This window comes from Roseovarius arcticus (assembly GCF_006125015.1).
GTDB lineage: Bacteria > Pseudomonadota > Alphaproteobacteria > Rhodobacterales > Rhodobacteraceae > Roseovarius > Roseovarius arcticus.
Window position 1 is genome coordinate 2394019 of the sequence record NZ_SZZN01000001.1, and the last position, 113390, is coordinate 2507408.

The window sequence follows — 113390 nt, forward strand, 5'->3', positions numbered from 1 at the left end:
GCTCTGAGCGTAACACCTTTGGCGCCCGCGACATCGAGGACCGTAAGGACCGCGCAACTGTTTAAGCTATAGCAATGCCGTCTCGGTCGGCACTGGAACGACTAAAGGCGCCGGATTATCTCCGGCGCCTTTCCTACGTCCGCGCGCGCAGATCAGGCGCTGCGCGAGTATTTGTCTTCGAGATCTTTTGCGTAGGACGCCACCCGCATTTCGAACCGTTTTGCGACGTTGCCGCGCGCCAACTTCAAGGATTGCACCATCAAGCGTGCAGTCAGGTTCTGCGGTTTCAACTCCCCTATCATCCCAAGGCGGGTACGGCCGCGCGATAGTGCGACCAACTCGACCGACAGATCGGCGTTGAGCGATTTCGACACCGCCTCAAATCGCATTGCGGCGGGCGCTTCAAATCGAACCAGCGTCACCTCTAGCTGCCGACGTTTGCCGCGCATGTCAAAAGCGGCGTCCCAGATCATTCCAGCGGCGTGCGGAGTGCGGTCAACGCGGCGCTGCACCTCGCCGCCGCGGCGCAGGATCATTCGTTCCAGCGAGGCAAAGTCCGAGATTTGCGCAAACACGAAATCAATCGGTGCCTCTATGTCCTCGCGGGTAGTGAATATCATGGTGCCGTCTGCCTGTCCGTTACTGCCCCGGTTCCGTGCCGTGGTCTTGGTCGTCATTGTCGCTTCAATCCAGTGTATCTGCAAGCCAGTTGCGCAGTAGGAATTGCGCTATGGCCCCCTCGCGCGCTGGGGACAAAAACGGATGGCGCCCAGCAAACGCCTCCATCACATCCTCGCGCGTGACCCAGACTGCATCCTCGATCTCAATCGGATCGACGGTAATCTCTTGGCTCAGCGCCTCGCCCCGGCAGCCGATCATCAGGGAGGCGGGAAAGGGCCATGGCTGGCTGGCCAGATACGAAACCGCGCCGACGCACACGCGCGTCTCCTCATATACCTCACGGCGCACGGCCGCCTCTAGCGTCTCGCCAGGTTCAACAAAGCCGGCCAGCAGCGAATACATCCCCTCCGGCCAGCTTGGCGAGCGCCCTAACAGCGTGGAATTACCATGCGTAATCAGCATAATAACGACCGGATCGGTGCGCGGAAAATGGTGCGCCTCGCAGACCGGACAACTCCGCTGCCAACCCGATTGCACCATGTCGCTGGCCGCACCGCAGCGCGAGCAGAATCCGTGTGTATCGTGCCAAGCGAATAGCCCGCGCGCAGTCGCGGCCAGCGCCGCGTCTTGGGCGTCCAACTGCACCATGATGCGGCGCAGTTCAGCAAAAAGTTGGGTATCTGGCAGCCCCGGATGCCGCTGCTCTGAGGCATCCAGAAATGTGTTCAGCTCGTCCAGATCGCCGCTGGGCGTCCAGTGCGAAATGTCATGCGCAAAGATCAGGCGCCCCTCCCCGTCCGGCCCCTCGCGGCCCAGCAGCAGGCGGCGTGCGCCCTCCAGCACCGGGTGATCGAGGCCTAGGCGCACGAGCGGGGCCAGGCCGTCCCCCTGCACCAGCGGCTTGCCGCGCCACATCAGGATCGTCTCCGCGCCGGACCCGGCAATGATCGGGGCCAGATCGCCGCCACGCAGCTCGGCCGCGCGTTCCAGCGTTCCGCCTGCGAATGTCACTGTTTCTGCCAGCTTCACGGCTGCCCCTCCAGAATGTGCGCCCCGCATGCGGGGCTGCGGACAGGTGCCACGGAACGCAGTCCGCGCGCAAGCGTTCGCAAAGAGGCACTATGACGCGACGGCAACACTTAACTAGAAATACCCCGGCTCTGCCATGGGTTGAATAATTATCATTTCGCAAAATCCAAAGTTGCGTTACGCCTGATATTCCGCAGGTGCGTCACGGTCCTGAGCAGCAGCCAACCCAACACGCGCCGTCGGCGCAGAAAGCGCATGATCCTAGAGCCTCCCCCACAGCCCGACGACCACGAGGTCGCCCTGCCAGAGGGTGTTACCGCGCAACTGCGCTTACTAGAGACGACGGATCTGCACGCGCATCTGCTGCCCTACGATTATCACTCGGATAACGGCGATCAGCCATGGGGGTTGGCCCGCGTTGCAACGCTGATCCGCGCGGCCCGGGCGCAGGTTCGCAACGTGATGCTTTTCGACAATGGTGATGCGCTTCAGGGCACGCCGATGGGCGATCTGACAACCGGGCCTGCCCCAGAATGGCGTGGGCCGAACCCGGTGATCGCAGCTATGAACCGGCTTAATTATGACGCAGCAACGCTGGGCAATCACGAGTTCAACTTTGGTCTCAATTGGCTGGGCAGGGCCTTGGGCGATGCGACTTTTCCGGTAACATGTGCCAACATCATGACGCCAGAGGGTGCCACCCCCGCGCGCAGCTACCTGCCGCAATACCTTCTGCTGCGCCGTACCCTCGCGTGTGATGATGGCGCTGAATACCCTTTGACACTCGGCGTGATTGGACTGGTCCCGCCGCAGATCACCACATGGGATCACGCGCATTTGGCAGGCCAACTGCACGTGCAGGATATGATCCAGACCGCCCGCCGCATCGTGCCGCAGGTGCGCGCGGCCGGCGCCGATATTGTGCTACTCTTGGCACATAGCGGCATTGACGGTGCGCACGCCATTCCCATGATGGAAAACGCTGCGGTTCCGCTGGCCGCAATTGAGGGCGTGGATGCCATCATGGCAGGCCATAGTCACGATATCTTCCCCCAACCCGAGGCCACCGGAAATACGCACTCGCAGGATACGATGGAGGCCGCCGCCGTCGATCACGCGCGCGGCGTGCTGTCAGGTAAGCCTGCTGTCATGGCGGGCGCATGGGGCTCGCATTTGGGCGTACTGGACCTTTCGCTTGAGGCGCGCGGTGGCCGCTGGCGGATCTCTGGCCACACCGCCGAGGCGCGGCCCGTCGCCAGCGTGCCCGGTCCGCCAGCCACCCGCGCGCCGGTCTTGTCCATCTCTTGCGATGCAGACCTGTCGCGCGCTCTGGGACCGGCGCATCGCCTGACGCTGCGCCATATGCACCGGCCGATCGGTCAAGCGCGCGCCCGGCTGCACAGCTACCTTGCCATGGCGCGCGCGGACGCGTCTGTTGCCGCCGTCAACGCAGTTCAAACCCGCCTGCTGGCCCGCGCATTGCAGGGCACCGCACATGAGGGTCTGCCGATCCTGTCAGCTACTGCCGCGTTCAAAACCGGTGGGCGCGGCGGGCCAAACAACTTTACCGATCTGCCAGAGGGCCCCCTGTCGCTGCGCCATGCAGCGGATCTCTATCCCTTTCCCAATCATCTGTGCGGAATGATTCTGACCGGCGCCGACCTGCGCGACTGGCTTGAGCGGGCTGCGATCTGCTTTGCCACCGTGCGGCCCGGCGCACCCGAAGCGATGCTGCGCGACTATAGCGTGCCGGGACACGACTTTGATGTGATCTCGGGCCTGACCTACCGGATCGATCTGTCGGCCGCGCCGCGCTATGACCGTCACGGCGCGGCACTGGACGCGGCGCCCGGCGTGGGGGCGGGCCGAATTCAGGACCTGTGCTACAACGGGCTCCCGCTGGCCGCTGACGCCCGCTTCGCCCTTGCCACCAACAGCTATCGCGCTTTTGGTGCCGGCGCATTTACCCGGCCGGATGATGCGCGCATCGTCCACGTCTCGGACACTGCGTTGCGCGATGATTTGGTGGCCGAGATTGCACATACGCCGCTGGCGGCACCCGCCGAGCACACAGCAAACTGGCGCTTTGTCCCCTTGCCGGGGTCTAGCGTGCTGCTGGATACCGGGAAGGGCCTGAGAACTGATCCTTCGGCGTTGGACGACATGACTGCCGACGACCTCGGCCTGACGCCCGCGGGATTTCAGCGCCTGCGCATCTGGCTGTAGCAGGCGGCATCACGTGATCGTGAGCATAACAGCCCGCGTGCCGCGCTACCTTTGCCGCAGAAACATCAGGAGACACAGTATGACACATCCCCATCTGACACGCCGCCGCCTGCTGGGCGCTGTTGCTGCATTGCCGCTGGCCCATGTCGCCTACGCCGCCGCCCCCATGATGGGCGCCTCTGCCGCTGTTCATCGGCGCATCACCCTTGGCGGGTTTGAGGTGACGACGTTACTGGCCGGTACGATGCCGCGCGAGGACCCGCACAGCATCTTTGGCCTCAATGTCGACCAAGCCGCATTTGAGCAAGTCGCGCAGGATGCAATGCTGCCGGTGGACATGGCTCAGTTTTTCTTTACCCCGACGCTGGTGAATACAGGCGAGGCATTAGTGCTATTTGACACCGGCCTGAATCCGGCTGGGATCACCGAGGCCCTGACTGCAGCAGGCTACACCCCCGACCAAGTCGACATCGTGGTGCTGACACACATGCACGGCGATCATATCGGGGGCCTCAGCGGCGACGGCGGCGTGACATTTCCGAACGCACGTTATGTGACGGGCACCACCGAATATGACCACTGGGCCGCAGCCGGAGACGACAATTTCGACGCTCGCATGCGCCCCCTAGCCGAGCAGACGACGATGATCACCCCCGGCGACACAGCCGCCCCCGGTATCACAGCGGTTGAGGCGTTCGGCCACACCCCTGGCCACATGGCCTACATGCTGGAATCGGACGGCAAATCGCTGCTGATCGCCGCAGATTTCGCCAATCACCCGGTCTTTTCGCTGGAGCAGCCAGATTGGGAGGTTAAGTTCGATATGGACAAGCCCGCCGCCGCCGCGACCCGGCACAAGCTGCTGGATATGCTCGCCGCGGACGGAACGCCCTTTATCGGCTACCACATGCCATTCCCGGCCATGGGTTACGTTGAAAAGCGCGGGGATGGTTATGGCTACATCCCAGAGAGCTATCAACTCCGCCTCTGAAGACGCTTCTTCTTTTCTCATCCGCCCCGCCCCATATTGGGCGGATGAGTGATGCCTCCCCCACCCTCGCCCAGATCGAACAGATCGCGCGCAGCACGGTCGCGGATTTGCCCGCCCCCTTTGCCACCGCCGCGCGGGAGGTCGTGCTAAGGGTCGAGGATTTGCCGGATGCCCAAATGCTGGCCGATCTGGAAATGGACAACCCCCTCGAGCTTACCGGGCTATACGAGGGTGTGCCGATGACCCACAAATCGGTTAGCTACCCCGAGCCATGGCCCGATACAGTCTGGCTATTCCGCAAGCCGATTCTGGCTGAACTGGCCACGCGTGACGGCGTCACGTTGGAGCAGTTGGTCGCGCATGTCACGATCCACGAATTCGCGCATCATTTCGGTTGGTCCGACGACGATATCGCCACCATAGACCGCTGGTGGGAATAGCGGCGCTAAGGCGCGTTATCCCGCACTCTCGTCACGCCAGCTATTGGCGATGGGATAGCGGCGATCTAGCCAGAACGCGTGCTTGCTCAGCCGTGTGCCCGGCGCGGATTGAAAGCGTTTGTATTCGCTGATGTAAATCAGATGCTCGACCTTCTTGGCATCCGCCCGGTCAAATCCGGCTTTGACGCAATCTTCGATACTGCCGTCGCCATCCACCAGTATTTGCAGGATCGCGTCCAGCACCGGATAATCAGGCAGTGAGTCGCTGTCCTTTTGGTCGTCGCGCAGTTCCGCACTTGGCGGCTTGTCGATAATGCGCGGCGCGATCATCTCACCCTCCGGGCCCATCATCCACGGGCGGTGGTTGACGTTGCGCCAGCGGCAGATGTCGAAAACGCGCGTTTTATACATATCTTTGATCGGATTATAGCCGCCCGCCATGTCGCCATAGATTGTGGCATAGCCGACAGCCACTTCGGACTTGTTCCCGGTAGTCAGCAGCATCTCGCCAAACTTGTTAGACATCGCCATGAGAAGCAGGCCGCGCAGGCGCGACTGAATATTCTCTTCAGTCACGTCCGGCTCGGTCCCGTCAAACAGCGGCGCGAGTGTCGCGGTAATCGCTGCGCGTCCTTCGGCAATCGGGACGAAATCATACTGGCAGCCCAGCGCCCCTGCCACCGCCAACGCATCGTCCAGCGACGCCTGCGACGTATATTCGGACGGCAGCATCACGCAGCGCACATTTTGAGGCCCCAGCGCATCGGCGGCGATCGTCGCCACGATGGCCGAATCGATACCGCCAGACAGGCCCAGCAGCACCTTTTTGAACCCCGTTTTGCGCATGTAGTCGCGCAAGGACAGCACCATCGCATTGTAATCCTGCTCCAGCGCGTCCGGCAAATGGGCCAGATCACCTTTCTGCGCCACCCAGCCGTCCGGCCCGCGCAGAAAATCCACATGCGCTAGCCCAGCCTCGAACACCGGCATCTGCACCGCCAGTGCGCCGCCCGGATTTAACACAAAACTACCGCCGTCGAACACCTGATCGTCCTGCCCGCCGACAAGGTTCAGATAGACCAGCGGCAGGCCCGTCTCGACCACGCGGCTAACCATGATCGTCTGTCGGGTATCCATCTTGCCCCGGTAATAGGGCGATCCATTTGGCACCAGCAGCAACTCGGCTCCTGTCTCGGCCAGTGTCTCGGTGACGTCCTCGTGCCATGCATCCTCGCAAATAGGGCTGCCGATGCGGATGCCGCCAACGGTATAGGGTCCTGCCACGGGGGCCGCGCCGTATAGGCGGACCTCATCAAATACTGTCTCGTTCGGGAGGTGATGCTTTAGCACGCAGGCTGTCACAGCGCCGCCTTGCAGCACGTAATAGGCGTTGAACAGCTCTGCCCCTTCCAGCGCGGGGCCGCCGATGGCGATGGCCGGGCCTTCCGCGCAATCGGCTGCTATCTGGTGGATCGCGGCGATGGCGGCCTGATGGAACACGGGCTTCATCACCAAATCCTGAGTGTTATAGCCGGTGATAAACATTTCAGGCAGCGCCAGCATATCGGCGCCTGCCGCCTTGGCCTGGTCCCACGCATCCCGCACCTGCGCGGCGTTACCGTCCAGATCGCCCACCGTGGCATTCAGCTGGGCGAGGGTCAGGCGAAACTTGTCGGACATGGGCGGTTCCTTTCCGTTTATGCCCGGACATCTAGCAGATGAGCGCGCGGAGGAAAGCCGATTTGACCGAATCGCGTTGCCCCGATGGGGCCTGTCCATTAACTTCGGCCAAAGCCGCGCGATGTCGCGGCCAAGGGTATTCGAGGCAGAGCATGGCATCCACTAAGGCAAGACAGATCGTTTTCGCGGTTTCCATGGCGCTGGCCGCGGGCGGCGCGGCGGCACAGGACGGCACCGTCCAGACCAAGCAATACGACGATGGCGGCGTTTACGAGGGCACGTTCAAGGACGGACTGCAGCATGGCACCGGCACCTACACCCTGCCCAATGGCTACGAATACTCCGGCGATTGGCAAGAGGGCGAAATCAAAGGCACTGGCACCGCCCGTTTTCCGAACGGATCTGTCTACGAGGGCGAATTCGCACTGGGCAAGCCCAACGGCGTGGGCAAGATCGTGTTCACCGACGGCGGCACGTTTGAGGGCGGCTGGGTCAACGGCAAGATCACCGGGCGCGGCACGGCCGTCTATGCCAATGGCGTGCGTTACGAGGGCGAGTTTCTGAACGCCATGCACCACGGGCGCGGCGCAATGACGTCGCCCAACGGCTATATCTATGACGGCGACTGGATTGAGGGCGTCAAAGATGGCAACGCGTCCATAACCTATCCCGATGGCGCGACCTATGAGGGCGAAGTCAGGCGCGGCGCGCGCGACGGCACCGGCACGCTGACGATGCCCGATGGCCTGATCTATGCGGGCCTGTGGAAGGACGGCCAGATCGACGGCAAAGGCACGCTGACCCAACCGGGCGGCGACGTCTATGAGGGCGATTTGGTAGCTGGCCGCCGCGAAGGTCAGGGCCGCGTCGCATACTCGGGCGGCGACGTCTATGAGGGCTCGTTCGCGGGCGACAAGCGTGACGGCCAAGGCACGTTTACCGGAACGGACGGATATATCTACACCGGCTCTTGGGTGGCGGGCAAAATCTCGGGCACCGGACGGGTGACCTATCCTGACGGATCAGTCTACGAGGGCGAATTCCGCGACGATCTGGCAAATGGCGAGGGCAAGATCACCTATCCCGACGGCGCCACCTACGAGGGCGCGTGGCTGAACGGCGTGATCGAGGGGCGCGGGCGCGCCACCTATCCCAGTGGTCTGATCTATGAGGGCATGTTCCAAAACGCGCGCAACCACGGCCAGGGTGTGATGACCTATGCCGACGGCTACCGCTATGAGGGCGACTGGATTGAGGGCGAGCGCGAGGGCAACGGCACCGCCACCTATCCCGATGGCACAGTCTATACGGGCGGCTTCAAAGGCGGCCAACGCGACGGTATGGGCAAGATCGAGATGCAAGACGGTTTCGTCTACGAAGGCGAATGGAAAGACGGCGAGATTAACGGAGCCGGCATCGCGACCTACGCCAACGGCGACGTTTATGAAGGCCTGTTTCAGGACGGCAAGCGGCAGGGAGCTGGCACGATGCGTTATGCCACCGGGCAGGAGGACAGCGGCGATTGGCGAAATGGCGCGCTGGCCACCGAAAATAGCGCCCCGCCTGTTGCCGATACCGCAGAGCCTGCGGCCAGCGATGCATCGCAGCCAGAGGCGGAAGGCGAGCCCGCCGCTGCCACCCCTGATGAGAGCGAACCCGCTGCCGAATAAGCGCGGCGCGCCCGCGATTGCAAGCGCGCCGCCAACCTGCCAGACTTGGGAATAGGATATCACTTGTGGGCGGCCGCGCCGCCCCCTGCCCAAGGAGTGACCAATGCCCCATACCGGATCTTGCATGTGCGGCGCTGCCAAGTTCAGCTTTGACGCGCCCGTGACCGAAGCTGCCGCGTGCCATTGTTCCACCTGCCGCAAGTGGTCGGGCGGTATTTTGATGGCTGTTGAGGTGCCAGCGGAGGACCTAAAAATCCAAGCAGGCGACACAGTCAAGGTCTATCCGTCCTCCGAATGGGGCGAGCGCTCCTTTTGCTCTGATTGCGGAAGTAGCCTGTGGTTTCGCCTCATAGCGCCAGGCCCGAAACATGGTACATATTATCTCAGCATGGGCACGCTGGACGACACCAGCGGCATTACCATGACCCACGAGATATTCTCGGATCAACGGCCCGAGGGCTACGCGATGGCGGGCGATCACACCCGCATGACAAGCGACGAATTCTTCGCCATGATGCAAGAAGAAATGTCGTAGGATCGCTAACGCGCCGCCAGCATCGCCAGCCGGATTAACGCCCGCTCAACCAGTGCCATCTGCGGCGCGGTCTGGGCGGCCGATCGTAGCGCAAGATCCGTTTCGGTCAGCACGCCCAGCGCCACCTCCAGATTTGCCGCGCCCCATGCCTGCGCCTGGCGCTGCATTCTGTCGCGGCGCGGGCCAAAGACGGGCGGTCGCATTCGCGAGATCCCTTGGCTGACGCCGCCGGGATCGGACGCCGCCGTATAAAGCGTGCGGAAATGTCGCGAGGCCGCGATCACAAGGCCCACAGGCTGCACCCCCTGCGCCCTCAGCCGCTTCATCATCGGGCCAATCTCGCCCGAGCGAGCCTCGGCCACGATGTGCAGGACGTCATCCAGATCCGCCTCGACTGACGCGGGCGCGCAGGCGGCGATATCATCGGGCGTGACGGGCGTGTCGTCGTTCAGCTTGTACAGTGACAGCTTGTCCATCGTCTGGCGAAAATCGCCGGGGTCCAGCGCGCGGCCCAGATCATTGAGGTCGCGCATCGCCTCCGGTCCGATGTTTTTCAGCCCTGAGGACGCCAGCATCGCCTCAATCTCGGCCCGGCTGGGCGGGTCATCATATATGGCCACCGCATACGCATTCTTATGCGCCTCGAAGGCCTTACGCAGCTTTGACGTCGGCTTTAGCTGGCCTGCCGTCACGATGATCTGCGCATCGTTCTCGCGCCAGTCAGCCAGAGCGGCGAGGATGGGCGCGGCGAGTGCCTCGGTCGCGTCCTCGACAAAGGCGACGCGCGGGCCGGGAAAAAAACTGGCGGCTTTGACTGCATCATTCAGGCGCGCGGGGTCCTTACGCAATTCGCCCGCAGGCATCCGGGTGATGCGCATCTCCTCCTCGCCGGTGGGGCCGGCGAGGGCCGCGATCACCTCGGCGCGGCGCAGCGCGATGCGCATCGCGTCGGCGCCATAGATCAGCAGTCCAGTGCGGGCCGCCTCAGGCCGCGCGAAATAGCCGGGCGCGTCGCGGGCCGGCAGCTTCATGGCGCTGGCGCCCTGTGGGTCGTATCAAACCACGACATTGACGATGCGCCCCGGCACGACGATGACCTTTTTCGGCTGCCCGCCATCCAGCGCTCGCTGGACGGCCTCGGTCGCCAGCGCAATCGCCTCAACCTCATCTTTGGGCATATCCTGCGGCACCTGAATTTCGGTGCGCCGCTTGCCGTTGATCTGGACGGGCAGCGTGACGGTGTCGTCCTTCATCATCGAAGGGTCCGCCACAGGCCACGGCGCCGTGGCGATCAGGCCCTCGCCGCCCAGCATCTGCCACAGCTCCTCTGCCAGATGGGGCGTCATGGGTGACATCAGCTGCGCCAGAGTGCGCGCCGCTTCGCGCTTGGCCTGCGTCCCTGCCTCACTTTTGGCCAGAACGCCGGTAAAGGCATAGAGCCTTGCAATAGCCGCGTTAAAGCCAAACGATTCGACCCCGGTGCTGACATCATGGATCGCCTTATGCATCTCGCGCAAAAGGGCATCATCGGCATCCGGTGCTGCATCCACGGCGCCTTCCGCGATCTCAGATGCGATGCGCCAGACCCTTGCGAGGTGTTTATGCGCGGCTTCAGCACCTGCTGCGGTCCACTCCACATCCCGCTCGGGCGGGCTATCAGACAGGACAAACCAGCGCGCGGTATCTGCGCCGTAGGCGTCGATGATGCCGATGGGGTCGACCACGTTCTTCTTGGATTTCGACATCTTGGCCGAGGGGACGATTTCAACCTCCGTGCCGTCCGCCAGCCTGCCGTCTGTCACATCCTCGGGCAGGTGATAAACTGGCCGGCCCGCCGTGTCTTTGGTCTGGTAAATTTCGTGCGTGACCATCCCTTGGGTGAACAGCGCGTTGAACGGCTCCACCGCTGAGGCGGGCAGATGGCCCGTCAGCTTCATCGCGCGTGCGAAAAAGCGACTGTAGAGCAGATGCAAAATCGCGTGTTCGACGCCGCCGATATACTGGTCGACGTTCATCCAATAGTCCGCAGCCGCCAGATCGGTAGGCGTGTCCGCGCGCGGCGCGGTAAAGCGTACGTAATACCAGGAGCTATCGACAAACGTGTCCATCGTGTCCGTCTCGCGCCGGGCATCGGCGCCGCAGGCGGGGCAGGACGTGTGCCGCCACGTCGGGTGGCGGTCCAGCGGGTTGCCGGGAATATCGAATGTCACGTCATCCGGCAGGCAGATAGGCAGGTTTTCCTTCTTTTCCGGCACCACACCGCAAGCGTCGCAATGCACAACCGGAATCGGGCAACCCCAATAGCGCTGGCGGCTTAGCCCCCAGTCGCGCAAGCGAAACTTGGTCACGCCTTGGCCTACGCCATTCGCCTCGCAAAAATCGATGGTCGCATCAATGGCCTCTGCGCCTGTCTGCCATGTATCGCCGACAAAGCTGCTGACGTAATGCACCGGTTCGGTCTTGGGCGGGACGAAGGCCTCGGTCAGCGCTGGGTCCGCATCCTCGGCGGGCAAAAACGCCGGGATAATCGGCAGGCCGTATTTGGTGGCAAAGTCAAAGTCGCGCTGGTCATGCGCCGGGCAGCCAAAGATCGCGCCGGTGCCGTATTCCATCAGTACGAAATTGGCGACATAGACCGGCAATTCCCACGAAGTGTCGAACGGGTGGCGCACGGTCAGCCCAGTGTCGTAGCCGCGTTTTTCGGCCTTCTCCATCGCCTCCTCGGTGGTGCCGCCCTTGCGGCATTCGGCCGAGAACGCAGCCAGATCTGCGTTATCTTTCTCTAGGTGTTTCGCCAGAGGGTGATCGGGCGAAACCGCGACAAAACTGGCGCCAAGCAGCGTATCAGGGCGGGTGGTGTACACCTCGATCCGGTCGAAATTCTCGGGGCCGTCATTCAGGCCAAACGCAAACTGAAGCCCGCGCGACTTGCCGATCCAGTTTTCCTGCATCAGGCGCACCTTGGCGGGCCAGTTGTCCAGCGTATCCAGCGCCTCTAGCAGCTCTTCGGCCATGTCCGAGATCGCAAAGAACCACTGCGTCAGTTCGCGCCGCTCGACCTCCGCGCCCGAGCGCCAGCCCTTACCATTTTCAACCTGCTCATTGGCGAGCACCGTCATGTCGACGGGGTCCCAGTTTACCACCGCGTTTTTGCGGTAGACCAACCCGGCCTCCAGCATATCGAGGAACAGCGCCTGCTGCTGGCCGTAATATTCTGGATCGCAGGTGGCGAACTCCCGGCTCCAGTCGATGCTCAGGCCCAGCGGCTTCATCTGGGCGCGCATGTCGGCGATGTTCTGGTACGTCCAATCCTTGGGGTGGCCGCCCGACGCCATTGCGGCATTCTCGGCGGGCATCCCGAACGCATCCCAGCCCATGGGATGCAGCACGTTGTGCCCTGTCGCCAGCTTGTGCCGCGCGATTACATCGCCCATCGTGTAGTTGCGCACATGGCCCATGTGGATGCGCCCCGACGGATAGGGGAACATCTCTAGCACGTAATATTTTGGCCGCGAGGGATCGGGTTCGGCGCGGAAGATTCCGGCCTCGTCCCAGGCCTTTTGCCAGTTGGCTTCAATCTCGGCGGCAGAATAACGGGACATGTGCGGCATCTTTCCAGCGGGTGGCGTTGGGTGCCTGTGATAGGGCGCGCGGCGCGCATCGTCCAGTGGCGCAGAGCCAAAAATGCAAGGGTTTGCAGGCATGCAGGCGCTGCCTATAAGCGGTGACAGCAGGCGCAACGCAAGCAGGGCCCATGAAAATCCTATTTATCCATCAGAATTTCCCCGGCCAGTACAAGCATCTGGCCCCGGCGCTGGCCGCGATGGGCCACGACTGCACTGCCCTGACGCTCAAGGTCGACGCGCCCACCACGTGGAAGGGCGTGCGCGTGCTGCCCTATACGCTGCCGAAACGCAGCGCGCAGGTGGTGCATCCTTGGCTGGTGGATCTGGACACGAAGGTCACGCGCGGCGAGGCGTGCTGGCGTGCGGCCAAGCAGATGGCCGATCAAGGCTATGCACCCGATCTGATCCTGGCCCATCCCGGATGGGGCGAATCGATGTTCCTGCGCGATTTATGGCCTAAGGCGCGCATGGCGATCTATTGCGAGCTTTATCACGAGGCGGGCTATCCGCACCTTAACTTTGACCCAGAATTCATGGCACGCGAGCCCGAGATTCAGCCGCTGCGCATCCGGATGAAGAACCTCAGCAACCATCTGCACTTCCCGCATGCAGAGGCCGGCATCAGCCCGACCGCATTTCAGGCCGATACCTTTCCGCCCGAGTTTCGGGATCGCATCACGGTGTGCCACGACGGAATAGATACCGCATGGTCCGTGCCTGACCCTGATGTCACGCTGCACCTAAAGGGGCATCCAAAATTCACCCGCGAGATGGAGATAATTACATTCATCAATCGCAATCTTGAGCCTTATCGCGGCTATCACGTATTCATGCGGGCGCTGCCCGATTTGCTACGCGCCCGTCCAAATGCGCGCGTGCTGATCATCGGCGGGGACGAGGTCAGCTATGGTGCCGCGCCGCCCAAGGGCCAAACGTGGAAACAGATATTCCGCGACGAGGTAGCGGACCAAATCACCCCCGAGGAGTGGCAGCGCGTGCATTTCATCGACCGCATTCCGCATGATCAGCTTACCCGCGTCCTGCAAATCAGCCGGGTGCATGTGTACCTGACCTACCCCTTCGTCCTTAGCTGGTCGCTGATGGAGGCGATGTCATGCGGCGCGGCCATCGTCGCCAGCGATACGGCCCCCGTTCGCGAAGTGATCACGGATGGACAGACAGGGCGACTGATCGACTTTTTCGACCGCGACGCGCTGGTGCGCGAGGTGTCAGATTTGCTTGATGACGCGGATGCGCGCGCGCGTCTGGGTGCAGCGGCACGGCAGCTGATGATCGACAAGTATGATCTGCAGACGATCTGCCTGCCAAAGCAAATTGCGTGGGTGGAAGATGTGGCAAAGCTGCCGCTGGCCTTATGACCGCTCGGACCACCTCAGCCGGGCGATGACGCCGCGCAAATCTAATCGCTTTGGCTTAGTATTTTCCGGCTTGAATCCGCAACTGCCGCGCACGCGACAGGATCGCATCCTCAACTGCGCGGCGTGTGCCTGCATCGACCGGGCCGCGCTGCGTGGACAGCGACACATTCAGCGAGCGAGCGTCAAGCGCCGGGTCGCTGATCAAGATCGTTGCGCGATACGCGCGCCCACCGCCCGGCGGTGTGCCGTAGCCGGTAGAAATCACGCCGGTAAAAGGGTCGGCCGATTGGATGGGCAGAAAATCGAGCACCTGCAGCGAAGCGGTCCAAAGGAACCGGTTCACCTTGACGCCCGCATCCTTGCTCTTGAATATATCAAGAATGCTGGTGCCTGAAGTCACTCGCGCGGGGCCTTTAGCTTCCTTGCCGCCCTCAACCACGACCGCGTTGGGGTCGAATTTGGCAGGCTCGTCACCACAAGCCCCAAGAAACACCAGCGCCGCAAGGGCGCAGCCAGCGCGTTTTACCGAAAGAAGCATCATTTTACCGTCCGACGTTACCTGACCCTCTAGTAACCAACGTGCGCCGGCGGGGCAAGGTGTTTGCATAGCCACTAGCTGCGCCGCGTGAATGGCGGGCCGGATGGCGCTTGGCCTCACCTCGCGAGGGTGCTTAACTGCGCCGGACCTATCCCAGCGCAAGAGCTAAAAATGCCCCTGTCCGATATTATTGCCCGTATTGACGCCGCCACCTCTGCCGCCGGGCGCAGCCCAGGCAGTGTACAGCTGATCGCAGTGTCCAAGATGCAACCCAATGCGCGGGTGGACGCTGTCCTGCAAGAGGGTCACCGTGCCTTTGGCGAGAATCGCGTACAGGAGGCGGCAGGGAAATGGCCCGACTTTCGCAAGACGTTTGAGGGCATTGAGTTGCACCTGATCGGGCCGCTGCAATCGAATAAGGTGCGCCAGGCGTTTGAGCTGTTTCAGACCATCCATTCGGTCGACAGGCCTAAGCTGGCAAAGGCAATCGCGCGTATCGCGGACGAGGTTGGGCACTGCCCGGATCTATTCCTACAGGTCAATACTGGCGAAGAGGATCAAAAGGCCGGCGTGGCCCCAAAGGAGGCGGATGCGTTTATCGCAGAGTGCCGCGCGCTGGAATTGCCGGTCCAAGGATTGATGTGCATTCCCCCGGCAGATGAGGAGCCGAGTTTACACTTCGCCCTGCTTGCCAAAATTGCCAAGCGAAACGAATTGGGCGGATTATCAATGGGTATGAGCGGTGATTTCGAAAGCGCAATTGCCCAAGGCGCTACGCACATCCGCGTCGGCAGCGCCATTTTTGGCGATCGCAATGACAGCTAGATTTTCAGCTAGAACCTGCTCGCCAAAAAGGCGCGTCATTTGCATGGCGCGCCCTTTTTCTTAATCACTTATCGGCACCTTGCCAAATATCAATTCAATTCTTGATCCGCATCGTTTCAATGTCGACGCCGTTATTCTGAGCATCCTTGATCCAGCTTGGCGGGCGGCCTCGGCCACTCCACGTCTGCGATGGATCTTGGTTGTTGCGGTACTTAGGCGCTGCAGGTGCACGCGTTTTGGTCTTGGCCTTTGGCTTTGCCTTGGAGGTGGTGCTAGCCGATGTCGACGCACCTTTTTTTGTGCCGACCAGATCATCCAGCGAGTATCCCAGCTGTTTGGCCTTATCCTTCACCGCACTGAGAGCGTCCTTGCGCAGTCGCTTGTCACGCCCCGCCATTTCGCGCTCGACTTTATTCTGCAGGGATTTGAGTTCCTGCACACTAAGAGACTTCAGATCAAATTTTGCCATTTTTTTCCCATTGATGCTTTACGTCCGATATCCAGCATTTTAACTGTACGCAAAAAGAAATGTTACATATTTCGACTAAATCAATCGAAATTTTATGCCTTTCGCACAATTAGTCGCGTTTCCGGCATAATCTTGCCTGCTAAATGGTGCAAATGATTTCGTTTCAAGGCCACGCAACCTTCGGTCGGGTAACCAGGTCGGCGCCATTGATGAATAAAGATACATGATCCGGCGCCCGGCGTCGCATCAAGCCAATTCCAATCCGTGACCAAAATTAGATCATAAAGTGGATCTGACCGGCGTAGCGCCTCGTGACTGGGCGCATAGGGCGCGCGTACCCATTGGTTATATTCCGGTGCGTTTGAGGCATCTGACCAAAGATCACCCGGAAGGATCGGCCGCGCCCACGGCGCGGGCGCAGCGATACGGTCAGGGCGATAGAGGGTCATGACGACCCGGTGGCTGCCGGCGGGTGTGGCGCCATCGCCCTCACGCTTGGCCGCAGTAATGCCGCCGCGCCCGATGCTGCAAGGATAGAGGCGCCCGCCATAGCGCAGGCCGGTGGGGGTCAGGACCAGATCATGCACGCTCATTCGGGTCTCCTTACATTGACACTTCGGGGCGGAAACCATCGGGAATGGAATCCTCTCCCTCAAGCAACAGGCGCGCCATGACATCGCCCACCTTGGGCGCCATGCCAAAGCCGATCTTGAACCCACCATTAGCGATGAACTGGCACGGATGCAGCGGATGCACGCCCAGCATCGGCGCGCGGCTGCGGACACGAGGGCGCAGTCCGGCCCAGCGCCGGATCACCTGCGCATCCTTCAGGGCTGGTAGTGCAGCGCGGGCGGCTGCGATCACATCGTCCAACTGTGCATCTGTGCCAAGGTCGCCGAACTCCCGCTCCGTCGTTGATCCGACGGCGGTGGTGCCATCCTCATGCGGCACGACATGCACACCGCCTGCGAAAATCTGCGGCTGGTCCGGCATGGCAAAATCTAAGAGGGCTGCCTGCCCCTTGATTGCCGTACCTACCTGCCGGTGATGCGCAGCGTTCAGCGCGGCAAGGTCTGCAGCCCCCGTGGCCCAGAGGACACGGCCCACGTCCCCGCCTGTCGCCGTGATCGTGCCGCCGCGGGCAGTGATCGCAGCCGCCAGTGCCGCGCAGGCCTGCGCCGGGTGCACGCGCGCAGTCAGCGTATCGTGGACCATTTGGCCGTTCGCGGTCACCGGTGGATGCGCAAAATCGCCTGCGGATGCAACGCGCCACGCCGCGCGCCCTTGCCACAATGTATCCGCGCCCTGCCCGCGCGCAACAGCAAGCTCAGCGCCGCCTTCTGGCAGGGGCTGCAAGCGTCCGGTACGCGCATAGCCCGGCGATTGCCCAGATGCCTCTGCCACGCCGCGCCAAAAATCCTCGGCCATCAGCAGGCTATCTAGCTGAAACGCTTTCTTGTCGTTCCAGTTTTCGGGAACATGCGGCGCCAGAGCGCCGACTATGCCACCCGAGGCGCCCGCGCCCGGCCCGGCCGGGTCGATGACCTGCACGGATGCCCCGCGCAGCAGGCACGCCCAAGCTATAGCCAAACCGAATACCCCCGCCCCGCGCACCGTTACATCGGCCATTGCCATCGCCCAGCTCCCGCTTCATGGTCGCGCCATTCTTGGGCCCCGATCAGCGCCGTATCATAGAGGACCGCGCCATGCAGGACCAGCGCGCAGAGCTGGATTGGCACGCGGGCGATGTGCCCGTCTCGCGCCGCTTCATTGACCCTTACTTTAGCCTGCATGATGGCCTTGCCGAGACGCGTCACGTCTTTCTGGATGGCAACAACCTGCCCGCACGGTTCGTGGACGGATTTGCCGTGTCCGAGCTAGGATTTGGTACTGGCCTGAACATGCTGGCAACAGCCGAGGCGTGGGCAGCGTACGGCGCCGCTGGCACGCTGCAGCTGACCTCGTTCGAGGCGTATCCAATGGGCGCCGATGATATGGCGCGCGCGCTAGCGGTATTCCCGCAGCTAGGCCCCCGCGCCGCGCGCCTGATTGACGGCTGGCGCGCCGGGCAAACGCAAATTGATTTGGGCGACGGCGCGCGGCTGGAGGTGATCCTCGGCGACGCGCGCTGCACGTTGCCAGCATGGACAGGCCGGGCGGATGCATGGTTCCTCGACGGATTCTCGCCCGCTCGCAATCCCGAACTGTGGGGGCCGGATCTGATCGCCGCCGTTGCCGTGCATACCGCGCCGGGCGGGACCGCCGCGACCTACAGCGCAGCGGGCCACGTGCGCAGGGCGCTGGCAGATGCAGGCTTTGACGTCACACGTGCCCCCGGCCACGCCCGCAAGAGACACATGACACGCGCAAGGATGCCGAAATGATCGAACAAAACACCAAACTCGGCATCTGGCTGATGTTGGCAACCACGCTGGTCTTTGCTGTGCAGGATGGTCTGTCGCGCTATCTGGCGGGCGAGTACAACGTCTATATGGTCATCATGATCCGGTTCTGGTTCTTCGGGCTGTTCGTGGTGGTCATATCAGCGCGCAAAGCGGGCGGGTTGCGGGCTGCCGCGCGCACCTCTCAGCCCCTGCTGCAAGGGTTTCGCGCGCTGCTTCTGGTTGCAGAAATATGCGTTCTGGTCGCGGCCTACATTGTACTGGGCTTGATCGAGTCGCACGCGATTTTTGCCTGTTATCCCCTGCTGATCGCTGCGCTTTCCGGCCCCGTTCTGGGCGAGCATGTCGGCTGGCGTCGCTGGACGGCAATTGGCATCGGCTTCATCGGTGTCCTTATCATCCTCCAACCCGGAATCGCCGTGTTCGAGCCTGCGGCGATCATACCGCTGATCGGTGCATTTATGTTCGCCCTATATGGCCTGTTGACGCGCTATGCCGCGCGGCGCGACACAGCGGCGACCAGTTTTTTCTGGACGGGTATCGTGGGTGCGCTGGGAATGACATTGGTCGGTGTTTGGTTCTGGCAACCGATGACGGGCAGTGACTGGACGTTGATGTCTGTTCTGTGCCTGACTGGCGTTTTGGGGCATTTCACGCTGATCAAATGCTATGAGGTCGCCGAGGCCAGTGCGGTGCAGCCCTTTGCCTATCTGCAGCTTGTGTTCATTTCGATCATCGGCGTCACGGTCTTTGGCGAGACGATCCGTACCAATGTCGCCATTGGCGTGGTTATCGTGGTCGGGGCGGGTCTGTTTACCCTCTGGAGGCAGCGCAAGACGGCGTGATGCGCCGCTTCGCGACGCGCAGATCAGTCTGTGGGGTAGGTAACTGTGGCATTTCCGGCCTGCATAGCCCCTTCGGCGCGGTCAAGACGCAAGTAAGCAATGCCGCGATTGCCGGACTGAGTGTAGAGCGTGCCAGCAGGTTTGCCATCCGCCGTGATTGGCGTTCCGACCGGCGCGGCGCCGTCTATGGCGACGGTGGCAAGGCCTTTGCGCAGTTCCGTCTTGTGTTTCATCCGGGCGGCGACCTCCTGCCCGACATAGCAGCCCTTTCGGAAATCGACGCCGTTCAAACGCTCAAACCCCGCCTCTAAGATGAAGGTGTCGGGCGTCAGTTCAATTCCCGTCTCAGGTATGCAATGCGCGACGCGGATCGCGTCCCAGTCGGTGCCGTCATCGCCTTGCAGCGCGCCATAGAGGCGCCAGCCCAGCGCCGGGTGGCGCGGGTCGCTCAGCGCGCCTTCGGGCGCGCGGCCAGTACCCTGCTGAACGTGCAGGCCCGTTTCGGTGATCTGCACATCGGCGCGCAGGCGGTACATGTTCAACCGCTGGACCAGCGACGCGGCAATGTCTGATGCGACATCCAAGTGGAGGATGCCGTCCCGCTCAAACAGGAAAAAATCAGCCAGATATTTGCCCTGAGGCGTCAACATTGCCGCATAAACGAGGCCTTCGGACGTCTTGTTCACGTCATTGGTGACCAGGCCCTGCAGAAAATCGCGGGCGGCTGTTCCGGTGATCTGGTGAATGGATCTCATCGCTGCTACCCCTTTGGTCTTTGGCCGCCGTTCTACAGGATGGTTTGGCCGGACAACAGGGGGCTGGTGGGATGCGTGCAAGGCTGTCTGTAATCGTGCCGACATACAATTCCGCCGCCGAACTGCCGACATTGCTGAGCGGCCTCATGGAGGGGATTGAGGCCGGGCTGATCCGAGAGCTAATCGTGTCAGACGGGGGATCAACTGACGCCACCTGGCAGATTGCCGATGAGGTCGGCGCGCTTTGGTGCAATGGGGCTGCGTCACGCGGCGGGCAGATGCGGCGCGGCGCCGGGATGGCACACGGGGACTGGCTGCTGTTTTTACACGCCGATACCGGATTGCCTGCGGGCTGGACAGGGGCCGTTCTGGCACAAATGGCGGATGGCAGGCCTGGTTATTTTCGCCTCGTCTTCGACGTGCGCGGCGCCGCGCCGCGCATCGTAGCTGGCTGGGCGAATCTGCGCTCGCGGCTGTTTGGCCTACCATACGGCGATCAGGGCCTGCTGATCAGCCGGGCTGACTATGACGCAGCGGGCGGCTTTGACAACATTCCGCTGATGGAGGATGTGGCGATGGCACGCCGCCTGGGCCCGCGATTGTGCATGATGCCATTGGCTGTGCAGACAGGCGCGGCGCGGTATCTGCGCGATGGCTGGGCGCGGCGCGGCGCGCGCAACCTGTGGCTGCTGACGCGCTATTTGACCGGGGCCGATCCTGAGGTTCTGCGCAGCCGATACTAAAGCAAAGAGGTTTCTGGCGAATTTTTGCATATTCAGCCTTGCCCGCTTGCCTCGGCGCGCGGGCCGCGTTAATCAGGCATGGCCTGAGCGGGCGTTGTGTAATGGTAAGACCTCAGCCTTCCAAGCTGATGACGCGGGTTCGATTCCCGCCGCCCGCTCCAAGATTTCCCGATTTAGATGCGAAGCGTTATAGAGGAAAGTTCAGCTTTCTCCGACATTCGCCTCGCGAATACCTCAAGTCGCGTTCTGCGCCGACACTTCTACCGCGTGAAGGAACGACTTCGCGGACGAGCTTGCCGATAGCAGCAGATACGTATCCTCGCCTGTGCGCGCGACGATGGCGCCCATATGTTCCATCACGGTACGCGCAATCGCATTAACCGCAAACGCAGCCGGATGCAGGTCTACCGGGCAAATCCGCTCTAGCGCGCGGAGCGCGCCGGGGCCGGATATTTGCAGGGCACACCAGCCGTCTGTCTGATCCGTGGTGTAGGCCGCGCCCTTCAGCTTTGCCGCAATCTGCCGCTCCGCATCCGGTGTTGCGCTGGGGAACAGAACAAACGCCTGATCGACGCCAAGGCGCATAATCACAGACGTCTTATACTTGGCCACGGCTGACATGCCCATCTCGGGCAGCGCTATGCCAAAGGCGGTTTTGATCGCCTTTTTGGCGGCATCTTCGGCCCCTAGCGGCAGGGCGATGGACACGATAGCGAGATCGGTAGGCGCAATCAGATGGATATCGCCAAATCTGCGGTCGTAGCCTGCCAGTGGCGGCGCGGCAGTGAGGGTGAAATCAGGCACGCAGGCGCTCTCCTTCGGGGTCGATAAAGTGGGCCGAGACGATCTCGACCTCCATCTCGATGTTGTGGACCGGGCTGACGGCGCGGACAATTTCGCCCATGCGCCTATCGCCGGACTTGATAAACCCTAGGCCGATCGAATGCTCAAGGCTGGGCGAATAGGCCACCGACGTCATCCAGCCCTGATCGTTGGCCATGGTCGCATCATCGCCCTTGTTGATGAAATGCGAACCGGAGATCAGTTTCTGGCTGCGATCCACCGGGCGGAAGCCAACCATTTTCTCTGCATCCTCGCGATTCAACTCGGGACGCTGTGACAGTGTGTTGCCAATGCAGTCCTTTTTGTCGCTGACCATGCGGCCCATGCCAAGGTTATGCGCAGTAGTCCGCCCATCCAATTCATTGCCGGCTGCGTGACCCTTTTCGATGCGCATGACACCCAGCGCCTCCAGCCCATAGGGGCTCGCGCCGAACTCTTCGCCTGCTTTGACCAACGCGGCTATCATAGAATTGCCGTAGCGCGCGGGCACGGCGATTTCATAGGCCAATTCGCCCGAGAATGAGATGCGGAAGAGGCGCGCAGGCGTGCCGCCGCAAACGGTAATCTCTCCGCAGGCCATAAAGGGAAATCCCTCGTTCGACATGTCCTGCGTGGCATCAACGATTTTGCTCAGCAGCTTGCGCGCGTTGGGACCAGCGACGGCGAACTGTGCCCACGCGTCCGTGGTTGAGATCAGATGCACGTCCAGATCGGGCCAGAGGCACTGGCGCGCGAACTCCATCCGCCGGAATACCAGAACCGCGTTGGCAGTGGTGGTCGTCATAACGAAGTGGTTTTCGCCCATGCGCGCGGTGGTGCCGTCTTCGTAGCAGATGCCATCCTCGCGCAGCATGATGCCATACCGCACGCGCCCGACTGCGAGCTTGGCAAAGCCGTTGGCGTAGACCTTGTTCAGGAATTCGGCGGCGTCCTTGCCCTGCACGTCGATCTTGCCCAGCGTGGTCACATCGCAAATGCCGACAGAATTACGGGTGTTCAGCACCTCGCGGTCAACCGAATCGCGCCAGCCCGCCTCATTGCCTTTGACGAACCATTGCGCGCGCAGCCAGTTGCCGACCTCGATAAAGGTCGCGCCGTTCGCCTTGGCCCATTCGTGGCTGGGCGTCAGGCGGTAGGGGCGGAAATCGGTGCCGCGCGCGCGGCCAGCCAACGCGCCAATGGGGATCGGTGTGTAGGGCGGGCGAAAGATGGTCGTGCCCGTCTCGGGGATCGTTTTGCCGCTGCATTCGGCCATGATCGCCAGCGCGGGGATATTCGACGTCTTGCCCTGATCGGTGGCCATGCCAGTGGTCGTATAGCGCTTGAGATGCTCGACCGAGCGGAAGCCCTCTTGGTGCGATTGCTTGATGTCCTTGACGGTCACATCGTTTTGCAGATCCACCCAGGCGCGCGTCTTGCCGGAGGGAATATGCCACTTCGGCGCGCCGTCATGCGCCTCATCCTCGGCCTTGGGCGCCGCCTTGCGTGAGGGGGTAAAGCCAAGATCCTTGACTTGCGCATTGGCGGCCTTGCGCCCCTCTGCCAGCGCGGCAGCTAGCGTCAGTTGGCCATTCGCGGCCCCGGCAACGACCATACCCTGCGGCAGGTCGCGCCCAGGTACAAAGGCCGAGATGTCATCGCGCCAGACAGGACGGCCCCGCTGATGACAGGTCAGGTGCACCGACGGGTTCCAGCCGCCCGAAACGGCAAGGCAATCGACGTCGATCATCTGGCCATCGGTCAGCGTAATCCGCTTGAGCGCGCGGCGACCCGATGTATCGACCACCCCCGCGCCGCGCACATGGCGCGCGCCCGGCACGTCGCACACAGCAGGGGCGTCGCGGGTGTCGATGATCGCGCGTACCTCGACGCCTTTGGCAGCTAGGTCCGACGCCGTGCGCCAGCCATCATCGTTGTTTGTCAGGACGGCAACGCGCTGGCCCGGCGTGACGCCGTAGCGGTTGACATAGGTGCGCACGGCGCCAGCCAGCATTATCCCGGGGCGGTCGTTGTTGCCGAATGCAATGGGGCGCTCGATCGCGCCGGCGGCCAGAACTGCGCGCTTGGAATAAATACGCCAGAGGATCTGGCGCGGCTTGCCGCCTGCGCCGGGCAGGTGATCGGTGCGCCGTTCCAACGCGCCATAGATACCGTGATCGTAGGCACCATAAATTGTAGTGCGCGTCATGAGGCGGACATTGTCCATCGACGCCAATTCGGCCGCGGTCTGCGCCGCCCAGCCCGCGCCTGTCATACCGTCGACCTCAAGCGTTTCGGCATTCAGCCGCCCGCCGGGTGCGAAATCCTCATCGGCAAGGATCACGCGCGCGCCGGAACGCGCAGCAGCCAGCGCAGCAGACAGGCCAGACGGGCCAGCCCCGATGACCAGCAGATCGCAATGCAGAAAGCCCTTGTCGTAGGTATCGGGATCCTCTTGCATCGACAGGCGGCCAAGGCCGGCAGAGTTGCGGATGGCAGGCTCATACAGCTTTTCCCAGAACGCTTTGGGCCACATGAATGTCTTGTAGTAGAACCCGGCGCTAAGGAATGGCGACAACAGGTCGGTGACAGCCATCATGTCAAATTCAAGCGGGCCACGGTGGTTCTGGCTGGTGGCGGTCAGCCCGTCGAACAACTCGGCCACGGTAGCGCGGGTATTCGGCTCTTGGGCCGCACCAGTGCGCAGCTGAACCAGTGCGTTCGGCTCCTCGCTGCCTGCTGTGAAAATGCCGCGCGGGCGGTGGTATTTGAACGAGCGCCCGACCAGGATCTGGCCATTGGCAAGAAGGGCCGAGGCAAGCGTATCGCCCGCATGGCCTTGCATGGTTTTACCGTTGAAAGTGAAATCCAGCGATTGCGAACGGTCGATAAGGCCGCCCTTGATACGGTTGATCTGGCTCATTTGCTGCGCCCTCTCGCGCGGGCCACGTCACGGGCCATTTCAACGTCGGTAATCTCGTGGGTAAGGGTGTCGCGGGTAACGACCAGCCAACTGCGATCCCCCTGCTCGTGATACCACAGCTCCTGCATCTTCCCGGCGATGTTGTCGCGCAGGTAGCCATATTCATAGAATTTATCGGCGGCATCCTCTGCCTGCCAATCGGGACGGTCGATCAGGGCGGCGTCGCCCAGATAGATGAATTCGGCGGCGTCGCGCGGACCCAGAAGGGGGTGGTCGATGATCATGTGTTCACCTCGAAATGTCCCGCAGCAGAGGCGGATTGAAAGCGGCACTGGGCCTCTGGCAGGGGCGGGATGTGATTGTTTTCAGCAGGAAAAAACATGGAGTCCCTTAATGCAGGTTAGGCTGATTGCCCTGACCTTTTTCGTCGATCATATGGCCGCGCCGGAACCGGTCGAGGCGCATTTCGGTGGCTACGGGGTGTGGCGTATCCTTGGCCAGCAGGTGGGCGTAGCACCAGCCAGAGGCTGGCGTGGCCTTGAAACCGCCATAGCACCAGCCGCCGTTAAAATAGAGACCGCCGATATCGGTCTTGTCGATAAAGGGCGAGCCGTCCATCGACATATCCATGATGCCGCCCCAACTGCGCAGAAGACGCGCGCGCCCGATCATCGGCATGATCGCCATGCCGCCTTCGGCCACGTCCTCGACCACGGGCAGGTTGCCGCGCTGGGCGTAGGAATTGTAGCCGTCGATATCGCCGCCAAATACCAGCCCGCCCTTGTCAGACTGACTGACATAGAAATGGCCCGCGCCGAAAGTGATGACGCCGGGAATGACCGGCTTTAGCCCTTCGGTGACGAAGGCTTGTAGGACATGGGATTCGATAGGCAGGCGCATTCCGGCCTGTGCAGCAACCCGGCCAGAGGAGCCGGCAACGCACATCGCGACCTTCTTGGCACGAATTGGACCGCGGGATGTCTCGACACCTCTGCAAACGCCGTTTTCTATCTGAAAACCGGTGACCTCGCAGTTCTGGATGATGTCGACGCCGCGACTGTCGGCCCCGCGCGCATAGCCCCATGCAACCGCGTCATGGCGCACAGTGCCGCCGCGGCGCTGGTAAAGGCCGCCTTTGATCGGGAAGCGCGCGTTGTCGTAGTCGAGAAACGGCAACTCTTCGCGCAACTGCTCGGCTGTGGCATATTCGGCGTCGGCTCCCGCGAGGAACATCGCATTCCCGCGCCGGATAAACGCGTCGCGCTGCGCATCCGAATGGAGCAAGTTCAGGATTGAGCGCTGCGACACCATTGCGTTGTAATTGAAGTCCTGCTCCAGATTTTCCCACAGCTTCAGCGATAGCTCATAGAAAGGCTCGTTGCCCGGCAGGAGATAGTTGGAGCGGATAATCGTGGTATTGCGCCCGACATTGCCACTGCCCAGCAAGCCCTTTTCGACGACCGCCACATTGGTGATGCCATGCTCTTTGGCCAAATAATATGCGGTGGCAAGGCCGTGACCACCGCCGCCGATGATGATGACGTCATACTCGGCCTTTGGCTCAGGCTCGCGCCAGACGGGCTTCCAACCCTTGTTGCCGGTCAGGCCTTCCTTGAGGATGCGGAGAGCGGAATAGCGCATGTAGATCGTCCGATATGTCAGGTTGCCTGCAGCATGGTCTGTTTACGGCATTTGCACTTTCCTAAAAAAGTCGGATAGATGCCTAAAATGGACATACCGCACGATCATCCCATAGCGCCCATGCGAATCGGTATCCTGCCGATCACTGACTTTGCCGTCATGTCCTACGCCGCCACGGTAGAGCCGCTGCGCGCGGCCAATCTGCTGGCAGGGCGCACTTTGTATGACGTGGTTCACATCGGCATGGGCAGTGGCCCGGTGCACAGCTCGGGCGCAGTCGTTGTTCCGCCGGATGTGCAGGTTGGCGATGCACTGCGACTGGACATGCTGTTCGTAATCGCCGGCGGCGACGTGGGCGGATATGCTGATCCCGCGCTCTTTCGCTGGCTCGCGAGGCTGGCGCGCGAGGGGACGGCCCTAGCGGGTGTATCGGGCGGGCCGGTTATTCTGGCACGCGCCGGACTGATGGCGGGGCACCGCATGACGCTGCATTGGGAATACGCCGAGGCGCTGGCCGAGGTATCGCCGGATCTGGCGCTGGAACGCACATTATATGTGATCGACCGCGACCGGATGACATGTGCTGGCGGCACTGCGCCGCTGGACATGCTGCACGCCCTGATCGCCCGGCAGCACGGCGCAGGCTTTGCGCGTCAGGTCAGCGACTGGTTCATGCACACAGAAATCCGCCCGCCTGTCGGCCCGCAGCGGGGCGGGCTGGCCGAACGCGTGGGCACCCACACCCCCGCCATTCTGGACGCCGTCGAAGTGATGGAGACCCATATCGCCGATCCGCTGGATCTGGGCCAGTTGGCGCAGGTGGCAGGCGTATCGCCAAGGCAGCTCAACAGGCTGTTTGCGGATCAGCTGGGCCAGCCTGCAATGCGGTACTACCGCGCGTTACGGCTGGCACGGGCGCAGAGCCTGCTGCGCAATTCAGCCCTGCCCCTGACGCAAATCGCGCTGGCAACCGGCTTTGCCAATTCGTCGCATTTCTCGCGCAGCTATGCGGCGCAGTTCGGACACGCGCCGTCCACGTATCGCTAGACGCTCAGTTCAGCAGGCCAGCGTGGCGCATTCCGTCTTCAACCAGCTTTTTGGTGCCATCTGTCAGCGTCACAAGCGGTGAGCGGACCTCTTCACTGCATTGGCCGATCAACGACATGGCATATTTCACACCGACCAGTCCCGGCTCGGTGAATATAGCGTGGTGCAGCGGCATCAGGCGATCCTGAAGCTTTAGCGCCTCCGCATAATCGCCCGCCAGACAAGCGGCCTGTAGCTGCGCGCAGAGCTTGGGCGCGGCGTTGGCGGTGACGGAAATGCAGCCAATGCCGCCTTGGGCGTTAAAGCCGTGGGCAGTCGCGTCCTCGCCAGACACCTGAATAAAGTCCGGGCCGCAGGTAATTCGCTGCGCGCAGACGCGGGCCAGATCGCCGGTGGCGTCCTTGACGCCGATGATACGGGGCAGTTTTGCCAATTCGCCCATCGTGGCGGGCAACATATCGACGACCGACCGGCCGGGGATGTTGTAGATGATGATCGGCAGGTCGCAGCAATCATGGGCGGCGGTAAAATGCGCGATCAGGCCGCGCTGCGTAGGCTTGTTATAATAGGGCGTGACGACCAGTGCGGCATCGGCGCCAACCTTGTGCGCGTGCTGCATCAGCCGCATCGTCTCGGCGGTGTTGTTGCTGCCAGCGCCGGCGACGATAGGAATGCGGCGGGCAGCGACGCGCACGACTTCCTCAACAACGGCCATATGCTCGTCGTGGCTGAGGGTCGGGCTCTCGCCTGTCGTGCCGACGGGGACTAGTCCATTGCTACCCTCAGCAATATGCCACTCCACCAGTTTGCCCAGCGTATCGAAATCCACCGCGCCGTTTTTCAGGGGCGTGACCAGGGCTGGAAGCGATCCTTTGATCATGGCGGCGTCCTTTGCTAATGCCGGGCATATCGGCCCGAAACGTTGGGCGCGGCTGTGGCAGGCTGCCCACCGCATCCCTATATGGGATGGTGGACGGCGCCCCGGCGCACGCGTAGGCTGGGCTGTCTATCCTTCGCCAAGACGGGAAATGCAAGACATGACGCGCTCTCTTTTAGCTGCCCTGCTGATGATGTGCAGCGCATTGCCCTCCTTTGGCGAGCCATCCCGCATCACGCCGCCCCGCGCACTGTCCAGCGCGCTGGACGCAGGCGCAGCCGGGCGCTGGGACCGCGCCGCACAGTTGGCCGCGCGCGATGGGCCCGTCGCCAAGGAGCTCGTCGAGTGGGCGCGCCTGCGGTCGGGACGCGGCACCCTGCCCGAGGTGCTGGCATTTCTGAACGCACATCCCGGCTGGCCGGGGCTGGACAAAATCCGCGAGGAATCCAAGGAAGTGCTGAAGAATGCCAATGATGCGCAGATCATCGCGTTCTATGAGGGCGCGCCGCCCGAAACCGGCGAGGGTGTTTTGCGCCTTGCCGCAGCGCAGGCAGCAAAGGGACGCCAGCGCGATGCCGAAAAGGGCGTGATCGCCGCATGGCGCACCTTCGATCTAAGCTCCGAAGAGCATACCAACTTTTTGAACGCTTACGGCACCATTCTAGTGCCGCACCACGCCGCCCGGATGGACATGACCTTGTGGCGCGGCCTGCGCGATTCGGCGTTGATGCTGCCGCTGGTTGACGACGAGACCCGCGCGCGCGCCGATATCCGCCTGATGGCCCGCGACGGGAGACGCGGTATCGAGGCAAAAGTTGCCAGCCTGCCCCAAGAGATGCAGCGCGATCCCGGCATCGCCTACATGCTGTTCGAGCAATACATCAAGGCCGACAAGGCCGAGGCAGCTATGACCCTGATGCAAGGCCAGAGCCAGATTGAGAACGGTCTGGGCGAGGCATGGCGCTGGGCCGGGTGGCGCCGCAGCTTTGCCCGCCGAATGATGCGCAATGGCGAATATGCCCGCGCCTACGATCTGGCTGCCAACCACCAGTTGCAGGATGGTGGTGCCTATGCCGATCTGGAATGGCTGTCGGGCTATCTGGCGTTACGTTTCATGGACGATCCGGCCTTGGCGCTGGATCACTTCCAACGGCTGCGCGCCGCCGTGGAGACGCCTATATCACTGGGCCGCGCGCATTACTGGATCGGACGCGCGCAAGAGGCGCTGGGCGACCCCGAAGGCGCGCAATTGACCTATGCCCAAGGCGCGGGAGAGCAAACCAGCTTTTACGGACTGCTGGCCGCCGAAAAGGCCGGGTTGCCATTCGATCCAGCACTGATAGGCGGCGAGGTGTTTCCGCCGTGGCAGGAGGCTGCGTTCACGCATGGCGATCTCTTTCAGGCGATCACGCTATTGGCCGCGTCCGACCAGCTAACTCTGGCCGAATGGTTCATCAATGCGCTCGCAGGTACGCTCAATCGCGGCGAAATGGGCAGCCTCGGCGCGGCTCTGGGCGATATGGGCCAGCCCCACTTGCAGATCATGCTGGGCAAGGCAGCGGCAGGGCGCGGAATTGTACTACCCGCCGACTACTATGCGCTGCATCCAATGCAGGAGATGGATCTGCCCGTCCCGATGGAAATGGCCCTTGCCATTGCCCGCCGCGAAAGCGAGTTCGACCACCGCGTCGCCAGTGGCGCGGGCGCGCTGGGGCTGATGCAGGTGCTGCCCGGCACCGCCAGCGACGTGGCGCGCGATCTGGGCATTGAATATGACCGGGGCCGCGTCCTTAGCGATTGGCCTTATAACGCGCGGCTCGGCTCCACCTATCTGGCGCAGATGTCGCAGCGGTTTGGCGCGAATGTGGTGATGATGTCGGCAGGATACAACGCCGGGCCAGCCCGCCCGCCGCGCTGGATGTCCGAGCGCGGCGATCCAAGGGATGGCACCGGAATGGGCGATTTGGACGTGATCGACTGGATCGAGTTCATACCCTTCGACGAGACGCGCAATTACGTCCAGCGCGTCGCCGAAAGTCTGCCGATCTACCGTGCAAGACTGGGCAAGGCACCGCATCCGGTGCCATTCAGTCAGGAATTAGTTGGCGCGACGGTGCCGTCATCGCTGAAGTAGACATCGCAGCGCGCGCCCCTCTTGCATCGGCCGATTATCCGCATTATCTGGTTGGTCGAGAGGTTGGCGCGGGCAGGCACCTCGCCAACCCGGTCAGATCCGGAAGGAAGCAGCCGTAACGAGCCTCGCTTGGGTCGTTGTCCAGCCTCTCACCTTACTCCCCCCTATTCGGCGCCGCCCTGCAGTGCCCAGCGCATCTGGGCTTTGGTCTCGACCGCGCAGGGGCGGACTGCGCGCAGGCGGGCAAGCGCTGCATCAGGTGCCTCGCCTGCCGCGATCATCAGCCGCAGCGCGGCCATGCCAGCACGCCCGCATCCGCCCTTGCAATGAATCAAAACGCGCCCGCCCCCGCGCAGCGCAGGAAGCGCGTCGGCCACGGCCCGGCGCCATTTCGCGTTGTCAGCTGCATCAGGCACACCGTAGTCCGCCACTGGCAAATGAACCCACCGCGTGCCGATATGCATTATGTCGGGCCCCAAATCGCCGGCGTCTGCTGCCACCATTTCGGACATCGTCGTCAGTGTCAGAACCAGCGCCGGGCGCCAATCGTGTAGATGCGCCAGATCAGCGTCATAATCGCCCCCCGCCCCCGGCAGCGCCGAAATGGCGAGGATACCCCGCAGCACTGGCAGTGCATGGATGACGAGGGCTGTCATCCGACCGCCCTACAATCGCTCGGCGCCGAACGTGTCGCACGCGCCCATCTGACCAGACTCAAAGCCAGTCGCGAACCAGCGCGAGCGCTGTTCAGACGTGCCGTGCGTGAACGTATGCGGCTGCGGCACACGGCCTGCCTGACGTTGCAAATGGTCGTCACCGATCCGGCGCGCGGCATTCAACGCCTCCTCAATATCGCCCGGCTCTAGCAGGTTGCCCACCGCCTGCGCCCAGACGCCGCTAAGGCAATCGGCCTGCAATTCCAGCCGCACGGTCAGCGCGTTGGCCTGCCGCTCGCTGCTGGATTGGCGCGCATCATTCACCTGCCCCAAAATGCCCAGCTCGTTCTGGACGTGATGCGCAACCTCATGGGCGATGACGTAGGCCGCAGCAAAATCGCCCCGCGCGCCCAATTGCTGCGACAGTGTCGCAAAAAATTCGGTATCTAGGTACGCCTTGCGGTCCGCCGGGCAATAGAAAGGCCCGGTCGCGCCGGATGCACCACCGCACGGGCTGCGCGTGATGCCGGAATAGAGCACCATCACCGGCGGGCGGTAGTCCTGTCCAACTTGGCTGGGCATCAGGTCGGTCCACACCTCTTCTGTGCTCGCCAACACGCGCGAGCTGAAGTCTGCGGCGTGCTCTTCTTCAGCGCTTAGCTGGCGAGGAGCCGCATTCTGAACTGCCCCGCCGCCCTGCATTTCGTTCAGGATCGGCGTCACGTCAATCCCGGCAAAATACCCGATGGCGAGCACCACGATCAACCCGACACCGCCGATACCCGCGCCCCGCGCGCCACCGCCGCCGCCAGACCTGCGGCGGTCCTCGATATTGCGGCTGCGGCGCAATCCTTTCAGTCTCATGATGTCTGCTCCTGCCCGGTTACAGTCCCTACAGGTATAGCGTCCTGCGCCCGGCGCACCAGAAAAACCCATATCGCCAAACGCGCGTACATCGCTTAGCGTTCCCCCATGACGGACAAGACCGAAAAAGCAGAGCAGCGCACCGATTGGGCCGAGGATCGCACGATCATGGCCAATGAACGCACGTTTAATTCGTGGATGGGCCTCGGGCTGGGCGCTGTCGGCGTGGCCATCGCGCTAAAGGCGGTCTTCGGCGATTTTGAGCCAACATGGGCCGCCAAGGCTGTGGCAAGCCTCTTTCTGTTAACCGCAACGATCATTTATTGGATCGCTGCCAGGCAAGCCCACAAGACCCATCAGCACCTCACTGCCCGCGATGCCAACGTCACCGGGTCCAAGAACTTTCAAAGACTCGCGGCGCTGCTGACGCTCGCTACAATCGGTACGGGCGCGGTTTTGTGGATGCTGTAGGCGGCAGGCTGGGTGGACGCGGGCGCGCCCTGCGCATACGTTGCAGACCAGAGTTTCCCGATTCCAGCAGGCACGCCCCACATGACCGACACCGCCCCTTCCGGCTACCGCGTTCTGGCCCGCAAATACCGGCCCGAAACCTTTGCCGATCTGGTCGGACAGGACGCCATGGTGCGCACATTGAAAAATGCGTTCGAGGCCGACCGTATCGCCCAGGCGTTTATTATGACGGGCATCCGCGGCACTGGCAAAACGACGACCGCCCGCATCATCGCGAAGGGCATGAATTGCATCGGTCCCGATGGCGAGGGTCGCCCCACCACCGACCCGTGCGGCGTGTGCGAGCATTGCACATCCATCATGGAGGGCCGCCATGTCGATGTGCTGGAAATGGACGCTGCCAGCCGTACGGGTGTCGGTGACATCCGCGAGATTATCGACTCGGTTGCATATCGCGCCGCCAGTGCGCGCTACAAGATCTACATCATCGACGAGGTGCACATGCTTAGCACTTCGGCGTTCAACGCGCTGCTAAAAACGCTGGAGGAGCCGCCCGCCCACGTCAAATTCATCTTTGCCACAACGGAAATCCGCAAGGTGCCAGTGACGGTCCTGAGCCGCTGCCAGCGCTTTGATCTGCGGCGGATTGAGCCTGAGGTTATGCTGAAACTCATGCGCAAAATTGCGGATGCCGAGGGCGCAGGCATCACCGATGACGCGCTGGCGCTCATCACTCGCGCCGCCGAGGGATCGGCGCGCGACGCGACCTCGCTACTGGATCAGGCCATCAGCCACGGCGCGGGCGAGACGGGCGCAGATCAGGTTCGCGCCATGCTGGGGCTGGCCGACCGGGGCCGCGTGCTGGACCTGTTCGATCTAATCCTCAAGGGCGACGCGGCAGGCGCGCTGACCGAATTTGGCGCACAATATTCCGACGGCGCCGATCCACTGGCCGTCCTGCGCGATCTGGCCGAAATTACGCACTGGACCTCGGTCGTAAAAATCACCCCCGAGGCTGCGGACGATCCCACTATTGGCCCGGATGAGCGCGCGCGCGGGCTGCAAATGGCCGAGGCGCTGCCGATGCGCGTGCTGACGCGCATGTGGCAGATGCTGCTAAAGGCGCTGGAAGAGGTCGCAAGCGCACCGAACGCCATGATGGCCGCCGAAATGGCTGTAATCCGCCTGACGCATGTTGCCGATCTGCCCAGCCCCGAAGAACTGCTGCGCAAGCTGAAGGACACGCCCGTTCCTGCCAGCGCGCCCTCCGGCGCGGCGCCCTTGGGCGGTAGCGACGGGCAAACGCCGACATCGCAGACATCGCATGCATCGCAGGGCGCATATTCGGCGCCAGTGCCGCAGCCGCAACAGCCGCGCGCATCCTCTGGCAATGGTGCAGGCCAGACGCTGGCCATCGCAGCGGACGCGGCGCTGGCGCACTATCCGACATTCCACCACGTGGTCGAGTTGATCCGCAGCAATCGCGATGTCAAACTGTTGGTCGAGGTTGAAACCTGCGTGCAACTGGCGGCCTACCAGCCCGGCCGGATCGAGTTTGTTCCGACCGAAAATTCCCCCCGCGATCTGGCCCAGCGCCTCGGCGCTGCGCTTCAGCGCTGGACCGGCAATCGCTGGGCCGTCACGCTGGTCAATGAGGGCGGCGCCACGACCATCGCGGGCGAGCGTGACGCCGAGGAAATGTCGCTGCGCGCCGAGGCCGAGGGGCATCCACTGGTGCAGGCCGTCAAGGACGCCTTTCCGGGCGCTCAGATCATCGAAATTCGAACGGCGCGCCAGATGGCAGTCGAGGCGCAGGCCGAGGCGCTGCCAGAAGTCGAGGACGAATGGGACCCCTTTGAGGAGGACTAAAATACCCCTCCCCTTGTTCCAGATGCCGCGCGCGCGTATCTAGACGCAAAGCGTTTTGACCAAATTGGAGACGGATATGTTCAAGGGACTGGGCCAGATGGGCGACATGGCCAAGATGATGAAGGCCGCGCAGGAAATGCAAGGCAAGATGGCTGAGATGCAAGAAGAGATGCACACGCTTACCGTTACCGGCGAAAGCGGCGCTGGCCTGGTTAAGGCCGTCGCCACTTGCAAGGGCGAGCTAAAGAGCCTCGACATCGACCCCAGCATATTCTCGGGCGACGACAAGGAAGTTGTTGAGGACCTTATCCTCGCCGCGATCAAGGACGCCCAAGGCAAAGCCAGCGACCGCGCCCAAGAAGAGATGAGCAAGCTAACCGAAGCGATGGGCCTGCCCAAGGATATGAAACTGCCGTTCTAACTGCAGCCCGCCAGCAGTGCGCCTTGCGCCCCCCCTTTAACAAAGGCGTTTGCGCCGCCCGCCGTCAGGACACACCTTTTGAGTTCAACCCGCGATATCGACAGCCTGATCGAGATGATGGCGCGGCTGCCGGGCCTTGGCCCTCGCTCAGCGCGGCGTGCGGTCCTGCATCTGATCGCCAAGCGAGAGATCAAGCTGCTGCCGCTAGCCGGGATGATGCAGAAGGTTGCTGAGACCGCACGCGAATGTGCCGTCTGCGGCAATATCGGCACGGCTGAGGTTTGCGATATCTGCCTCGCGCCCAAACGCGCGAACGGCATCCTTTGCGTGGTCGAAAGCGTCTCCGACCTCTGGGCGATGGAGCGTGGCGGCGCCTTCGAGGGGCGCTATCACGTCCTCGGCGGTACCCTTAGCGCGCTGGATCAGGTTGGCCCTGAACAGTTGCGCATCCCCGCAATGATCGGCCGGATCGAGCAGGAGAAGATCACTGAAGTCATCCTCGCCCTCGCCGCTACGATCGACGGGCAGACCACCGCCCACTACATCGCTGACCAGATCGAGGGGCGCGTGCGCCTGACCTCACTGGCCCAAGGCGTGCCTATCGGCGGAGAGCTAGACTATCTGGACGACGGCACGATCAGCGCGGCCTTGAGCGCGCGCAAGGATATCCAGACCTGAAAATTGCTTGAGCAGGTGGCGTCAGCGTAGCACCTGATCCTCGGGCCATTGCATGTCGTACTCCAGCGTCAGGGTGCGCTCTTCGCCCGGGGCCATATCGAACTTCCACGCCAGAACGCCGGTCTGACCGTCCACGTCCACTTCGCTGGGGCGGGGGTCGGACTGCCAGTCGATTTGCAGATCCTCTTGCTCGGAATATGGCACGCGGTCCAGCACGCGCAGGGGCCACGCCTCGCCGGTCAGGTTCTCAATCTCGATGCGCGCTGTTTCGGTCAGGTCGCTGGACTTTCGAATCAGGCCGCTGCCGCCCTCTTCGCGGTCCAGCGTGGTGCGGGTCAGGCGCAGCCCATCGATGGGACCAAAGGACGCCTCGGCCTCCGCACCTGCCGCGATCAGCTGACCTTGGGTTTGTCCGACATAAGTGGCGCCCAAGTAGTAATGTGTCTCGCCGGGCAGGATCAGCTCGCCCATATCATTGGTGAACTCGGCCACCAGAAATGCGCTTTCGTCAAAGAGCGGCACGGCGCGGGCCTGCGTTTCTGCCTGCGTTGACAGAGTGCCCAGCGCGATACGCAGCGCATCAGCGCCCGAAGCAACCGAGACGGTCGGCTCGTAGTCGTAGGTGACAGCCAGACCGTCAAACGTGGCAGATGCCGCGATCACCGCGGGGGCCGGTGCAGACTCGGACATCGCCATATCATTCATCTCGGCGCCCAGCGCCTCTTTGCGCATCAGTTGAAGCGGCGGGCCGATGCGGCGCAAAAGGGGGCCGATTTCGCTGGGACGGGTCTGGCCGCTAGGCCGCACCGTGGACAAGGTCAGCGCCACGTCCTGCCAATTCTCGCCGGTATTTTGCTGCAGGTAAGCGCCGCGCGTGATATCCAGCGCGCCGGTCGCGCGCGTCAGCGTCATGTCATAGACTGGTGCCCATCCGGCGTTCCATGTCTGGTAGGTTACGTCCAGCGTTCCTGAAGTCTGGTCCTCTGCCGTGACAGATACGGCCAACATCGCGCGGTCCTCGTCCTCGGGTACCAGTGCGGCCAACGCTTGGCGGGCCTCTTCCAATGCCTTGATCTGGTCCTTCAGGCCCTTCTCGGCCTCCTCCGCCTTGCGAGCGGCGTCATGGGCGGCCTCGCGCGCGGCCAGCGTCTGCGCGCCGATCATCTGCGCCAGATCGCGTAAGGTGCTGACGTCCTGCGCGGCGATCCCATCGCCCTGCCCCAACTGCGACAGGAACTGCACCTGCGCGTCTGCTGCATCAACAACAAGGCGCAGCCGCGCGATATCTGAACGGGCCATCGCAAGAGCCTCTTCGCGCCGCTCCACCTCGGCCTCGGCGGCCTTGATCGCGGCGCTTTGTCGTTCGCCGCGCGGTGGCTGGGCATTGCGGCGGGTCGTCACGCTACCCATCTGGGCGCCTGTGACAGTCACGCGCACCGTTTGCAGGTCCGTATCCTGAGGCAAATCCAGCAGGATCAATTCATGCTGTCCGGCGGGCGCAGTGAACGGCACCTCGCGGTGGATCGTCGCGCCCTGCGGATAGAGGGTAACGTCGCTGACGCGGCTGGTCAGCGCGATATCCTCGGCCATCAGGGCCGTCGGCCCGGCAAGGGTGAGCGTCAGGATGAATGTGGTGGTACGCATGATCAGCTTCTCCGGCAGGGTCGGCGAGATTGGACGATGCGGCGTGCCGGATTGCAAGCATTCCCGCGAGGTTATGCGCGGAAAAATGCTATCTCGGACTGCGCCGGATCAGGTGTTGTTTCGTGCAATTTTGGATTTGAATTCGCCGCGATCTGCGGGGATCGGTCGGCGCAATATGATGCGCCAACCGCCAAGATGTAGCCCACAGGCGGGATCAGCCCTTTTTCAGCACGCGCTGGCCCAGCGTCTCGGCAATCTGGACCGCGTTGAGGGCGGCGCCCTTGCGTAGGTTATCGGACACGCACCACAGGTTCAGACCATTGTCGATGGTGCTGTCCTGCCGGATACGGCTGACAAAGGTGGCGAAATCACCAACGCATTCGATGGGCGTGACGTAGCCGCCGTCTTGGCGTTTGTCGATGACCATGATGCCGGGCGCCTCACGCAGGATATCGCGCGCCTCATCCTCGTCGAGGAATTCCTCGAACTCGATGTTGATCGCCTCGGAATGCCCGACAAAGACCGGAACGCGAACGCAAGTGGCTGTGACCTTGATCTTGGTGTCCAAGATTTTCTTGGTCTCGGCGACCATCTTCCACTCTTCTTTGGTGTCGCCGCTATCCATAAAGACGTCGATATGCGGGATCACGTTAAAGGCGATCTGCTTGGTAAACTTGCGCGCAGGCTTGTCGTCTGTGGGGTTGTAGATGCTCTTGGTCTGGTCCCACAGCTCGTCGATGCCTTCCTTACCGGCGCCGCTGACGGACTGGTAAGTGCTGACGACGACGCGCTTGATACGGGCGCGGTCGTGCAGCGGCTTGAGCGCGACGACCATCTGCGCGGTCGAGCAGTTGGGGTTTGCGATGATGTTTTTCTTGTGCACCAACTCGACGGCCTCGGGATTAACCTCGGGCACGACCAGCGGCACGTCCGGATCATAGCGATAGAGCGAGCTGTTATCGATCACGATGCAGCCCGCCTTGGCGGCCTTGGGCGCATAGATTTTGGTCGCGTCGGACCCGATGGCAAACAGAGCGATATCCCAGCCAGTGAAATCGAACGCATCCAGATCCTTGGTTTTCAGCGTCTTGTCACCATAGCTGACCTCGCTGCCTATCGATTTCCGGCTGGCCAGTGCGACCACCTCATCGGCGGGGAACTGGCGCTCGGCCAGAATGTTCAGCATTTCGCGGCCCACGTTGCCCGTGGCACCAACAACGGCGACCCTATAGCCCATCTGTAATAACTCCTGATGTAAATCCGGTTCGGCTTGCTGCGCGTCTTAAACCGCATGGCCGCTGTAGGAAAGGGGTGGCGTCATGCAGGCGCGTCTCGGCTGAACAGATAGATCAGCGATCCGGTCAGCGCGGCCAGACCGAAAAACGCAAAGAGCGTCCCGTAAGCGGCAAGATCTCCAGAGCTGGCCGCCACGCGCCCATGCAGCACACCCGAGCCGAGCTGCAATAAACCCACGCCGCTCATCCCGAAAAGGTTCATCAACGTAACGCCGCGGCCCGCCAGATGCGCCGGGAAAAATCCGCGCGCATGCGCAATCATAATTGGAAACGTCGACCCGAACATCCCGATCACCGCACAGAGCGCTATGCCAAGTCCGACGCTCTGCCCGACCAGAACTGCCAGCAAAAGGCAGGTGACCGCGCAGCCCATGTTGCCGATAAAGATCACCCACTTATGTGTTCCAAAAACCCTGTCGAGCGGCCCGTAGATCAGCGTGCCACCGATCATCGCGATCCCCATCACCAGCGACGCTTGCCCCAGTTGCGCTGTGGCGAGGCCAAAAATATCGCTGAGATATGGACCGATCCAAAGGCCCCGGATCGCGGCGACAGGTACATAACAAACGAACATCAGCGGCATTATCGGCCAAAGTGCACGCATTTTCAGAAGGTCCAGCAATGATCCGCGCCGCCCGCCCGGCGCTGTCTCCGGGTCGCGCAATAGCACGAAAAGAACCAGTGACGCTGCGGCCGTAATCGCCGCAAGGAACATCATCGCCGCGCGCCAGCCAAACGCATCGACGGCCCAAGCCATCGGCCAGGACGCGCCCAGATTACCGAGCGAGCCGATAGCCATCAGAAGCGACGCAATGGTGGCAAACTGCGCCGGGCTGCCCTGCCGGGCGAGGATATAATAGGCCGATACCAGAACCGGCGCGCAGCCTGCGCCGATTAGCATCATCGCGATGTTGATATGAGCCGGACTGGTGGCCGCAGCAAACATCAGCGCCCCCCCGGCGCCGCCAATCAACAGGACGGCTGACACGGTACGACGCGGCCCAATCCGGTCCAGCGCCCATCCAATCGGCAGCTGCAAGCCCGCAAAGGCGAGGAACCAAAGGCCCGAAGCCGTCGCCAGATCCTCGGGGCCCGCGCCGATATCACTTTCCAGCACGCTGCCCAGAACGGCAAGGAATGCGCGATAGAACTGGCTGAGAACGTAGGTGAGGCACAGCAATGACAAACCGGCGCGCATAAATCCCTCCGCGGCGTGTGGTCGCTTGATTTGGCACGATGGCGCAGTACTGGCAAGGGACCGAACCCGTATCGCGCAGTGGCAGAATTCGAGTATTTTCAGCAAGGTGGCAGCCCGGCGCCTCGCGCAGGCTCAGCCGCCGCGCGCGATCAGCACGTCCACATGCGCCGCCGCGCTGGCGGCCAACGCGGCGAGGTCGTATCCACCTTCCAGACACGACACCAGCCTGCCACCGCAATGTGTATCCGCCAGATCGCAAAGCGCATCTGTGATCCATTCGAAATCCGCCTCGGTTAGCATGAGGCCAGCCAGCGGATCATCGCAGTGCGCGTCAAAACCGGCCGACACCAGCACCAATTCAGGCGCGAAGGCGTGCGCGGCAGGCAGCAGATGATCCGTCATGGCGGCCCTGAACTCTGCGCTGCCCGCGCCGCTGCGCAGGGGTACGTTATGCACATTTCCCGCGATGCCCGCCTCGGACGGATCGCCAGTGCCGGGGAATAGCGGCATCTGGTGCGACGACAGATACGCAATGCGCGCATCATCCTGCACCAGATCCTGCGTGCCGTTCCCATGATGCACGTCGAAGTCAAAAATCAGGACGCGCGTTAGCCCGTGATGATCCACCGCATGTTTGGCCGCAGCCGCAATGCTGCCCAGCAGGCAAAACCCCATGGCCTGCGCCCGCTCGGCATGGTGGCCCGGCGGGCGCGTTGCGACAAAAGCGTTCTGCGCGGCGCCGCCCATCACCATGTCCACGCCATGTATCGCACCGCCCGCGGAGCGCCGGGCGGCAACCATCGAGCCGGGCGAGACCCATGTGTCACCATCGACAGGTAAACAGCCAGCCGTTGGCATCATCGCGTCCAGCGCATCAATATGAGATTGTGGATGCACGCGCCGCAACTGCGCGTTTGTGGCCAGCGGCGCGTCCTCGTGCAGCAGGGCCTTGCCCTCCAGTGCGCGCAGCACGGCCTCTAGCCGGGCGGACCGTTCGGGGTAGCCGTCCGGCACGATATGCGCAAGGCAGTCAGGATGGCTGATCAAGGCTGTGGTCATGGCAACGTCTTTCGCGAATGGGAGCGGCAATCCAAGCGTGAAAAGGGCGCGGCTGTCCAGTCCTGCCTTGCCGGAAGGCACGCCGCATGCAAATCTGTACGCCATGGCAACAGATCCCCCCCTTCCCCCAGTCGAACAGGCACAGGAAATCGCGTTAAGCCTCTGGTCGCAGGGGCACGCATTTTCAGTCGCGCTGCTGCGCCCTTGGAACGCTTATCAGATCGGCATCATTCTGGCGCTAATGCTGGCTGCGCACATCTTGCGCATGATCTTTGGGCCGCGCCTTCACGCCTGGATGCGCACGCGCGAGGGCTGGCCAAAGTGGCGGATGCGCCTTTTGGTGATGGTGCACCGGCGCATTCGGTTGATTTTCTTTGTCGTGCTGGCATGGATCACCGTTGGGATCATGCAGCAGCTGACATGGCCTAGCCGATCCTATCTAGTTGGCAGCGCCGCAAGTCTGGCGGTGGCGTGGCTGGTTATCGCCTTTGTCACGAGGTTGATCGTCAACGGGTTCGTGCGCGGCGTCGTGCGTTATGCCGGCTGGACTTGGGCAACGCTTATTATACTAGGTCTAACCGACGAAACGCAGCGTCTGCTTGACAGTATCGCCGTGCATCTGGGCGAGACGCGGATATCTCTGTGGCTGGTTGTGCAGGCGATCGCGATCCTAGGCGCGCTTTTCTTTGCCGCGCGGCTTCTGTCCACCAGCACCTCTAGCAGGATCAAACGTAACGAGGAAATCTCGCCCTCCATGCAGGTGCTGGCGGTCAAGTTCCTGCAGGTTGCACTCTATGGCGCGGCGTTCTTTATCGGGTTGCGCACGGTTGGCGTCGACTTGACGGGCCTTGCATTTCTATCAGGCGCTATCGGCCTCGGCATCGGCTTTGGCCTGCAAAAAGTGGTGTCAAACCTGGTCTCTGGCGTCATCATTCTATTGGATAAATCGATCAAGCCCGGCGACGTCATTAGCCTGGGCGAAACGTTTGGATGGATAAACGCGCTGGGTGCACGTTATGTCAGCGTTGTCACGCGCGACGGCAAGGAATACCTGATACCGAACGAGGATCTGATCACCAGCCAAGTGGTCAACTGGTCCCATTCGAACGAGTTTGTCCGCCTGGATATCTATTTTGGCACCGCCTACGGCGACGATCCGCACAAGGTACGGGAAATCGCAATCGAGGCAGCGGCAAGCGTGGCGCGCGTCCTTAGCATGAAGGCGCCAGTGTGCCATATCGTCGGTTTTGGCGACAGCAGCGTGGATTATATCCTGCGCTTTTGGATTCGTGACCCCACCCAAGGGCTGACCAATATTCGCGGCAACGTCTATCTGGCGCTATGGGATGCGTTCCGCGAAAACGGTATCTCTATCCCATTCCCACAGCGCGAAGTGAGGATGCTGCCAGACAGCGAACATGCCGCTGGAGAAAAATTCTGACCCTTGTGGCGGAATTCGCCTGCCGCTGCGGCGCCCAAATCATTATGCCACATTGAAACTTGCCCGCAGGATCGCTATTTCCAACGCAGACCCGGCACCGGGACAGGATCAGGTGCGCAGCCAGGAGGACGAAGTTCTGTCCATTTCCACTGACGCGGCAAACACCGCCGATACCGCCGTATCCCCGAAAGGGGCGCGTGCGGCGACCACCGATACAGCAAGCAGCGAGCAACAGTTGGACCATATCCTGACGTCTCTGGACGCCGACAAGGCCGAGGATATCGTTCAGATTGATCTGCGCGGCAAATCTGCAATTGGGGATTACATGGTCATATGCTCGGGCCGATCGTCCCGGCAAGTCGCCTCCATCGCCGAAAAGCTGGTCGATAAGCTAAAGCACGACCTTGGCCGCGCCAGCCGCGTCGAAGGCAAAGAGACAGGCGATTGGGTGCTGATCGACACCGGCGACGTGATCGTCCACGTGTTCCGCCCCGAAGTGCGCGATTTCTACCAGCTTGAAAAAATGTGGGTGCCCGCAGGCGGCCCCGGCGCTGAGGCGCCGCACACACCGCCCACCAGCCCCGGCTGATGCGCCTGCACATTTGCGCCGTGGGCCGGATGCGCGCCGGCCCCGAGCGTGCGCTTTATGACGACTATATCCTGCGTGCCGATCGCACAGGCCGCGCACTCGGCCTCGGCCCAACCACCCTGCACGAGGTTGAGGACAAGAAAGGCGGCGGCCCTGCCGCAGAGGCGATGCTGCTGGAGCGCGCTCTGCCAGACGGCGCCGTCCGCGTGGCACTGGACGAGCGGGGCCGCACACTGACCTCGCCGAAATTTGCAAGTCGCATCGCCGAATGGCGCGACGCCGGACGCGGCGATCTGGCCTTTGTTATCGGCGGCGCTGACGGGATCGACGCTACGCTACGGGGTACGGTGGACTTCAGCGTGTCCTTCGGCACGATGGTCTGGCCTCACATGCTGGCCCGGGTCATGCTTGCCGAGCAGATATACCGCGCGGCGACTATCCTCGCTGGCGGGCCGTATCACCGCTCATAGGCGGTACGGTCATCCACCAACCCGGGCCTTTCACTCGGCAAAAGGCGCAGAATTCGCCCTCCGCCGCGCACGCGTCGGCATAAATCGCTGTACCGTTACCGTTAACGTAGTTTTACCCCGGCGCCATCTTGGCTAAAAGCCGGATGAAACGGCCCTTTTCGAGGCCGGGAGCGAGACATGAGCACCCCCAAACCTGTTGTCCTGTGCATTCTAGACGGCTGGGGCCTGTCCGAGAGCGAGATAGGCAATGCGCCGCTTCTGGCGCGCACGCCTAATTTCGACCGGGCCATGGCCACCTGCCCCAACACCACCCTGATCACTCACGGGCTAGACGTGGGCCTGCCGCAGGGCCAGATGGGCAACTCCGAGGTGGGTCACCTCAACATCGGTGCCGGCCGCATCGTCGAGATGGACCTGCGCCGCATCGACCGCGCGGTAGAAACCGGCACGTTTGACACTCTGCCCGGCGTGCGCCGCTTTGTGGATGCAATGCAGACGTCGGGCGGCACGGCGCATCTGCTGGGTGTGCTATCGGACGGGGGCGTCCATTCGCATATCGGCCACATGATTGCGGCCGCGCGCGCACTGACGGATGCCGGGATCTCAGTGGCTATCCACGCGTTTACCGATGGTCGCGACGTCGCTCAAATCTCGGCAAAGTCCTATTTGGAAGACCTAGAGGACGCGTTGCCAGAGGGCGCCTACATCGCCACCGTGTCAGGGCGCTACTACGCTATGGACCGCGATAATCGGTGGGAGCGGGTCGCACTTGCCTATCGCGCCATCGCGCAAGGCGAGGGCTACGTCGCACAGACCGCAGCCGAGGCTATCGACAATGCCTATGGCAAGGGCCGCACAGACGAGTTTATCAAACCGCGCGTTCTAGGCGATTACGCAGGGATGCAGGACGGCGACGGCCTGTTGTGCCTCAATTTTCGCGCCGACCGCGCGCGCGAAATCCTTGCGTCGTTTGCCGACCCCGCGTTTGACGATTTCGAAACAGGGCCGCGGCCCAGCTTTGCCATCGTTTCAGGCTTTACCGAATATTCGGCGGCACACAGAAGGTACATGGACTGCATTTTCCCCGATGAGGTGCCGGAAAACACGCTCAGCATTTGGGTCGCGCAGCAGGGCCGCACGCAGTTCCACATCGCCGAGACTGAGAAATATCCGCATGTAACATTCTTTCTCAATGGTGGCCGAGAGGCGCCCGAGGTAGGCGAGGATCGCTATATGGCCCAGTCGCCTCGCGTCGCTACGTATGATCTTCAGCCTGAAATGTCAGCGCCCGAGGTCACTGATCATCTGATCGGCGCGATCGAGGCGCGCTATGACCTGATCATCGTCAACTACGCCAACCCCGACATGGTCGGCCACAGCGGCGATCTGGACGCGGCGATAGCGGCCTGCGAGGCGGTGGATACCGCGCTGGGCCGAGTGATAGCTGCGCTCGAAAAGGTGGGCGGCGCGATGATTGTTACGGCCGATCACGGCAATTGCGAGGTGATGATAGACCCGGTCACAGGCGCGCCGCATACCGCGCACACGACCAATCCCGTGCCAGCCATTCTAATCGGCGGGCCGGACGGCGCTGCATTGGCGCCCGGACGGCTTAGTGATCTGGCGCCTACGCTGCTGTCGCTTATGGATTTAGAGCCGCCCGTCCAAATGACAGGCCGCTCTCTGATTCGCCTTGCAGCGATAGAGCGCACCGCGTGAGACGTGCTGCCGCGATCTGCGCCGCTGCGCTGATTGCAGCATTCTGCACGCCAGCGCTTGCCGAGGGTGATCCCGCCGCCGAAGCGCGCGCCGCATCCGAAATGCTGGCGAAAGCGACCCGCGCGCTGGACGAGGCGGATGGCGCGTCCAGCCGTGTCAAAGCGCTAAGCCAAACCGTCCGCGCGTTCGAGGCCGGCCTGCGCGCGATGCGCGCCGGGCTGCGGCAGGCGGCAATCCGCTCGCAAACGCTGGAGCGTGATCTGGCATCGCGTGACGCCGAAATTGCGCAACTTTTGGGCGTTCTCAGCGCCATCGACGCGACGCCCGCCCCGGTGACGCTGCTGCATCCGGCGGGGCCGGTCGGCACTGCGCGCTCTGGCATGCTGCTGGCCGATGTGACGCCAGCGCTGAATGCACGCGCCGCCGCCCTGCGCTCCGACCTAGAGGATCTGACCGCCCTGCGCACCTTGCAGCAAAGTGCTGCGCAAAAGCTGACCGATGGCCTCGCAACGGCGCAGGAGGCCCGGACGCGGCTGAGCCAAGCCATTGCGGATCGCACCGACCTGCCCCGCCGCTTTACCGAAGATCCGGTTAAAACGGCGCTGCTGATCGCGTCCACCGAATCGCTGTCGGGCTTTGCCAGCGGCCTAAGCCAGATCGCGCTGGATGAGGCGCCCGGCAGCCTGCCCGGCATCGAGGATCGCAAGGGACAGTTGCCCCTTCCGGTCGAGGGCCGCATCCTGCGCCGCGCAGGCGAGGCTGACGCGGCAGGCATCACCCGCCCCGGCATCGTGATGGCCGCGCCGCCCCGCGCGCTGGTCACCACACCTGCGGCGGCGACACTGCGCTATCATGGCCCATTGCTGGACTACGGAAATGTTGCCATTCTGGAGCCGCAGTCAGGAATTCTGCTAGTATTTGCCGGGATGGACGTGGTCTATGGTGAAATAGGACAGGTCCTGCCAGGTGGCAGCCCGGTTGGCCTGATGGGCGGCCTTGGCGCTGCCGGCGGGCAGACAGATGACGAAATTGTGCCCGCCGAACTGCTTGAAGCGGCTACCGAGTGGACGCAAACTCTTTATATCGAGGTAAGACAAGGTGACACCGCCGTGGATCCCGCGCTGTGGTTCAAGACAGACAAGGATGACTGAGCAATGAAGAAATTTCTGATGGCGGCCGGTGCTGGCACCCTTGCCGGCGTGATCGTGACCACACAGATCGCCGCGCCCCTCATGGCGCAAGAGACCAAGCGCAATACTAATGTCTATGAGCAGTTGGACCTTTTCGGCGACATATTCGAGCGGATTCGCGCCCAGTATGTCGAAGAAGTCGATGAGGGCGATCTGATTGAGGCCGCGATCAACGGGATGCTGACCTCGCTGGATCCGCACTCCAGCTATCTGCCGCCGGAGGACGCCGAGGACATGCAGGTGCAGACGCGCGGCGAATTTGGCGGCCTTGGCATTGAGGTCACCCAAGAGGAGGGCTTCGTCAAGGTTGTATCGCCGATCGACGGTACGCCGGCCTTTAACGCAGGCGTCGAATCTGGCGACTATATCACCCATGTCGATGGCGAAAGCGTGCTGGGCCTGAACCTGGACGAAGCGGTTGATATGATGCGCGGCCCGGTTGGCAGCGAGATCGTCATCACTCTGGTGCGCGAAGGCGAGGCCGAGCCGTTCGATTTGTCGATCATTCGCGACACGATCAAGGTAACCGCCGTGCGCGCCCGGACCGAACAGAAATCTGTGGTCTTGCGCGTCTCCAGCTTTAGCGATCAGACCTACGCCAACCTTGAGGAAGGGTTGGCGGAGGAAATCGAAAAAGCCGGTGGCATCGACAAGGTCAACGGCATTGTCATAGACCTGCGCAACAATCCCGGCGGTCTGCTTAATCAGGCGATCAAGGTATCCGATGCGTTCCTGGAAAAGGGCGAGATTGTCAGCACCCGTGGCCGCGATCCACAAGACGGCGAGCGTTTTAACGCGACCCCCGGCGATCTGGCGCAGGGCAAGCCCATCGTGGTCCTGATCAACGGCGGCTCTGCCTCTGCCTCGGAGATCGTCGCAGGCGCGCTGCAGGATCATCACCGCGCGGTCGTCGTGGGCACCAGAAGTTTTGGCAAAGGGTCCGTTCAGACGGTCATGCCCCTGCGCGGCGACGGCGCGATGCGCCTGACCACATCGCGCTACTACACGCCGTCTGGTCGATCCATTCAGGCGCTTGGCGTGTCGCCCGACATCCTGGTCGCCCAGCCCCGGCGCCAGCCCGAGACCGAAGAAGAAGAGAAGAGCACGCCGCCCCTGCTGCGCTCAGAGGCCGATCTGCGTGGCAGTCTGGACAATGACAGCCTGACCGAGGACGAGATCCAGCACATCAAGGACACCCGCGAGCGCGCCGAAGAAAGCGCAAAACTGCGCGAGGAGGATTACCAGTTGGCCTACGCCATCGACATCCTCAAGGGGCTCACCACGCTGAACGGCACCGAGTGAGCGCATCCGCCGGGCGGCCCATTACAACGGGCCCGCCCGGCGCTGACATTGCTCAACGCGGCCAGCAGCCCGCCATCACCGCCGGAGACACGAACTTATGACCCCGGACCAGATCGCCTCACTTCCCTACCGCCCCTGCGTTGGCGTCATGCTGGTAAACCGCACCGGGCACGTATTCACCGGCCAACGCATCGAAACGTCTCAGCCTGCTTGGCAAATGCCCCAAGGCGGGATTGATGCGGGCGAGGACGCGCGCACTGCCGCCCTGCGAGAGCTGCTGGAAGAGACGGGCGTGACGGCAGATCTGGTGCGCATTGAGGCCGAAACCACCGACTGGGTGCGCTACGATCTGCCCCATGATCTGGCGGCGCGCATTTGGAAGGGCCGCTATCGCGGGCAGGAGCAGAAATGGTTTCTGGCCCGCTTTCAGGGCGAGGATGCACAAATCGACATCGCAACTGCCCATCCTGAATTCTCTGACTGGCGCTGGTTGCCGCCCTCGGATTTGGTGGAAAACATCGTCCCGTTCAAACGCGAGGTCTATGCCGCCGTGCTGGCCGAATTTGAGGGTTTTTTATGATACCGCGCACAGTCTACGCCGCCATCGCCAGCGTTGCACTTGCTGGTCCCGCTGCCGCGCTGTCGTGCTTGCCACATGATCTGGCCACGACGTTTAAGCGGATCGATGCCGCCCCCGAGACATATGTCGCGATACATGGCACGCTCGATTTCGACGAGGCTAAATTGCCCAAGGTCGATATCGACAATCAGCAGGCCACCCCGCCCGAGACGAAGATCCCGGCGCGGTTGCGCGGCGAGGCGCTGGGGCGGATCGGCTTTAACAGGCCGTTCGATGGACCTGTGATGCTCAATGTCCAGTGTGTTGGCCCATGGTGCGCGAACCCGGCCGCCGGGGGCACCGTATTGGCCTTTGTTCAGCAGGACGCAGAAGGGTTTTCCCTGACGCTGAACCCTTGCGGAGGCGACGCCTTTTTCGCGCCTGCGCCGGAATTGCTGGACACCGCGCATCGCTGCTTTACCGGTAGCGCCTGCGCAGCGGAGCAGCCCCAGACCGAGTAGCAATATGTGTGAAAGCGTCAGCATCGGGGACGGCATAGGGGCAAAAGATAAATTTTTGATGATGCGCTACAATCGACCGTTGCAAATTTAGGCTAACGTCCAAGAAACACTGCCCCGCTGGCCTTGGCGTGATAGGGACGATTTCATGATACTCAGGTTTCCCGAATTTAGCCGCGATATGCACCGCGGCGAAGAAGACGCGGTGGACGCATTGCTCGCGCGCGCCTTTGGCAGCCCCGACAAGGCCAAGATGGTCGCATCCCTGCGCCAGAGCGGTGACATCGCAGGCGAGGTGGTGTTGCCGTTTCAAGGCGGCATTGTCGGTTATTATGCATTGGCACGGATGAAAGCTCCCGCCGACTGGCTATGCCTCGCCGCAGTGGCGATTGACCCAGACTGGCAAGGCGCAGGCCATGGACGCCGTCTGATTGGCATGCTGTCCGAATGGGCGCGCCTCAGCCAGCAATCTGTGATCGCGTCTGGGCCAGCGGCCTTTTTTACGCGCGCAGGGTTCGCCCCATCACCCATCAAAGGCGCGCTGCTGGCAGGACCAAGCGCCGATCTGCCCCCGACCACCCCGCTATACCCCCCGGCGTTTAAGGCGCATTTGTGCGGCTGATCCTGCTAACGGCACTGGCGATGGCGGCGTTCGCGGCCAATTCGGTGCTGAACCGCGCGGCGCTGACTGGTGGCGGCATCGATCCGGTCAGCTTTGGCACTGTGCGCCTGATATCCGGCGCGGCGATGCTGGTGATCCTATCAACGGCGCGACGGCGCAACGTTACCCTGCGCGGCATGACCCGCTGGATTGGTGTCGCTGCGCTGCTGATCTATGTCTTTGCCTTCTCGTTGGCCTACCAACGCCTTGATGCAGGCCTCGGCGCGCTAATTTTGTTCGGCTGCGTGCAGATTACTATGTTCGCCGGGGCGCTGGTCGCCCGCGAGAGCGTGCCCCCGCTACGCTGGCTAGGTGCGGGCATTGCATTTTCGGGACTTATTTGGCTGCTATGGCCGGACGGAGGCGCAGAGGTGCCGCCCCTTTATGGCATGGCAATGGCCGCAGCGGGCGCTGCCTGGGGCGTCTATTCGCTGGCCGGGCGCGGGGGCGGTGATCCGCTGGCCGGAACGGCGGCAAATTTCGTGCTGGCCGCGATTATTGCGGTCCCACTGACCGTCGCTATTGCCGTCTGGCCGGGCGCCGCAGCGCTGCATATTCACTGGGGCGGCGCAGCGATGGCCAGCCTTTCGGGCGCAGTCACGTCGGGGCTGGGCTATGCGCTGTGGTATGCCGTGCTGCCCCGGTTAGCTGCGACAACAGCGGCGACAGCGCAGTTGAGTGTGCCCATTATCGCCATGGCAGGCGGAGTGGTAATGCTCAGCGAGCCGCTAACCGGCACATTCGCGCTTGCCGCAGCTTTGGTGTTGGGCGGTGTCGCGCTGTCGATACTGCGCCGCTAGGGCGCCTTGGTGATGGAGACTACCTCTAGCTCGACCATGCCGCTGGGGCGCTGCCATTCGACGACGTCGCCCACCTGCGCCTCTAACAGCGCGCGCGCCAGCGGGGATGGTGCGCCGATCAGGCCGGCGTCTGGGTCGGCCTCATCCTCACCCACGATGGTATAGCTCGCGGCATGGCCGTCCTCATCCAGCACGCCGACAACTGCGCCAAACTGGACGCGCGGATAATCGCCCTCGGGCGGGGTCACTAGCATCGCGGACGCAATCCGCGCCTCGGCATAGCGCAAATCCCGCTCGGCCACGGCAAGGGGATAGAGCGCGCTCGCATCGTCCTTGGCCGCGCGCAGCCGCACGATGTCAGCCTCCAGCGCCTCGGCACGCGCATGAAGCTGCGCCAGCCCGGCGGGCGTGACATGGTTTGGATGCTGCGAGATTGGCAGATCGTCCAGCCGCTGTGGTGCGGTGCTGCCGTCGTCTTCCTTGGTGAATGCCTTGTTCATGGCGCTACCTCGTGATGGTTTCCAGCGGATCATAAGCGATGCCGTTGCCGAATGCGATATCTGGCAGGCTGTCCGGCTTTAGCCGGATGCCCAGCAGGTCGTCCGGTGAAAACCAGCGGCGCTGCGACACCACGCCGTCTGGATCATGCCAATCATCGCGGAGCGATCCGCCAACCAAAGTGCAGCGAAAGAACACTTCGACCTGGTGAAAGCCGCGCTCCGCGCTATGAAACTCGTTAACGAGACAGGGCGCGCCCACGGCGATCCGCAGGCCGGTTTCCTCATGCACCTCGCGCGCCAGATTTTCGGGCAGGCCAAAATGCATGTCGGCGCCGCCGCCGGGTGCGCACCACAGATCGCTTATCCCGGCTGGATATGCATTGACCAGCAGCAGACGGGCATCATGGATCAGGACCGCGCGGGCGGCTACACGGATGGGCATGGGCGGACTTCCCCCTCTATCGCGGCAGCTGGGCCTTTTCGCCGCGTTAGTTTGCGCCTATCTGAGCGGGTATGAAAGCCCTGCCCCTCATCGCCGCGCTCGCGCTGTCCGTTTTTGCGCCGTTCGGCGCAGCGATGGCCGATTGCGCCGTGCTGATCCACGGACTTGCGCGCAGCGACGCGTCGTTTCTGGTGATGGAGGAGGCATTGGAGCTGAAGGGCATGCAGGTCGTGCGCCCCTCCTACCCGTCAACCGAGGCGCGCATCTCGGTGCTGGCCAATGAGGCGCTGCCTGCGGCGGTGGCCGCCTGCGGCGATCAGAAAGTGCACTTTGTCACACATTCAATGGGCGGTATCCTGCTGCGTGCGTGGCTGCCGGGCCACCGGCCTGAAAATATGGGCCGGGTAGTGATGATGGCCCCGCCGAACCATGGCAGCCAGGTGGTCGACGAACTCGCGGGCCTTGAGCTGTTCGAGTGGTTTAACGGCCCCGCCGGGATGCAACTGGAAACCGGGCCGGGCACATATACCGAAACGCTGCCCGACGTCGATTTCGAATTGGGAATTATCGCCGGCACACGCTCGCTCAACCCATACTTCTCGCTCCTGCTTGAGGGGGCGGACGATGGCAAGGTATCGGTCGCGTCCACCCGCGTGGACGGCATGACCGACCACATCGAATTACCGGTCACGCATACATTTATGATGAATAATCCCATGGTCATCGCGCAGGTCGAGACGTTTCTGACCACCGGCGCCTTCGATCACGATATGGACTTGACCGATTTATTCTGGTGGGGCGATCCGTGACGCTGGAGCTATGTTTTGAGGGCGCCCGCGTGCTGCGCCCCGGTGGGTTGGATGATGCCCCGCTCAGCATAAAGGGCGGGCGCATTGCGAGCGGCGGCGGGCGCGTGGTGGATCTAACAGGATTTACCATTCTGCCTGGCATCGTCGACGCTCATGGTGACGGGTTTGAGAGGCATCTGGCCCCCCGGCGCGGCGCGATGAAGGACATCAGCGAGGGCCTGATCGCGGCCGAGGCCGAGCTGGCGGCGAATGGTATCACGACAGCTATTCTCGCTCAGTTCTATAGCTGGGAGGGGGGGATGCGCGGCCCTGAGTTTGCGCAGCGCGTGATGGAGGGGCTGGGCCGCATCCGCACGGACGTGATGACTGATCTGCGCGCGCAGCTACGGTTTGAGACGCCAATGGTCGACGATTATGGCACCATCGCCGCGTTCATTGCGGCGCATGACATCGGATATGTCGTCTTTAACGATCACCTACCGCACGACGCGCTGGCGGCGGGCAAGCGGCCACCGCGCCTGACAGGCCAGGCCCTGCGCATAGGGCGCAATCCGGAAAAACACCTCGCGGCGATGCAGGCCTTGCATAACGGGATGCACAGGGTGCCGGGCGCGCTAGCAGTGCTGACCGCTGATCTGGCGGCTGCAGGCGTCCTGATGGGCAGCCATGATGATCGCAGCGCCGAGGGGCGTGCAGGCTGGAGGGCGCTCGGCGTGGCTATTACCGAGTTTCCGGAAACGATAGACGCCGCCGAGGCCGCACGCACGTCCGGTGATGCGATCATCATGGGCGCGCCCAACGTGGTGCGAGGCGGCTCGCATAACGGCAACGCCAGCGCGCCCGACATGGTGGCAATGGACCTCGTCGATGCGCTCGCGTCAGACTACCATTACCCCTCGCTCAGACGCGCGGCGTTTTTGTTGGCCGATGCGGGCGTACGCGATCTGGCCGGGGCGTGGCACCTTGTTTCAAAGGGGCCGGCGCAGTTGCTGGGCCTATCCGACCGGGGCGATCTGAACGTGGGCCAACGCGCCGATCTGGTGATAATCGACAGCAAGACGCGCCGCGTTGCGGCCACCCTCGCAGGCGGTAGAATAAGCCATCTAACCGGGATCGCAGCCCAACGGATGATTGGCTAACACAGCCTTTGCAGCAGTCGGCGAAACCTTGCAGGCGCGGCGCAGCAATGGCTTTCGCAATTTGCGACTGTTGCGTAGTGTGAAACAAACGCAGGCAGGGGAGAGGCGCATATGACCCATTGGATCAAAGGCTGGCTCGCAGTCATCGCGATCGCGACGCCTGTTGCTGCGGCTGCCGATGCAGGCCCTACCTTGCGATCCGACAGCACATCGGAGGTCATAGTGGCGGCGGCGAATGTTGTGCGTCCCGTCCTGCGGCCCGAGGGCGTCCAGCGCGCAAGCGAGCGGCTTGCGGCATCAGATGCAGGCTTTCGCACTTGGATCGCCGGATTTCGCAGCCGCGCCATTGTGGCAGGTATCCGCAAACCCACGCTCGACGCCGCGTTCGCCGGGGTGCGCTATGATGCGGGCGTGATCCGCCGGGATCGCAATCAGTCCGAATTTTCCAAACAGATCTGGGATTATCTGGATACTGCCGTGTCGCCCGCCCGTGTCGCTAATGGCCGCAAGGCGCTGGACCACAACAGCGCAGCCTTGGACCAGATCGAGGCGCGATTCGGCGTCGATAAGGAGGTAGTCGCCGCCATCTGGGGCCTCGAGAGCGCATTTGGCGCCGTGCGGGGAGGCGAGCCGCTGATCGGATCGCTGGCCACGCTTGCCTATGACGGACGGCGCGGCGAGTTTTTCGAAGAGCAGTTGGTAGCGGCGTTGAAAATCGTACAGGCTGGCGACGTAGCCCCCCGCGCAATGACCGGCAGCTGGGCTGGAGCAATGGGGCACACGCAGTTCATGCCGACATCCTACCTGTCCCATGCGGTCGATTTCACCGGCGATGGGCGGCGCGATATATGGTCGGAGGACCCCACCGACGCATTGGCCTCGACCGCCGCATATCTAAAGCATTTTGGCTGGACCAAGGGACAGCCTTGGGGTGTCGAAGTGCGACTGCCAGCATCCTTTGACCCCTCCCTCGCGCGGCGCGCGCTGACGCGTAATCCCGCCGAATGGGCGAATGAAGGGGTCCGCGACACGGCAGGTCGCAAGGTGCCTAACTATGGACGGGCGTCCATCCTGCTGCCCGGTGGATCAGATGGCCCAGCCTTCATGATCTTTGATAACTTTGCGGTAATTGAACGCTACAACAAGGCCGACGCATATGTCATCGGCGTCGGCCATTTGTCAGATAGGCTCAAAGGCGGCCCGGCGATCCAGGCTGAATGGCCACGCCAGCACCGCGCGATCAGCGCCTCGCAGCGCAAGGAGATCCAGCGCCGCCTTCAGCGCCGCGGCTTTGGCGTCGAAAAAATAGACGGCATCATCGGGCCGAACACCATTGATGCGATCCGCGCGTTTCAGAAATCCGCAGGGCTGGGGGCAGACGGCTTTCCAACACAGGATCTACTGACGGCTCTGGGGCGCTAGGGCTGCTATTTGGATATTTAAGGCAAGAAGAAAGAAGCGGGGACGTGAGGCTTTTTGCATCTTCTGGCCTGACGTTTCTTGGCCGGAGCATCTAAACTTTTGCTGCGGGCGTGCTGCAATAGCAAAGGGGCCGCCCGGTGAGGCGACCCCTTCTTTGTCTGGCGTCTGGTTTGGTGCGGTCGAGGCTCTTTGCAGTTGGCTGGGCCAAACGCCTGCCGCCTCGACCATATCGGATTTCGCTGGGCGAAAACCTTACATCATTCCGCCCATGCCACCCATGTCGGGCATGCCGCCACCGCCGCCGCCGTCCTTGGACGGTCTGTCGGCAACCATGGCTTCGGTCGTGATCAAGAGGCCAGCAATCGAGCCTGCGTCCTGAAGTGCGTGACGCACGACTTTGGCGGGGTCGATGACGCCGAACTTGAACATGTCGCCATATTCTTCGGTCTGCGCGTTAAAGCCGAACTTGGGATCATTGCTCTCGCGGATTTTGCCCGCGACGACGGAGCCGTCGACGCCTGCGTTCTCAGCGATCTGGCGAAGCGGTGCTTCGAGTGCCTTGCGAACGATAGAAATACCGACCGTCTGGTCGTTATTCTCGCCCTCAAGACCATCCAGAACTTTGCCAGCCTGGATCAGGGCAACACCGCCGCCTACGACGATACCTTCCTGCACTGCTGCGCGGGTGGCGTTCAGCGCATCATCGACGCGGTCTTTACGCTCTTTGACTTCGGTTTCGGTCATGCCACCGACGCGGATCACAGCAACACCGCCGGCCAGTTTGGCCACGCGCTCTTGCAGCTTCTCTTTGTCGTAGTCGCTGGTTGTCTCTTCGATCTGGTTGCGGATCTGAGCGACGCGCGCCTCAATCTCGGCCTTTTCGCCAGCGCCATCAACGATGGTGGTGGTGTCTTTGGTGATCGAGATCTTCTTGGCGGAACCAAGCATGTCCATCGTGACGGACTCAAGCTTCATGCCCAGATCTTCGGAGATGACCTGACCGCCGGTGAGGATCGCGATGTCCTGCAGCATTGCCTTGCGGCGATCGCCAAAACCGGGTGCCTTAACTGCTGCGATCTTCAGACCGCCGCGCAGCTTATTCACGACCAGAGTTGCCAAGGCTTCGCCTTCGACGTCCTCAGCAATGATCAGCAGCGGCTTTTGCGACTGGATGACCTGCTCAAGCAGTGGAACCATTGGCTGAAGCGACGACAGCTTCTTTTCGTGCAGCAGGATGATGCAGTCCTCAAGGTCGGCAATCATCTTGTCGCTGTTGGTCACGAAATAGGGGCTGAGGTAGCCGCGGTCGAACTGCATACCCTCGACAACATCGGTCTCGGTCTCGAGGCCTTTGTTCTCTTCGACGGTGATGACACCCTCGTTGCCGACTTTTTGCATCGCGTCTGCGATCTGCTGGCCGATTTCTTTTTCGCCGTTGGCGGAAATGGTGCCGACCTGCGCGACTTCGGCGCTATCGGACACATCACGAGCAGCCTTGCGGATCTCTTCGACGACTTTGGCGGTCGCGAGGTCGATGCCGCGCTTGAGGTCCATCGGGTTCATGCCCGCTGCAACTGATTTCATACCTTCGCGAACGATGGCCTGAGCCAGAACCGTCGCTGTGGTCGTGCCGTCACCGGCTTCGTCATTGGTACGCTGGGCAACTTCCTTGACCATCTGCGCGCCCATGTTCTCGAACTTGTCTTCCAGTTCGATCTCTTTGGCGACAGAAACACCGTCTTTGGTGATGCGCGGTGCGCCGAACGACTTGTCCAACACCACGTTGCGGCCTTTGGGGCCCAGTGTGACTTTGACAGCGTCGGCCAGAATATTAACGCCCTTGAGCATCTTATTGCGGGCGTCGGTACTGAATTTGACGTCTTTAGCAGCCATTTCTCAATTTCCTTCGAATTAGTGGAAAGGGGTCAATGCGCGCCCTGCCCGGACTTTGCGTCTGGGGGCCGGCGCTGCATCGTGCGATATCAGGCCAATTTGCCCAGAATATCGCTCTCCTTCATGATCAGCAGCTCTTCGCCGTCGATCGTGATTTCGGTGCCGGACCATTTGCCGAACAGAATGCGATCGCCGGCCTTCACAGCCATTTCGATCAGCTCGCCGCTATCCTTGCGTGCGCCTTCGCCAACCGAGACGATTTCGCCTTCGCTGGGCTTCTCTTTGGCGCTATCGGGGATGATCAAGCCACCCTTAGTTTTTTCTTCGCCTTCGACGCGGCGCACAAGTACGCGGTCATGCAACGGTTTAAATGCCATCTCTGAGGCTCCCTTAGCTCAAAGTTACGTTTCGTTGGCCCACTTTTCGGGGCCGTTAGCACTCGCCTTGAGTGAGTGCTAACGACGGGTAGGTAAGCAAGGAGGGGGCCCGTGTCAACTAGGCTGAAGTGCAATTCGGCGGCCATTAGCTCAAGTTTGGTTTAAGCCGGGCACGCGCTGGCACGGCGGGATCTGCAGCTGATGCCAGTCGAGGTTGATCGGGGCCGAAGCAGTCGGCGCCGAACACCGCAAGCTAAGCGCAAATTTCCCTATCCGCTGGCAGATGACGAACTACCTGCGCAATCAGCCAGCGGTTGGCGCATCCGGAATGTAGTTGCTTGCCAGTGCTGTGACGCCTTGATCGCTCAGCGCATAGACCCCGCGCGCGACCCTGCAGAACCAGCCGTGATGGTTGTCAGCCATGATGCGCGTTGCCCGGCCGACGCTCGCGCCTCGCGCGACGTCTGCGCCTTTTGCGGTGCCTGCCCCGGCCAGGTAGGCAGCACAGGCTAGCGCGTCCTGCCGATACGATGTCATAACCTGCCCGTTCGTGCCGCCATGAGTAGGATCGCCCACACGCGCCTCAAATTCGCGCATCAGTCGCCCGCGCCGCGCCGGCGATTTGCGCGGCTGAAACGGGCCGGGCACCGCGTGTTCCTGCACCTCGCCGCCCGCCATCCGCACCGACAATACGCCCAGCCCCAGACGGCGGCAAAGGCCAAGGTTACCCTTGAAACTACGCCAGCCCGCCTTGCCACTCCAGCGGGGGACGGCCACATAAACCGCGTCGCATACTGCCTGCCGCGCCACGGCCTGTTGCAGAAGGACGAGGGAAAAACCCAGCTTTAACTCTACGATTAACATCTGCGTTTCGGCCTGCGCCACAACGTCGGCGGCGCCCACCTCACCCTTGACGGTGTATCCCTGCTCCTCCAGCCACGCTTTCACGGGTGGATACAGATCGGTTTCGGCAATTTTATCCATATGCGCCAGATTGGCCGCGCCCCGCCCCCGTGACAAGCCCGAATGCTGCGCCTATAAGCTGCGCAAAACCGCAATTCTCAAGACAAGGACCGCGCCTCATGACAACCCTCGTATTCGGCCACACCTCCCCCGACACCGACAGCACCGGATCGCCCATCATCTGGGCGTGGTACCTCAATGAGATCAAGGGCGAGGATGCCAAGCCTGTCCTTCTGGGCAAGCCGAACACCGAGGCTGCGTTCATGCTAAAGCATTGGAAGCTGGACACGCCCGATATCATTGAGGACGTCGAGGCGGATCAGCCTGTGGTCATCGTCGACACGAACAACCCGTCCGAACTACCCCCCAGCATTAACAGCGCCGATATCCGCAGCATCATCGACCATCACCGCCTCGTTGGCGGACTTGAGACCCGCGGTCCGCTGGAAATCCGGATTGAGCCGTTGGCCTGCACCGCTACCCTCATGTGGAAGATGATCGGCAAGGACATGGCCCAGATGCCTGAGAGCATCAAAGGCGCAATGCTATCGTGCATCCTCAGCGATACGCTGGAATTCCGCAGCCCAACCACGACGCAAGAAGACGAGGCGATCGCCCATGATCTGGCCGAGCAACTGAACGTCGATATTGGCGATTATTCGGCCCAAATGTTCGCGGCGAAATCTGACGTCTCGGAATTTTCCGATGCGGAACTTCTGCGCATGGACAGCAAGGAATTTGAACTGCCCGGCGCCAAATTTCGTGTCTCAGTGCTAGAGACGACAGCGCCCAAGGTCGTGCTGGATCGCAAGGACAGCCTCATGAAGTCGATGGAGACTGTCGCTGCCGAAGACGGCGTCGATCAGGTGCTGCTATTCGTTGTGGATATCCTCAATGAGGAGGCAACACTGCTGATACCAAACGATATGGTTAAAACGCTGGCCGAGAAATCTTTTGGCGTTGCGCCCACTGGCGATACCGTAGTTCTGCCCGGCGTGATGAGCCGCAAAAAGCAGATCATTCCCAATCTCAAGCTGTAATCCATGATCGGCCTATCCCACCCGGCGGCGCTGGGTGGCTATCTACTGGTCGTGAACGCGGTGACGTATCTGGCCTTTCTGCGCGACAAACGGCGGTCTGTCGCGCGGGAATGGCGCACGCCCGAAAAGCGCCTGCTAACGCTAGCAATCATCGGCGGTTGGCCCGCGGCCAAATTGGCGCAGCGCAGATTGCGGCACAAGACACGCAAGCAGCCGTTTGCTTTTAGGCTGAACATGATCGGTGTCGCATGGGCATGGGTGTTGTTTCTGCTGCTCGCCGCACCCTATTTGCTCTTTCTATTGTCGATCTCGCCGGGTCCGTAGAAGCCGCGCTACATGTCTAGCTCTATCGTTACATGGCCAATTCCATGCCCCTTCTCCAGCCGCTCGCGAATCGCAGCCTTGACTGTTGCTGGGTCGCTGCCCTCCTCAAGCGTGACGGTCATCGTGACCATGGGCCTTTCTTGGGTGACGGACCACGCATGGACATGACTGATATCGCGTAGCCCTGGAATGTCGTCGCACAGCGCCTTGACCACGGCACGACGGTCGAAACCTTCTGGCGCGCCCTCCAGTAGGATATGCCCACTTTGCGCCACCACCGACCAAGCAGAGCGCAGGATGATGAACGCAACAAGCACCGAAAGGATCGGGTCAATCGGCGTCCAGCCTGTCCAGATGATGACAATTGCGGCCGCCAACGCCGCAACCGATCCCAGCAGGTCGCCCATCACATGAAGCGCGGCGGCGCGCACGTTCAGATTCTCGCCCTCTCCGCCGCGGGTAAGGACCAAGATGGCCACAATGTTCACCGCCAAACCGGCCAGCGCGACCCATAGCATGACACCGCCCATCACGTCCTGAGGGTGACCTAGCCGCTGAACGGCCTCCCACAGGATCCATGCGGCAATGACAAACAGCGACATTCCGTTGACGAAGGCGGCCAGCACCGAAAAACGGTCAAAGCCGTAGGTCCGCTTCGAATCTGCCGGACGGCGGGCCAGCCGAAAGCCGAGCCACGCCAGTATCAGCGACGCGAAATCAGTCAGCATATGCCCCGCATCCGCGATCAGCGCGAGCGAGCCTGAGATGACCCCGCCGGCCACCTCGGCCAGCATGAACGTGCCCGTCAGCGCGGCGGCGATGGCGATCTTAGTCTCATTCTTGGGGATGTGCGAATGATCGTGGCCGGCGTGGCCGTGGTCTGAATGATCTTGCATGATGTCCTGCCTTTTGCAGGCCAATCTGCTGGATGTGGCGCTGCGCTGCAACCACACTCCGCTCTGGCGTTGCTGCCCTGTGCCTGCCATATCTGCCCCAAACACCGCGCAGGAGACAGCCATGACCCAGATCATCCAATCACTCGACGAAATTTCCAGCCGCTATGACGCAGCGTTCGTCGATCTGTGGGGTTGCCTGCACAATGGCGAGACGGCGTATCCAGAAGCGGTAGAAGCGATGCGCCGCTACCGCGCAGGCGGCGGAACCGTGGTGCTGGTCACAAACTCGCCAAAATCACGCACGGGTGTCGAGGGGCAATTGGCCGAGTTTGGCGTGCCCAAGGACGCCTATGACGCCATTGCCACATCAGGCGATTCGGCCCGCGCCGCGATGTTTCGCGGTGTCGTCGGAGAGAAGGTCTATGTCATGGGCGCATGGGACAGCGACAAAGGCTTTTTTGAGCCGCTGGATGTCATCGAGAATCCGGTGACTATCACGTCTGTTCCGTTGGAAGACGCGACAGGCATCGTCTGCGTCGGTCCGTTCGATCCGATGGCCGATCCATCAGTCAACCGCCCCGATTTCCTCTATGCCAAGCAAAAGGGGCTAAAGCTGCTCTGCGCCAATCCCGATATCGTCGTGGACCGCGGCAGCAAGCGCGAATGGTGCGCGGGCGCTTTGGCGCGGCTCTATACGGAAATGGGGGGGACGAGCCTCTATTTTGGCAAGCCGCATCCACCGATATACGACTTGGCACGTCGGCGACTGGCCGCCCTTGGCAAGGACGTCGGCGAGAACAGTATACTGGCTATCGGCGATGGCATCGGTACCGATGTTGCGGGCGCCATGGGCGAAAACCTTGATTCTCTGTTCATCACAGGCGGCCTTGCAGCAGGTGAGACGCACGACGGCGATCAGCCCGATCCGGCGCGGCTAGAGGCATACTTGCAGCGCGAACAGACCAGCCCGACATACACCATCGGCCATCTGCGCTGATCTCAAGGCCGAACAATACGACAGCATGTTTCCTGCATCACGCCCGCTTTAGGGGTTGATTTTCTGCGCTTGCAAAGTAATAAAGTTCCAATCTGGGCCGCCCATGCGTCCTAATATTACTTAGCGGGTTACACGGGAGGGCCTCATGTTGGATAATCTGCCACGCGGCACAATCTGCATCGAAGACATCGAAATTGGGATGATACGCCATCTGCGTAAGGTCATCACCGACCGCGATATTGAGCTGTTTGCCGAGGTATCAACCGACCGCAACCCTGTGCACCTGGACGACGCTTACGCCCGCGATACGATTTTCGAGGGCCGTATCGCGCACGGAATGCTGACCGCCGGGCTGATTTCTGCCGTGATCGGCGAGCAGCTGCCGGGTCATGGCACCGTTTATATGGGCCAGTCGCTAAAATTTCTGGCCCCCGTGCGCCCCGGCGACATGGTAACCGCCGAAGTCGAGGTAATCTCCATCGATCCCGCCAAGCGCCGCGTCGGACTGGATTGCCGCTGCATGGTGGATGGTAAAAAGGTGCTGATCGGCGAGGCGACCGTGATGGCCCCGTCGCGCAAGTTCGACTAAAGCGCCTAGCGCTGCGCTGCATCTCGCGTTTTTAGCGAAACGCGTTGGACGCCACTTGCATCATGCGCTTGCGAACGGCAATGCGCCGCGCTAGGCCTGCATGATGCGTATTTTCCACGATTACAGGGCCGTCCCGGCCAATGCCAAAGGCGCCAGCGCCGCCATCGGTAATTTCGACGGCGTCCATCTGGGCCACCGTGCCGTCATCGACCTTGCGCGCAGCAAAGGTGAGGCCATTGGCGCGCCGCTCGGCATCTTGACGTTTGAGCCGCATCCCCGCGAATTTTTTGCGCCGGACGCGCCGCCCTTTCGCTTGATGAGCCCTGCCGCACGCGCCAGCCGTCTGGCCAAGCTGGACGTTGATCTGCTCTATCAAGCGCCCTTCAATGCGGCGATGGCCGCGCTTAGCCCGCGCGAGTTTGCTCAGACGGTACTTAAAGACGGCCTCGGCCTCGCTCATGTCGTCGTCGGTCGCGACTTCCGTTTTGGCAAGGGGCGCGCGGGTGATGCCGGTATGCTAACCGAATTCGGTGCTGAGATGTGTTTTGCCGTCACCGCCGCCGACCTGCTGGAGGGGCAGAGCGGCGAGGTCAGTTCTACCGCGATCCGCCGCGCGCTTAGCGATGGTCTTCCGCAAGAGGCGGCCGCGATGCTGGGCCATTGGCACCGGATCGAAGGCACAGTGATGGGCGGCGAACAGCGCGGGCGCGAGCTGGGATATCCCACCGCCAACATGTCGATTGCGGGCCTGCACCCACCGCGCTTTGGCGTCTATGCTGTGCGGGTCGACGTGCTGAACGGCACGCATGCGGGGGAGTATATCGGTGCCGCATCGCTGGGCGTTCGGCCCATGTTCGACGGCGAAATGCCGAACCTCGAGACGTTTCTTTTTGATTTCTCGGGCGATCTGTACGGCGCCGATATGTCCGTCGCGCTGGTTGATTATCTGCGCCCCGAGGCAAAATTTGATAGCCTAGAGGCGTTCATCGCCCAGATGGATGCCGATTGCGCGCAGGCACGCCGCATATTGGAGGCCCTATGACAGCCCCCCTGCGCCCCCGCTTTTGGGAGGATACCCCGCCCAGCCGCATGACGCGTCCCGAGTGGGAGGCGCTGTGTGACGGCTGCGGCAAGTGCTGCATGAACAAGTTGGAGGACGAGGATACTGGCGAGGTTGTGATGACCCGCGTCGCCTGCCGCCTTTTCGACGATACCACCTGCCAATGCGCGCAGTATCCGATCCGCCACAAGTTCGTGCCGGAATGTATCGTGCTGAAACCGACCAATATGGACGCAAACCTCTACTGGATGCCCGAAACCTGCGCCTACAAACTGCTGTGGCAAGGCAAGAAGCTGTATGACTGGCACCCGCTGATCTCGGGCGATCCGCAGACAGTGCATGACGCCCGCGTGTCGATGCAAAGCCGGACTGTGCCGGAATTCGAGATCGACGAAGACGACTGGGAAGACCATATCATCGAGGAGCCTACCTGATGTATTTCGCCTCCGACAATTCCGGCCCGATGCACCCTGCAGTCGCGCAGGCAATGATCGCTGCCGATACCGGCTATCAGCCTAGCTATGGCACTGATCCTATCATGGACGGCGTGCGCGCGCAGATTCGTGGGATCTTTGAGGCGCCAGAGGCGGCTGTTTATCTGGTGGCAACAGGAACAGCCGCCAACGCCCTCGCTCTGGCGACGCTGGCCCAACCGTGGGAGACGGTGTTCTGCACGCCACTCGCGCATATCAACGTCGATGAATGCCACGCGCCGGAATTTTATACCGGCGGTGCCAAGCTGAGCCTTGTGGGCGCTGGTGACAAAATGACGGCAGAACAGCTGCGCGCCCGGATTGAGAGCTGGCCCAAGGGCGATGTGCACACGTCGCAGCGCGGCCCGGTGCAACTGACGCAAGTGACCGAGATGGGGCGCCTCTATACGTTGGGCGAGTTGCACGCGTTGACCAGCACCGCGCGCGAATACGGCCTGCCCACCTTTCTGGATGGGGCGCGGTTTGCCAATGCGTTGGTTGCGCTGGATTGCTCGCCCGCTGAAATGACGTGGAAGGCCGGCATCGACGCACTTAGCCTTGGTGGCACGAAAAACGGCTGCGCGGGTGTCGAGGCGGTGATTTTCTTTGACCCGAAACATGCCTGGGAATTTGAGCTGCGGCGCAAGCGCGGTGCGCATCTATTCTCCAAGCATCGGTATCTGTCGGCGCAGATGCAGGGCTATCTGGATGGCGATATCTGGCTAGAGGCCGCGCGCGCCGCCAACGCCAACGCCGCCCGGCTGGCGGCAGGCCTGCGCAGCGTGCCCAAGCTGGAGTTCGTGGAGAAGCCAGAGGCCAACATGATTTTTGCCACCCTGCCCCGGCACGAACATCAGCGGCTCAAGGCGGCAGGCGCGGTCTACGGCCTTTGGGGCGATCTGGAGGGGGACGCGGACGAACGGCTGATGATGCGCCTTGTCTGCGACTGGTCCATATCGCATGAGATGATCGACGCGTTCATATCGCTGGCAAAGGGTTAATCCGCAAGCCGGGCTAACATATGCGTCTGTCAAACGTCCTGAAGAAATCGCAGCACCTCGGCGCTTACCTGCGCCGGATGTGTCGCCACCGACATATGCCCTGCCCCGCCAATCACGCCGCGCTGTGCGTTTGGTAGCCGCGATGCCAGCCCTTCGTTGATGGCAGGGATGATCGCCGGCGCGTCGCTTCCCTCCAGCAGCAGCACAGGGATGTTGACCGCCTCCAGAACTCCGGGTTCCAGCATCCCGCCGACATCGTCATATAGCGCCGGACCTGCCGCCGCGATCAATGGCATTTGCTGCGCGATGCGCGCCTGCTGATCCGCGCTAAACTTGGACCATGGCCGCCCGCCGCCCCATGCGGCCACGAACCCTTGGGCAGCAAGCGCAAGATCACCCGCCGCCATCGCCACGTCAAAGGCGTGTTTTTCCGCCAGATGGGCAGCGCAGGCATCGGGACGCGCGCGCAAACCGACAGCGAAAAAGACCGGCTCGATCATCACCAAGGAGCGCACGAGGTCTGGCCGTTCTATCGCCAGCTTCAACGCCACAACCGCGCCGAAGCTGTGGCCGATTACGTCCATCGGCGCGGCGTCCTTGGCAAAATCTGCGGCGATGCCCGCGCAAACTGCGCTCATCTCGCCGCGGGCGTCCCAAACATCGCTGCGTCCATGCCCCGGCAGATCGAACGCCGTCATGGTCAGCGCACCGGACAAATCGCGCGCCATGCTGCCCCAAACGCCAGCCTCTGCAAGGCTGCAATGGATCAGCAGGGCCGCACGCGGGCCTTGCCCGAAAGTCGTCCACGACGTGCCAAATCCGCCCTTGAGTCCGCGTGGCATGTTAGTCCAACGCCCAAAAATGCAGCAGAGGGACGTAAAAATAATAGGGCAGGTCCATATTTTCGGGCCTCCTTTGGCTACGGCAGCTTTGCCAGACCCTAAGCCCATGCTAAGCCGTGTCAACGCCGCGAATCTGCCAATTCAGCCACGCACGGGAACCCATCACATGTCATCCAGTTCAGAACCGAAATTGATCTCGGGCAATGCCAACATGCCGCTGGCCACTGCAATCGCCCGGCGCATGTCGATGCACCGGGGGGTCAATGTCGGCCTCGTCGATGCGCGGGTCGAGCGGTTTAACGATGGCGAGATTTTCGTCGAGGTGTTCGAAAACGTGCGCGGCGAGGATATGTTTATCATCCAGCCGACATCGAACCCAGCGAATGACAACCTGATGGAGCTGCTGATTATGGCAGACGCGCTGCGCCGCTCGTCCGCGTCGCGCATCACTGCCGTCATCCCCTATTTTGGCTACGCGCGGCAGGATCGCCGGTCCAAGGCGCGCACGCCCATCTCGGCCAAGCTGGTCGCCAACATGCTGGTTGAGGCTGGCATTGAGCGGGTCCTGACGATGGACCTGCATGCGGCCCAAATCCAAGGTTTCTTTGATATTCCGGTAGATAACCTCTATGCGTCGCCGGTATTCGCGCTGGACATCATGAAGCAGTTCAAGGGTAGCCTTGACGATGTCATGATCGTATCACCTGATGTTGGCGGCGTCGCGCGCGCACGCGAATTGGCCAAGCGGATCAACGCGCCACTCAGTATCGTGGACAAGCGCCGCGAAAAGGCTGGCGAAGTGGCCGAAATGACGATCATCGGCGACGTGACAGGTAAAAAGTGCATTATCGTCGACGACATGTGCGACACGGCCGGTACCCTCTGCAAAGCGGCCGAGGTGCTGATGGAAAACGGCGCGTCCGAGGTCCACGCCTACACCACACACGGCGTTATGTCTGGCCCGGCGGTGGACCGGATCACGAACTCCGTGCTGAAATCCATGGTCATTACCGACACGATCGCGCCAACCGATGCTGTGCGCGCCACGCCTAATATCCGCATCATCCCTACCGCGCCGGTCTTTGCCCAGGCGATCCTGAACATCTGGAACGGCACGTCGGTGTCGTCGCTGTTCGAGACGCCTACGCTGGAGCCGGTTTATGAAGGGCAGTTCGGGAATTGATAGGGGCATTTGCCCCCCGCGGCCTCAAGGGGATAGTCAGCCTCTGACGCTGCATCCAGCGACTTAGTAGAGATCCCAGTCATCTTCGTGAGATACTTCGCCAATCGCCATCCAGCGCACGCGGGCGCGGGCGATGCGGGTGTCGGCCCATGTGCGGAACGCAACTTCGAAACCAACCTCGGTGATTGCCTCGGCGCTGACCTCAACCCGCGCGTTCGTGCGGCTATCAATATCCCACATCGACAGGGCGCAATGGACCGCAGGCGGCGTGCGGAAACGCTCGGTGAAGCGGACGGTATGGACGCGCGTGCGCTCGCCCTCGCCGGTCCACATGGCCCCGCCTTTTTCAAAGTCAGTGAACAGGACCAATTCGCCCTGATCTATCCCCATAAGTTTCGTGTCGATGCGTTTCATACCAATTTAACCGTTACCCATCCGCAGACCTACACAACGTTTTCGGCAGAAATATGATCCAACATTAAAAAAGGGCCTGCAATATAATGCAGGCCCCTTAATCATCGCGCCGCACAGGCCCGCAGATCAATATCCGCTGAGGCCCATATGCTCGCCCATGGCGACCATGTCAGCAAGCAGCTTGGCCGCGTCGTCGACAGGGCCAGGCTCGTTCACGAATGTCTCGCGCGCCTTGGTCAGACGGTTATTTGCATCCTCGACAAGGGCCTTGAATCGCTCTTGCGTCATGTCCGAGCGGTGGATCGCTTGCTCGGCCAAGACCGACACGCTATCGCCGTTGATCTCGGCAAAGCCGCCCGTGACGGCGTATTCTTCCTCGCCCTTGTCTGAAATGACGCGGACGATCCCAGGGCGCAGAGTAGTGATGAGGGGCGAGTGGTCGGCCATGGCCGTCAGATCGCCCTCGGCGCCCGGTATCTGTACTTCGCGCGCCTGAACCGATGTCAGAAGGCGCTCGGGCGATACCAGATCGAATTGCACTGTGTCAGCCATGGGTGGCCTCCTTCTTGAAGCGGGTGTTCGTGGCGAAATGCCGGACCGCACACTGGCGGTCCGGCAGATGCATTATGCGGCGTCGGCGGCCATACGCTCGGCCTTGGCCTTCACGTCTTCAATGCCGCCAACCATGTAGAAGGCACCTTCGGGCAGGTGGTCATACTCACCCGCGACAACGGCTTTGAACGACGAAATCGTCTCTTCCAGCGGAACCTGAACACCGTCAGAGCCGGTAAAGACCTTGGCGACGTCGAAAGGCTGCGACAGGAAGCGTTGGATTTTCCGGGCACGTGCTACGGTCAGCTTGTCCTCCTCAGACAACTCGTCCATGCCGAGGATCGCGATGATGTCCTGCAGCGACTTGTAGCGCTGAAGAATACCCTGAACATCGCGGGCCACCTGGTAATGCTCCTCGCCGACGACGGACGGGTCCATCAGGCGCGATGTCGAGTCGAGCGGGTCAACGGCCGGGTAGATACCCAGCTCGGAGATGGCGCGCGACAGAACGGTTGTGGCATCAAGGTGCGCAAACGAGGTCGCAGGCGCAGGGTCGGTCAGGTCGTCCGCAGGAACGTAGACGGCCTGCACGGACGTGATCGAGCCCTTGTTTGTCGATGTAATCCGCTCTTGCATCTGGCCCATATCGGTGGCCAGCGTAGGCTGGTAGCCCACAGCCGAAGGGATACGGCCCAGCAAGGCGGACACTTCGGAGCCGGCCTGCGTGAAGCGGAAGATGTTGTCGACGAAGAACAGAACGTCTGTACCCGACTGGTCGCGGAACTGCTCGGCCAATGTCAGGCCGGTCAGGGCAACACGCATACGCGCGCCGGGAGGCTCGTTCATCTGGCCGTACACCAGCGCCACTTTGGACTCTTGGAGGTTATCGGGGACGATAACGCCGGATTCGATCATCTCGTGATAAAGGTCGTTACCTTCGCGCGTCCGCTCGCCCACACCGGCGAAAACCGAGAAGCCCGAGTGCACTTTGGCGATGTTGTTGATCAGTTCCATAATCAGAACCGTCTTGCCCACGCCGGCACCGCCGAAGAGGCCAATTTTACCACCCTTGGCATAGGGGGCCAGCAGGTCGACGACCTTGATGCCTGTCACCAGAACGATCGACTCGGTCGACTGATCGGCAAAGGGGGGCGCGTCGTTGTGGATCGAGCGTTCTTCTTCGCGCGACACTGGGCCGCCTTCGTCCACAGGCTCTCCCACGACGTTCAGGATGCGACCCAGCGTGGCGTTCCCCACGGGGATGGTGATCGGACCATCGGTGTCGGTCACTTCCTGGCCGCGAACCAGACCTTCGGTCGCGTCCATCGCGATGGTGCGAACAGTGTTCTCGCCAAGGTGCTGGGCCACTTCCAGCACCAGCTTCTTGCCGTTGTTGTCTGTGGTCAGGGCGTTCAGGATCTGAGGCAGGTGGTCGCCGAACTGAACGTCGACCACGGCGCCGATCACCTGAGTGATTTTGCCTTTTGCATTAGCCATGTGTCTCTCCGTCTCGTTTCTAGAGCGCCTCAGCGCCCGAAATAATTTCAATCAGCTCGTTCGTGATCACAGCCTGACGCGAACGGTTGTACTGGATGGTCAGCTTGTCGATCATCTCGCCTGCGTTGCGGGTAGCGTTGTCCATCGCAGACATCCGCGCGCCCTGTTCGGACGCCCCGTTTTCCAGCAAGGCTGCAAAGATTGCCGTGGCCACACCGCGCGGCAGAAGGTCGGCCAGAATAGCCGCCTCGTCCGGCTCGTAGTCATAGAAAGCGGCGTCGCCGTCTTCTTCGGGTGCGTCGAAATCGGCCGGGATGATCTGCTGCGATGTCGGGATTTGCGTGACCACGTTCTCAAACTCAGCAAAGTAGATTTTGGCCACGTCGAAATCGCCGGCATCAAACCGGTTCAGCACCTCGGTCGCCACGCCCTGTGCGTCGGCATAACCGATGCGTTTGACGTCAGAGAAATCCACGTGATGCACGAAATACTTGCTGTACTCGCGGCGCATCGAATCGCGGCCCTTCTTACCGACGGTGATGATCTTAACCGTCTTGCCTTCGGCGATCAGCTTGGTCGCCTCCTGCTTTGCCAGCTTGGCGATGTTGGCGTTGAAACCGCCGCAAAGGCCGCGCTCCGACGTCATCACGATCAGCAGGTACGTCTGGTCTTTGCCTGTGCCACTCAGCAAACGAGGTGCGCCCTCGGATTTGCCAACCGACGATGCGAGGCGCCCCATAACGGCGTTAAAACGCTCGGTATAAGGGCGCGCCGCTTCAGCCGCCTCCTGCGCGCGGCGAAGCTTCGCCGCGGCGACCATTTGCATGGCCTTGGTGATCTTGCGGGTCGATTTGACCGACGCGATCCTGTTTTTCAGGTCTTTGAGATTCGGCATTGCCTTATCTCCCCCTTATTCCAAGTCTGCTATGCGAAGTCGGCGGCAAATTCGTCGAGAACTGCCCGGATCTTGTCCTCGGCGTCGCCCTTGATCTTGGGGTCTTCCTTGGTGATCCAGTCCAGCAGATCCGAGTGCTTGCCGCGCAGATGTTTGAGCAGACCAGCCTCAAAACGGCCGACGTCCTTGACCGGGATCTTGTCCAGATAGCCTTTGGTGCCTGCAAAAATGACGCAGACAATCTCGGCGTTTGTCAGGGGCGAATACTGCGGCTGCTTCATCAACTCGGTCAGGCGCGCACCACGGTTCAGCAACTGCTGAGTGGCAGCATCAAGGTCTGAGCCGAACTGGGCAAAAGCCGCCATTTCGCGGTACTGAGCCAGCTCCAGCTTGACCGGGCCCGCGACAGATTTCATCGAGTTCGTCTGAGCGGAGGAGCCAACACGGCTAACCGACAGACCGGTGTTCACGGCGGGTCGGATGCCCTGATAGAACAGCTCGGTTTCGAGAAAGATCTGGCCGTCGGTGATCGAAATCACGTTGGTCGGGATAAACGCCGACACGTCGCCGCCTTGCGTCTCGATGATCGGCAGGGCCGTAAGCGAGCCGGAGCCGTTGTCCTCGTTCAGCTTGGCAGACCGCTCCAGCAAGCGAGAGTGGAGATAGAAAACGTCACCGGGATAGGCCTCACGGCCGGGCGGGCGGCGCAGCAGAAGCGACATCTGGCGATAAGCCACGGCTTGCTTGGACAAATCATCATAGACGATCAGTGCATGACGGCCATTGTCGCGGAAATGCTCGGCCATCGCTGTCGCGGAATAGGGTGCAAGGAACTGCATCGGCGCGGGATCAGAGGCGGTGGCAGCGACGACGATGGAGTATTCCATCGCGCCAGTTTCTTCGAGCTTCTTCACCAGCTGCGCAACTGTCGAGCGTTTCTGGCCGATGGCGACATAGACGCAATACAGCTTCTTGCCTTCGTCGTCGCCCGCGGCGTCGTTGATCGACTTCTGGTTCAGCATCGCGTCAAGGGCGATTGCGGTCTTGCCTGTCTGGCGGTCACCAATGATCAGCTCGCGCTGGCCACGGCCGATGGGGATCATCGCGTCGACGGATTTGATACCAGTCGCCATTGGCTCATGCACGGATTTGCGCGGGATAATGCCCGGCGCCTTTACGTCGGCGATGCCGCGCTCTTTGGTGTCGATAGGGCCTTTGCCGTCCAGTGGATTGCCCAGGCCATCAACAACGCGGCCCAGAAGCGCATCACCAATTGGCACGTCCACGATGGACTTGGTGCGCTTGACGGTGTCGCCTTCCTTGATGTCGCGGTCAGAGCCGAAGATCACGATACCAACGTTGTCGGCCTCGAGGTTCAGAGCCATGCCCATAATGCCACCGGGGAACTCGACCAGTTCGCCGGCCTGAACATTGTCCAGACCGTGAACGCGGGCGATGCCGTCACCGACAGACAGAACCCGGCCAACTTCGGCCACTTCGGCCTCTTGGCCGAAATTCTTGATCTGGTCCTTCAGGATTGCAGAAATCTCTGCCGCTTGGATACCCATTTATCCGACCTCTTTCATTGAATTCTGGAGCGATGCAAGCTTGGAGCGGATCGACGTGTCGATCATCTTCGAGCCCACTTTTACGACAAGACCGCCGATGAGACTTTCATCAACGGTCGCATTGATCTTGACCTCTTTGCCGATATTGGCCTTGAGCGTCTTGATGAGTTTGTCTGACTGCGCTTTCGTCAGGGCCTTGGCGCTGGTCACCTCTGCCTGCACTTCGCCTTTGCTGTCCGCGATCATGGCGCGCAACTGCGAAATCAGCTGGGGCGCGGCGAACAGGCGGCGCTTTTGTGCCATCAGGCCCAGACCACGCGCCAGCGCTGGCGTTAATTTCAAATGTGCGGCGATGGCCGACATCGCACTGGCCTGCTCGGCCCGGCTAACGATGGGGCTGGCGATCATGTCACGCAGATCGGTGCTGACGTCCAGCGCCTCGGCCAGCGCGTCGACGCTAGACTCCAATTTGGGCAGGCGGCTGTTTTCTTGGGCAATCTCAAAGATCGCGGTCGCATAGCGTTCGGCGATACCCGAGGAGATCGAAGCTGGTTCGGACACGTCCACCCTTTCGACAATTAGGCCCCTGCGACAGACACAAGATGCATCTGAGGGGCGTTGGAGAGCTTTGGCAACTCTTATCACTGTAATCCGGCGTGGGTCTAGCAGAGCCTTTGCCACTTGCCAAGTTGCTATGCGGCACCCAAATGGCGCAGTAAGTCCTTTGCTTTCAAGGTGTTGTCTTTGGTGCGATGCATTGCGCGACATTTTGGGGCGAAAAAAATATGTGCCGACGCTGACCTATGGCGATTCTAGCGAGGGCATATAGGGGACACATTCGCAGCCCCGTACGCGCCGCCGCGCACTTAACGAGGCAGAGCATTGGTGAACGATCTAGCCTGCACAGACAGTTACTAGATCTGCCCGGCGACTGGCTTTGGCTGGGGTGCCAGCGCCTCCAGTGGTTTGCGCACGCTGGCGCGCAGGCCCGGTCCGCGCGGCGCATGCACGCGCTTGGTCGCCTCTACCATCAACACGCCGCCGGCGGCTATCATCGATAGGTTGCCGCCCAGACGCTCCCACATTCCAGCCGTCTTACGCCAGAAGCTGCGCGTGCTGGGCGGCTGATAAAGCGTGGTCATGTGCCGTTCGGGCAGGAAATTGTGGGATTTCAGCAACGTCTCTAACTGGGTCTGGCTATAAGGCCGTCCCGATCCAAAGGGTGTGCGATCGCTGCGCGACCACAGCCCTGCCCGGTTCGGCACCACGAACAGCGCGGACCCCCCCGGCCCCAGCACGCGCCAGCATTCGTCCAGCAAATCAGCCGGCCGCTCGCTCGCCTCCAGTCCGTGCATCACCAGCAGTTTGTCGACGTGACCCGTCTCGATGGGCCACATAGTTTCCTCGCACAAGACCGAAATATTGGGCATCTTTTGCGGCCAGGCGATCACGCCCTGAGGGCCGGGCATTAGCGCAATAGTGCGCCGCGCGGTTGCCAGATAGGGCCGCAGGAACGGCAGGGCGAATCCAAAACCGACCACCGTCTGGCCCTTGGCCTCAGGCCAGATATCGGCGATCTGCGCGCGCACAGTTTTCTGAACAGCCCGCCCCAGCGTGCTGCGGTAGTAGAAATTCCGTAACTCCTGAACGTCGACATGCATTGCGGTGTCGCCCCTGATCCGTCACGCTGGAGACTAGCTGATGACGCGGGCCGGGAAAACACCCAAGAGATTCCGGCGCGCAAAACGACAAGGAGCCACTGATGCCGCTTGAGATCGCCACGATCCCCTGCCTATCCGACAACTACGCTTTTCTGGCCCATGATGCGGCCAGCGGCGCTACGCTATGCGTTGACGTACCAGAGGCCGGACCGATCATCGAGGCGCTTGACGAACGCGGCTGGACCCTGTCGCATGTACTACTAACGCATCACCATGCGGACCACGTGCAGGGGCTGGCGGCGTTATTGGCCGATCATCCCGCGCAAGTCATCGGCGCGCGCGCCGATGCGCATCGCCTGCCCGCACTGGATATCGCGGTGGCCGAGGGCGATCGCATCAGCATCGCGGATCAAATCGGCGACGTAATCGATGTGTCTGGCCATACTTTAGGCCATATCGCCGTGCATTTCCCAGCCAGCCATGCAGTATTTACCGCCGACAGCCTGATGGCGCTGGGGTGCGGCCGCCTTTTCGAGGGCACACCAGAGCAGATGTGGCACTCTCTTAAGAAGCTGATGGCGCTACCGCCCGAAACCAAGGTATACTCAGGCCATGAATACACGAGCAGTAACGCCAAATTCGCCCTCACCGTTGATCCTGACAATCCGGACCTTATATCTCGTTCCAAGGCGATAGAGACGGCCCGCAATCAGGGCCGCCCCACTGTTCCCAGCACCCTGGCCGATGAATTGGCCACCAACCCGTTCCTGCGCGCTGCAGATCCCGCCATTCGGGCACATCTGGGCCTTGCAGGAGCCACCGACGCCGCCGTCTTTGCCGAAATCCGTGCGCGCAAAGATGCCTTTTGACCCTAGCCCCCGCTCGCTGCGGCCCCTTCATTTCAAAAAAGTGAGAGGCTCGCGCGAAAATAAACCTTGAAGCGTGGCGTTTATCGACCAAACTTTAAGAGTATCAGGCCAAGGTTGTCGGCATAACGCCGCACCAGATAAGAAGGAGCACTACCCGTGCCTTCATTCTCGACCACACTGGAACAGGCAATTCACGCCGCACTGGCGCTGGCAAACGCACGCCAGCATGAATTTGCCACACTGGAACACTTGCTGCTCGCCCTCGTGGACGAGCCTGACGCGAACCGCGTGCTAAAGGCATGCACCGTCGACACCGAGGAACTGCGCACCGCCCTTGTCGAGTTCATTGACGATGAATTGTCAAACCTCGTCACCGACATCGAAGGCTCCGAGGCGGTCCCAACCGCTGCGTTTCAACGCGTTATCCAGCGCGCCGCGATTCATGTGCAATCCTCGGGCCGCACCGAAGTAACAGGCGCCAACGTGCTCGTCGCCATCTTTGCCGAGCGCGAGAGCAACGCCGCCTTCTTCCTGCAAGAGCAGGACATGACGCGCTATGATGCGGTCAACTTCATTGCGCATGGCGTAGCCAAGGACCCTGCATTCGGCGAGGCCCGTCCTGTGCAGGGCGCAGAAGAAGAGACAGGCAACGCAAGCCAAGACGCAGGCGCAGTCGAGCCGGGCGAATCGGCGCTCGCTAAATATTGCGTCGATCTGAACGAGAAATCGCGCACTGGCGACATTGACCCCCTCATCGGGCGCGCCGAGGAGGTTGAACGCTGCATTCAGGTGCTGTGCCGCCGCCGCAAAAATAACCCTCTGCTCGTCGGCGATCCCGGCGTGGGAAAAACGGCTATTGCCGAGGGGCTGGCGTACAAGATCGTACAGGGCGACACGCCCGAGATCCTGTCGAAAACGACGATTTACTCGCTCGACATGGGTGCGCTGCTGGCAGGCACCCGCTATCGCGGTGACTTTGAAGAGCGGCTGAAGGCCATTATGACCGAGCTGGAACACCACCCAGACGCGGTCCTCTTTATCGACGAAATTCACACCGTGATCGGTGCCGGCGCCACATCTGGCGGCGCGATGGACGCGTCCAATCTGCTGAAGCCTGCGCTTCAGGGCGGTAAACTGCGCTGCATGGGCTCCACAACCTACAAGGAGTTCCGCCAGCACTTTGAAAAGGACCGTGCGCTGGCCCGCCGTTTCCAAAAAATCGACGTGGCAGAGCCGTCCGTCGAAGACGCGATCAAGATCCTCAAGGGCCTCAAGCCCTACTTTGAGGAGCATCACAGCGTGAAATACACCAACGAAGCGATCAAGACCGCCGTCGATCTGGCGTCGCGCTATATCAATGACCGAAAATTGCCGGACAAGGCCATCGACGTCATTGATGAGGCTGGCGCTGCCCAGCATCTGGTCGCTGCCTCCAAGCGCCGCAAAAGCATCGGCGTCAAGGAAATTGAGGCTGTGGTCGCCAAGATCGCCCGCATCCCGCCCAAGAATGTTTCCAAGGATGACGCTGCCGTGCTGCGGGATCTGGAGGCATCGCTCAAGCGGGTCGTGTTCGGCCAAGACGCGGCTATTGGCGCGCTTAGTTCCGCGATCAAGCTGGCCCGCGCTGGGCTGCGAGAGCCTGAAAAGCCCATCGGCAACTACCTTTTTGCCGGACCGACAGGCGTGGGCAAAACCGAGGTGGCCAAGCAACTGGCCCACACTCTCGGAGTGGAACTGATCCGCTTTGACATGTCTGAGTATATGGAAAAGCACGCCGTTTCGCGGCTGATCGGCGCGCCTCCGGGCTATGTTGGGTTTGATCAGGGCGGCCTGTTGACCGACGGCGTAGATCAGCACCCCCATTGCGTGCTGCTGCTGGACGAGATCGAAAAGGCGCATCCGGATGTATTCAACATCCTGCTGCAAGTGATGGATCACGGCACGCTGACCGATCACAATGGCCGCGCAATCGACTTCCGCAACGTCGTGCTTATCATGACCTCAAACGCGGGCGCCTCGGAGCTGGCGAAATCGGCCATCGGCTTTGGCCGCGATCGCCGCGATGGCGAGGATACGGCAGCCATTGAGCGGACATTCACACCTGAATTCCGCAACCGTCTGGATGCGACTATATCTTTTGGGCCGCTGCCCAAAGAGGTCATAATGCAAGTGGTCGAGAAGTTCGTGCTGCAACTTGAGGCCCAGCTAATGGACCGCAACGTCACCATTGAACTGACGCCAGCCGCTGCTGCATGGCTGGCTGACAAAGGCTATGACGACAAAATGGGCGCGCGCCCCTTGGCCCGCGTCATTCAAGAGTACATCAAAAAACCACTGGCCGAAGAGCTGCTCTTTGGCAAGCTGGCCAAAGGCGGTGTGGTCAAGGTGGCGGTCAAGGACGGCAAGATCGACCTGCTAGTCGATGGTCCCGACAGGCCGCGCTTGAGCGGTGGCAAGCCGCCGCTGCTGACTGCCGAGTAAGGCATGTGATCTTCCTTGCGGCGCTGGCCCTAGTGGTCGGCGCCGCATAGGCAAATTCTCTGCCCGCAAACAGACCGCGCCTTGATCCAGTCAGCAATGAGCGCCGCGAAATCGCAAATTCATCGCTTCGGACAACGGACAAAACGCGCAGTAAGGCTTCGCAGTGACGCGTCGATGGATCCTGCGCAAAGACGACATTTCAACAAAGTGATCTTTGCCAGATCACGCCGCCGCTTCTTTTATTTTTCGGTAAATTTCAGCTCGATCCGCCGGTTCTGCGCACGCGCCTCGGGGCTGCTGCCACTCGCAATTGGCTGATACTGGCCAAAGCCGTTTGCGGCCAAGCGATCTGGTGGCAGGCCCAGAAAATCAATCATATAACGCACGACCGACAGCGCCCGCGCTTGGCTAAGCTCCCAATTGTCGGCAAAAGCGGCCGAGCCGACGATCGGCACGTCATCGGTATGCCCGTCAACGCGGATCACCCAATCGATTTCGTCGGGGATATCACCCACAATCTTGCGCAAGATCTCAGCCACCTTTGCAATCTCGTTCTTACCAGTGCTCGACAGTGTTGCCTGTCCCGGCTCAAACAGCACCTCGGAGCTAAAGACGAAGCGATCGCCCACGATCCGCACGCCCTCCTGATTACCAAGCAAGTCGCGCATCCGCCCAAAAAAATCTGAGCGGTACTTTTCAAGGTCCTGCTTTTCAGCCTCAAGCAACTTGTTCTTATCTTCCTCAGCCTGTCTACGGCGCTTTTCCTCGGCGGCGACGCGGGCCAATGCGGCGTTCAAATCTTGCCCCAGCGACTGCATCTGCACGTCGCTGGCGGCCTCGCGCGCCTTGGAATCGTCCAGCAGCGCCTGCAACTGACCCAGTTGATCGCGCAATGCGGCGACTTGTTGGTTCAGAACCTCCTGCGCGCGCTCGGCCTTTTCGGTCTTGGCGGTCTGTGTGCTCAGCGATTTGCGTGCCTCACTCAGGAGGGCCGCGCGCTCTTCTGCGGCGGTCATCTGGGTGTTTGCCGCGTCCTCCGCGGCCAGTTTAGCGGCGAGGGCGGCAGCCAGCTTGGCGCGTACATCTGCTTCGGTCAGTTGCTGCTCCGCCTTGACGGCGGCCAGCGCGGCCTCCAAAGCCGCGATTTCGTCCCCGTCACTCTGCTGATTGACAAGGGCGGCCGCCAATTCGGCCTCCAGATCGTCGCTGCCTTGGCGCGCTGCTGCCAACAGGGTCAGCGTCTCTTCCGCGCGGCGACGCTGCTCTTCGAGCGCGAGGGTCATGGCGGTTAGTTCCGACTGCGAATTCGACAACTTTTCGCGGAGCGCCTCGGCAGCAGCGGCTTGGGCGAGGCGTGCGGCCTCGGCATCGTTCAGTTGCGTTTCCCTCTCGCCCGCCTCGGCGCGCAGGTCGGCGGCTAGCGCCTCCAGGGCATCACGCTGCGCCGCTGCTAATCGCGCGGCCTCGGCCTCGGCGTCCACCTCATCGCGCAGACCTGCCAACGCCAGCTGCAGCGCCTCTTTTTCCGACAGAAGCGTATCGCGCGCATCCTCCAGATCGCGGGCCTGCCCAAGCGCAGTATCGCGTTCGGCTAAAAGGCCCGCGACCTGCTGCTCAAAGCTGGCGATGCGGGCATCTGCGGCGGCGTTATCGGCGGTCAGCGAGGAAATTAAAGCCGTCTGCTCTTCTTGCCGCTGGCGCGCGTTGGTCAACGTCGTGGTTAACGCGCCGACGCGCTCCTCCAGCGTGGCGCTTCGGTCCTGCTCCATACCCAGCGCGCGGGACAGCGCAGCGACCTCGGCCGACAGCGTATCCAATTCGGTCTCTTGGCCGGTAATCGTCTCGCGAAGCGAAAATTGCACGACCATAAAGATCGTCAGGACAAACATCAGGACCAGCAACAGGCCTGTCATCGCGTCAACAAAGCCCGGCCAGATCGAGGCCTGAAAGCGGTGCCCGGTGCGGCGCGACAGAGCCATGGCCTAGCCCTCCTGCTCCGAAGGATCGCCGCCGCCAGTCGCGATACCGGGCGCCGCACGATAGCTGCGCCGGGCGACGCGCCCACCATGTATTGCGGCCTTCAGCCCAGCTAGATCGGTACGCAGTTCGCTCATGCTTTCCTGTCTGCCGGCGCTGATTTCCTCAAGGATGCGCAACATCTGCACGTCGATGGAGCGCAGGCGCATGCGGCTTTCGGCGTCCAGCCCGGTGTCTTGAGCAGGTGCCGCGCGCGCCTCAAGCGCGTCGATCAGACGCTCCTGCCCGTCGGCGACGCGGCCCAGCGCGGCGGCGTTGCTGCCATCGTCGTGCATCCCGTCAGCCAGCCGCCCGACAGCTCCCGCCAGTGCCACCATCTGCTCATCCGCCGCCGCGCGGCTGATGTCCGATTGTGTCAGCATTTGTTGCAAGGATTCCATCTGCTCGGTCATCTGGTCGATGATGCCAGTTAGCAGCGCCTGTTCGGTGCTACCCTCGTCAGCACTGGCAAATCCGACGCGCGTAATGGTAGACATCCACTCTTCCAGCTCGCGGTAGAACCGGTTCTGACCATGGCCGGCGAACAGCTCCAACAGGCCCACAATCAGTGACCCAGCCAGACCAAGGAGCGACGAGGCAAAGGCGACGCCCATCCCGCCCAATTGGGACTGAAGGCCCGTCATGAGGCGGGTAAATACCTCGGTGCCGGCCTCACCCTCTTGCGGGGCAAGCCCCTTGATCGTCTCGACGAGCGCCGGAACAGTCGTGGCAAGGCCATAGAACGTGCCCAAAAGTCCCAAGAAAATCAGCACGTTGACGATATAGCGCGTAATCTCGCGCGCCTCGTCGATGCGCTGCGCAACCATATCCTGGATTGAGCGGGCCGACGATTGCGAGATCTGCATCCGCGTCCCGCGCTGGCGCAAGAGAGTGGCAATAGGTCCCAGCAATAGCGGCGGCTTGGTCGCCTCATCACCCGGACGCTCTCCTGCGAAACTCTCAAGCCAGCGGACCGAGCCGATAAGCTGGAACACCTGCCAGAAACACGCCACAACGCCGATCAAAAAGACGAAGAAGATAAAGCCGTTTAGGTAAGGATTGGCCTGAAATACAGGCAGGACACGCGGCAGCGCCATGAAGGCACCGAAGGCCGCAAGGCCCAGCACCGAGAACATGATGACGATCTGCCGCCACGGCTGCGAAAAATGCGTGTTGACCTCGCGGTCCGGCTGCCCCATTCGGACGCTCCCGACACTTGTTTTACTCAGCCGCACCGTAGCTGTATCGCCGGGCCAAGCCAAGGCGTTAAGCGCATAGTCTCCGTACGCGACCGGACAGCCATTCCAGGTCACTATCGGCGATGCCCAATTGGGCCAAATGGTCGGCTGTGTTGTAGAGGTATTCGGTATTCGGGCCAAGCCCGCCGATGGCATGCGCAATGATGCGGGCCTGCTCTTCTAGTGGCAATCCACCGCAATACTGCACATGATGCGGATCAATCACGTAGGTCACTGCGCGCACGTTGCGCCCGTCGTCCAGCCGGATGTCCAGATCCCGCTCCAGATACGCCGATGAGATCAGTTCCCGCTCGCGCAGGTATTCCAGCGTCTCGGCCTCCTTCCCGCCTGCAACGGCAAGCGCGACGCCTTGGCAACTGGCCGTTTGACTCTCATCAAGCGCCAGCACGAGGCCCGGCGCCTTGCTCGTGCCGCGATGGTGGATCGAGCGCATGCAAAAGCTGCGCGCGTAGCCCGGTAGAGTCGCGATCATCTGGTGCGATACTTCAAAACCGGGGTTCCAAACCAGCGAGCCGTAGCCGAATACCCACATCGTCATAGTTCTGTTCCTCACGCCGTTTCGCCCTATAAACACGATTGTGGGCGGTCGCGAAAGGGTTTGGATCATGCGAATATTGCTGGCAATCTGTCTGGCGCTGGCGGCGGCATGGGCTGGGTATTGGTTCATTGGGTCCACGGCGGTCAAATCCGGCATCACGGCATGGTTTGACGCGCGGCAATCCGAAGGGTGGCTGGCGGAGTATTCGGATCTATCGGTGCAAGGCTTTCCCAGCCGGTTCGATACCACGCTTACCGATCTAAGACTGTCGGACCCCGTATCTGGACTTGGCTGGGAGGCACCTTTTTTCCAATTACTGACGCTGAGCTATACGCCCAATCACGTCATCGCCGTTTGGCCGCATGAGCAGCGCATCACCAGCCCGGAAGGCACCTATACGTTGGCCAGCCGCGACATGCGTGCGTCGCTGGTGGTTGAGGCCAGCACCGCGGTGGCGCTCAAACGCGCGACCATGACAGCCGAGGGTCTCGCATGGACGCCAGAGGCAGGCGGCGACGCCGCCGCAGTCGAAGCGTTGCGGCTCGCGGCCGAACGGTTGGACGATGCCCCGGACACCGGCGACGCGCGCTATCATCTGGGGCTCGCGGCCGAAGGTGTGGCACCGGCCGCAAGTCGCCTCGCGCTGGTCGACCCCGAGGGCACCCTGCCCCGCGTGCTCGACACGCTCAACGCCGATATCACGGTAGATTTCAGCGCCCCATGGGACCGTTTAGCGATCGAGAACGCCCGCCCGCAACCAACCCATATTGAAATGAAGCGCGTCGCAGCATCCTGGGGCGTTATGACCCTGGAGGGGTCCGGCACACTGGATGTCGACCCGCAAGGATTTCCCACTGGCACTATTACTGTCAAGGCACGCAACTGGCGCGAAATGCTGGCGCTGGCCGAGCGCGCAGGCGCGCTGACACCAGATGCGGCCACGATGGCCGAAAACGCATTGGGCCTGGTCGCGAGCGGTTCGGGTAATGGCAAGACGTTGGAAGTACCGCTACGGTTTGAAGGTGGACGGATATGGCTTGGCCCGCTGCCTATCGGAGACGCGCCGATTTTGCGGTTGCAGTAGCGCCTAACGGCAATAGCTACCACTGCGATATCGCGCGGTATCAAAGTGAAAATGATCGCGGTGAAACTTGTTCGCGTCCGGCCCGAGCACGGTGCCAAACGGGCCGCAAGCCGAACGGTGCATCCGGCTGAGAATGCGCCCCTTTTTCCCTTCGCCCCAATCATTGAGGACGGAGATCGTGCGCCCGTCCCGCAACTGGAATCCGGCTATGTCGATGGCGCGGCCCTTGCCATGCTCGGATATTTTGCCGCCGCGCTGGTTGTTACGCGTCCGGCAGGCGTAATGCGCGGCAATGCGCAGTTGCGCCACGCCGCCGCCATAGCCGCGCACGGCGGGCTTCATCCCCTTGTCGAGCCACGACTTCATAGCCCGCGCCTGCCCGCAATCCATTGTGGCGTGCTGGCTAAGGGCGACACCCGCGATGCTGCGCACCTTGACTGCGCCGTCGACGCCGCAGCCGGTGATGCGGCCCGGTACGCGGCCGATTTCTTCGCCCTGAATTGCAGGATCACCGCAGACCATCCCGCGCGCACGCGCCTCTTTGCGCTTGCTTGCCTCGCGCCCAATAGCGAGCGGGCGCAAAAGCGGGCGAAGCGAGGCCAAAAGGCCACCGCGCTCTTGGGTGACCACTGTCGCGCCTTGATTGACGGGCGGCGCAATGTCCTCGCGGCGATCGTCGGTCTGATCGCCGCCCGCCGGGCTGCCCGTCTCAAAGGTCAAAGAGGGGGTTGGCTCCGCAGGCAGGGCGGCTGCCAATTCATTCGGCCGCGATAGTGGTCGCGTGAGAAGGACAGGCGAGGAGGCCCGCAAGGGCGTCTGCACGGTTGCAGGCGCATCAGGTCGCGCGACGGGACGCAGAGAAATCGCTGGTGCGCCAGCCATGGCGGCGCTTGTGGCGGCGATCAAGACGGCGGTGATCGCAGCCCGCCTCATCCGCCGCGTGCCCGGCCAAAATCAGGCGCATCGGTGTCCTGGCCCGCGTCGATAATACCGCGCCGAATCGCGCGGGTGCGTGTGAAATACTCGTGCAGGTGGTCGCCATCGCCAGTGCGGATCGCGCGTTGCAGTGCAAACAGCTCTTCGGTAAAGCGGCCGAGGATTTCCAGCGTCGCCTCACGATTATTCAGAAAAACATCGCGCCACATCGTCGGATCGCTCGCCGCGATGCGGGTAAAGTCGCGGAAACCGGCGGCGGAATACTTGATAACTTCGGTATCCGTGACACGGCCCAGATCGTCGGCCACGCCGACCATCGTGTAAGCAATCAGGTGGGGTGCATGGCTGGTAACGGCCAGCACCAGATCGTGATGGTCCGCGTCCATCTCGTCGGTTAGTGCGCCCATGCCCTGCCACAGCGCCTCGACTAGGTCGACAGCAGTGCGGTCTGCGCCCTCCTGCGGTACGATCAGGCACCAGCGATTGTCAAACAGCTCGGCATAGCCGGAGCGCGGCCCCGAATGTTCTGTGCCAGCCAGCGGATGCGCGGGGACGAAATGCACGTTGTCCGGCAGGTGCGGCGCAACCGCGTCAATAACCGCCCGCTTGACCGACCCAACATCGCTGACCGTCGCGCCCGGCTTTAGGTAGGGGGCAATCTCGGCGGCGACGGCGCCCATCGCGCCGACGGGAACGCACAGCACCACCAGATCCGCGCCCTCGACTGCGGCGGCAGCGCTATCCTCGATCCGGTCGCAAAGACCGATTTCGCGCGCAACATCGCGTGTCCCCTCAGACCGCGAATACCCCACAATTTCGCGAGCCAGCCCGGCCCGCCGCATCGCCAGCGCCATGGACCCGGCAATGAGACCAAGCCCGATCAGCGCGACGCGGTTGTAGATGACGCTCATCGCGCGGTGGCCATGAATTGCCCCACTGCGTGCGCAACGCGGCGGCAGCTGGCCTCGTCGCCGACGGTGATGCGCAGGCAATTTGGCAGGTTATAGCCCGCAACGCGGCGCACGATCAGGCCTTCGGATTTCAGATGGTCGTCGCAGGCCTCGGCCTCGGCCTGATTGGCGAAACGGGCGAGGATGAAATTCGCGAGCGACGTGTCAGACGGCACTCCATGCTCGGCCAGCGCCTCGGCCAGCCATCCGCGCCAGCGGGCATTGTCCACGCGGCACTTATCGGCCCATGCGGTATCGCGTATTGCGGCCTCAGCGGCTGCTTGTGCGGCGGAGCTAAGGTTGAACGGGCCGCGCACGCGGCCTAGCACGCTTATCACATGCTCAGGGCCGTAGGCCCAGCCGATGCGCAGACCGCCAAGGCCATATAGCTTTGAAAAAGTGCGTGTCATCACGACGTTCTGGCGCGCCTCAACCAAGGCTGAGCCACCATCATAACCCTCGACATATTCGGCGTAGGCACCGTCCAGCACCAGCAGAACATGATCCGGCAAGCCACTGGCAAGGCGCGCAATCTCGCCCTCGCCGATCATGGTGCCGGTGGGATTGTTCGGGTTAGCGATAAATACAAGCTTGGTGGCACCATTGCAGGCAGCGAGGATGGCATCGACATCGGTGACGCGCTCGCGCTCACGCACCTCGACCGGGGACGCGCCGTTGGCCAGCGTGCTGATGCGGTACATGCCAAAGCCGTGTTCGGTATGGATCACCTCGTCGCCCGGCCCGGCGTAGGCCTGGCACAGGAACGCGATAATCTCGTCGCTGCCATTGCCGCAAATAATGCGTTCGGGGTCCAGCCCGTGATGCTCGGCAATGGCGCGCCGCAGGGCGGCGTGATCGGAGGCCGGATAGCGGTGCAGAGTAAAGGACGCCTTGCGAAACGCCTCTTTGGCGGCGTCGCTGGGACCAAATGGGTTTTCATTGGAGCTGAGTTTGACCGCGTTAGAGATGCCCGGCACATGTGCCGTCCCGCCCTGATATGGCGTGATGTCCAGAATACCCGACTGCGGTGTGATGTTGCTCATGAGCCCCCCCTCCAACAGCGCCCGTTCTAGCCACCGTGCCGCGCGATGACCAGCACCAATGAAAAAGGCCGCCCCGGTTTCCCGGCGCGGCCCCTGCCCTGTGGCAAATGTGCAGAACTCTTTAGTTCTGCGCGTAGAATTCGATAACCAGGTTCGGCTCCATTACGACGGCGTAGGGCACATCGCTGAGGCCGGGTGTGCGCACGAATGTCGCCTTCATCTTTGAGTGGTCAGCGTCGATGTAATCGGGCACGTCGCGCTCGGCCAGTTGGGTGGCCTCCAGAAGGACGGCAAGCTGCTTGGACTGCTCGCGCACTTCGATTACGTCGCCCTCTTTGACTCGGTAGGACGGAATGTTGACGCGGCGGCCGTTGACCATGACATGGCCGTGATTCACGAACTGGCGCGCGGCGAACACTGTCGGCACGAACTTGGCGCGGTAAACGACGGCATCAAGACGGCGCTCGAGCAGGCCGATCAGGTTCTCGCCGGTGTCACCCTTAACGCGGGCGGCCTCGATGTAGACGCGCTTGAATTGCTTTTCGGTCAGGTCACCGTAGTGGCCCTTGAGCTTTTGCTTGGCGCGCAACTGAAGGCCGAAATCAGAAATCTTGGCCTTGCGGCGCTGGCCGTGCTGGCCGGGGCCGTATTCACGGCGATTTACTGGTGATTTGGGGCGGCCCCAAATGTTTTCGCCCATGCGGCGGTCTAGTTTGTACTTGGCAGACGTGCGTTTGGTCACGGCTGATCTCCTTCTTTAGTTTGCGAAGGGCGTTGTCCTTTGGATCGCTCCCGACAGGCATCCCCTTGCGAGGGCCACCAACACCAATGAAGCCGCGCTTATACCTGCGGCCCGGCCAGAGTCAACGGGCGCTGCGCCAAAAGAGATTTCATGCCTCCCCTCTCGGCGGAAGTGTCCGCCTGCCGGCAATGGGCGGGGATTTTTCCAGCAAGAAGAAAGCCGGGGGGCGCCCTCTATGACTGGACTTGGGCGCAGGGCGTGATTAGATCGCCTGCATGGCAAAGACTGATGAGAACAAGAATTACAAGGTGGTCGCCGAAAACCGGCGCGCGCGGTATGATTACGCGATCGAGGACGATATAGAATGCGGGATCATTCTTGAGGGGTCCGAGGTCAAATCCCTGCGCGAGGGCGGCTCGAACATCGCCGAGAGCTATGCATCCGTGGAAGATGGCGAGCTGTGGTTGGTGAACAGCTACGTCGCACCCTACAAGCAAGCCAAGACATTTGGCCATGACGAGAAGCGGCGGCGCAAGCTGCTGGTGTCGCGAAAGGAAATGGCGCGGCTGTGGTCCGACACGCAGCGCAAGGGCATGACGCTGGTGCCGCTGGTGCTGTATTTCAATCATCGCGGATTGGCCAAGCTGAAGATCGGCATCGCCAAGGGTAAGAAGAACCACGACAAACGCGAGAGTGACGCCAAGCGGGACTGGGGGCGGCAAAAGCAGCGCCTTCTAAAGGATCACCGCTGATGGAACTGCTCATCGCGATGTTCTGCGGTGCGGTGGGCGCAGTTGTGGTGCGCTGGGTCTTGCGAGGGTCGACGCCGGGCGTCTGGATCGCAACTGTGCTGGGAATCCTTGGCGGCGCGGGTGCGTGGCAGGTGCTGGCGCTGATCGGGCCGGGGGAAAAGGCCGGGCCGCTGGCGATGTGGCATCTGGCGGGCGGCATGATCGGAGGCGGCGCCTTGCTGGCGCTGGCCGCGATCCTGCGAACGCGGCTCAGGCGGTAACGCGCCCTTGTCGCCACTAGGCGGCGGCGCTAATAATTCAGGCAAGTAGCAAAACGGGAGCCGATCATGGCTGAGGACGATCCAAGAATTCTGGTCTCGACCGAGTGGCTGGGCGCGCATCTGAAGGATCCGGATCTGCGTATTCTGGATGCGACTGCGTTCCTGCCCGGCGCAGGGCGCGATGCACGTGCCGAGTATGGCGCGGCGCATATTCCGGGCGCACGATTTTTCGACATAGACGAAGTCAGCGATCACCGGTCGGATCTGCCGCATATGGCGCCCACAACCGAAAAATTCATGTCGCGGATGCGCAGCCTAGGCGTCGGAGACGGGCATCAGGTGGTGGTCTATGACACACATGGTCTGTTTTCCGCGGCACGCGTGTGGTGGCTGTTTCGCCTGATGGGCCAGAGCGATATTGCGGTGCTGGACGGCGGCCTGCCCAAATGGCAGGCCGAGGGACGCCCGATTGAGGATATGGCCCCCATCGTGCGCGACCGTCATATGACGGTGCGGCGGCAGAACCAAATGGTCAAGGATGTGACCCAGGTCTCGGCCGCGTCAAAGCTGGGCGATCACACTATTTTGGACGCCCGTTCCGCCGCCCGTTTTCGCGGTGAGGCACCAGAGCCGCGCGAGGGGTTGCGCGCCGGTCATATTCCCGGGTCGCAAAATGTACCCTATACCGATCTGCTGAACGAGGACGGCACGATGAAGGCGCCTGACGCCTTGCGAGCGATCTTTGATACCGCCGGCGTGGACCTCAGCAAGCCGGTCATCACGACCTGCGGATCTGGCATCACTGCGGCGGTTATCAATTTGGCGCTGGCGCGGATCGGTAACGTGAATAACGCGCTGTATGATGGATCATGGGCCGAGTGGGGTGCCTTTCCCACCGTGCCAGTGGCCACAGGCGAGGCCTGATATGCTGGGCCGCCTGCCCGCCTTTTCCGCCGATGGCATCCTCAGGATCAAGGAACAACTACGCAGCGATCCGCGCCCGGGCAAGATCGACCTTGGCGTTGGCGTCTATAAGGATGCCACCGGCGCGACGCCTATCATGCGCGCGGTCAAGCGGGCCGAGCGTCTGCTGTGGGAGGCCGAGACGACCAAGAGCTACACCGCGCTTCCCGGCGAGCCGGAGTATCTTGCGGCGATGCGGCGGCTGATATTAGGTGATGATTTCGAGGCAGGCCGCGTCGCGGCGATCGCCACCCCCGGCGGCACAGGCGCAGTGCGGCAAGGATTTGAATTGCTGCGCATGGCGCGGCCCGGCGTGCGGGTGTTCGTCACCGATCCGACATGGGGTAACCACCTGAGTATCCTCAGCTATCTGGGGATCGAGACGGTTCCATTTCGCTACTTTGACCCCGCCACGCATGATGTCGACGCCCCCGGCATGCTGAGCGATCTCGCGGAGTTGCGCGAGGGCGACGTCGTTTTGCTTCATGGCTGCTGTCATAACCCATCTGGCGCCGACCCGGACGCGCAAGGCTGGCAGGCGCTGATCCGCGTGATTAATTCTGCGGGCGCCGTGCCCATGATTGATTTGGCGTACCAGGGATTTGGCGACGGGCTGGAGGCAGACGCCGCGGCAACGCGCGCGGTTTGCGCTGCATGCCCTGAGGTGCTGATCGCCGCCAGCTGTTCCAAAAACTTTGGCATCTACCGCGAGCGGACCGGCATCCTGCTGGCCGTTATGCAGGACGCAGGCTCACGCCCGCTGGCCCAAGGCGCGCTGACGCACCTGAACCGGCAGAGCTATTCCTTTCCACCCGATCATGGTGCGCGGCTGGTTACAATGGTCCTGAACGATGCGGGCCTGCGGGCCGATTGGCAGGGTGAATTGGACGGGATGCGCAGCCAGATCGTGTCGCTACGCGGTGCACTGGCGCAGGAACTGCGCAGGCGGTCAAACTCCGGCAGGTTCGATTTCGTTGAGGCCCATCGCGGTATGTTTTCGCTGATCGGTGCCAGCCCGGCACAGGTGGCAAGCCTGCGGGATGATCACGCGATCTATGTCATCGGCGACGGTCGGATCAATATCGCAGGCCTAGGAATGGGCGACGTGCCAGCCCTTGCCAAGGCGATGATCAAGGTCGGCCTTTAAGGCCCTCTCTCCAAGCCTTGCGCGCGGCGGCGCCTTACAGTTATCTGGCGTCATGCCTCATACGCGCACCACACCCCTGATCCAATCGCTGCCCGCCACCGTGCCGTTCGTCGGCCCCGAGGTGCAGGAGCGGCTTAGCGGCGCGCGTTATACCGCCCGCCTTGGCGCGAATGAGAACGCGTTCGGCCCCTCGCCCCGCGCGGTGGAGGCGATGCAGGCCGCCGCGTCTGAGATCTGGCAATACGCCGATTCGTCCAGCTATGAGCTGCGTTCGGCGATAGCCCAGCGGCACCGGGCGACGCCCGAAAATATCGTGGTTGGTGAGGGAATTGACGGCCTGCTTGGCTATCTGGTGCGTATGATGATCGCGCCGGGCGATGCGGTGGTGACCTCCGGCGGCGCATATCCGACGTTCAATTATCACGCGGCCGGTTATGGCGGCACGATCCACAAGGTTGCCTATCGCGGCGACAGCGAAGATTTGCCCGCCCTGATGGCCCGCGCCTCCGAGACCAACGCCAAGCTGATCTATTTCGCCAACCCCGACAATCCGATGGGCAGTTGGTGCAAAGGCGCGGATATCGTCGCCGCGCTGGAGCATCTGCCAGACGGATGCCTGCTGATCCTCGACGAGGCCTATGTAGAATTCGCGCCCGAAGGGACAGCCGCGCCAGTCAGTGTCGACGATCCGCGTGTGATCCGGATGCGCACCTTTTCCAAGGCCTATGGCATGGCAGGCGCCCGCGTCGGCTATGCCATCGGGGCGCAGCCGCTGATCGCGGAGTTTGAAAAAATCCGCAACCATTTCGGCATGAACCGCGCGGCGCAGGCTGGCGCGCTGGCAGCGTATCACGATGCCGATTGGCTGGAATTTCTCCGGGGCGAAGTACAGACCGCGCGGGATACAATAGCGCGCATCGCGACTGAGAACGGGCTAACGGCCCTGCCCTCGGCCACCAATTTCGTTGCGGTTGATTGCGGCAAGGACGGTGATTTTGCCCGTGCCGTGCTGGCGGGGTTAATCGCGCGTGGCATCTTTGTGCGGATGCCGTTCGTGGCCCCGCAAGATCGCTGTATCCGCATCAGTTGCGGGCGCGCAGACGATTTGGAGAGGCTGGCCGCCGCCCTGCCCGGCGCGCTGACAGACGCCGACGCCTAGCCCTTGGCAATAACCTGCGCAGCGGCGCCAATCGCCCCTTGCCCACGCGGAATATCCAGCGCGGCCATCCCGGCCTCAATGCTGCCCAGAACGCCCAAAACCATTTGCGCGTTCACATGCCCCATATGCCCGATGCGGAAAAACCCGTGCCACGCCGGATCGTCCGGCTCAGCCATCCCCAGACCGACGCCCAGCGTGATACCTGCGTTCTGCTCAAGCCATGCGCGCAGTTCGCTGGCGCCCGGCGCCGGTAGCGACAGGGCCGTGACAGCCCGGCTACGATGCGACGGATCACTCATGTTGATGCGCAGCGCGCCCCCTTCGGCCCACACCTCGCACGCGGCCCAGATGGCGCGCGCAAGGCGGTCGTGGCGCGCCCAAACTGCCTCGATCCCCTCATCGTGGATCATGTCGAGCGCGGCGCGCAAACCATAAAGGTGGTGGGTCGGCGCAGTGCCAAAGAAATACTGATAAAACTGGTCCGGTTGCGCGCGCAGCGTCCAATCCCAGTAAGGGCTGACGCGGTCCAGTTTGCGCCGCACCTCTGCCGCCTTGTCATTGAAAAAGACAAAGCCGAGGCCGGGGGGCATCATCAGCCCCTTCTGGCTGCCAGTGACGACAACATCGACGCCCCATGCGTCCATCTCGAACCGGTCGCAGGCCAGCGAGGCGATGCAATCGGCCATCAGCAGCGCTGGATGGCCCGCGGCATCGATAGCGGCGCGGATCGCTGCCATATCGCTAAGCGCGGAGGTGGACGTATCGACATGGGTGGCCAACACGGCCTTGATATTGTGGTCTTTATCAGCGCGCAGCGCCTCCTCGACGCGGGATGGATCGATGGGCGACGTGCGACCGAAATCCAGCATTTGCACCTCGGCGCCCATGTTGTGCGCCATTTCCGCCCAGCCATGACCGAAGCGGCCCGTGGCGAGGGCCAGCACCCGGTCGCCCGGTGCCAGCGTGTTGGCAAATGCCGCCTCCCACGCGCCGTGACCGTTGGCAATGTAGATCGCAACGTGGGCCTTCGTGCGCGCAACGCGCTTTAGATCCGGGATCAGTGTATCTGTCATGTCGATCAGTGCGCCAGCATAGATGTTTGGCGAGGCGCGGTGCATCGCATTCAGCACTGCATCGGGCACAACCGAGGGGCCAGGAATGGCCAGATAGGACCGTCCGCCTGCAAGTGAGCTATTATTTTGTGCGGCGCTATTCTGTGTGCCACTGCTGCCCGAACCGCTCATCAAAAAACCTCATTTTTTTGAGTATCGCGGGCACCCTACGCCCATTCCCGGGCGCGTCAATCCACCCCTGCGCTTGCCATGTAGGGCCCGCACGACTAGACCAAGGCTTCCTGCCGTAGCGCCGAGGCCGACATGCCCCTTTTCAAACGATTGGCCACGTGGGAGCGTGACCTGCGACAATCCTACAATACCGACTTGTCGACGCCTGAAAATCGTCGCCGCGCGCATATCTATAATCGTTGGTTCGACCACGCGATCCTGCGCGGCGTCTGGACCAACCAGTTTCAGATAGCACCGGGCGTCTGGCGCTCGAACCATCCGACGCACAAACGCTTTGCCGCGATGAAGCGGATGGGGATCAAGAGTATCCTCAATCTGCGCGGCTCTGCCGGGGCGGCCCACTACCTGACAGAGAAGGAAAGTTGTGCCGCGCTCGGCCTCACGCTCGTCGATGTGACTTTGCATGCGCGCTATGCGGCGCCGCGCGAAGATATACAGGCAGTGATCGATGCGTTCCGAAGCATCGAGAAACCTTTTGTTATGCACTGCAAATCTGGCGCAGATCGCGCCGGCTTCGCCTCAGCCATTTACCTGATGGTGATTGAGGGGCGGCCAGTCGATGAGGCCCGGCAGATGCTGTCGTTGCGGTACCTGCATATCAGACGCTCGCGCACAGGAATTCTGGACTACATCCTCGACCTCTATGAGGCGCGCCAAGCCGAGACAGGAATCGGGTTCGAGGACTGGGTTCAGACCGAGTACGACAACGCAGCAGTTCAGGCTGATTTCGAAGCGAATTTTAAGCCTTGGTTCTAAGGTGCTATGGCCGCGCCCCGATCCGCGCCGCCATGTCCAACATGCGGCAGGAAAACCCCCACTCGTTATCGTACCAGCCGAACACCCGCAGCAGGCCGCCGGTCGATACCGACGTCTCTCGCCCGCACATGATGATTGATTCGGGCCGCGCACGCAGGTCCGACGACACCAAAGGCCGCATCGTCCAGCCAAACACATCAGCGTAAGGACCGCCCTCAGCCGCAGCCCGCAGTACGGAGTTAACCGTATCAACCGACACTGGCATATCGGTCTGCACCGTCAGGTCGATGCACGACACGCTAGCTGTCGGGACGCGGATTGCGCGCGCCTCGATCCGGCCCGCCAGGGCTGGCAACACCAGATCCATCTGGCCGCGCGCGCTTGTCGTGGTCGGCACCATCGACAGGGCGGCGGCGCGGCTACGCTCAAGTGCGCCGCGTGGTTTATCCACCGTCGGCTGGCTGCCGGTATAGCAATGCACAGTCGTCATCTGCCCTGATACGATGCCGAACGCGCCGTCCAGCAGGCGTGCGAGCGGCGCCAGCGCATTGGTCGTGCAAGACCCGTTCGAGACAATGCGCGCCGCGCCCAAGCTCTCTTCGTTCGCGCCCATTACCAGCGTCACGTCTGCCTCTGCGGCGGGGCCGGATACCAGCACCGCGCGCGCGCCTGCCTCGATGCCGCGCTCGGCCATTGCGCGCTTGCCCGCCATGCCCGTGCATTCCAGAACCAGATCGACACCGCTCAGATCAAGTTGCCGCAGGTCCGATGCAGAATGAAACGGCACACGGCGCCCTGCCACGATCAGCGCGCCCGGTTCGGTCGCGACCTCGCCCTGCCAAGTGCCATAGATGCTGTCATACTCAAAGAGATACGCACATGTCTCAAGCGGCTCGATCTCGTTGATCAAGATGAGTTCAATATCGCTGCGCCCGGCCAGAACGATGCGCAATATTGCACGCCCGATCCTGCCAAATCCGTTGATGGCGATCCTGACTGGCTTAACCGTGGGCTGTGGCATCGTGCGACCTCGCATGCGTGATGCCCAATCGCTAGCTCATCAGCAGGTGTACCGCCACCCTCATGGCACCGCGTTTGTCTTTCTGCTTCCAATATTCCTATCGGACGACCGCGCAAAGATATAAAAGCGCGCTGAAGGTACGTGTCCTTGGACTATGATAGCGTCCGCATAGCTGCTTGGTTCGTCACCGATTGAAAGGAGCGCAAATCAGGACGCGAGGCCAGACCTTTCCAAAATAAATCTCGACAGAGGCGGCGAAGAAGTAGCAACTGCAGGTCATCCCGCTAATATCCCACCTCCGATATCGATCCCGCTGACGACACCTTCGCTGATCGCGAATAGGGCACGTCAGGATGCGCGACTTATTTTAATTGGCGTGGTAATCCCTCGAATTGCCTCCGAACTCATCGGCTGGCCGAAGTAGAAACCTTGGACCAAGGTGCACCCCTCTGCGTTCAGGAAACTCAGTTCATCCTCTGTTTCAACACCTTCGGCCAATACTGGAATTCCGAATGCCTGACCAAGTGATAAGGTCGAACGAAAAATAGCTGCGCGTTGATGGTTCAGATGCAGATCCTGCACGAAGCTGCGATCAATCTTTATCTTGTCGAACGGGAATGTCTGCAGCATCGCCAGCGAGGAATAGCCAGTGCCAAAGTCATCCATTGCTATCCGAACGCCCATTCCCTTTATTTTTTTCAAAACTTTTAACGCAAGGGCCTGGTCGTGAATGACGCTAGCCTCGGTTATTTCAAGCTCTAAACGCTCGGGCGGCAGCCGACTTTCCATGAGGATATCTAAAAGGTCCTCTATAAAGGTCGGCTGAGAAAGCTGCTGAGGGGCGACATTGACGGCAATCTTTAGCGACGACGACCATGACGCTGCCTCAATGCACGCGGTCCTTAGCACCCATAGGCCAATGTCCTGTATAAGGCCGGTTTCTTCGGCAATCGGAATAAACTCATCGGGAGAGATTATCCCTTTGGTCGGATGACACCAACGCAAAAGGACCTCGCAGCCAATAGGTTCGCGCGATTTTACCTCGTTTTGAAGTTGATAGATGAGTTCAAACTGATCATTTGATGATGCATGTCGCAGGTCACGAATAAGGTTATTCTTTTCCCGGAATTTCATATCCATGTCGGCATCGTATTGGCAAATATTTCGATCAGGGTCTTGCTTGGCACGAAACATCGCCAAATCCGACTTCTGCAACAACTGGTTCATATCTGATCCATCATTCATGCTGGTCGCGATTCCCAAGGAGGCGCTCATATTGATCGCACAATTGCCTTCATGAATTGTCGGGATGATGGCCCCATAGGTCAAATTAGCGAAGTCTATTGCGTCGTCGGTATCCTCAACATCTGTTTTAAGCGCGACGAATTCATCGCCACCGATGCGCGCAACAAACTCGTTCTCGCCAAAACAGTTTTTCAAGCGCAGAGACACCTCCTTGAGCACCTGATCCCCGACCTGATGCCCATGCACGTCGTTGACCTGCTTGAACAAATCCAGGTCGATTGACACGACAGCCACATTGGCAGTTGCGTCAGAGGCGAGCCGCTTGCTCAGCTCGTCTAGCTTGCGCTTGAGATGAAGCCTGTTGGGCAGCTGGGTCAAATGGTCATGCAGGACAGTGTATTCGAGCCGCGCGACAGCTTCGCGCTCTAGGTTGGTTTCGATGTTAAACGCTGAAAATCCAATAAACAGGATGAGCGTAACCACCGACAAGATCAGCATACCCAGAACCATATCTGACAAAAGCTGCGGGGGAACGGCGAACGTCGAATTCAAACGTATTTCAATTGCACTCATTCCAGTGAAATGCATCGTGCAAATCGCTAAAACCATCAGCGCAGCACCGCCTAACCAGCAAAACCGCGTCGCGGGTTTCATAATCCTATGATAGCTGCCGATGCCGATGCCAACGCCGAGCGCGACAGACGCTACCAGCGTATCGAGATGCCAGATGACCTCTCCCGGCAATTGGTACGCAGACATACCTGTGTAGTGCATTACCGATACCGTCAGCCCGAACCCCGCGCCGGCAAAGATGTAGTTGCTTTGCCCATTTCCGAACGCAAGAAACGCGTTTGCAGCCAGTGCGCCCGCCACGGCGATACCCAGTGAAAGGCCCGTAAAAACAGGCTCATACCCGTGTTCTACCCCAGGGTCGTAGGCAAGCATCGCGATGAAATGCGTGGACCAAATCGTCGCGCCGGTAATGAGGGCGCTCATCCCCAGTTGGACTTTCTTACGCGGCCCGTTTGCAGCGATAAGACGGCGCAGCGTCAACACGGTCAAGGATGAACCCGCAATGCAGACAAACGCCGCTACAGCAACCAGCCAGTAATCGTGTTCCTGAGTGATACATTCGAAAACTCGATACATCGCTTTGCCCCACCATTCCAAAGATTTGAACGGTGTTAGCGCATTAGGAGTAAATGGGAGGTTGAAAGCGGATAGCGTTTCTAGGGCTGCTTTTTTGCAAATTTTCAGTAAATCAATGGTTTGAAGAAACGAAATGGTTTTGATTATTCTGATATGCTCGCGATGTAGCTGTGCTCACGATCCAATAATTTATTTGATGCAATGCAAGTCGCACGCCGTTTCAGCGAATTTTCGGATGTCCGAGCGAGGTTTTCGGCATTGCGATACCCCATATGCAACCATGTCCATCTATTTAGACTCTGACTATCCCCGCCGGGACTACTCATGTCTCACCTCGCCGCAACGCCGTCCACGGCTTACCAAGCGTTGCTGCGCCATACGCCATCATGCTAGGCTCTGTGACAAAAGAGCAGGGCAAAATCACGGATGACCGCACTTAGCGAATACGAACGGCTGGAGGCGCCGGGCCTGTGGCGCGCGGCCCCCGACGATCAACGCAGCGAGGTCGTCGTTTCGATGGGAAACGCCACGCTGGTTATCACCGATATGCGCGACCACGTCCTGACGCATTGGTCGATTCCGGCTATCAACCGCGCGAACCCCGGCGAGTTCCCCGCACTCTATCACCCAGACGGCGACGTCGGCGAAACGCTGGAACTGGCCGAGCCGGAATCCCAGATGATTGACGCCATCGAGAAGTTGCGCACCGGGATCGCCCGCCAGCGGCCAAAACCGGGGCGCCTGCGGCTGGGCATGATGCTAGGCTCGGCAGTGGCGATCGGCGCGCTGGCGATTTTCTGGTTGCCCGGTGCGGTGCGCGATCATGCGCTGCGCGTCGTACCAGCCGTCAAACGCGCCCAGATCGGCGCAGCGCTGGAGCGCGAGATGCAATCTGTCACGGGCCCGCCCTGCCGCGCGCCAGGCGGGGTCGCGGCACTGGCCAGACTTGCACAGCGTATTCCCGCAACGCGTGGTACGGGCACTCTGCGCGTCGTGCGGGGCGGCGTCGCCGGCACGGCCACTTTGCCCGGCGGCACAATCCTGATCCATCGCACGCTGGTCGAGGACTATGAGGAACCGGACGTCGTCGCGGGTTATATCGTGGCTGAGCGTTTGCGCGCCCGCGCGCATGATCCGTTGGGCCGTCTGCTGGATCATGCGGGCCTTACCGCCGCGTTCCGCCTGCTGACAACCGGCGATCCCGGCGCTGACGCCCTGCGCAGCTACGCCGAGTATCTGCTGGCCGATGCGCCTACGGCCCCCGTGCCCGACGCCGTTCTACTGGATGGGTTCGCGGCATGGTCCATCCGCGCTGCGCCCTACGCTTATGCGCGTGACATTTCAGGCGAAAGCACGCTGGCCCTGATTGAGGCTGATCCGTTTGCAACCGAGGTGCCGCCCGCTTTGCTAAGTGATGGCGACTGGCTGCGCCTTCAGGGGATTTGCGGCGGCTAGCAAACGCAAAACGCCGGACCCCCGAAGGCCCGGCGCTTGCTGGTTGTCAGATGGCGAGCCGCCTTAACGCAGGCGCGCATTTCCAAAGCCCGCACTGCGCACCCGCGCCAACGCGCTCTGTGCCGATTGTGCGTTGGCATAAGGCCCGCTCAGCAGCAGACTGTATTTTGTGCCGCCCTGCGTCATGCTGCCCAGCCGCGCAGGCAGGCCCACCCCGTTAAGGCGCTGCGCCGCTTGCAGCGCCTGCGCTCGCGTGGTGAAGACGCCAGCCTGTACGTAATTTTGTCCAATAGCCTGCGCCGCAGGCTGACGAGATTTGGTTGAGACTGTTCCGCGGCGCTTGGGCGCTGCCATGGCCGCGCGCTGTTGCTCATAACTGGTGTAGGGATAAACCAGGCCGGGATACTGCGCTGACATCTCGCGCCCAGTATCGGTCAGGATCAGGCGGCGCGGCTGGGTTTGTGTCCACATCATATCCATCTGCGCCTTGCCCGCAAAAGTCTGGTTTGCGCGGTTAGGGTTCAGGCGGCCGTCCATCCAAACACGTTTGTATCCTTCGGGGATGACCACCTCCTGAGTCGCGCGGGCCTGCTGTTGGGCGACATGCCGGGGCGCGACGCGCACGGTGTAGGGATCGACGCGCACGACGCGCCTGACCTTGCGGCCCTGTGGCACGGTCGGCGCCGTGCGTACCACATAGGCTAGCACCGCTGCCGGCGCGGGCACGCTATAGGCGGGCGCCTCGTAGCTGGGGGCGGGCATGGCGCGCGGGGCACTACGCGCCGCATGCGTGCCGGGAACGCGCGTCACGTGCGGTGCTTTCTGCGGCCCGCACCGAACGGCATACCCTTCGGCGTTGGCAGTGTAGCGCGACGACAGCGCGCTTGCGCCCGGGCAGACCGGGGCGACCGCAACGCGCGTCTTGCGGCGAACGGGCTGTTTCGCAGGCTTCGCGACAGGGGCAAGAACTGGCGCAGGGCGCGGCACTGGAACAGCGACCTTGCGCACGCGGACCTTCAGGGCTGGCTGCGCTGGGGCGGGCTTGGCACGCACCACGCGCTTCGGCGCAGGTGCAGGGACTGCGGATATCTTGGCTTTGGGTTGCGGCGCTATTTGTGGCTGAGGTTTCGGCGTTGCGGCGGGCGCACGCGCTGTCAGCGATGGCTGTTGGCCGCACATAGTCTTGCGGGCGCGCGATACGCGCGGCACCCATGTCACGTTACCGTCAATCCCTGCCCTCACGTATACGCAGCCTTCGCTGTCGACGTACTGGCGCCCCGTGTAGGAACTGGGCGGAAATTCCGCTGGCGTGCCGGAATCGCGAAGAGATTTGGCCTGAGCGATACCCAGTCCGCAAGACGCGGCAATGACCGCGAGCGCTATCAAGCGTGTAAGTTTCATGTTGCCCCCACAAGATGTAGGGGTGATCCTGCCTTAATTCAGCGCGCTAGTAAACAGGCAAGCGATGATCGGCCCGCCTTATTTGGTACCAAACATCCGGTCGCCTGCATCGCCAAGCCCCGGCAGAATGTAGCCCTTCTCGTCCAGTCCATCATCCAGCGAAGCCGTGACGATCGGCACGTCAGGATGGGCCTGCTTCATTCGGGCGACACCCTCGGGCGAGGCCAAGAGGCACAGAAAACGGATATCAGTCGCGCCTGCCTGCTTGAGCAGGTCCACAGCGGCGGCAGACGAATTACCCGTCGCCAGCATCGGATCGACGACGATCACCAGCCGCTTGCCCAACTGGTCGGGCACCTTGAAATAATACTGCACCGGCTGCAGCGTTTTCTCGTCGCGGTAGAGCCCTACAAAGCCGACCCGCGCCGACGGGATCAGCTCCAGCATTCCGTCCAGCAGGCCATTGCCCGCCCTCAGGATCGAAATCAGCGCCAGCTTGCGACCCGCGAGAACCGGCGCGTCCATCTCACGCATTGGCGTCTCGATTTCGCGCGTGGTCATGGGCAACTCGTGCGTCACCTCATACGCCAAGAGCTGCGAGATTTCGCGCAGCAATTGACGGAACACAGCGGTCGACGTGTCCTTCTCGCGCATCAGCGTCAGCTTGTGCTGAACAAGGGGGTGTTTGACGACAGTCAGGTGCTGCTGCATGGGACGTTCCTTCTGCAAATGGCTGGCATCTTATTTACAGATGCGCGCGGCGCGGGCAATGGCAGCGTTGGAAAAGCTCGCCGTGCCCGCCATATTTGGGCAGTAACCAGATCTCTTCCTGATTGCGTGTATCCGTGCAAAGATGCACTTTCAGGGCAACACCCACGCCACCACGAGAAAACTAGTTTAACACTAAACCAATTCAGGTAAGGAACCGCACCATGAGCGACACGACCGACAGCGCACGTCAGGCGGCCCTGAATTATCACGAATTCCCAAAACCCGGCAAGCTAGAGATACGCGCAACAAAACCGCTGGCAAATGGCCGGGATTTGGCGCGCGCCTATTCGCCCGGCGTCGCCGAGGCGTGTCTGGAGATCAAGGCCGACCCCGCAAACGCCAGCCGATACACCAGCCGCGGCAATCTGGTCGCGGTTGTGACCAACGGCACCGCCGTTCTGGGCCTTGGCAATATCGGCGCGCTGGCGTCCAAACCGGTGATGGAAGGCAAAGCGGTCCTGTTCAAAAAGTTTGCTGATATTGACTGCTTTGACATTGAATTGAACGAGCCGGACCCCGAAAAGCTGGCCAATATTGTCTGCGCGATGGAGCCCACATTCGGCGCGATCAACCTTGAGGACATCAAGGCGCCCGACTGCTTCATTGTTGAGCGGATCTGCCGCGAGCGGATGGGTATTCCGGTGTTTCACGACGACCAGCACGGCACTGCCATCGTCGTCGGCGCCGCCGCCACCAATGCGCTCTATGTAGCGGGCAAGAAGTGGGAAGACATCAAGATCGTCTCGACCGGCGGCGGCGCGGCGGGCATCGCCTGCCTGAACATGTTGGTGAAATTGGGCGTGCGGCGCAGCAATATATGGCTGTGCGACATTCATGGGCTGGTTTACGCGGGCCGGGCCGAGGACATGAACCCGCAAAAGGCCGATTTCGCGCAAGAGACAGACATGCGCACTTTGGACGACGTGATTGACGGTGCGGACCTCTTCCTCGGTCTGTCCGGTCCCGGTGTGCTGACCGCTGAACAGGTCAAAAGGATGGCTTCGCGCCCAATTATTTTTGCGCTGGCCAACCCCACTCCGGAAATTATGCCCGACCTCGCCCGCGAGGCCGCACCGGACGCGATAATCGCAACGGGGCGCAGCGATTTTCCCAATCAGGTGAACAACGTCCTTTGCTTTCCGTTCATCTTTCGCGGCGCGCTGGATGTGGGCGCGACCCAGATCAATGACGCCATGCAGATCGCCTGCGTCGATGGCATCGCCGAGCTTGCCCGTGCCACGACTTCGGCCGAGGCAGCAGCGGCCTACCAGGGCGAGGCGCTGACCTTTGGCGCCGACTACCTCATCCCCAAGCCGTTCGATCCGCGCCTGTCGGGCATCGTATCCACCGCCGTCGCCCGCGCCGCAATGGAGAGCGGCGTGGCCGCCCGACCGCTGGACGATCTGGTCGCCTACAAGGCCAAGTTAGACGCGTCGGTGTTCAAATCCGCCCTGCTGATGCGCCCAGTCTTTGAGGCATCGAAAAAGGACGCCCGCCGCATCGTATTCGCCGAGGGCGAGGACGAGCGCGTGCTGCGGGCATCGCAGGCCGTTCTGGAGGAAACCAGCGAGCAACCCATACTGATCGGCCGCCCATCGGTGATCGAGGCACGCTGCGAGCGGCTGGGCCTCGACATCCGCCCCGGCCGCGATTTTCGGCTGGTCAATCCAGAGGACGATCCGCGTTACCGCGACTACTGGACCAGCTATCACGAGATCATGCAGCGCCGGGGCGTCACGCCTGATCTGGCCAAGGCGGTCATGCGCACAAATACCACCGCCATTGGCGCTGTTATGGTGCATCGCGGCGAGGCAGACAGCCTTATCTGCGGCACATTCGGCGAATATCGCTGGCATCTAAACTACGTCAACCAAGTGTTGGGGGATACAGACCATCACCCGCACGGCGCGCTCAGTATGATGATTCTAGAGGACGGTCCGCTCTTTATTGCGGACACGCATGTGCGCACCTTCCCCTCGCCCGAGCAGTTGGCCGAGTCGGCCATCGGCGCCGCACGCCACGTCCGCCGCTTTGGCATCGAGCCGCGCATCGCGTTTTGTTCCCAATCGCAGTTCGGCAATCAAGGCGAGGATTCTGGCAAACGTCAGCGCGCCGCAATTGCCCTGCTAGACGCAAAACCGCGCGATTTCTGCTACGAGGGCGAGATGAATATCGACACCGCGCTGGACGAGGACCTGCGCGAGCGCCTCTTGCCCGGCAACAGGATGCATGGCGCGGCGAACGTGCTAATCTTTTCCAACGCCGATGCGGCGTCAGGCGTGCGCAACATTCTCAAGATGAAGGGCGGCGGGCTAGAAGTTGGCCCGATTCTGATGGGCATGGGCAACCGTGCGCATATTGTGTCACCCTCCATCACGCCGCGCGGTCTGCTGAACATGGCGGCCATCGCCGGCACGCCAGTCGCGCATTATGGCTAGGTTGGCAGCGATCATTTTTCCTTCTGCGGTCTGTCCAAAGCGGCCAGCCGTGGAAGCGGAGAGAACCATCTAGTTCAAAAAACACGTCGCCGTCCCGTTTCCGGGGCGGCGAAAGTTCTCTGCCGAAGTTGGGCTTACTTCGTCTTGGGCTGGCTGCCCGGCTTCGAGCCGGCTTGCTTCGGCTGGGGTTTGGATGTGTTTGCCATTTTACTGACTTCTCTTGAGGTTAAGGGTCGGCACCATGCCTTCCCTGTATCCAAATTGACGTATCCCAGCCAAAAAACAAGAGGCATTTCCAACACCGCCTGTCGGCTTTTTCCTTTATAGGCAGAGACTTGCCAAACTTATATCCGCTTCGGCCACTTTTGGCGCATTACGCTGCGGCAGCGCTTAATGCCTGCAAAATTCTTGGAACGATGCAGCGCAAAATGGCGTTGAATCTCGCTTGCGATGCGCAACAAACGCATCGCTACTTGCCCCGCACCCTTTCGCCGCCCTAACATGAGAATGGCATCAGGGAGGCCAATATGCGCTACGCCGACATTTACCGCAGCTGGAAAGACGACCCCGAAGCCTATTGGCTAAAGCAGGCCGAGGCCATCGACTGGGACGAGGCCCCGACCAAGGCTCTCTTTGATCGCGGGAATCACATGTACGAATGGTTCGCCGATGCAAAGGTGAACACCTGCTACAATGCTGTCGACCGCCACGTCGCCGCCGGACGCGGCGAGCAAGTGGCCATTATTCACGATAGCCCCGTCACAGGCACAAAACACCACATCACCTATGCGGAGCTTCAGTCTCGCGTCGCCAACCTTGCCGGCGCCTTGCGCGCCAAGGGCGTGGAAAAAGGCGACCGCGTCATCATTTACATGCCCATGGTCCCCGAGGCACTCGAGGCGATGCTGGCCTGCACGCGCATCGGCGCGATCCATTCGGTCGTCTTTGGTGGCTTTTCTGCCAATGAGCTGGCCGTCCGCATCGACGATTGCACCCCCAAGGCGATCATCGCCGCCTCCTGCGGGATCGAGCCAAGTCGCGTGGTGCACTACAAACCTCTAGTCGATGGCGCGATTGAGCAAGCCACGCACAAACCGGACTTCTGCGTGATTTTTCAGCGCGATCAGGAGGTCGCAAACCTGATAGAGGGCCGCGACGTCGACTGGCATGCATTCCAGTATGGCGCAGAGCCTGCAGACTGCCTCCCTGTCGAGGGCAATCACCCAGCATATATTCTCTATACTTCGGGCACCACAGGTGCGCCCAAGGGTGTGATCCGCGCTACTGCCGGGCATCTGGTAGCGCTAAACTGGACGATGAAGAATATCTACAACGTCGATCCGGGCGATGTGTTCTGGGCTGCATCAGACGTGGGCTGGGTCGTGGGCCATAGCTATATCTGCTACGCACCGCTGATCCACGGCAACACCACCATCGTGTTCGAGGGAAAACCGGTAGGCACCCCCGATGCGGGCACGTTCTGGCGCGTCATTTCGGAACATAACGTGCGCAGCTTTTTCACCGCACCCACTGCCATCCGCGCGGTCAAGCGCGAGGACCCCAACGGTGAGTTGCTGAAAAACTACGACCTGTCATGCCTCAATGCGCTCTATCTGGCGGGCGAGCGGGCCGATCCGGATACGATCCACTGGGCGCAAAAGGTCTTGGATAAACCAGTCTATGACCACTGGTGGCAGACAGAAACAGGTTGCGCCATCGCTGCAAACCCCGTCGGTGTTGAGGCGCTGGCCGTCAAAGTCGGCTCGCCCACAGTGCCGATGCCCGGCTACGACATCGAGATCCTAGCCGAGGACGGCACACCCAAGCCGGTGGGCGAGTTGGGCGCCATAGCGATCAAACTGCCGCTACCCCCCGGCACTCTACCAACCCTTTGGAACGCCGAGGACAGATTTCGCAAGTCCTACCTCGCAACCTTCCCCGGCTATTACGAGACTGGCGATGCAGGCCTGATCGACGAGGACGGATACCTTTATATCATGGCGCGCACCGACGATGTCATCAATGTCGCCGGCCATCGCCTAAGCACCGGCCTGATGGAGGAAGTTCTCGCAGGCCACCCCGACGTCGCCGAATGCGCGGTTCTGGGCGCCAAGGATCAGTTGAAGGGCCAGGTGCCCATCGGTTTCGTTTGTTTAACCAAGGGCGTTGACCGCCCGGCTGCCGACATCACCCGCGAATGCGTCGCCCTTGTGCGCGACAAAATCGGCCCCGTCGCGGCCTTCAAACTGGCCGTTGTCGTCGACCGCCTGCCCAAAACCCGCTCGGGCAAGATTCTGCGCCGCACCATGGCCAGCCTCGCTGATGGCGAAACGTTCAAGCCGCCCGCCACAATCGACGATCCCGCGATATTGGATGAGATTGCAGAGGCATTAAAAACCATTGGCTATCCGAACTAGGCAAAAGGCGCCGCACAATCATGCGGCGCCCCCCATTTCTTTTTGCCAAAAATATCCCCGCCGGAGGGATATCCTCTTTGTGTCATGCGGTCTCATGACGTCTCACCGGCCTTAAAGTTCCTTTAAGGTTCAGTGGGTTATGGTGTCACTCTGTTCCGGGAAATTCCGGACAGTGTCACTTGAGATCGTAGATAATAAAGGAGATATATCAATGGCAAAATCAAACGCATTCACAGTCGCACAACTTAAATCACTCCCAGTGGAAAAACACTGCGATGGACAGGGTCTGTGGCTCCATAAGCGCGCGGATGGCGGGGCACAATGGACCTTTCGCTTTCAACTGTGGGGTCGTCAACGCGAAATGGGGATCGGGTCTTTCAAGCGGGTTGGCTTGGGCGAGGCCCGCAAAAAGGCGGACTGTGTCCGCCTGCAGGTGCAGGCCGATATTGATCCGGTCAAACAGCGCCGTCTGGAGAGACAGCAGTCGAACTCCCGGGATGGGCGTCTGGAAAGCCTCGCGTGGGAGGCGTACGGGACACACAAGGCGAGCTTGAAGCATGCTGGCGCGGACGGATTATGGGTCAGCCCCCTGCGCCTGCATCTTCTGCCCAAGTTGGGCAAGATGCCGATTGTTAAGATCGATCAGGACGACATTGCGCATGCCCTGGCCCCGATCTGGCATGAGAAACCGGTCACGGCCAAGAAAGCCCTTTCCCGGCTCAGAACCGTATTCAAGTATGCGCGGGCCAAAGGCTTCCTCGTAAACCGGGCTGTCATCGAAGAAGCGGTCATTTTGCTGGGAGAGAACAAGAAACCGGTCAGACAAAGTCTGTCCCTTCCATGGTCAGAGGTCCCCGCCCTCTACGCGACCCTTTCCGATGACGATCCGGTGCAACTGGCATTGCGAATGCTGATCCTGACGGGGGTGCGGGCAGATTCCGTGAACAACATGCAGCTGGGACAGATCGAAGGAGAGATGTGGCAGATCCCGCCTCTGCACGTGAAAGGCCGCGCCTCCAATACGGCCGGGTTTGATGTGCCTTTGTCCCAGGAAGCCTTGCATGTGATCGCATTGGCGTGTCAATCGGCGCTGAATACTGACCCCATATCGGCATCCAATATTGACCCCCTTGTGGTGTGTTGATCAGGGTCTGTCCCGACTTAGCTGATCAAGTTGCGGAGGCGGGATAGACCTTGATCGGTTGGGATCAGGCGCGGTTTTTGAAGCGCCAGGACTCGTTTCCGGTTTCGACTATCTCACAGTGATGCGTAAGCCGATCGAGCAGCGCGGTCGTCATCTTGGCATCCCCGAATACCGACGGCCATTCACCGAAGGCGAGGTTCGTTGTGACGATGATGGATGTGCGCTCGTAGAGTTTGCTGATCAGATGGAACAGCAGCTGCCCGCCCGCTTGGGCGAAGGGCAGATACCCCAACTCATCAAGCACGATGAAGTCGAGGCGTGTCAGGTAATCGGCGGTGCGCCCCTGCTTGCCGGCGCGGGTCTCGGCATCGAGCCGGTTCACCAGGTCGATGACGTTGAAATAGCGGCCGCGTGTGCCATTGCGGATCAGCGCCCGGGCAATTGCGATCGCCAGATGCGATTTTCCGGTGCCAGTGCCGCCGATCAGAACGACATTGCGCTGGTCGGCCACAAAGGTGCCGGTGGCGAGATCGCGCACCAGCCCTTCGTTGACCGGCGTGTCCGCAAAGTGGAAGTCTTCCAGATCCTTCGCGAGCGGCAGCTTCGCCACGGTGAGCTGGTATTTGATCGAGCGCGCCTGCTTCTCGGCGATCTCCGACTGCAGCAGATCTCCCACGATGCGCGGCGGCTCGAACTGGCGCTTGATGCCCGTGGCCATGACCTCGTCATAGGCACTGCGCATCCCGTAGAGTTTGAGGGTTCCCATCAGTTCCAGAACACGGTGCGTTCCATAGCGACTTGTTCTCCTGAGGCTGTCATAGCGTGCGCAATCAGCCACGGGCTCGTGGGTCAGTCGCAACGCGGTGGGGTGAGAAGCAATGGCGGTGGTGTATGATCCCGGCTGCGGGCGAGGATGTTGATGATCACCGGCGCCGAGAACACGCCTTGTGCCAGCGCCTCCTGACAGGCCGCCTCGACGGCGACAATGCCATCACCAGCGACACAGCCGAGAATGGCGACCATCTGACGATCACCGTCGCTGACGCTCTTGAGTTTGCGCCGCACGTCGGCCATCGCAGTTGGCAGCACCCAGTTCTGGAACGGTGCGCCATTGCGCAACGCACCGGGTTTACGCGCCAGCACAGGGACATAGTGCCGGGATCATAGACCGTCTCGTTGCGACCGAAGCAGCGGGGATGTTCGGCCACGACAACGCCATTTTGTCGGATGACGATCTTCTCGGCATAGGCGTGGACTTCGACGGGCCGCCCGACGGCTGTTGAGATGACCGAATACTTGTTGTTGTCGAACCTGACGAGGCACGTCTTCGACACCGAAGCCGGAACTGAATGAAACCCGTCGAACGGGCCGACATAGGGCACGAGGGTCGCGCGTTCCGCTTCGAACATTTGCCAGATCATCTGATCACTGCGCTCGGGATGCTTGTGCGCCTTGGCATAGGCGATGCACTTGTCGAGTAGCCAGACGTTCAGCTCGTCCAGGCTTTTGACCCGAAGCCGGGGCGTGAAAAATCGCTCGCGAACAAGGCCGACCTGGTTCTCGACCTGACCTTTCTCCCAGCCGGACGCCGGGGTGCAGGCGACCGGCTGAACCAGATAATGGCTGCACATCTGCAGAAACCGCCGGTTATAAAGCCGCTCCTTGCCAATGAAGACTGCCTCGACTGCTGTCTTCATATTATCGTAGATGCCGCGCGTGCAGGCCCCTTTGAAAAAGGCGAAGGCGCGCTCATGCGCGTCGAACACCATCTCCTGGCTCTCACGCATATAGGCCCGCGCGAACATCATCCGACTGTGACACAGCCGGACATGTGCGACCTTCACCGTCGTCGTGACGCCGCCGATCAGCACGATCTCATGGCTCCAGTCAAACTGGTAAGCCTCGCCCGGCGCGTAGTAGAGCGGCACATATGCTTCCGCTGCAGCTGACCCGCGCGCCTTCGACCATGTCTTGGCATAGCGTCGAACTGCGTCGTAGCTGCCTTCATAGCCAAGCGCCCGAACTTCCTCATAGATCCGGATCATCGTCAGCCGTTCACGCGATGGTTTGCCTTCATTGGCCACCAGGAACCGGTCGACCGCAGCCCGCCATGGCCCGATCCGCCGCATCGGCTGGTGTTCCCGCTCGTATGTGAAATCGGTCTCGTCCGTTCGCAGGATCTTGCGCACCGTATTGCGCGACACATGCAACTCCCGGGCGATGCGCTTCATCGACCAGCCCTGCACATGAAATGCCCGACGCACCCGCGCAATCGTATCCACTCGCTTCAACTCCCCCTCCATCCGTTGCCGCACAACGGATGGTTAGATGAAACATGAGGGGGGTCAAAATTGGACGCCGATTACCCCGTCAATGGGGTCAGTTTTGCACGCCGAAACACAGCTGTAGCGCGCCCGAGACAGGGGTGAAGCGACGGTCTCCATCGACGGTGTCGAGCACCAGGTGTTTTATCTTTGTGGGGTCATCGCTCATGTGGGTACTATTGGGTAGTTGGAGGCTAGCGCGCCAGTTCCGCGACTGAGGGGAGGACCTCGCGCACAGAATGCTTGGAACCGGGCAGGTTCTGGGAGATGGCGAGAATTTGTGGTATGATCTCTTAGTTCATCCGTCGAACCACGCAGGTATTTCTGGTCTGAAGAAGATGTCAGGTCTCGTGGTCATCGCTTTGCGCACGGTTCCGGTTCGAGCCACCGAAGGGAGGAAACGAAACATGGTATCTCATTCGATCGACGACCCCGGGCTGTTCGACGAGCGGATTCACCTACTCGGGATCCCGCCAGACACGCCTGTTCCGCTTCGGGATCTGTTAGAGAATGCGTTGGCATTCCGCCAAGGCGTGATCGATCAGTCCTGGAAGTCGGTCTCCAATCGGGCCTTGCGTTGCCTGGGTCTTGGGCACGCGTCGTTTCGACTCCTACAGGAAGCCGCGATTTGCGGGAGCGCGCGTGATGGAGCCGAGCGACGGCAGGCAGCATACTTCGTCAACCTCTTGAAGACTGCGGCTGGCAGGGATGGAGGTCAGGCGCTACGCGAAGGGCTCCGCGAAAAGCTGGCCGCGAGTGATCCATCCGCGCGGCTCGAAGGCGCGATCTCGCGCGTCGAACGCCGCCTCGGAAGGGAATTGGGGGAGCCGTTGAAGTCCAAGATCCGTTCCGCATCAAAGCGGGTGGAGGAGCGGATCGACCTAGACGCTTCCATTGCGCTCCTCGCGGAAGGCAAGATGGAAGACGTACCATTGCTGGAACCGTTCTCACCGCGCCTCGCCGCCCTTCTCAAGGGCCCGATCGAAGAGAAATCTAACTGGGTGCTGTCATGCTTGTCGCGAGGTCTTCTGGCGCGTGTTCATGCGGAATTCAATCTCTCGCAGCGATCGGAACGCGCACCCGCCCGAACCAGCGATGTCGAAGAAATTAGCTGCGCGATAGAGCGTGTCGTCATAGAAACGGAGAGATGGCTCGAGCACGGTCAGCAGCGAATTTACTGCGCGCTAGCGGGGCGAGAGAGGGTGGAAGAGATCGCGGACGCGGCAACGGGGCTGGCAGGCGAGATCGAGCGCCGCCTGCTTATTCTGGCGCGAAGCCAAGGCGCAATCCGCCAAACGATGCTCTCCCTTCGTGATGACGGCAAGGGAGCTGCGTCCGAGCGAATCGGGCGGCTCGCGGCGCGTGCGGGAATGCTGACCCGCGAGGCCCTCGCTAGCCATTGCGCGAGCTATCGCCTGGCGCTCGGCGCGCTCAGCGTACACCCGCCGGAGGACGTCGACGAGCTGATGCGCAAGACGGATGCGACCGCTTTTAACGCGTCGCTGCCAAACGGCAAGGATGTGGCCTTGAAGGATCTCGATGCGTCGCTCGACGGTGATTTCGTCGAAATCGAGGGGTTCGTGACGGCGCTTGAGGCGCTGCGATTGAGCGATGGCAAGCTCGTCAGTAGACTGGTCCTGCTCGATCCGTCGAGTGACACGACCGCGAACGCCGTGGCGATCTTCGCGCACTTGCCCCATGCGGGGGTAACCTTGGATTCGTTCGTTCGCATTAACGGGTTGTTCAAGGCCGGTTCGGCCCTTTTCGACGGCCAGCCGGCCGTCGAGATCGACACGCTTTCCCTTGATGCTCTCAGTCGATTGAGTTGGCGCATCGCGTTCCTGCAGCTGGCGGACCAATGGTTCGAGCCCTGGCGCAACGGCGCCAACATGATCTGGTCACTCGGCCCGCACGGCTTGGGGGACGATGACGAGGAGCGTCTTGGGGCCGGGGAACTCCTCTATCTACCACTCTTTCGTAGTTAGGAGATTGAAATGCCAGTATCCGACCAATGCGAATCCGAGTTCGATGCCGCCTTAGAGGCCCTTGAGGAAGCGACCGATATCTGCGCCGAGGCCGATGAGGCTTTGCTGGTCTTATTGGACGGGCTCACGGAGACAGAAGAGGATTGTAAGGACGAAGCAGGCCCAGAGCCGCCAGAGGTCACGCCCGACATGGACCCCATGCTCGTGCATGTACTGGAGCAGCAGTGGGAGGAGTATCGCGACAGGGTTCTTGAATGCGTGCACTCATCCGACGTTGAAGACAAGTGGAACGACTATCAGGACCTCCGCGTGGCGTGCGAAATTGCGATGGAGGAGGCCGACGCAATGAAGGATGAGCTGGAGGCCTGCATACACACCCTGAATGAAGGCATTCCGTTCGCCTGAAATTTTCACCACCGACGGCTGCGGATCTGGGCCGCTGATTGGGAGGTACGGCAAGATGCGATTTGTTGCGAACCTGCGGAATGAGACGATCGCTGCCTTCGCGGCAGAGGACATCCAGCCACGCGCTTATCTGCTGTCCTCCCATCGTGTCACGCCGGCTACGCTGGACGCGGCGGCGCGCGTTCGCGGCCTTGGCCTGCCCCTTTTCGCAGACAACGGTTCCAAACAGCTCATCGATCAGGTCATCGACGTGTTCGCCGACGATGCGGCCTCGGTCCATAACGCGGTCCGCGAGATCCGCCGGGATATAGGACACGTGCCCCGTGGGAGCGACATTCCCGAACCGCTTCGCCGAACCGCCAACGACCTCGCGAACAGCGTGATTAGTCATGCTACAGCAGTGTCAAAGGCGGTTGACCGCGAGGCGTTGATCGAGCTGCAGCTGGCAATGGATCCAACGGACCTGATCGCGCAGGAGGACTTCGCGGTCGCTTGCTTGCTGGCGTTGCAACTGGAGCGGGAGATCACCGGCTTTTCCACCGACCGATTTGCGACCAGAAACCGACGCTCCCTCCGGCTCTGGAAGGCCGTGAGTGAGGATCCGCGGTGCGCCGATGTGCGCGTGCACGCGGTGCTCAGCGCGGTCGACTTCAATACAGCCCGGAAGGCCGGTCAGCTCGCCGCCGCAAATGGCGTGCGTTGCGCCGCGGTCGGGATAGCCGGGATCAACTTAGACAGTTCCGCAACCGACTTTTTTATAATCGGCACGGGAAACCATAGCCTGGAGCGCCCCGCACCGAGGCGCTACGTTCGCATAATTCAGATTTTGAAGGGACTCAATGTCGGGCTGCGGCAATCGGGTGGCGGACTCAATACCTTCCACTGCCTGGGGCTGGGGGCGGCGGCTATGATGCCTATCGTAGCAGCAAGCTTCGACGAGAGGGTCGTCCTTACGACCGACGCGACGAGCCCGATACACGACGCGATACGAGACCAAGTCTACTACGAGCTGGGGTCGCAAGGCGGACGTGTTTCGACCAGCGCGATCGCAAACCGGGAAGTCCATGATAAACCGTGGCAGTTCGAAAGCCCTTTTGAGAGGCAGTTCAGGGATACGTTTGGCCACGACGTCGGCGCCGCAAAGGCATGGTGGCTGGCCAATGGGCAACCGCAGATTACCCGCTCGCACCTTCGATCTGAAATCGAGATCAACGAGGCGCTGCCGCTGCTTGCGGAAATGGACCCAGAGGTGCGTCGGCGTAGCGAGCGTGTGCGCGTCGCCGCAAACCACTGGACGATCGGAGAACACGCTGCGTCCTTTGCGGCATCGCAGGATAGACACGCCCTAGCGCGCGCCTCCATGAGAGAGTTTGAAACAAGCCTCAGCACCACCATCGCGCGGGGATCGGCGGCCGCCGGCACGATACTGGACATCATCGAAGGAGGTGCCTGAAAGGGTAGTCAGAGGGGATCAACTTGAGCCGCAGGCTCAGCCTGATTCAAGTTCACCCGTTCATCTCTGGTGCGCCGCGCCCGCCCCAAGGGACGGGGGGATCTGCGCGAGTACCTCGGTGCCTCCGGTATCTTGCGGGATTGCGGCTTCATCGAACTAAGCGCCGTAGCCGCCGAGGCGGTTCAATCTTAGACGACCCGCCCCACCCGGCCTCCACGCTCGCCGAGTCGATCGGATGCGACTTTAACGGCGTCGGTTCGGTGTACGATCCGTCAATGCCCATATCTTTGCGTCGTGGCGTAGCACCAGCGTAGCACCGAGGAATTGCGCCCGAACGCAGAAAGCGCCCCGAGGGGCGCTAGAGCGTTGATATAATATGGTAAATTTGGTTGCGGGGGGGGGGTGCAACCAACTTAACTTACTCTTCTCGCTACGAACGTAGCGGCAGCTCTAGATGTTTAACCCCGGCATCTGATGGGTTAAATCAAGAATGAATCTGTCTGGCCCGATTGCCCAGATTTTGCAGATGTATTCGTAGGGCGTGAAAGTCTCATCACATGCTGGATATTAAAGTTGTTGCGGATCAGTCTATTGTATGAGGCCTTTTCGACAGCCTTTGCCCACGCCACTTAGCGTGCCACGTGGCTAGACCATCGGGGATGCCCGCAAGCCCCTTAGGAAAAAACCTGAGGATCGACACAATTAGGACAGCTGTGACCAGGTAGCGTCCTGGCCCCAACGGGGTCATGATTTCGGTAAGAATGGCAAACACCAGTGCGCCAACCACCGGCCCCCACACAGTGGCGACGCCTCCCAGAAGAAGCATTGATAACGCGATGGTGAGAAATGAAAAACCAAACATGTCGGGTGAGGCCGCGCGCACATATTGCGCATAAATTGCCCCCGCTGCCCCCGGAAAGATAGCAGAAAAGGCGAATGTGGCGAGCCGCACCCTCGCAAGCGCGATACCTCGCGCGATGGCATAATCCTCGTTCTCGCGCAATGCCGCGACGCGCCACCCGAAGGGAGATCGGCGGAACCAACTTACCAGTAGGATGGTGAGGATCAACACGACCAAGGCCAGATAGTAATACCCCAAAGCCTGGTCCGAGCGAAAGGAATAGCCAAAGACCCGCAGCGGCGGAATCTGCACAAAACCAAAGTTGCCCCCGGTTAATGAACGTTGATTCAGGACGACTTGCAGGCAAAGTTGCCCAAAACCGAATGTGACGAGGATGACGTAAATTCCCTTTAATCGCAGCACAGGCAGGCAGACGATCAGGCTGGCAATAACCGACGCAGTGACGCCAATGGGAACACCCATCCAACTGGGAAAACCATAGGTTTTCGTCAGAATTCCAGTCGCATAGGCCGCAATGGCAAAGAAGGCCAAATGTGCAAAGTTGAACACGCCGCCGAAACCCAGCGAGATGTTCCACCCCGAAACCACAATCGCATAGAGTAGTGCGACGATGGACACATGCCTAATATAGCTGTCATTGGTGATCAGCGGCAGCACCGCCAGCAGCGCAAAGAACGTAAGTATGATAAGATTCTTGCGAGTCATTTTCGGCCCATGATCCCATTGGGCCGGATTACCAGAATGATAATAAACACGAGGAAGAGCGCGGCCTGCGTCCAGTAGGCCCCAAGAAAATAGGTTGAGGCGGCCTCACCAAAGCCCACGAGGTATGAGCCGATAATGGTGCCGGGTATTGAGCCGAGTCCTCCCAGTATTACCACGATCATCGCTTTGATCAAAGGCTCGCCGCCCAGCCCTGGTGTGATGAAGCGGATAGCACCCAGCATCACACCAGCGAACCCTGCAAGACCCGCCGCGATGGCAAATGCCACTGCATACATGGCGCGCGTGCGAATGCCCGACAGTTCGGCAAATTCACGGTTCTGCGCCACGGCCCGCACGGCAGATCCAACCCATGTAAAGCGCAAAAACGCCCACAGCCCTAGCATCAGGAGCGGTGCTAACACGATAATCGTCGCCTCATGTCCCGAGATCGCGGTGCCACCGACCGAGACATTGCCAGATACCACTTTCTCCAGTTGTTTGATCCGTGGCCCCCAGATCAGCAGGGCAGAGTTCTCCAAAAAGAACGCACCCGACAGCGTGGTCATAACCGTGATCAAAACAAGGTTAGGCTGGGTCAGGAATGGCACGATCAGCAGGCGATTTATCACCAACCCTAGTATCGCGGAAGTCGCGACAGCAATGACAATACCGGGTAGCAGTCCCCAACCCAGTGCAGCAGGATCCGAAACTGTCCACGCGACATAGGCACCGATCACCATAATCGCGCCATGCGCGAAGTTGAAGATACCCAGCGTATTCCACACAATAGCTAGCCCAGCCGCGATCAGGACATAGAGCGACGACAGCACCAAGCCTGACGCAAATATGGCGCGGGCCGCGCTGCCAATCTGGTCAATCCATTCCAAAATACATCTCCATGATCTTGCTGTGCTCTAAACTGCCAGAAACAAAGTCATTCCGCGTCAGCCCTTCTTCGACGAACACCTGCCGCGTGGTTAGTTTGCGTAGAAATTCAGGGTCTTGCTCGACGATAATCAGTTGCGTGCCCGAGGCGATAATTTCCCCGATGGCATCGCGCAACTCACCCTTCAGGCGCGGCGACAATCCCAGCGTCGGCTCATCAAGGATCAGCAGTTTAGGCTGCCCCATCAGTCCGCAACCGATCGAGACCATCTGACGCTCGCCCCCCGACAGGGTGCGACAGCGCTGCAATTTGCGCTCTTCAAGGCGTGGAAAAAGGGCAAATACTTGCTCCAGAGTGCTGCGCCACGCTTTGCGTGGACGGGGCGCGTAGGCTCCTAAATGCAGGTTCTCCAACACGGTCATATCCGGGAATAGATGGTTGCCCTGCGGCACATGCACGAGGCCCCTCGCCGCAATGGATGGGGTTGGCAGACGTGTGATGTCGTCGCCAAAAAAACGGACGGTGCCACGCCACACCGGAATCAACCCTGAGATCGCACGGAAAAGGGTGGTCTTGCCATGTCCGTTGGGACCGATAAGGCCAAGGGTATCGCCTATCCCGACTTGCAGATTTAGACCATGGAGGACCGGCTGGCGCCCATAGCCCGCGACAAGGCCCTCGACTTGCAGAATGTGGTTAGACATCGACGGCCGTACTTCCCAAATAGGCCTCAACAACTGCCGGGTCGCGCACCACATCGCGCGGATTGCCGCGTGCGAGAACCTCACCGTAATTCAGTACGATCAGCTGTTCTGACAATGCCAGAAGCAGAGAAATGACATGTTCGATCACAACGACGGCGATCCCTTTGGCGTTGATTAGCTTGATCAGCGCAATCATTGCCTTGACCTCGGGCTTGGACAGGCCCGCCGCAGGTTCGTCAAGCAGCAAAACCTTGGGCTGTCGGGCCAGAGCCGTTACGATCATCAGTTTCTTACGATTGAACACGCCGATCTCGCCCGAAGGTTGGTCCGCGTGATCCGCAAGGTCGAATTCGGCCAGCAGCGCCATCGCGACGTTCCGGCCCGCCCGGCGACCCGGTTGCGTCTCGGGCGGCATAGAAACGAGGACATTCTCGATCACCGAGAGGTCCCCAAAATCGGTTTCGGTCTGAAAGATGCGCACCAGCCCAGCACGGGCAATCTGATGGGCGCGCATCTTCTTCAGGCTTTGACCGTCCAGACGCACCTCACCCGCATCCGGGCCGGTGGGGATTTTGGTCAACATATTGAACAAGGTGCTTTTGCCCGA

The 113390-nt window shown here is 61.4% G+C and carries 106 protein-coding genes, 1 tRNA gene, 1 other RNA gene and 1 pseudogene (2 of these 109 only partly in view); 56 read left to right on the forward strand and 53 right to left on the reverse strand.

Features of this window, described 5'->3' with window-relative positions:
- Positions 1-65: the 3' end of a hypothetical protein gene (locus tag MK6180000_RS11395; RefSeq protein ID WP_138934847.1), read on the forward strand. It extends 481 nt beyond the left edge of the window; 65 of the gene's 546 nt are visible here — the last part of the coding sequence; the start codon falls outside the window, past its left edge; it ends in the stop codon at positions 63-65.
- An 87-nt stretch (positions 66-152) separates the two neighbouring features.
- Here the strand turns inward: MK6180000_RS11395 and MK6180000_RS11400 are convergent, their stop codons facing one another.
- Positions 153-677, reverse strand: coding sequence for an SRPBCC family protein (locus MK6180000_RS11400; RefSeq protein ID WP_246040496.1), 525 nt, complete (start codon positions 675-677; stop codon positions 153-155).
- 7 nt (positions 678-684) lie between these two features.
- Positions 685-1650, reverse strand: coding sequence for an NAD(+) diphosphatase (nudC, locus tag MK6180000_RS11405; protein ID WP_138934848.1), 966 nt, complete (start codon positions 1648-1650; stop codon positions 685-687).
- 255 nt (positions 1651-1905) lie between these two features.
- Here nudC and MK6180000_RS11410 point away from each other — a divergent pair, with 255 nt between their 5' ends.
- The 3 genes from MK6180000_RS11410 (at position 1906) to MK6180000_RS11420 (ending at position 5307) form a co-directional block, all read left to right on the forward strand.
- Positions 1906-3876 carry a bifunctional 2',3'-cyclic-nucleotide 2'-phosphodiesterase/3'-nucleotidase gene (locus tag MK6180000_RS11410; RefSeq protein ID WP_138934849.1) on the forward strand — a complete coding sequence of 657 codons (1971 nt, stop codon included), beginning with the start codon at positions 1906-1908 and terminating at the stop codon, positions 3874-3876.
- A gap of 79 nt (positions 3877-3955) precedes the next feature.
- Positions 3956-4867 carry an MBL fold metallo-hydrolase gene (locus MK6180000_RS11415; RefSeq protein ID WP_138934850.1) on the forward strand — a complete coding sequence of 304 codons (912 nt, stop codon included), beginning with the start codon at positions 3956-3958 and terminating at the stop codon, positions 4865-4867.
- A gap of 44 nt (positions 4868-4911) precedes the next feature.
- Positions 4912-5307 carry a metallopeptidase family protein gene (locus MK6180000_RS11420; protein WP_138934851.1) on the forward strand — a complete coding sequence of 132 codons (396 nt, stop codon included), beginning with the start codon at positions 4912-4914 and terminating at the stop codon, positions 5305-5307.
- A 15-nt stretch (positions 5308-5322) separates the two neighbouring features.
- Here the strand turns inward: MK6180000_RS11420 and MK6180000_RS11425 are convergent, their stop codons facing one another.
- On the reverse strand, positions 5323-6987 hold the full coding sequence (locus tag MK6180000_RS11425; RefSeq protein WP_138934852.1) for an NAD+ synthase: 1665 nt from the start codon (positions 6985-6987) through the stop codon (positions 5323-5325).
- A 152-nt stretch (positions 6988-7139) separates the two neighbouring features.
- Between MK6180000_RS11425 and MK6180000_RS11430 the strand changes: the two genes are divergently transcribed.
- Complete coding sequence (locus tag MK6180000_RS11430; RefSeq protein ID WP_138934853.1) at positions 7140-8657, forward strand: MORN repeat-containing protein; 1518 nt, start codon at positions 7140-7142, stop codon at positions 8655-8657.
- 103 nt (positions 8658-8760) lie between these two features.
- Positions 8761-9192: a GFA family protein gene (locus MK6180000_RS11435; protein WP_138934854.1), complete on the forward strand. Its 432-nt coding sequence runs from the start codon at positions 8761-8763 to the stop codon at positions 9190-9192.
- A gap of 5 nt (positions 9193-9197) precedes the next feature.
- Here the strand turns inward: MK6180000_RS11435 and holA are convergent, their stop codons facing one another.
- The gene (gene holA, locus MK6180000_RS11440; protein ID WP_138934855.1) at positions 9198-10223 is read right to left on the reverse strand and encodes a DNA polymerase III subunit delta; all 1026 of its coding nucleotides are present in this window, start codon (positions 10221-10223) and stop codon (positions 9198-9200) included.
- Positions 10224-10247: 24 nt separating this feature from the next.
- Positions 10248-12794: a leucine--tRNA ligase gene (leuS, locus tag MK6180000_RS11445; protein ID WP_138934856.1), complete on the reverse strand. Its 2547-nt coding sequence runs from the start codon at positions 12792-12794 to the stop codon at positions 10248-10250.
- Positions 12795-12946: 152 nt separating this feature from the next.
- Here leuS and MK6180000_RS11450 point away from each other — a divergent pair, with 152 nt between their 5' ends.
- The gene (locus MK6180000_RS11450; RefSeq protein WP_138934857.1) at positions 12947-14197 is read left to right on the forward strand and encodes a glycosyltransferase; all 1251 of its coding nucleotides are present in this window, start codon (positions 12947-12949) and stop codon (positions 14195-14197) included.
- Positions 14198-14252: 55 nt separating this feature from the next.
- On the opposite strand, the gene MK6180000_RS11455 is transcribed toward MK6180000_RS11450, so the two are convergent.
- Positions 14253-14738 carry a DUF3576 domain-containing protein gene (locus MK6180000_RS11455; protein ID WP_246040497.1) on the reverse strand — a complete coding sequence of 162 codons (486 nt, stop codon included), beginning with the start codon at positions 14736-14738 and terminating at the stop codon, positions 14253-14255.
- Between the two features lie 168 nt (positions 14739-14906).
- On the opposite strand from MK6180000_RS11455, the gene MK6180000_RS11460 reads away from it, so the two are divergent.
- Positions 14907-15560, forward strand: coding sequence for a YggS family pyridoxal phosphate-dependent enzyme (locus tag MK6180000_RS11460; RefSeq protein WP_138934858.1), 654 nt, complete (start codon positions 14907-14909; stop codon positions 15558-15560).
- A gap of 94 nt (positions 15561-15654) precedes the next feature.
- On the opposite strand, the gene MK6180000_RS11465 is transcribed toward MK6180000_RS11460, so the two are convergent.
- From MK6180000_RS11465 to MK6180000_RS11475, 3 genes are all read right to left on the reverse strand, one after another.
- Positions 15655-16029 carry an H-NS histone family protein gene (locus MK6180000_RS11465; RefSeq protein WP_138934859.1) on the reverse strand — a complete coding sequence of 125 codons (375 nt, stop codon included), beginning with the start codon at positions 16027-16029 and terminating at the stop codon, positions 15655-15657.
- A 92-nt stretch (positions 16030-16121) separates the two neighbouring features.
- Positions 16122-16622 carry a L,D-transpeptidase family protein gene (locus MK6180000_RS11470; RefSeq protein WP_171054607.1) on the reverse strand — a complete coding sequence of 167 codons (501 nt, stop codon included), beginning with the start codon at positions 16620-16622 and terminating at the stop codon, positions 16122-16124.
- Positions 16623-16632: 10 nt separating this feature from the next.
- Positions 16633-17658 carry an NAD(P)/FAD-dependent oxidoreductase gene (locus tag MK6180000_RS11475; RefSeq protein WP_138936476.1) on the reverse strand — a complete coding sequence of 342 codons (1026 nt, stop codon included), beginning with the start codon at positions 17656-17658 and terminating at the stop codon, positions 16633-16635.
- A 77-nt stretch (positions 17659-17735) separates the two neighbouring features.
- Between MK6180000_RS11475 and mnmC2 the strand changes: the two genes are divergently transcribed.
- Together mnmC2 and MK6180000_RS11485 are read left to right on the forward strand one after the other, a co-directional pair.
- Positions 17736-18413 carry a tRNA (5-methylaminomethyl-2-thiouridine)(34)-methyltransferase MnmC2 gene (gene mnmC2, locus MK6180000_RS11480; protein ID WP_138934860.1) on the forward strand — a complete coding sequence of 226 codons (678 nt, stop codon included), beginning with the start codon at positions 17736-17738 and terminating at the stop codon, positions 18411-18413.
- Positions 18410-19276: a DMT family transporter gene (locus tag MK6180000_RS11485; protein ID WP_138934861.1), complete on the forward strand. Its 867-nt coding sequence runs from the start codon at positions 18410-18412 to the stop codon at positions 19274-19276. The genes mnmC2 and MK6180000_RS11485 overlap by 4 nt, the downstream gene beginning before the upstream one ends.
- 23 nt (positions 19277-19299) lie before the next feature.
- Here MK6180000_RS11485 and ygfZ read toward each other — a convergent pair whose 3' ends face one another.
- Positions 19300-20031 carry a CAF17-like 4Fe-4S cluster assembly/insertion protein YgfZ gene (gene ygfZ, locus MK6180000_RS11490; RefSeq protein WP_138934862.1) on the reverse strand — a complete coding sequence of 244 codons (732 nt, stop codon included), beginning with the start codon at positions 20029-20031 and terminating at the stop codon, positions 19300-19302.
- A 71-nt stretch (positions 20032-20102) separates the two neighbouring features.
- Between ygfZ and MK6180000_RS11495 the strand changes: the two genes are divergently transcribed.
- Together MK6180000_RS11495 and MK6180000_RS11500 are read left to right on the forward strand one after the other, a co-directional pair.
- Positions 20103-20774: a TIGR04283 family arsenosugar biosynthesis glycosyltransferase gene (locus tag MK6180000_RS11495; RefSeq protein ID WP_138934863.1), complete on the forward strand. Its 672-nt coding sequence runs from the start codon at positions 20103-20105 to the stop codon at positions 20772-20774.
- A gap of 87 nt (positions 20775-20861) precedes the next feature.
- A tRNA-Gly gene (locus MK6180000_RS11500) sits at positions 20862-20935 on the forward strand.
- 73 nt (positions 20936-21008) lie between these two features.
- Here the strand turns inward: MK6180000_RS11500 and MK6180000_RS11505 are convergent.
- From MK6180000_RS11505 to MK6180000_RS11520, 4 genes are all read right to left on the reverse strand, one after another.
- Entirely contained in the window at positions 21009-21578 is a 570-nt protein-coding gene (locus tag MK6180000_RS11505) for a sarcosine oxidase subunit gamma (protein WP_138934864.1), read from the reverse strand.
- Entirely contained in the window at positions 21571-24519 is a 2949-nt protein-coding gene (locus tag MK6180000_RS11510) for a sarcosine oxidase subunit alpha family protein (protein WP_138934865.1), read from the reverse strand. Before MK6180000_RS11510 ends, MK6180000_RS11505 begins: the two co-directional genes overlap by 8 nt.
- On the reverse strand, positions 24516-24803 hold the full coding sequence (locus tag MK6180000_RS11515) for a sarcosine oxidase subunit delta (RefSeq protein ID WP_138934866.1): 288 nt from the start codon (positions 24801-24803) through the stop codon (positions 24516-24518). Before MK6180000_RS11515 ends, MK6180000_RS11510 begins: the two co-directional genes overlap by 4 nt.
- A gap of 106 nt (positions 24804-24909) precedes the next feature.
- A complete protein-coding gene (locus tag MK6180000_RS11520; RefSeq protein ID WP_138934867.1) occupies positions 24910-26160 on the reverse strand; it encodes a sarcosine oxidase subunit beta family protein in 1251 nt (416 codons plus the stop codon).
- Positions 26161-26247: 87 nt separating this feature from the next.
- Between MK6180000_RS11520 and MK6180000_RS11525 the strand changes: the two genes are divergently transcribed.
- A complete protein-coding gene (locus MK6180000_RS11525; protein ID WP_138934868.1) occupies positions 26248-27207 on the forward strand; it encodes a GlxA family transcriptional regulator in 960 nt (319 codons plus the stop codon).
- Between the two features lie 4 nt (positions 27208-27211).
- On the opposite strand, the gene dapA is transcribed toward MK6180000_RS11525, so the two are convergent.
- Entirely contained in the window at positions 27212-28087 is an 876-nt protein-coding gene (dapA, locus tag MK6180000_RS11530; RefSeq protein WP_138934869.1) for a 4-hydroxy-tetrahydrodipicolinate synthase, read from the reverse strand.
- Between the two features lie 157 nt (positions 28088-28244).
- Between dapA and MK6180000_RS11535 the strand changes: the two genes are divergently transcribed.
- On the forward strand, positions 28245-30218 hold the full coding sequence (locus MK6180000_RS11535; RefSeq protein WP_138934870.1) for a lytic transglycosylase domain-containing protein: 1974 nt from the start codon (positions 28245-28247) through the stop codon (positions 30216-30218).
- A 57-nt stretch (positions 30219-30275) separates the two neighbouring features.
- Positions 30276-30372: signal recognition particle sRNA small type (gene ffs, locus MK6180000_RS11540), an RNA gene on the forward strand.
- Between the two features lie 10 nt (positions 30373-30382).
- Here ffs and MK6180000_RS11545 read toward each other — a convergent pair.
- Positions 30383-30874 carry a phosphatase domain-containing protein gene (locus MK6180000_RS11545; RefSeq protein ID WP_138934871.1) on the reverse strand — a complete coding sequence of 164 codons (492 nt, stop codon included), beginning with the start codon at positions 30872-30874 and terminating at the stop codon, positions 30383-30385.
- Between the two features lie 9 nt (positions 30875-30883).
- Positions 30884-31738 carry a KPN_02809 family neutral zinc metallopeptidase gene (gene ypfJ / locus MK6180000_RS11550; RefSeq protein WP_138934872.1) on the reverse strand — a complete coding sequence of 285 codons (855 nt, stop codon included), beginning with the start codon at positions 31736-31738 and terminating at the stop codon, positions 30884-30886.
- Positions 31739-31846: 108 nt separating this feature from the next.
- Between ypfJ and MK6180000_RS11555 the strand changes: the two genes are divergently transcribed.
- From MK6180000_RS11555 to recR, 4 genes are all read left to right on the forward strand, one after another.
- Entirely contained in the window at positions 31847-32209 is a 363-nt protein-coding gene (locus tag MK6180000_RS11555) for a DUF202 domain-containing protein (RefSeq protein ID WP_138934873.1), read from the forward strand.
- An 81-nt stretch (positions 32210-32290) separates the two neighbouring features.
- Positions 32291-34078: a DNA polymerase III subunit gamma/tau gene (locus MK6180000_RS11560; RefSeq protein ID WP_138934874.1), complete on the forward strand. Its 1788-nt coding sequence runs from the start codon at positions 32291-32293 to the stop codon at positions 34076-34078.
- A gap of 76 nt (positions 34079-34154) precedes the next feature.
- Positions 34155-34499 carry a YbaB/EbfC family nucleoid-associated protein gene (locus MK6180000_RS11565; RefSeq protein ID WP_138934875.1) on the forward strand — a complete coding sequence of 115 codons (345 nt, stop codon included), beginning with the start codon at positions 34155-34157 and terminating at the stop codon, positions 34497-34499.
- Positions 34500-34577: 78 nt separating this feature from the next.
- Complete coding sequence (gene recR / locus MK6180000_RS11570; protein WP_138934876.1) at positions 34578-35177, forward strand: recombination mediator RecR; 600 nt, start codon at positions 34578-34580, stop codon at positions 35175-35177.
- Between the two features lie 21 nt (positions 35178-35198).
- On the opposite strand, the gene MK6180000_RS11575 is transcribed toward recR, so the two are convergent.
- The 4 genes from MK6180000_RS11575 to MK6180000_RS11590 all read right to left on the reverse strand — a co-directional run bounded on the left by MK6180000_RS11575 (position 35199) and on the right by MK6180000_RS11590 (position 40373).
- The gene (locus MK6180000_RS11575; protein WP_138934877.1) at positions 35199-36821 is read right to left on the reverse strand and encodes a DUF4139 domain-containing protein; all 1623 of its coding nucleotides are present in this window, start codon (positions 36819-36821) and stop codon (positions 35199-35201) included.
- Positions 36822-37035: 214 nt separating this feature from the next.
- On the reverse strand, positions 37036-38058 hold the full coding sequence (locus MK6180000_RS11580; RefSeq protein WP_138934878.1) for an aspartate-semialdehyde dehydrogenase: 1023 nt from the start codon (positions 38056-38058) through the stop codon (positions 37036-37038).
- 80 nt (positions 38059-38138) lie between these two features.
- Positions 38139-39314: an MFS transporter gene (locus tag MK6180000_RS11585; RefSeq protein ID WP_138934879.1), complete on the reverse strand. Its 1176-nt coding sequence runs from the start codon at positions 39312-39314 to the stop codon at positions 38139-38141.
- A gap of 132 nt (positions 39315-39446) precedes the next feature.
- Positions 39447-40373: a histone deacetylase family protein gene (locus MK6180000_RS11590; protein WP_138934880.1), complete on the reverse strand. Its 927-nt coding sequence runs from the start codon at positions 40371-40373 to the stop codon at positions 39447-39449.
- A 103-nt stretch (positions 40374-40476) separates the two neighbouring features.
- Here MK6180000_RS11590 and MK6180000_RS11595 point away from each other — a divergent pair, with 103 nt between their 5' ends.
- The 10 genes from MK6180000_RS11595 to MK6180000_RS11640 all read left to right on the forward strand — a co-directional run bounded on the left by MK6180000_RS11595 (position 40477) and on the right by MK6180000_RS11640 (position 49622).
- The gene (locus MK6180000_RS11595) at positions 40477-41814 is read left to right on the forward strand and encodes a mechanosensitive ion channel family protein (RefSeq protein ID WP_138934881.1); all 1338 of its coding nucleotides are present in this window, start codon (positions 40477-40479) and stop codon (positions 41812-41814) included.
- 235 nt (positions 41815-42049) lie between these two features.
- Positions 42050-42403: a ribosome silencing factor gene (gene rsfS, locus MK6180000_RS11600; RefSeq protein ID WP_342777737.1), complete on the forward strand. Its 354-nt coding sequence runs from the start codon at positions 42050-42052 to the stop codon at positions 42401-42403.
- The gene (gene rlmH / locus MK6180000_RS11605) at positions 42403-42873 is read left to right on the forward strand and encodes a 23S rRNA (pseudouridine(1915)-N(3))-methyltransferase RlmH (RefSeq protein ID WP_138934882.1); all 471 of its coding nucleotides are present in this window, start codon (positions 42403-42405) and stop codon (positions 42871-42873) included. The genes rsfS and rlmH overlap by 1 nt, the downstream gene beginning before the upstream one ends.
- Positions 42874-43050: 177 nt before the next feature.
- Positions 43051-44592 (forward strand): 2,3-bisphosphoglycerate-independent phosphoglycerate mutase, encoded by a 1542-nt coding sequence (gpmI, locus tag MK6180000_RS11610; RefSeq protein ID WP_138934883.1) that lies wholly within the window; start codon positions 43051-43053, stop codon positions 44590-44592.
- A complete protein-coding gene (locus MK6180000_RS11615) occupies positions 44589-45743 on the forward strand; it encodes a murein hydrolase activator EnvC family protein (protein ID WP_246040498.1) in 1155 nt (384 codons plus the stop codon). Before gpmI ends, MK6180000_RS11615 begins: the two co-directional genes overlap by 4 nt.
- A gap of 3 nt (positions 45744-45746) precedes the next feature.
- A complete protein-coding gene (locus tag MK6180000_RS11620) occupies positions 45747-47084 on the forward strand; it encodes a S41 family peptidase (RefSeq protein WP_138934884.1) in 1338 nt (445 codons plus the stop codon).
- A gap of 97 nt (positions 47085-47181) precedes the next feature.
- Positions 47182-47664, forward strand: coding sequence for an RNA pyrophosphohydrolase (locus MK6180000_RS11625; protein ID WP_138934885.1), 483 nt, complete (start codon positions 47182-47184; stop codon positions 47662-47664).
- Positions 47661-48164 (forward strand): hypothetical protein, encoded by a 504-nt coding sequence (locus MK6180000_RS11630; protein WP_138934886.1) that lies wholly within the window; start codon positions 47661-47663, stop codon positions 48162-48164. The genes MK6180000_RS11625 and MK6180000_RS11630 overlap by 4 nt, the downstream gene beginning before the upstream one ends.
- 145 nt (positions 48165-48309) lie before the next feature.
- Complete coding sequence (locus tag MK6180000_RS11635) at positions 48310-48783, forward strand: GNAT family N-acetyltransferase (RefSeq protein ID WP_138934887.1); 474 nt, start codon at positions 48310-48312, stop codon at positions 48781-48783.
- Positions 48774-49622 carry a DMT family transporter gene (locus MK6180000_RS11640; RefSeq protein ID WP_138934888.1) on the forward strand — a complete coding sequence of 283 codons (849 nt, stop codon included), beginning with the start codon at positions 48774-48776 and terminating at the stop codon, positions 49620-49622. The genes MK6180000_RS11635 and MK6180000_RS11640 overlap by 10 nt, the downstream gene beginning before the upstream one ends.
- Here the strand turns inward: MK6180000_RS11640 and MK6180000_RS11645 are convergent.
- The gene (locus MK6180000_RS11645; protein ID WP_138934889.1) at positions 49619-50122 is read right to left on the reverse strand and encodes a GreA/GreB family elongation factor; all 504 of its coding nucleotides are present in this window, start codon (positions 50120-50122) and stop codon (positions 49619-49621) included. The genes MK6180000_RS11640 and MK6180000_RS11645 overlap by 4 nt on opposite strands.
- Before the next feature lie 4 nt (positions 50123-50126).
- A complete protein-coding gene (locus MK6180000_RS11650) occupies positions 50127-50564 on the reverse strand; it encodes an NUDIX domain-containing protein (protein WP_138934890.1) in 438 nt (145 codons plus the stop codon).
- Between the two features lie 71 nt (positions 50565-50635).
- Here MK6180000_RS11650 and MK6180000_RS11655 point away from each other — a divergent pair, with 71 nt between their 5' ends.
- The 3 genes from MK6180000_RS11655 to MK6180000_RS11665 all read left to right on the forward strand — a co-directional run bounded on the left by MK6180000_RS11655 (position 50636) and on the right by MK6180000_RS11665 (position 53934).
- Positions 50636-51373: an esterase/lipase family protein gene (locus MK6180000_RS11655; protein ID WP_138934891.1), complete on the forward strand. Its 738-nt coding sequence runs from the start codon at positions 50636-50638 to the stop codon at positions 51371-51373.
- Positions 51370-52512 carry an alpha-D-ribose 1-methylphosphonate 5-triphosphate diphosphatase gene (locus MK6180000_RS11660; RefSeq protein WP_138934892.1) on the forward strand — a complete coding sequence of 381 codons (1143 nt, stop codon included), beginning with the start codon at positions 51370-51372 and terminating at the stop codon, positions 52510-52512. The genes MK6180000_RS11655 and MK6180000_RS11660 overlap by 4 nt, the downstream gene beginning before the upstream one ends.
- A gap of 111 nt (positions 52513-52623) precedes the next feature.
- Positions 52624-53934 carry a lytic murein transglycosylase gene (locus MK6180000_RS11665; RefSeq protein WP_138934893.1) on the forward strand — a complete coding sequence of 437 codons (1311 nt, stop codon included), beginning with the start codon at positions 52624-52626 and terminating at the stop codon, positions 53932-53934.
- A 252-nt stretch (positions 53935-54186) separates the two neighbouring features.
- Here MK6180000_RS11665 and groL read toward each other — a convergent pair whose 3' ends face one another.
- From groL to MK6180000_RS11680, 3 genes are all read right to left on the reverse strand, one after another.
- Positions 54187-55827, reverse strand: a complete 1641-nt coding sequence (gene groL / locus MK6180000_RS11670; protein ID WP_138934894.1) for a chaperonin GroEL — start codon at positions 55825-55827, stop codon at positions 54187-54189.
- Positions 55828-55916: 89 nt separating this feature from the next.
- Positions 55917-56204, reverse strand: a complete 288-nt coding sequence (locus MK6180000_RS11675) for a co-chaperone GroES (protein ID WP_138934895.1) — start codon at positions 56202-56204, stop codon at positions 55917-55919.
- Positions 56205-56507: 303 nt separating this feature from the next.
- Positions 56508-57188: a DUF2161 domain-containing phosphodiesterase gene (locus MK6180000_RS11680; protein ID WP_138934896.1), complete on the reverse strand. Its 681-nt coding sequence runs from the start codon at positions 57186-57188 to the stop codon at positions 56508-56510.
- A 98-nt stretch (positions 57189-57286) separates the two neighbouring features.
- Between MK6180000_RS11680 and MK6180000_RS11685 the strand changes: the two genes are divergently transcribed.
- On the forward strand, positions 57287-58207 hold the full coding sequence (locus MK6180000_RS11685) for a manganese-dependent inorganic pyrophosphatase (RefSeq protein ID WP_138934897.1): 921 nt from the start codon (positions 57287-57289) through the stop codon (positions 58205-58207).
- Between the two features lie 3 nt (positions 58208-58210).
- A complete protein-coding gene (locus MK6180000_RS11690; protein ID WP_138934898.1) occupies positions 58211-58531 on the forward strand; it encodes a DUF1294 domain-containing protein in 321 nt (106 codons plus the stop codon).
- 8 nt (positions 58532-58539) lie between these two features.
- Here the strand turns inward: MK6180000_RS11690 and MK6180000_RS11695 are convergent, their stop codons facing one another.
- Complete coding sequence (locus MK6180000_RS11695; protein ID WP_138934899.1) at positions 58540-59427, reverse strand: cation diffusion facilitator family transporter; 888 nt, start codon at positions 59425-59427, stop codon at positions 58540-58542.
- Positions 59428-59548: 121 nt separating this feature from the next.
- Here MK6180000_RS11695 and MK6180000_RS11700 point away from each other — a divergent pair, with 121 nt between their 5' ends.
- The 5 genes from MK6180000_RS11700 (at position 59549) to MK6180000_RS11720 (ending at position 63547) form a co-directional block, all read left to right on the forward strand.
- Positions 59549-60424 carry a TIGR01459 family HAD-type hydrolase gene (locus MK6180000_RS11700; protein ID WP_138934900.1) on the forward strand — a complete coding sequence of 292 codons (876 nt, stop codon included), beginning with the start codon at positions 59549-59551 and terminating at the stop codon, positions 60422-60424.
- Positions 60425-60569: 145 nt separating this feature from the next.
- Complete coding sequence (locus MK6180000_RS11705; protein WP_138934901.1) at positions 60570-61013, forward strand: MaoC family dehydratase; 444 nt, start codon at positions 60570-60572, stop codon at positions 61011-61013.
- Positions 61014-61116: 103 nt separating this feature from the next.
- Positions 61117-62055 carry a bifunctional riboflavin kinase/FAD synthetase gene (locus tag MK6180000_RS11710; RefSeq protein ID WP_138936479.1) on the forward strand — a complete coding sequence of 313 codons (939 nt, stop codon included), beginning with the start codon at positions 61117-61119 and terminating at the stop codon, positions 62053-62055.
- Positions 62052-62507 (forward strand): YcgN family cysteine cluster protein, encoded by a 456-nt coding sequence (locus tag MK6180000_RS11715; protein WP_138934902.1) that lies wholly within the window; start codon positions 62052-62054, stop codon positions 62505-62507. Before MK6180000_RS11710 ends, MK6180000_RS11715 begins: the two co-directional genes overlap by 4 nt.
- Complete coding sequence (locus tag MK6180000_RS11720) at positions 62507-63547, forward strand: threonine aldolase family protein (protein ID WP_138934903.1); 1041 nt, start codon at positions 62507-62509, stop codon at positions 63545-63547. Before MK6180000_RS11715 ends, MK6180000_RS11720 begins: the two co-directional genes overlap by 1 nt.
- A 29-nt stretch (positions 63548-63576) precedes the next feature.
- On the opposite strand, the gene MK6180000_RS11725 is transcribed toward MK6180000_RS11720, so the two are convergent.
- A complete protein-coding gene (locus MK6180000_RS11725) occupies positions 63577-64389 on the reverse strand; it encodes an alpha/beta fold hydrolase (protein WP_138934904.1) in 813 nt (270 codons plus the stop codon).
- A 166-nt stretch (positions 64390-64555) separates the two neighbouring features.
- On the opposite strand from MK6180000_RS11725, the gene MK6180000_RS11730 reads away from it, so the two are divergent.
- Positions 64556-65572 (forward strand): ribose-phosphate pyrophosphokinase, encoded by a 1017-nt coding sequence (locus MK6180000_RS11730; RefSeq protein ID WP_138934905.1) that lies wholly within the window; start codon positions 64556-64558, stop codon positions 65570-65572.
- 63 nt (positions 65573-65635) lie between these two features.
- Here the strand turns inward: MK6180000_RS11730 and MK6180000_RS11735 are convergent, their stop codons facing one another.
- The 7 genes from MK6180000_RS11735 to MK6180000_RS11765 form a co-directional block, all read right to left on the reverse strand.
- Positions 65636-65986, reverse strand: a complete 351-nt coding sequence (locus MK6180000_RS11735) for an H-type lectin domain-containing protein (RefSeq protein ID WP_138934906.1) — start codon at positions 65984-65986, stop codon at positions 65636-65638.
- Between the two features lie 126 nt (positions 65987-66112).
- Entirely contained in the window at positions 66113-66538 is a 426-nt protein-coding gene (locus MK6180000_RS11740) for a F0F1 ATP synthase subunit epsilon (RefSeq protein WP_138934907.1), read from the reverse strand.
- 72 nt (positions 66539-66610) lie between these two features.
- Positions 66611-68035, reverse strand: coding sequence for a F0F1 ATP synthase subunit beta (gene atpD / locus MK6180000_RS11745; protein ID WP_138934908.1), 1425 nt, complete (start codon positions 68033-68035; stop codon positions 66611-66613).
- 19 nt (positions 68036-68054) lie between these two features.
- Positions 68055-68930 carry a F0F1 ATP synthase subunit gamma gene (locus MK6180000_RS11750; protein WP_138934909.1) on the reverse strand — a complete coding sequence of 292 codons (876 nt, stop codon included), beginning with the start codon at positions 68928-68930 and terminating at the stop codon, positions 68055-68057.
- A gap of 29 nt (positions 68931-68959) precedes the next feature.
- The gene (gene atpA, locus MK6180000_RS11755; RefSeq protein ID WP_138934910.1) at positions 68960-70498 is read right to left on the reverse strand and encodes a F0F1 ATP synthase subunit alpha; all 1539 of its coding nucleotides are present in this window, start codon (positions 70496-70498) and stop codon (positions 68960-68962) included.
- A complete protein-coding gene (locus tag MK6180000_RS11760) occupies positions 70499-71059 on the reverse strand; it encodes a F0F1 ATP synthase subunit delta (RefSeq protein ID WP_246040499.1) in 561 nt (186 codons plus the stop codon).
- Positions 71060-71412: 353 nt separating this feature from the next.
- Positions 71413-72159 carry a methyltransferase domain-containing protein gene (locus MK6180000_RS11765; protein WP_138934912.1) on the reverse strand — a complete coding sequence of 249 codons (747 nt, stop codon included), beginning with the start codon at positions 72157-72159 and terminating at the stop codon, positions 71413-71415.
- Positions 72160-72260: 101 nt separating this feature from the next.
- On the opposite strand from MK6180000_RS11765, the gene gloB reads away from it, so the two are divergent.
- On the forward strand, positions 72261-73028 hold the full coding sequence (gloB, locus tag MK6180000_RS11770; RefSeq protein WP_138934913.1) for a hydroxyacylglutathione hydrolase: 768 nt from the start codon (positions 72261-72263) through the stop codon (positions 73026-73028).
- Positions 73029-73184: 156 nt separating this feature from the next.
- Positions 73185-75509, forward strand: coding sequence for an ATP-dependent Clp protease ATP-binding subunit ClpA (gene clpA / locus MK6180000_RS11775; RefSeq protein ID WP_138934914.1), 2325 nt, complete (start codon positions 73185-73187; stop codon positions 75507-75509).
- A gap of 239 nt (positions 75510-75748) precedes the next feature.
- Here the strand turns inward: clpA and MK6180000_RS11780 are convergent, their stop codons facing one another.
- The 3 genes from MK6180000_RS11780 to MK6180000_RS11790 form a co-directional block, all read right to left on the reverse strand.
- Positions 75749-77488: a peptidoglycan -binding protein gene (locus tag MK6180000_RS11780; RefSeq protein ID WP_138934915.1), complete on the reverse strand. Its 1740-nt coding sequence runs from the start codon at positions 77486-77488 to the stop codon at positions 75749-75751.
- Positions 77489-77491: 3 nt separating this feature from the next.
- Positions 77492-78724: a biopolymer transporter ExbB gene (locus MK6180000_RS11785; protein ID WP_138934916.1), complete on the reverse strand. Its 1233-nt coding sequence runs from the start codon at positions 78722-78724 to the stop codon at positions 77492-77494.
- A 67-nt stretch (positions 78725-78791) separates the two neighbouring features.
- On the reverse strand, positions 78792-79322 hold the full coding sequence (locus MK6180000_RS11790; protein WP_138934917.1) for a gamma-glutamylcyclotransferase: 531 nt from the start codon (positions 79320-79322) through the stop codon (positions 78792-78794).
- 67 nt (positions 79323-79389) lie between these two features.
- On the opposite strand from MK6180000_RS11790, the gene MK6180000_RS11795 reads away from it, so the two are divergent.
- Positions 79390-80406, forward strand: coding sequence for a DUF2125 domain-containing protein (locus MK6180000_RS11795; protein WP_138934918.1), 1017 nt, complete (start codon positions 79390-79392; stop codon positions 80404-80406).
- A 3-nt stretch (positions 80407-80409) separates the two neighbouring features.
- On the opposite strand, the gene MK6180000_RS11800 is transcribed toward MK6180000_RS11795, so the two are convergent.
- The 4 genes from MK6180000_RS11800 to rpsD all read right to left on the reverse strand — a co-directional run bounded on the left by MK6180000_RS11800 (position 80410) and on the right by rpsD (position 84077).
- The gene (locus MK6180000_RS11800; RefSeq protein WP_138934919.1) at positions 80410-81339 is read right to left on the reverse strand and encodes an extensin-like domain-containing protein; all 930 of its coding nucleotides are present in this window, start codon (positions 81337-81339) and stop codon (positions 80410-80412) included.
- The gene (locus MK6180000_RS11805) at positions 81336-82253 is read right to left on the reverse strand and encodes a prephenate/arogenate dehydrogenase family protein (RefSeq protein WP_138934920.1); all 918 of its coding nucleotides are present in this window, start codon (positions 82251-82253) and stop codon (positions 81336-81338) included. Before MK6180000_RS11805 ends, MK6180000_RS11800 begins: the two co-directional genes overlap by 4 nt.
- Positions 82250-83335, reverse strand: a complete 1086-nt coding sequence (gene hisC / locus MK6180000_RS11810) for a histidinol-phosphate transaminase (RefSeq protein ID WP_138934921.1) — start codon at positions 83333-83335, stop codon at positions 82250-82252. Before hisC ends, MK6180000_RS11805 begins: the two co-directional genes overlap by 4 nt.
- A 121-nt stretch (positions 83336-83456) precedes the next feature.
- Positions 83457-84077 (reverse strand): 30S ribosomal protein S4, encoded by a 621-nt coding sequence (gene rpsD, locus MK6180000_RS11815; protein WP_138934922.1) that lies wholly within the window; start codon positions 84075-84077, stop codon positions 83457-83459.
- Between the two features lie 275 nt (positions 84078-84352).
- Between rpsD and smpB the strand changes: the two genes are divergently transcribed.
- From smpB to MK6180000_RS11840, 5 genes are all read left to right on the forward strand, one after another.
- Complete coding sequence (gene smpB, locus MK6180000_RS11820; RefSeq protein WP_138934923.1) at positions 84353-84829, forward strand: SsrA-binding protein SmpB; 477 nt, start codon at positions 84353-84355, stop codon at positions 84827-84829.
- Positions 84829-85089 carry a hypothetical protein gene (locus tag MK6180000_RS11825; protein ID WP_138934924.1) on the forward strand — a complete coding sequence of 87 codons (261 nt, stop codon included), beginning with the start codon at positions 84829-84831 and terminating at the stop codon, positions 85087-85089. The genes smpB and MK6180000_RS11825 overlap by 1 nt, the downstream gene beginning before the upstream one ends.
- 66 nt (positions 85090-85155) lie before the next feature.
- Entirely contained in the window at positions 85156-86013 is an 858-nt protein-coding gene (gene sseA, locus MK6180000_RS11830; protein WP_138934925.1) for a 3-mercaptopyruvate sulfurtransferase, read from the forward strand.
- A gap of 1 nt (position 86014) precedes the next feature.
- Complete coding sequence (locus MK6180000_RS11835; protein ID WP_138934926.1) at positions 86015-87199, forward strand: amino acid aminotransferase; 1185 nt, start codon at positions 86015-86017, stop codon at positions 87197-87199.
- A gap of 52 nt (positions 87200-87251) precedes the next feature.
- Positions 87252-88358 carry a pyridoxal phosphate-dependent aminotransferase gene (locus MK6180000_RS11840; RefSeq protein WP_138934927.1) on the forward strand — a complete coding sequence of 369 codons (1107 nt, stop codon included), beginning with the start codon at positions 87252-87254 and terminating at the stop codon, positions 88356-88358.
- On the opposite strand, the gene MK6180000_RS11845 is transcribed toward MK6180000_RS11840, so the two are convergent.
- Entirely contained in the window at positions 88355-89602 is a 1248-nt protein-coding gene (locus MK6180000_RS11845; RefSeq protein WP_138934928.1) for a pyridoxal-phosphate-dependent aminotransferase family protein, read from the reverse strand. The two genes, MK6180000_RS11840 and MK6180000_RS11845, sit on opposite strands and share 4 nt — an antisense overlap.
- 132 nt (positions 89603-89734) lie before the next feature.
- On the opposite strand from MK6180000_RS11845, the gene MK6180000_RS11850 reads away from it, so the two are divergent.
- A complete protein-coding gene (locus tag MK6180000_RS11850; RefSeq protein ID WP_138934929.1) occupies positions 89735-90418 on the forward strand; it encodes a tyrosine-protein phosphatase in 684 nt (227 codons plus the stop codon).
- Positions 90419-90422: 4 nt separating this feature from the next.
- Here the strand turns inward: MK6180000_RS11850 and MK6180000_RS11855 are convergent, their stop codons facing one another.
- The gene (locus tag MK6180000_RS11855) at positions 90423-91439 is read right to left on the reverse strand and encodes a type I glyceraldehyde-3-phosphate dehydrogenase (RefSeq protein ID WP_138934930.1); all 1017 of its coding nucleotides are present in this window, start codon (positions 91437-91439) and stop codon (positions 90423-90425) included.
- A gap of 348 nt (positions 91440-91787) precedes the next feature.
- Positions 91788-93833: a putative bifunctional diguanylate cyclase/phosphodiesterase gene (locus MK6180000_RS11860; protein ID WP_138934931.1), complete on the reverse strand. Its 2046-nt coding sequence runs from the start codon at positions 93831-93833 to the stop codon at positions 91788-91790.
- 426 nt (positions 93834-94259) lie between these two features.
- On the opposite strand from MK6180000_RS11860, the gene MK6180000_RS11865 reads away from it, so the two are divergent.
- Positions 94260-95288, forward strand: coding sequence for a M48 family metalloprotease (locus tag MK6180000_RS11865; protein WP_138934932.1), 1029 nt, complete (start codon positions 94260-94262; stop codon positions 95286-95288).
- Between the two features lie 63 nt (positions 95289-95351).
- Here the strand turns inward: MK6180000_RS11865 and MK6180000_RS11870 are convergent, their stop codons facing one another.
- Complete coding sequence (locus tag MK6180000_RS11870; RefSeq protein ID WP_138934933.1) at positions 95352-96689, reverse strand: SPOR domain-containing protein; 1338 nt, start codon at positions 96687-96689, stop codon at positions 95352-95354.
- Positions 96690-96767: 78 nt separating this feature from the next.
- A complete protein-coding gene (upp, locus tag MK6180000_RS11875) occupies positions 96768-97400 on the reverse strand; it encodes a uracil phosphoribosyltransferase (protein ID WP_138934934.1) in 633 nt (210 codons plus the stop codon).
- A 221-nt stretch (positions 97401-97621) separates the two neighbouring features.
- Between upp and MK6180000_RS11880 the strand changes: the two genes are divergently transcribed.
- From MK6180000_RS11880 to MK6180000_RS11890, 3 genes are all read left to right on the forward strand, one after another.
- A complete protein-coding gene (locus MK6180000_RS11880; RefSeq protein WP_138934935.1) occupies positions 97622-99898 on the forward strand; it encodes an NADP-dependent malic enzyme in 2277 nt (758 codons plus the stop codon).
- Positions 99899-100425: 527 nt separating this feature from the next.
- Positions 100426-102315 (forward strand): propionyl-CoA synthetase, encoded by a 1890-nt coding sequence (locus MK6180000_RS11885; protein ID WP_138934936.1) that lies wholly within the window; start codon positions 100426-100428, stop codon positions 102313-102315.
- Between the two features lie 211 nt (positions 102316-102526).
- Complete coding sequence (locus MK6180000_RS11890) at positions 102527-103459, forward strand: tyrosine-type recombinase/integrase (protein ID WP_171054608.1); 933 nt, start codon at positions 102527-102529, stop codon at positions 103457-103459.
- A 64-nt stretch (positions 103460-103523) separates the two neighbouring features.
- Here the strand turns inward: MK6180000_RS11890 and istB are convergent, their stop codons facing one another.
- Together istB and istA are read right to left on the reverse strand one after the other, a co-directional pair.
- Positions 103524-104225 carry an IS21-like element helper ATPase IstB gene (gene istB / locus MK6180000_RS11895; protein WP_138936480.1) on the reverse strand — a complete coding sequence of 234 codons (702 nt, stop codon included), beginning with the start codon at positions 104223-104225 and terminating at the stop codon, positions 103524-103526.
- Between the two features lie 36 nt (positions 104226-104261).
- A pseudogene (gene istA, locus MK6180000_RS11900) lies at positions 104262-105750 on the reverse strand (IS21 family transposase); the annotation flags it as partial.
- A 272-nt stretch (positions 105751-106022) separates the two neighbouring features.
- Here istA and MK6180000_RS11905 point away from each other — a divergent pair.
- The 3 genes from MK6180000_RS11905 to MK6180000_RS11915 are packed head-to-tail and all read left to right on the forward strand — an operon-like array spanning position 106023 to position 109626.
- Entirely contained in the window at positions 106023-107768 is a 1746-nt protein-coding gene (locus tag MK6180000_RS11905) for a hypothetical protein (protein ID WP_138934938.1), read from the forward strand.
- 9 nt (positions 107769-107777) lie between these two features.
- Positions 107778-108173, forward strand: coding sequence for a hypothetical protein (locus tag MK6180000_RS11910; protein WP_138934939.1), 396 nt, complete (start codon positions 107778-107780; stop codon positions 108171-108173).
- Positions 108151-109626 carry a hypothetical protein gene (locus tag MK6180000_RS11915; protein WP_138934940.1) on the forward strand — a complete coding sequence of 492 codons (1476 nt, stop codon included), beginning with the start codon at positions 108151-108153 and terminating at the stop codon, positions 109624-109626. Before MK6180000_RS11910 ends, MK6180000_RS11915 begins: the two co-directional genes overlap by 23 nt.
- A gap of 583 nt (positions 109627-110209) precedes the next feature.
- Here MK6180000_RS11915 and MK6180000_RS11920 read toward each other — a convergent pair.
- The 4 genes in view from MK6180000_RS11920 to MK6180000_RS11935 are tightly spaced (each overlapping or abutting the next) and all read right to left on the reverse strand, a layout consistent with a single transcriptional unit that may run on beyond the window.
- Entirely contained in the window at positions 110210-111193 is a 984-nt protein-coding gene (locus tag MK6180000_RS11920) for a branched-chain amino acid ABC transporter permease (RefSeq protein ID WP_138934941.1), read from the reverse strand.
- A complete protein-coding gene (locus MK6180000_RS11925) occupies positions 111190-112080 on the reverse strand; it encodes a branched-chain amino acid ABC transporter permease (RefSeq protein WP_171054609.1) in 891 nt (296 codons plus the stop codon). The genes MK6180000_RS11920 and MK6180000_RS11925 overlap by 4 nt, the downstream gene beginning before the upstream one ends.
- Positions 112067-112783, reverse strand: a complete 717-nt coding sequence (locus MK6180000_RS11930; RefSeq protein ID WP_138934943.1) for an ABC transporter ATP-binding protein — start codon at positions 112781-112783, stop codon at positions 112067-112069. The genes MK6180000_RS11925 and MK6180000_RS11930 overlap by 14 nt, the downstream gene beginning before the upstream one ends.
- A protein-coding gene (locus MK6180000_RS11935) for an ABC transporter ATP-binding protein (RefSeq protein ID WP_138934944.1) crosses the window boundary here: on the reverse strand, positions 112776-113390 show its 3' portion. 117 nt of this gene lie beyond the right edge of the window; 615 of the gene's 732 nt are visible here — the last part of the coding sequence; its start codon lies off the right edge, out of view; it ends in the stop codon at positions 112776-112778. Before MK6180000_RS11935 ends, MK6180000_RS11930 begins: the two co-directional genes overlap by 8 nt.

Coding starts and splice junctions, on each gene's coding strand:
- MK6180000_RS11400 (WP_246040496.1), bottom strand. CDS start 677: ATGACGACCAAGACCACGGCACGGAACCGGGGCAGTAACGGACAGGCA.
- MK6180000_RS11410 (WP_138934849.1), top strand. CDS start 1,906: ATGATCCTAGAGCCTCCCCCACAGCCCGACGACCACGAGGTCGCCCTG.
- MK6180000_RS11415 (WP_138934850.1), top strand. CDS start 3,956: ATGACACATCCCCATCTGACACGCCGCCGCCTGCTGGGCGCTGTTGCT.
- MK6180000_RS11420 (WP_138934851.1), top strand. CDS start 4,912: ATGAGTGATGCCTCCCCCACCCTCGCCCAGATCGAACAGATCGCGCGC.
- MK6180000_RS11425 (WP_138934852.1), bottom strand. CDS start 6,987: ATGTCCGACAAGTTTCGCCTGACCCTCGCCCAGCTGAATGCCACGGTG.
- MK6180000_RS11430 (WP_138934853.1), top strand. CDS start 7,140: ATGGCATCCACTAAGGCAAGACAGATCGTTTTCGCGGTTTCCATGGCG.
- MK6180000_RS11435 (WP_138934854.1), top strand. CDS start 8,761: ATGCCCCATACCGGATCTTGCATGTGCGGCGCTGCCAAGTTCAGCTTT.
- holA (WP_138934855.1), bottom strand. CDS start 10,223: ATGAAGCTGCCGGCCCGCGACGCGCCCGGCTATTTCGCGCGGCCTGAG.
- leuS (WP_138934856.1), bottom strand. CDS start 12,794: ATGTCCCGTTATTCTGCCGCCGAGATTGAAGCCAACTGGCAAAAGGCC.
- MK6180000_RS11450 (WP_138934857.1), top strand. CDS start 12,947: ATGAAAATCCTATTTATCCATCAGAATTTCCCCGGCCAGTACAAGCAT.
- MK6180000_RS11455 (WP_246040497.1), bottom strand. CDS start 14,738: ATGATGCTTCTTTCGGTAAAACGCGCTGGCTGCGCCCTTGCGGCGCTG.
- MK6180000_RS11460 (WP_138934858.1), top strand. CDS start 14,907: ATGCCCCTGTCCGATATTATTGCCCGTATTGACGCCGCCACCTCTGCC.
- MK6180000_RS11465 (WP_138934859.1), bottom strand. CDS start 16,029: ATGGCAAAATTTGATCTGAAGTCTCTTAGTGTGCAGGAACTCAAATCC.
- MK6180000_RS11470 (WP_171054607.1), bottom strand. CDS start 16,622: ATGAGCGTGCATGATCTGGTCCTGACCCCCACCGGCCTGCGCTATGGC.
- MK6180000_RS11475 (WP_138936476.1), bottom strand. CDS start 17,658: ATGGCCGATGTAACGGTGCGCGGGGCGGGGGTATTCGGTTTGGCTATA.
- mnmC2 (WP_138934860.1), top strand. CDS start 17,736: ATGCAGGACCAGCGCGCAGAGCTGGATTGGCACGCGGGCGATGTGCCC.
- MK6180000_RS11485 (WP_138934861.1), top strand. CDS start 18,410: ATGATCGAACAAAACACCAAACTCGGCATCTGGCTGATGTTGGCAACC.
- ygfZ (WP_138934862.1), bottom strand. CDS start 20,031: ATGAGATCCATTCACCAGATCACCGGAACAGCCGCCCGCGATTTTCTG.
- MK6180000_RS11495 (WP_138934863.1), top strand. CDS start 20,103: ATGCGTGCAAGGCTGTCTGTAATCGTGCCGACATACAATTCCGCCGCC.
- MK6180000_RS11510 (WP_138934865.1), bottom strand. CDS start 24,519: ATGAGCCAGATCAACCGTATCAAGGGCGGCCTTATCGACCGTTCGCAA.
- MK6180000_RS11515 (WP_138934866.1), bottom strand. CDS start 24,803: ATGATCATCGACCACCCCCTTCTGGGTCCGCGCGACGCCGCCGAATTC.
- MK6180000_RS11520 (WP_138934867.1), bottom strand. CDS start 26,160: ATGCGCTATTCCGCTCTCCGCATCCTCAAGGAAGGCCTGACCGGCAAC.
- MK6180000_RS11525 (WP_138934868.1), top strand. CDS start 26,248: ATGGACATACCGCACGATCATCCCATAGCGCCCATGCGAATCGGTATC.
- dapA (WP_138934869.1), bottom strand. CDS start 28,087: ATGATCAAAGGATCGCTTCCAGCCCTGGTCACGCCCCTGAAAAACGGC.
- MK6180000_RS11535 (WP_138934870.1), top strand. CDS start 28,245: ATGACGCGCTCTCTTTTAGCTGCCCTGCTGATGATGTGCAGCGCATTG.
- MK6180000_RS11545 (WP_138934871.1), bottom strand. CDS start 30,874: ATGACAGCCCTCGTCATCCATGCACTGCCAGTGCTGCGGGGTATCCTC.
- ypfJ (WP_138934872.1), bottom strand. CDS start 31,738: ATGAGACTGAAAGGATTGCGCCGCAGCCGCAATATCGAGGACCGCCGC.
- MK6180000_RS11555 (WP_138934873.1), top strand. CDS start 31,847: ATGACGGACAAGACCGAAAAAGCAGAGCAGCGCACCGATTGGGCCGAG.
- MK6180000_RS11560 (WP_138934874.1), top strand. CDS start 32,291: ATGACCGACACCGCCCCTTCCGGCTACCGCGTTCTGGCCCGCAAATAC.
- MK6180000_RS11565 (WP_138934875.1), top strand. CDS start 34,155: ATGTTCAAGGGACTGGGCCAGATGGGCGACATGGCCAAGATGATGAAG.
- MK6180000_RS11575 (WP_138934877.1), bottom strand. CDS start 36,821: ATGCGTACCACCACATTCATCCTGACGCTCACCCTTGCCGGGCCGACG.
- MK6180000_RS11580 (WP_138934878.1), bottom strand. CDS start 38,058: ATGGGCTATAGGGTCGCCGTTGTTGGTGCCACGGGCAACGTGGGCCGC.
- MK6180000_RS11585 (WP_138934879.1), bottom strand. CDS start 39,314: ATGCGCGCCGGTTTGTCATTGCTGTGCCTCACCTACGTTCTCAGCCAG.
- MK6180000_RS11590 (WP_138934880.1), bottom strand. CDS start 40,373: ATGACCACAGCCTTGATCAGCCATCCTGACTGCCTTGCGCATATCGTG.
- MK6180000_RS11595 (WP_138934881.1), top strand. CDS start 40,477: ATGGCAACAGATCCCCCCCTTCCCCCAGTCGAACAGGCACAGGAAATC.
- rlmH (WP_138934882.1), top strand. CDS start 42,403: ATGCGCCTGCACATTTGCGCCGTGGGCCGGATGCGCGCCGGCCCCGAG.
- gpmI (WP_138934883.1), top strand. CDS start 43,051: ATGAGCACCCCCAAACCTGTTGTCCTGTGCATTCTAGACGGCTGGGGC.
- MK6180000_RS11620 (WP_138934884.1), top strand. CDS start 45,747: ATGAAGAAATTTCTGATGGCGGCCGGTGCTGGCACCCTTGCCGGCGTG.
- MK6180000_RS11625 (WP_138934885.1), top strand. CDS start 47,182: ATGACCCCGGACCAGATCGCCTCACTTCCCTACCGCCCCTGCGTTGGC.
- MK6180000_RS11630 (WP_138934886.1), top strand. CDS start 47,661: ATGATACCGCGCACAGTCTACGCCGCCATCGCCAGCGTTGCACTTGCT.
- MK6180000_RS11635 (WP_138934887.1), top strand. CDS start 48,310: ATGATACTCAGGTTTCCCGAATTTAGCCGCGATATGCACCGCGGCGAA.
- MK6180000_RS11645 (WP_138934889.1), bottom strand. CDS start 50,122: ATGAACAAGGCATTCACCAAGGAAGACGACGGCAGCACCGCACCACAG.
- MK6180000_RS11650 (WP_138934890.1), bottom strand. CDS start 50,564: ATGCCCATCCGTGTAGCCGCCCGCGCGGTCCTGATCCATGATGCCCGT.
- MK6180000_RS11655 (WP_138934891.1), top strand. CDS start 50,636: ATGAAAGCCCTGCCCCTCATCGCCGCGCTCGCGCTGTCCGTTTTTGCG.
- MK6180000_RS11665 (WP_138934893.1), top strand. CDS start 52,624: ATGACCCATTGGATCAAAGGCTGGCTCGCAGTCATCGCGATCGCGACG.
- groL (WP_138934894.1), bottom strand. CDS start 55,827: ATGGCTGCTAAAGACGTCAAATTCAGTACCGACGCCCGCAATAAGATG.
- MK6180000_RS11675 (WP_138934895.1), bottom strand. CDS start 56,204: ATGGCATTTAAACCGTTGCATGACCGCGTACTTGTGCGCCGCGTCGAA.
- MK6180000_RS11680 (WP_138934896.1), bottom strand. CDS start 57,188: ATGGATAAAATTGCCGAAACCGATCTGTATCCACCCGTGAAAGCGTGG.
- MK6180000_RS11685 (WP_138934897.1), top strand. CDS start 57,287: ATGACAACCCTCGTATTCGGCCACACCTCCCCCGACACCGACAGCACC.
- MK6180000_RS11690 (WP_138934898.1), top strand. CDS start 58,211: ATGATCGGCCTATCCCACCCGGCGGCGCTGGGTGGCTATCTACTGGTC.
- MK6180000_RS11695 (WP_138934899.1), bottom strand. CDS start 59,427: ATGCAAGATCATTCAGACCACGGCCACGCCGGCCACGATCATTCGCAC.
- MK6180000_RS11700 (WP_138934900.1), top strand. CDS start 59,549: ATGACCCAGATCATCCAATCACTCGACGAAATTTCCAGCCGCTATGAC.
- MK6180000_RS11705 (WP_138934901.1), top strand. CDS start 60,570: ATGTTGGATAATCTGCCACGCGGCACAATCTGCATCGAAGACATCGAA.
- MK6180000_RS11710 (WP_138936479.1), top strand. CDS start 61,117: ATGCGTATTTTCCACGATTACAGGGCCGTCCCGGCCAATGCCAAAGGC.
- MK6180000_RS11715 (WP_138934902.1), top strand. CDS start 62,052: ATGACAGCCCCCCTGCGCCCCCGCTTTTGGGAGGATACCCCGCCCAGC.
- MK6180000_RS11720 (WP_138934903.1), top strand. CDS start 62,507: ATGTATTTCGCCTCCGACAATTCCGGCCCGATGCACCCTGCAGTCGCG.
- MK6180000_RS11725 (WP_138934904.1), bottom strand. CDS start 64,389: ATGCCACGCGGACTCAAGGGCGGATTTGGCACGTCGTGGACGACTTTC.
- MK6180000_RS11730 (WP_138934905.1), top strand. CDS start 64,556: ATGTCATCCAGTTCAGAACCGAAATTGATCTCGGGCAATGCCAACATG.
- MK6180000_RS11735 (WP_138934906.1), bottom strand. CDS start 65,986: ATGAAACGCATCGACACGAAACTTATGGGGATAGATCAGGGCGAATTG.
- MK6180000_RS11740 (WP_138934907.1), bottom strand. CDS start 66,538: ATGGCTGACACAGTGCAATTCGATCTGGTATCGCCCGAGCGCCTTCTG.
- atpD (WP_138934908.1), bottom strand. CDS start 68,035: ATGGCTAATGCAAAAGGCAAAATCACTCAGGTGATCGGCGCCGTGGTC.
- MK6180000_RS11750 (WP_138934909.1), bottom strand. CDS start 68,930: ATGCCGAATCTCAAAGACCTGAAAAACAGGATCGCGTCGGTCAAATCG.
- atpA (WP_138934910.1), bottom strand. CDS start 70,498: ATGGGTATCCAAGCGGCAGAGATTTCTGCAATCCTGAAGGACCAGATC.
- MK6180000_RS11765 (WP_138934912.1), bottom strand. CDS start 72,159: ATGCATGTCGACGTTCAGGAGTTACGGAATTTCTACTACCGCAGCACG.
- gloB (WP_138934913.1), top strand. CDS start 72,261: ATGCCGCTTGAGATCGCCACGATCCCCTGCCTATCCGACAACTACGCT.
- MK6180000_RS11780 (WP_138934915.1), bottom strand. CDS start 77,488: ATGGCTCTGTCGCGCCGCACCGGGCACCGCTTTCAGGCCTCGATCTGG.
- MK6180000_RS11785 (WP_138934916.1), bottom strand. CDS start 78,724: ATGGGGCAGCCGGACCGCGAGGTCAACACGCATTTTTCGCAGCCGTGG.
- MK6180000_RS11790 (WP_138934917.1), bottom strand. CDS start 79,322: ATGACGATGTGGGTATTCGGCTACGGCTCGCTGGTTTGGAACCCCGGT.
- MK6180000_RS11795 (WP_138934918.1), top strand. CDS start 79,390: ATGCGAATATTGCTGGCAATCTGTCTGGCGCTGGCGGCGGCATGGGCT.
- MK6180000_RS11800 (WP_138934919.1), bottom strand. CDS start 81,339: ATGAGGCGGGCTGCGATCACCGCCGTCTTGATCGCCGCCACAAGCGCC.
- MK6180000_RS11805 (WP_138934920.1), bottom strand. CDS start 82,253: ATGAGCGTCATCTACAACCGCGTCGCGCTGATCGGGCTTGGTCTCATT.
- hisC (WP_138934921.1), bottom strand. CDS start 83,335: ATGAGCAACATCACACCGCAGTCGGGTATTCTGGACATCACGCCATAT.
- smpB (WP_138934923.1), top strand. CDS start 84,353: ATGGCAAAGACTGATGAGAACAAGAATTACAAGGTGGTCGCCGAAAAC.
- MK6180000_RS11825 (WP_138934924.1), top strand. CDS start 84,829: ATGGAACTGCTCATCGCGATGTTCTGCGGTGCGGTGGGCGCAGTTGTG.
- sseA (WP_138934925.1), top strand. CDS start 85,156: ATGGCTGAGGACGATCCAAGAATTCTGGTCTCGACCGAGTGGCTGGGC.
- MK6180000_RS11835 (WP_138934926.1), top strand. CDS start 86,015: ATGCTGGGCCGCCTGCCCGCCTTTTCCGCCGATGGCATCCTCAGGATC.
- MK6180000_RS11840 (WP_138934927.1), top strand. CDS start 87,252: ATGCCTCATACGCGCACCACACCCCTGATCCAATCGCTGCCCGCCACC.
- MK6180000_RS11845 (WP_138934928.1), bottom strand. CDS start 89,602: ATGAGCGGTTCGGGCAGCAGTGGCACACAGAATAGCGCCGCACAAAAT.
- MK6180000_RS11850 (WP_138934929.1), top strand. CDS start 89,735: ATGCCCCTTTTCAAACGATTGGCCACGTGGGAGCGTGACCTGCGACAA.
- MK6180000_RS11855 (WP_138934930.1), bottom strand. CDS start 91,439: ATGCCACAGCCCACGGTTAAGCCAGTCAGGATCGCCATCAACGGATTT.
- MK6180000_RS11860 (WP_138934931.1), bottom strand. CDS start 93,833: ATGTATCGAGTTTTCGAATGTATCACTCAGGAACACGATTACTGGCTG.
- MK6180000_RS11865 (WP_138934932.1), top strand. CDS start 94,260: ATGACCGCACTTAGCGAATACGAACGGCTGGAGGCGCCGGGCCTGTGG.
- MK6180000_RS11870 (WP_138934933.1), bottom strand. CDS start 96,689: ATGAAACTTACACGCTTGATAGCGCTCGCGGTCATTGCCGCGTCTTGC.
- upp (WP_138934934.1), bottom strand. CDS start 97,400: ATGCAGCAGCACCTGACTGTCGTCAAACACCCCCTTGTTCAGCACAAG.
- MK6180000_RS11880 (WP_138934935.1), top strand. CDS start 97,622: ATGAGCGACACGACCGACAGCGCACGTCAGGCGGCCCTGAATTATCAC.
- MK6180000_RS11885 (WP_138934936.1), top strand. CDS start 100,426: ATGCGCTACGCCGACATTTACCGCAGCTGGAAAGACGACCCCGAAGCC.
- MK6180000_RS11890 (WP_171054608.1), top strand. CDS start 102,527: ATGGCAAAATCAAACGCATTCACAGTCGCACAACTTAAATCACTCCCA.
- istB (WP_138936480.1), bottom strand. CDS start 104,225: ATGGGAACCCTCAAACTCTACGGGATGCGCAGTGCCTATGACGAGGTC.
- MK6180000_RS11905 (WP_138934938.1), top strand. CDS start 106,023: ATGCTTGGAACCGGGCAGGTTCTGGGAGATGGCGAGAATTTGTGGTAT.
- MK6180000_RS11910 (WP_138934939.1), top strand. CDS start 107,778: ATGCCAGTATCCGACCAATGCGAATCCGAGTTCGATGCCGCCTTAGAG.
- MK6180000_RS11915 (WP_138934940.1), top strand. CDS start 108,151: ATGAAGGCATTCCGTTCGCCTGAAATTTTCACCACCGACGGCTGCGGA.
- MK6180000_RS11920 (WP_138934941.1), bottom strand. CDS start 111,193: ATGACTCGCAAGAATCTTATCATACTTACGTTCTTTGCGCTGCTGGCG.
- MK6180000_RS11930 (WP_138934943.1), bottom strand. CDS start 112,783: ATGTCTAACCACATTCTGCAAGTCGAGGGCCTTGTCGCGGGCTATGGG.